Origin of the sequence: Streptomyces sp. NBC_01506, assembly GCF_045040295.1 — a bacterium.
Lineage (GTDB): Bacteria > Actinomycetota > Actinomycetes > Streptomycetales > Streptomycetaceae > Streptomyces.
This window is the reverse complement of the sequence record NZ_CP109422.1, coordinates 5,057,326-5,168,757: the sequence shown is the minus strand read 5'-3', so window position 1 is coordinate 5,168,757 and position 111,432 is coordinate 5,057,326. Positions and strand designations below refer to the sequence as shown.

Here is a 111,432-nt window from a genome sequence, read left to right as displayed (position 1 = left end):
GACTTGGCCGACTTCGTCATGGCGCTGCGCCGGATCGACCCCGTGGACGGGCCACCGGCCTACCGGGGCGGGGCCCTGTGCGACCAGGACGGCGAGACGCGCGCCGCGCTCGCCCGCCTCCGTGAGCCAGCCGAACTGGGCGAACCGCGCGGGATCATCGACATCGACATCGACACCGAAGCGGCGGCAGCGGCCTGGGACGTCTCCCTGCGAGCACCTGAGTGGGACGGCCCGCCTGTCTGGCTCCACTCCGATCTGATGCCGGGGAACCTCCTGTTGGACAGCGCCGACGGCGGACGGCTCAGCGGGGTCATCGACTTCGGCACGGTGGGACTGGGCGAACCCGCGTCCGACCTGATCCCCGCGTGGAATCTCCTCCCGGCCGGCGTACGGGACGGCTTCCGCGCCGCCCTGGACGCCGACGACGCGACATGGGCGCGCGGTCGCGGCTGGGCGCTGTCGATGGCGCTCATCCAGCTCCCGTACTACCTCCGCACGAACCCGGCGCTCGCGGCGAACGCGCACCACGTGATCACCGAAGTCCTGGCGGACCACGCGACGGACCACGCGACGTCCCGGCGGCTTTTCTAGAACGGCAGCTCCGCGCTGTGCAGCACATGCAGCCGCGACACCGCCCTCGTCAGCACCACATACAGCCGGTGCGCCCCGCGCCGTTCCGACGCGACGATCGTCGCCGGTTCGACGGCGACCACGTGGTCGTATTCGAGGCCCTTGGCGAGCGACGCCGGCAACAGCGTGACGCGGGCGCCCAGTTCGCCGGGGGACGCGGGCGCCAGGCCCGCTCCGGTCAGCGTGTCGCGCAGGCGCGCGATGTCGGTGTCGGCGGCGATGACGGCGACCGACCCCTCGTACGGCAGCGCCGCGCGGACCGCGTCGACCACCGCCGCGCCCATCCCCGCCGCCTCGGGGACCTTCTCGACGCGTAGTTCGCCGTCCGCGCGCAGCGACCGGGCGGGCGGTAGGTCCACCTCCAACGTGCCGAGCAGCCGGTTCGTCAGCGCCACGATCGCGCCGGGTACCCGGAATCCGACAGTCAGTTCGGCCACCGGGGCATCGGGCGCGCCCAACCGCGCCAGGTGCTCCCGCCAGTCGCGGGCGGCCCACGGGGTGGTGCCCTGCGCCAGGTCGCCCAGGACGGTCAGCGAGCCGAATCCGGCGCGGCGGGCGATGGCGCGGCACTGCATCAGGGAGAGGTCCTGCGCCTCGTCGACCACGATGTGGCCGTAGCTGTCCTGGCGTTCGAGGAGTCCGGCGACCTCGTCCAGGAGCAGCAGATCCGCCGCCGACCACGGAGCCGTACGGGCCGAACGGGGCCGGGCCCACGTCAGCGCGCGCCGTTCCGCCGCGTCGAGGATGCCCTCCGCCGGGCCGCGGGCCGGGTCGGACAGCAGCCCGGCCACGACCTCCTCCGGGGTCGCCCTCGGCCAGACCTCGTCCACGAACGCCGAGACGGCACGCGCGCGGGAGATCTTCTGAAGCCAGGCGTCGCTCCGGACGCCCGAGCGCCGTTCGGCCTGCTGCTGGATCAGCCGTACGGCACGGGTGCGGACGCGCTCGCGGCCGATCGCGTACGGCGGCGCCTCGTGCCGTACGTCGGCGACGATCCGCTCCAGCTCGGCGACCGGCAGCCGCCAGCGGTACGAACCGTCAGGCACCTCAAGGGAGTTGACGGGTACGCGCACCCGCCCGTACAGCGCGCGGCGCAGCACGGCCGCCATCCGCACGTCGTGTTTGACGAGCGCCGCCGCCTCGTCGTCCTCGGCGCGGACCGGGTGGCGCGCGACCTCGTCCTCGATCGTGGACTGGCGGACGCCCGTCTCACCGAGGGCGGGCAGCACCTCGGAGATGTAGGAGAGGAAGGTGCGGTTGGGCCCGAGGATGAGCAGTCCGCCGCGCTTGATCCGGTCGGGGTGGGTGTAGAGGAGATACGCGGCGCGGTGCAGGCCGACAGCGGTCTTGCCGGTGCCGGGGGCGCCCTGGACGCAGACGGACACGGTGAGTTCGTCCCGTACGAGATCGTCCTGCTCGGGCTGGATGGTGGCGACGATGTCGCGCATCGGGCCGACGCGGGGGCGCTCGATCTCGTCGGCGAGGATCGCGCCGGAGGCCGAACCCGGACCGGTCGTGGGGCGGGCACCCTGGAGGGGTTCGTCCTCCAGGCCCGTCAGGTCCTCCGAGAGCCCCTTGCTCCACGGCGCCCAGCCGAACCGGCGGCGGACGGCGACGCCCTGCGGGTCGGCGGCGCGCGCCTGGTAGAAGGCCCGTGAGACCGGGGCGCGCCAGTCGATCACGAGGGGCGGGGACGCGGGGTGTTCGCTGATGCGGATGCGGCCGATGTGATAGCTCTGCCCGGCGTGATCGTGACCGCCCTGTAGGGCTCCGCTCCGTACGGCTCCGAAATCCAGCCGCCCGAAGAACAGCGGCCCTTCCGGCAGCTCGGCCAACTCCTTGGCGTGGCTGCGGAATTGGTAGCCGAGGACTTCCGCGTCCGCCCCGGAGGCCGAGACGTCCGCGCCGGTGACGACCCGTTCCCCGGCCCCTTCGATCATGCCCTTCAGGGCGGTACGGCAGATGTCGTGATAGGCCCGCTCTTGGCCGAGCGCGCGGCTCGGCTCATGGTCGAGTGACGTCATTCCGCCAAGAATAACGTAACCCGGTTACATTTGACACCGGAGATCAGTTGTACGGGCCGAGCCCGCCCCGCAACTGCCCGAACCCCGACTCCGCCGCCGCCACCGCGTCCGGGCAGACCTGGTCGGCGCTCTCACCGGCCGCGATCCGCCGCCAGTTCTCCTCGGCGAGCACGCGCTGGACAGCGGCGATCTGACCGGCCGCGAGCCGCGCGGCCACCGGCCCGGCCGAGGGGCGCGCCCGCGCGAGCGCGCCCGCCAGCGCGGCCTCCGACCGGCCCTGGTAGGCGTACGCCCGCGCGACCAGGGACTCGGTCCCGTACAGCAGACCGTGGAAGGCCAGCACCCGGGGATCGTCGTTGAGCCCGGTCACCGGGTCCCGGCGGGCGAGACCGTCCGCGAAGTGGCGGTGCAGCGCCGCCAGCACAGAGCCGGCACCCGCCCCCGCGACCACCCGCGCCGACTCGTCCTCATGGTCGGCGAACCGGTGCAGGACCAGATCCTCCTTGGCGGGGAAATACCGGAACAGCGTCGGCTTCGAGACATCGGCGGCGGCGGCGATCTCGGCCACCGACACCCTGTCGAAGCCCCGCTCCAGGAAGAGGCCGATCGCCACCTCGGACAGCCGCTCGTACGTCTGCCGCTTCTTGCGCTCGCGCAGACCGTCCGCGATGTCCGGCGTCCCCGCTGTCTCACTCATGGGGATGAAGAGTACGCAGGGGAGGTCGGGGCGAAGCCAACGCCTGTGATACTAATACCGGTATACGTATTGGGTAGCCGCATCACAAGGAGTCACGGCACATGGTGGAGATCAAGACCGACACGGCACTGGAGAAGATGCGCGAGGCCGGACGCGTCGTGGCCAACGCGCTCGAGGCCGCCCGCGCGGCGGCGGCCGTGGGGGTGCGCGTACGCGAGCTGGACGAAGCCGCCCACGCCGTCCTGACCGAGGCCGGGGCCCGCTCCCCGTTCCTGGGCTACCGGCCCTCCTTCGCCCCCACCCCCTTCCCGGCGGTCATCTGCGCCTCCGTCAACGACGCCCTCGTGCACGGCATCCCCACCGACGACCGACTGCGCGACGGCGACCTGGTCAGCATCGACTGCGGCGCCGAACTCGACGGCTGGACCGGCGACGCCGCGATCAGCTTCACCGTCGGCACCCCCCGCCCCGCCGACCTGGAACTGATCGCCGCCACCCAGCGGGCCCTGGACGCCGGCATCGCCGCCGCCACCGTGGGCCACCGCATGGGCGACATCTCCCACGCCATCGGCACCGTCGTCAGCCAGGCGGGCTGCGGCATGCCGACCGACTTCGGCGGCCACGGCATCGGCCGCACGATGCACGAGGACCCGCACGTCGCCAACCGCGGCCGCCCCGGCCGCGGCTTCCCGCTGCGCCACGGCCTCACCCTCGCCATCGAACCCATGCTCATGGCCAGCGGACGCGACGAGTACCGCACCGACCCGGACGGATGGACCCTGCGCACGATCGACGGCAGCCGCGCCGCCCACATCGAGCACACCATCGCCATCACCGACGACGGCCCCCGCATCCTCACCTTGCCCTGACTCCACCTGCCCGACCGCGCCTGCCCCGACTCCGCTGCTGGGGGCACCACCAATCAGCCGCCCTGTCCTTGTGGTCACCGGTCCTGAGAAAGTTTGTACAGCTCGGCGAAGATTCCGCCTGCGTCCATCAGTGCCTCGAACGTGTCGGATTCGGCGATGCGGCCCTGGTCGAGGACGATGATGCGGTCGGCGATGCGGGCGTTCTCAAGGTTGTGCGTGACGAACACGGCGGCCTTGCCCGCGGCAAGTTCCTTGAAGCGGCGGATCACCAGGTGTTCGGCGCGCGGGTCCATCGCGGACGTCGGCTCGTCCAGCATCAGCATGGCGGCGTCCCGGTAGAACGCCCTGGCAACAGCGATTCTCTGCCACTGCCCCCCGGACAGGTCGGTGCCGCCCCAGTTGGAGCCGGCGACCAGGGTGTCGAGGCCGTACGGGACCTTGGCGATGACGCTGTCCGCGCCGGCCGAGTTCACTGCCTCCAGCAGGAGAGCGTCGTCTTCGGTGCGGGGCTGGCCGAGGTGGATGTTGGAGCGCAGGTCCATGGGCCAGCGGGTGTAGTCCTGCGGGACCAGGCCGACCTTGGACCACAGTCTGTGCGGGTCCGCCTCGGCAAGGTCGGTGCCGTCCCACGTCACAGTGCCGCCGGTGTTTGCGATGCGCAGCCCGGTGAGCAGGGCGGACAGGGTGGTCTTGCCCGAGCCGTTCTCGCCGACCAGGGCGATCAGCTCGCCGCGTAGCAGGGTGAGGCTGACGCCGTCGACCGCCGGGGCCTCGGCGCCGGGGTAGGTGTAGCTGACGTTCTCCGCGCGGATCTCGGCCGGGGCATCAGCGTGGATCGCCTGAGTGCCGCGTACGGCGCGCAAGGCCTTCGCCCAGCGCAGGAACGCCTGCCAGTCGTCCAGGTAGAGCGAGGTGCGGAAGAGCCTCGCCGCAGCCAAGACCAGGGAGGTCAGTGCGCCCGTCGAGGTGCGTACCGCGATGACGGCGGTGGCGGCGATGGCCAGGTCCATCCGCCCGGTGGCCGCCAGCCACCCGAGGGCGACCCACGTGGCGCCGAGCATCAATCCGCTGACGGCGGAGCCGAGCAGCGTGACGCGCAGGACTCGCGGGGCGGCGGTGCGGTGGGTGACTTTGATCCGGTCGGTGATCTCCCGGTACCAGGACTGGAGAAAGCCGGCCATGGTCGTGGCGCGGACCTCGGCGGCGGTGCGGCGGTCGGTGGCGTAGTACCGCAGCAGGTAGCGCAGGTGGTTGTCCGAGACGTTCTGGTAGTCCGCCCGGTGCTGAATCCGCGCCGTGGTGATCGCCGCCGCGCCCTTGGGTACCACGGCCAGTACCAGCAGCGGCAGAAGCAGGGGGTGCAGGACCGTCAGAACCGAGGCCGCGGCCACGAGTTGGGCGAGCGCGGAGACCAGGGCCTGGGCATCCCCGATCAAGTTCTCTGTCGCCTCGGCGCCCTTCCCGGCGGCCTGGAGCCGGTCGGTGAACCCGGGCCGGTCGTACGCCTCCAACTCCACCTCCGGGGCCGCAGCCAGGATCTGAAGGTCCGCCTCGGTCGCGACTTCCGGCGACAACCTGGCGGAGGCGTACACGGCGAGCGCGTCGGCTCCGGCCCGCACGCCGGTGGCGACGGCGACCACGACCAGCGCGGGAGTGGCCTCGCTCACCCGGTCGGCGACGGCTCCGCCGGTGAAGAGGTGGTTCATCGCGCCGGGCAGGGCGCCGAGCGCGACAGCGGAGGAGACAGCGATGACCATCTGGCAGGCGCAGAGCCAGAGCATGGCGGGGCGGTCCGCGGCCCAGCCGAGGCGCGTGGCGGCGGCGAGCGTGCGCGGAAGCCGGGCGGCCATCCGCCACCAGGAGGCGTTGGCGATGTCCTCGAAGTGCGGGTCGCTCCGGTAGCCGACCTGCTGCGGGGAACCGGTGGTCGTGGGGGCGGGTGGGGACTCGGTCACCCGCCCCATCCTGGTGGGTTCGCCGGGGCGTCCGAAGACTTTGAGCCGAACTCGCCCGCGCGGTGGACACTGCGTCTACAGGGCCCGCAGAGTGAGTTCGACGGCTGTGATCAGGAACAGTCCGGTGCGGTAGGGCGCCGCCTCGTCCGGTCCGAGGGCCGCCCGCTCGACCGTCTGTGCGAGCACGGCCGGATCGAGATAGCCCTCCTCGACAAGGTGCAGGTCCTTGCCCCAGCTATGCAGCAGGCCGCTCGCGTATTCGTGGACGGCGCGGTTCATCAGGTGACCGAAGTTCTCCCGAAGCGCAGGGTGCACCACCTCATCGGGCAGACCTTGGGTGGCGAACCGCATCGTCAGCAGCCGCTTGTCGCGCTTCCACTCCCGTGGGAGGCGCTGGCCGAAGCGGACCAGGTCGGGGTCGGTGAACGGGGCGAGCGCCCACAGGCCACGGCGTGCGAGGAGCGGGGTGGCGACCTCCAGTGCGACCAGGGCAGTCTCCGGCGCCACGGTGGGAGGAGAGATTCCGGTGTTCACCTCGCCGAGCAGGTCCCGGACCCGCTCGCCGCACCAGGCCGGAGCTTCCAGCGTGCGTACGGCGCCGCCGTCGGGGCAACGTACCCGGGCGACTTCGTCGCCGCCGAACCCGGCGACCACGGTGGCGATACCGCGCGCCATCAGCGCCTGGGCGAGCGAGTCGGCGGCCTCCAGGTGCGGCTCGTCCAGCGGGCTGATCGCCCCTGGATGAGCCCGGCGCAGCCCGCCCGGGGCCAGCGGTGGGTGGCTGGCGGCGGGCACCGTGACATCGGGGGCGAAACCGATGTGGTCGGTGACCATGCGGCGCCGGGCGATCTGCTGCGGGCCGGCCTCGCCGCCGATCAGCAGCGCGCACGGCGTGATCAGGCCCGGGTGCGCGAGGGCGAGGGAGACCGCGAGGTTGGTGGAGTCCTTGCCCCCGGACAAGTGGGCCGCTGTCTGTACGGGGTTGAGAGGGCGGCGGGCGTAGATATGGTCGACAAGTGCCTCGAACGCCCTCACCAGGGCCGGGCCGTCCATGCCCTCGGACAGCTCGGAGGGCCGGGCGTGCTCGGCGGGGGCGGGGTAGAGCATGCGCAGGCCCTCGACGTCCGCATATGCCGAGGACCGTTCGGACAGGCGCTTGATGCTGGTGAACAGGGTGTCGTGCCCGTAACGGGGGTGCCCGGTCAGCAGCCGCATGACCTCCTTCTCGTCCAGTTTTCCGGGTGTCTGGTGGGCGGAGAGGTCCATCAACTGCCACGACCCGACGAGCTGCCCATCGGCCTGGGCGAGGTAGAGCGGGCACACCCCGCCGAGCCCGGTCTGGAGCCGCAGTCCGTCCGGCCCCGCTTCGATCCATACGGACTGGAGCGGCCATGCCCGGCACTCCTCTACAGCACGGGCATGCATCGCGGCGTCCACCCGCACCGGGGTTGTCGACCGCAGCAGTGACGCGCGGCCGGCGGCCCGCTCGCGCACCACCATCAGCGTGGCCGTGCCATCGGTGACCGCCCGTGCCTCCAGCGCCGGATTGGCCAGCGGCCGAATGCGGTCCTTACCGCGCACCCAGCAGCCTTCGCCCTGCTCACACCCCTGCCACTGCCACGGCCCCGTACCGGCCCGCAGATCGACCGACAACGTCAACATCCCCGAACTCCCTTCATCCCTGCGATGAGCAAGTCCCGGGGCCCGCGCGGCTCGCGGCCAGGCGGGCCCCGGTAGTGCTGGTGACGCGTGAGGATCAGTCCTCGAAACGGCCCTGGTCCGAGCTCTCCGCGGCCTTCTCCTCGAAGCGCGCGGTGTCACTGGGCACGGCGGTGATCTCCGGCCCCGCGAACACGGACTCCCACGGGCGCGTCTGATCCTTCATCACGATCTCCTCTCCACTGGGCGAACCCGTTGACGGAACGTCATCGGGCTTCATCAATCAGTGAACTGTGCAGGGGAGTTGGCGGGTACCGTACGGAGCACTCGGGGCCGTATATCAGGTATACGAGAGCGGGGACCCCATGACCCGGCGCACGGCGAACCACCAGCTCAAGAAGCTGATCGAGGAATCCGGCCTGCCGTACGACGCAGTGGCGCGCGCCGTGAAGGCCGTCGCGTCGGAGAGCGGCCGGCGGCTGGGGACCAACAAGTCGGCCGTCCACCACTGGACGCTCGGCGCGGTCCCGCAGGGGGCGACCCCCGGCTACCTGGCCGAGGCGCTCTCCCGGCGCCTGGGTCGCCGGATCACCCGCGAAGACCTCGGACTCCCCTCCCCACCCGGCGGCGAAGATGAAAGCATCGGGCTGACGCTGGACTTCGACCCCATCGAGACGCTGACCGCCATCGGGAGCGCAGACGTGAACCGACGCCGTTTCCTTGCCGCCTCCGCCTTCTCCATGGCCGCCTCCGTCCTCCCGCTGGAATCCGTCCGGGAAGCCGCCGCCCGCACCCGCAGCGTCAGCGGCGGCGCGCTGGCCGGGCACGCCGACGTCGCGGCCGTGCGGGACATGGTGAAGCTCTTCATGGACATGGACGAGAAACACGGCGGCCAGCACGGCCGTGCCGCCTTCGCGCAGTACCTGATCACCGATGTCCGTGACCTGTGCCGGGCCCGGTTCAGCAGTGAGGAAGCCCGCGCCGAGGCGCTGTCCGTCGCCTCCGCCGCAGCTCATCTATGTGGTTGGAAGGCGTATGACAGCGGGGAGCAGGGGCTCGCGCAGCGGTACTACATGCAGTCGCTGGGACTTGCCCGGGAGTCCGGAATCCCAGGTCAGGATGGGTTCGTGATGCGGACCATGTCGCAGCAGGGCATGAAACTGCACCGGCCCGAGCACTGCCTGGCGCTGGCCGAGACCGGCTGGGAGACCGCCAAGGGACGAGTCGACCAGCAGGTCGAGGCGCTGTTCGCCGTCACCCACGCGCACGCGCTCGCCAAGACCGGCCGACGCAAGGCCGCACTCGCCGACGTCGACCGGGCCCACGCCGCGCTCGCGGCGGGTATGGACGACGAGGTGCCGTTCTGGGCACTGGTGTGGGGACCGCCTGCGGCCACCGTCCATTCCCGGACTGCCAAGGTTCTCGAAACGCTGGGCGACCACCCCAATTCCGCTCGCAGCTACGCGACCGCGGCGGCGAGCCGGCCGGGCACCACATACGCCCGGATCATCGCCCTCGACCTCGTCGCCCAGGCCGAGCAGCAGGTCAAGCAGGGCGGCATCGAGCAGGCATGCGCCACCTGGAGCCGGGCGATCGACACCATGGCCGGGGTGAAGTCCACCCGGACCCTCAAGGCCGTCCGCTCACTGCGCGGGGACCTGCGCCCGTACCGCTCGCGCGGCGTACGGGTAGCGGCTGAACTCGACGAGCGCGCCCGAGTCTTCCTCACCTGCCACCGCTGACGACGGAGGCGGCCCGCGCCGGGGAGAAGCCTCACCGGACGCAGGCTCCACACCCACGCGCCCGAAGAACAGATACGTTTCTGGATAATCCGCCACGGATCGAATTGTTACGCTGGTGCGTATGACCGCCATGACAACCACCCGTACGGAACCGGACCTCTCCTATCTCCTCGACCACACCAGCCACGTCCTGCGCACCCGCATGTCGGCCGCGCTCGCCGAGATCGGGCTGACCGCGCGTATGCACTGCGTCCTGGTGCACGCCCTGGAGAAGGAGCGCACCCAGATCCAGCTCGCCGAGATCGGCGACATGGACAAGACCACGATGGTCGTCACCGCCGACGCCCTGGAGAAGGCCGGGCTCGCGGAGCGCAGGCCGTCCAGCACGGACCGGCGCGCGCGGATCATCGCGGTCACCGAGAAGGGCGCGCGGCTCGCCGTGCGGAGCCAGGAGATCGTCGACAGCGTGCACCGCCAGGCGCTGTCGGCGTTCTCCGACGCGGATCGCGAGGCGTTCCTGCGGTTCATGGACACCCTGACCGGCGGGCAGTTGGCCGTCGCGTCCGCGACTCCGGGGACGGGGACGGCGCGGCGGGCGCGCCAGCGCGAGAAGTAGAGGGACGAACAAGAGATTCCGAGAGAGATAGTCTGCAACGGAACTATCCGTTAGAGTCCTTCCTGTCGACCCGTTTCAGGGGCGATCCATCGACAGGAGAGACCCATGTCCGCAGATTCACACGCAGACACGAGCGCGGAGACCGCACTCGCCACCCCGCCCCCGACCTCCCCGAGCTCCCCGAGCTCCCCGACCTCCCGCACCCGCGCGCTCGCCCTCGGCGTGCTCGCCTCGGGCATGCTGATGATCGTCCTCGACGGCTCCATCGTCACCGTCGCGATGCCCGCCGTCCAGGACGACCTCGGCTTCTCCCCCGCCGGTCTGAGCTGGGTCGTGAACGCCTATCTGATCGCCTTCGGCAGCCTGCTCCTCCTCGCGGGGCGGCTCGGCGATCTCCTGGGCCGCAAGCGCGTGTTCCTCGTGGGCACCGGGGTGTTCACCGCGGCCTCGCTCCTGGCGGGTGCCGCGGCCTCGCCCGCCGTACTGATCGCGGCGCGCTTCCTGCAAGGCGTCGGCAGCGCGATGGCGGCGGCGGTCAGCCTCGGCATCCTCGTCACGCTGTTCACGGAGCCCGGGGAACGGGCCAAGGCCATCGCCGTCTTCAGCTTCACCGGCGCCGCCGGCGCGTCCATCGGCCAGGTGCTGGGCGGGGTGCTCACCGATGCCCTGAGCTGGCACTGGATCTTCTTCATCAATCTGCCCGTCGGGCTCGTCTCCCTCGCCCTCGCCGCCCGTGTCCTGCCCGGCGACACAGGTGCGGGCAGTGGCCGCGGCCTCGCCGCCCGCGCCGACGCCATCGGCGCGCTGCTCATCACGGCCGGGCTGATGCTGGGCATCTACACCGTCGTCAAGGTCGAGCAGTACGGCTGGGTCTCGGCCCACACCCTGGGTCTCGGCGCCCTCGCCCTGGCCCTCATCGGCGCGTTCGTCGCCCGCCAGGCGACCGCCCGGACCCCGCTCATGCCGCTGCGGATCTTCCGTTCGCGCAGTGTCACCGGGGCGAATGCGGTGCAGATGCTGATGGTCGCCGCGCTGTTCTCGTTCCAGGTCATCCTGGCGCTGCACTTCCAGCGGGTGCTCGGATACGGCGCCGGCGAGACCGGTCTCGCGATGCTCCCGGCCGCGATCGTCATCGGCGTCGTGTCGCTGGGGGTCTCCGCCCGGCTCAACGCCCGCTTCGGCGAGCGCAACGTCCTGCTGGCCGGACTCGTGCTGCTGATCACGTTCCTCGTGCTGCTGAGCCGGGTGCCCGCCGACGCGGACTACGCGAGCGATCTGCTGCCGCTGATGCTCCTCCCCGCCGGTTTCGGGCTCGCGCTTCCGGCGCTGACGTCGCTGGGGATGTCCGGCGCGGGGGAAGCGGACGCGGGGCTGGTGTCGGGGCTGTTCAACACCTCGCAGCAGATCGGGGGCGCGCTGGGCGTCGCCGTCCTGTCGACGCTGGCGGCCTCGCGGACCGAGAGCGTGCTCGCGGACGGCGGGAGCGAGGCCGAGGCGCTGACCGGCGGATACCAGCTCGCCTTCGGCGTCGGCGCCGGACTGCTGGTGACCGCGTTCGTGGTGGCGTTCGTGGTGCTCAGGCCTCGTACTCGGTGAGGTCGATGGAGTGGATGTTCAGCGCGAAGCCGTACTCGGGGTGCTTCGTCTCGCGGTCGAGGACCAGGTCGAGCTTGCGCAGCACGTTCTCGGACTCGTCGTTGCCCATCCGGTTCACGGCGACGACACGCTCCAGACCCCGGTCCTGAAGGGCGAACTCCAGAACGGCCTGGGCCGCCTCGGAGGCGTAACCCTGGCCCCAGAACTGGGCGCCGAGCCGCCAACTGATCTCCACGTCCGGCAGCACCTCGGGCAGATACTCCGGTACGGAGAGACCGGCGAAGCCGATCAGTTCGCCGGAGGCGAGCAGTTCGATCGCGAACAGCCCGAAGCCCTCCTCGTCCCACTCCTCCTCCCAGCGCTCGATGTCCTCGGCCGTCTCGTCGAGGTCGCGGACCGAGCCGTCGCCGATCCAGCGCATGACCTGCGGGTCCGAGTTGATCTCGGCCATGGCGGCGAGGTCGTCGTCGGTCCAGCGGCGAAGGAGGAGGCGGGGCGTGCGGATCTCGGTCATGCGCTCATCCTGTCAGGCCGTCCGTCAGGGGTGGATGGCCGCGTAGTCGGCCGTACGCCACGCGGCACGGAACCCGTCGTACGTGTCCGTATCCGTGTCCGTATCCGTGTCCGTGTCCGTGTCCGTATCCGCCGAGCCTTCCGCGCCGCCCCAGATCCGTACGGTGTCCGTTCCCCAGCCCGGCTCCCCCGTCGCGGCGAAGTCCGCCCACGCCCGCACCATGCGGCGCGACAGGTCGTGGTCCTCGGCAGTCGGCGGGCCGCCGATGAGGAACGCCAGCTCGGGCACGTCCAGAACGCCGAAGACGAAGGGGACGTCGGCGCAGTGCCATGGGAGTACGACTCCGCCTTCCGTGACCCGCTTCCTGGCGAATCGCGAGAGATGCGTCGTGCGGCCCGCCCGCGCGTGCCGGTCGGCGAAGCGGCTGCTGTACTCGGCGAAGGACATGTCGCCGAAGATCGCGAGGTACAGGTCGAGCACCGGCGCGTCCGGTCGCAGCGCCCGGTACGCCGGCACGAGATCGTCGGGCAGCCCGAAGGCCCTTGCGAACGCGTCCAGTTCACTGTCCGTCGAGATCTTCTTGCTGCTGCCGACCGCGTCCAGCAGCCAGTACTCCTGTGTCGTATGACAGACCAGCAGTTCGACGTCGGCGCGGTCCGCCGGATCGGCGTCGAGAGGGTCGGCGGGCAGTACGTCCCCGTCGGCGACCGGGCCGTAGAGCACCGGATCGTAGTGGCGCGCCCCCGCCGCCGGGTCGTCGCGGAGGCGGGCCGTGACCCGGTCGCTCGCGCCGACCAGGTCGTACGGGGACGCCGCCGTCAGCCCCTCGGCGGTGGCCGGGACTCCGGCGGCCTCCGCCACCAGGCGCGTGGTGTCGGCGGCGAGTTGGCGCGAGTAGACCGGGCCGACCAGGCTGTGGGCGATCGCACGCCGGAACAGCCCGCGCGCCCGCTCCATCACCGTCAGACACGCGACGGACGTCGCACCGGCCGACTGCCCGGCCACGGTGACATTGCCGGGATCGCCGCCGAAGGCCGCGATGTTGTCGCGTACCCACTCCAGGGCGGCGATCTGGTCGAGCAGACCACGGTTGTCGGGGAATCCGGAGCCGGAGCCGGGGATGTGGCCGAAGCCCTCGAAACCGAGCCGGTAGTTGAGGGTGACGACGACCGGTCCGGCGCGGGCGAGCGCCGTACCGTCGAAGTCCGGCTGGGCGGCGGAGCCGAAGGTGTACGCGCCGCCGTGGATCCAGACGAGTACGGGCCGTGCGCCCCCGACGCCGCCGCCCGAGCCGCCCGAGCCCCCCGTCCAGACGTTCAGACTCAGCACGTCCTCGTCGCCGGGCGACCAGGACGGCGCGCCCGGCAGCTCCGCCGACTGCGGCACGATCGGCCCGAACCCGGTGCACTCCCGCACGCCCCGCCACGCGGGCGCGGGCCGGGGCGCCTTGAACCGGTCGGCGCCGAACGGCGGTGCGGCGTACGGGATGCCGAGCACCGCGACGACATCGGAGGCCCAACGGCGGCCCCGCACAAGCCCGTTCACCGTGGGGAAGTCAGTCATCCGGCCGTACCTCCGCGTCCGCCGCCCACACCGCTGTCCCCGCCGCGCTCGCGCACCAGCAGATCGACCCCGTCCAGAATGCGTTCGAGCCCGAAGGCGAACTCGTGGTCGGGGCTCTCCGGTTCGTCCGGTACCTCCAGCACACCGGCCGCCAGCATCTCCGCCACGGTCGGGAAGCGCTCGGGGTCGGCCAGCCTGCGCATCGTGCGACCGTATTTGGCGAGCACATGCTCCGCCGACTGGCCGCTCGCCGTCACGGCGGCGGCCAGGTCGGCCATCAGTGTCGCCTCGTGCCGTACGTAGCCGTTCACCATCAGCATCACCGACAGCTTCTCGCCCCAGTCGAGCCGGGTCCCCTCCAGCGTGACCAGCCCCGACTCCCACCAGGCCACCATCCGGGGTGTGGCGGGCGGGCTGAACACCGGGATACGCAGCGCCCACAGGTTCTCGTAGCTGACCCGGCGCATCGCCCAGGCCCAGTCCGACATCGCCGTACGCCAGTCGGTGCCCGGCGCGGGCGGTGCGGGCGGGTCGCCGATGATCGCCTCCTGCATCAGCACGTACAGCTCGTCCTTGGCCGCGACGTACCGGTAGAGCGACATCGGCGACACCCCGAGCTTCTTGGCGACGCGGCCCATCGAGACGGCGGCCAGCCCCTCCGCCGAGGCGAGGGAGACGGCCGCGTCGACGATCCGCGACAGGCTCAGGCTGGGTTTACGCCCCTTCGTGGGGCGCTCGCGCAGCCCCCAGGCGGCTTCGATGCTGGGCGGCAGCCCCGTACCGATGTCGTCGTCGCCGCTGTTGTCCTGCGTCACGTCCGCGCCGCCGCCTTCCCCGCTCGTGATCCCGATCCCGCCCGCTTGACGCCATCCTAGTTATGCGTAACCCTTACACATCAAGCGTAAGGGTTACGCATAAGCGTACCGACGACACGCGACGGAGGAGCGGTGGCCATGAGCCCCCAGAGAGCGATCAGCGCCATCGGCCTGGAGAAGTCCTACGGGAGCGGCGACGAGCGGGTGAAGGTGCTCGACGGCATCGACCTGTCCGTCGAGCGCGGCACGGTCTTCTCCCTGCTCGGCCCGAACGGCGCGGGCAAGACCACCGCCGTACGGATCCTGGCCACACTCGCCGACGCCGACAACGGCACGGCCCGCGTGGCGGGTTACGACATCCGCACCCAGCGGCGCCAGGTGCGCCGCGCCGTCAGCCTGACCGGCCAGTTCGCCTCGGTGGACGAGAAGCAGACCGGCGAGGAGAACCTGCGCATGATGGCGCGCCTCGGCGGTCTGTCGCGCGCGGACGCCCGCCGCCGGGCAGCCGAACTGCTGGAGCGCTTCGACCTCACCGCCGCCGGGCGGCGGCTCACCCACACGTACTCGGGCGGCATGCGGCGACGGCTCGATCTGGCCGCCGGGCTGGTCGGCGAGCCGGAGGTCATCTTCCTGGACGAGCCGACGACCGGGCTCGACCCGCGCAGCCGACAGGAGCTGTGGCGGGTGGTGCGCGAACTGTCGGCCGGCGGCTCGACGGTTCTCCTGACCACCCAATACCTGGAGGAGGCCGACCAGTTGGCGGACCGGATCGCCGTACTCGACAGCGGCCGGCTGGTCGGCGAGGGCACGGCGGCGGAGCTGAAAAGCCGGGTCTCCGGGCACCGGCTCGATCTGGTGCTCGCCGACGCGGCGGCGTACGAACGGATCGCGCCGCTCGCCGTGCGGCGCTCACCCGACACGCTCACGCTCGGCCTGCCCACGGACGGCACGGCGACGCGCGTACGGGCGCTGCTGGACCATCTCGATCCGCGACGCCGCGACATCGTGAGCTTCACCGTGCACAGCGCGACGCTGGACGACGTGTTCCTGGCCCTGACCGGCGACGAGACCACACAGAGCACCCGGATGGAGCCGACCCATGTCTGACGCGGCGACGATCTCCCGCCAGGGCGGCCGGGCCCTCAACAACTCCCTTGTCATGACGGGGCGTTCGCTGCGCCTGAGCGCCCGCAGCATCGACGCGATCCTCGTCTCGCTGATGCTGCCGGTCATGCTGATGCTGATCTTCGTCTATCTCTTCGGCGGCGCCATCCAGACCGGTACGGGCGGCCCGTACGTCTCCTACGTCGTGCCCGGCGTCCTGCTGCTCTGCGCCGGTTTCGGCTCGTCCGGCACGGCGGTGAGCGTCAACGAGGACATGAAGGGCGGCATCGTCGACCGGCTGCGCTCGCTCGACGTCGGCGGTACGTCGATCCTCGCCGGCCATGTCGCCTCGAGCACCGTGCGCAACGTGGTCTCCACGGTCCTGGTCCTCGGCGTGGCCCTGCTGATCGGCTTCCGCCCTACCCCGACCCTCCCCGGCGCCCTCGCGGCGGCGGGTCTGCTGCTCGCCTTCATCGTGGCGATCTCCTGGCTGGCGGCGGCGGTGGGCCTGCTCACCAAGTCCCCGGAGGCGGCGGGGTCTTTCGCGTTCTTCATGATGTTCCTGACCTACCCGAGCAGCACGTTCGCCCCGATCGAGTCGATGCCGGGCTGGATCCACGGCTTCGCCCACAACCAGCCGGTCACCCCGGTGATCGAGTCCCTGCGCGGCCTCCTCCTGGACCAGCCGGTGGGCTCGGACCCATGGGTGGCGCTGGCCTGGTGCGCGGGGATTCTGCTGGTGACGCTGGGGCTGTCGGGGCGGCTGTTCAGGAGCCGGACCGCATGAGCCAGTGCCGGTACGCGGCCATGATCTGTCCGCGCGTCGGTACGGACACCAGCCCCAGCGGCTCCCGCGCCGTGTCCAGGACCCGCTGGATCCGCCACGCGACCGGCGACAGCCGCCGCCGGGTCGTCGCGGCCCCGTCCTGGCGGGAGTCCCGGGAGTCCGGCGAGTCCTCCAGCGACCGCGCGGCGCGGATGACGTCGGTGTAGACGGACTGGAGCCGCTTGTACGCGAGCAGTACGGGCAGGTCCCGCCGCCAGCCCGCCGAGCTGCCGGGCCGCGCCCGCTCCACCGCGTCACGCCACACATCCGTGGTCCTGGCCGCCTCGCGCGCCCCGTGCCGCATCAGATGCAGGTGGGTCGCGAGGTCGTAGAGCGGGTCGCCGATCATGGCGAGTTCCCAGTCGATGATCCACAGGTCCCCGGCCAGGTCGATGACGAAATTCTGCCGGTGCAGATCGCCGTGGAGCAGGGCGGACGGCCGCCGGCTCAACGCCCGGGACCGGTCGCGCAGTTGGTCGAGGCCGTCCGTGCCGGTGACTCCGAGCGCCGCGAGGAGCGGACCGTACCGCTGCTCGTGCCTGCGGTGGACGCGCCGTTCGGTGAAGTCGATGAGGCGTCCGAGCGCGGCGGCCGAATCCCCGTCGCCCGGCGGGCGTTCGGCCGCCGGTATTCGCCCGATGTCCATGGCGTGCGGATCGATGGAGACCAACTGGCGGAAGAACTGCCCGAGTTGGCCGAGGTGGCGCGGGGACAGCCGCCGCTCGCCCGGCCATCCGGAGCCCAGCGTCCGGCCCTCGATGAAACCCCGGACCCGGACCCCGTAACCCTCGATCCGCAGCACTTCCGGAATCCGGTCGATCCGGCCGCGCAGCGCCATCAGGAGCTGGTCCTCCGAGGCGAAGTAGCGCGGGTCGAACCAGAGCACCCCCGGCCGCGGAACGCGCAGATTGGCCCGGTCGTAGCGGCGGGCGAGCGCGCTGCCGCGCGGCAGCGGGACGGCGTACGCCTCGTGGTGGTAGCCCGTGAGCGGCCTGACGCTCCCGCGGTCCGCGCCACCCGACCCGACCGCGCGCCGACGTGCGTCGGACACCGCGTCAACTGTCATACGGGGTCGGCCAGGTCAGCGATGGTCGGGTGGGTCACGTCGCTCCGTCCGTCGGGTCGGAGGGGCACGAAGGCGGCGCCTCTGTCATCCATCTTGCCCGCAACCGCGCCCGATCGGGAGGGCACATACGAACGGGAGCACCGTGCGCGAGGAGGGGACGGCGCACTCGACCGGCCGCCCCTATCCGGGGAGCGCGGCCAGCAGCTCGCGCATCGACTCCAGCACCACGGGAGCGCCCGCGCCGGCCAGCGATTCCCGTCCCCCCGGCCTGCGGTGGTAGCCGATGAACGGCATGCCCACCGCGCGGGCCGTGGTGAGATCCGTCCGCGAGTCGCCGATCATGACGTGCCGCTCGGGGCCGCCGGCCGCCGGCACCATGGCCAGTCGCAGCGCGTGCGGATGCGGCTTCATCAGCCGGGTGTCCGGATCGCGGCCGATGACCGGGCCGTCGAAGCAGTCGAGCACGCCCAGGCGCTCCAGGACGCGGGCGACCGCCACCGGGTGGTTGTTGGAGGCGACGGACAGATGCCGTCCCAGTCCCCGCCAGGCCCGGATGAAGTCGGTGGCGCCGTCGGTCTCCGTGCCGTGTTCCGCCGCCTTCCACTCCGCGGCGTCGAGCGCGTCGCGCATCTCCAGGGCGACCCTGCGCCACGTACCGGTGCCGGGGTGCCGGTCGTGCTCCGTCAGGATCCGGTGGGGGTCCTGGACCCCCGCCAGCTCGGGCAGGACGGTGCCGTTCACGCGCGCGATGTCGTGCAGGTCGGCGGCGATGGCGGGGGCGACGCTCTCCGGCGACCCATCAGGCCGGGCGAAGAACCGTACGACGGGCCCGTCCAGATCCAGCACGACGCAGCCGGCCCCGCTCAGCACCCGCTTGAGGGCGTCGTGCCGGGAGACGGACGAGGTCAGCGGGGTTGGTGGGACCGGCGGAAGCGGCGGGACGGGCGGGAGCGGTGAAGCTGGGAGGGTGCTCACGATCAGAATTCCGCCTCTGCCGCCAGGTGCTCCCAGCGCGAGTCGAAGAACTTCTGCGCCCGCCCCACGAAACCGAGCCGGCTGGAGGCGGAGTCGGAGTCGGGCGGGGAGTCGGCGCCCGCGCGGTACGGATGGAGCAGTGAGGCCGATCCCAGACCGATCGCGTCCTTGATCGTCATCACCTCGCCGGTCTTCTCCCACATGACGTCGTGCTCCGTGATCTCGTAGAGCCCCTGGAGGGCCAGATTCCCGTTCAAGATGTACAACTTGAAGTCGGGAATCCAGGACACGACCCTGACCTCGACCGTTACCTCGGAGACAAGCCCTTTGGCCTGGAGGTCGAACAGGGCCTGCCGGATCTGGGACACGCTGCGGAAAAGTATCCCCTGGAGCCGCTGGACCGGGCGCGGGTCGTCGGGATCGTCGACGTTCCTCGGCACGTCCAACCGGGCGCGGGTGTCGGGCAGCATCAGGCGGGCCGCGATACGCGCCGGGGGCGTCGTGCCGCCCTCCTGGATGCGCTGGGCCTGGTCCGAAATACGGTTCGCCAGCACCTCCGTGGTCATCGAGTAGACGTCGAGCGTCACCTCGCTCGCCTCGAACGCCTTGTTGAGGGACGGCCCCAGCATCACCGCGGGCACGCTCTCCGAGGCGATCGCCTCGCCCGCCGCCTCCGCGGGCGCCGCGCCGCCGGGCAGTCCGGGCGCCACGAACGTGCCGCTGCCGCGCCGGGACTCGATCAGCCGCTCCTCGCGCAGCACTTCGAGCGCCTCGCGGATGGTCGACCTGGACGCCCCGAAGCGCTCGACCAACTCCTCGTTGGTAGGCAGCCGCCCGGTCGCCCGGAAGTCGCCTCGGTTGATCGCGGCACGCAGATCATCCGCGATCGTCGCGTACCGGTACCGGGACTCTTCGTGACCTGACTCTCGATGCACCACCCCGCAACCGTACAACCACGCCACAGTTGCGTGTAGATGGATCCGACAACTCACCAGGCTCGTCCGACCATGACTGGCTAAAATACATACAACTACACAAGTTTGCAGGGCAGTTGTCAGCGGGCATGAACAACACAGTCAACTACATAAAGTTGTAAGGGAGTTGATCGGCTTACTTCCCCGGCAGTCCGCCCGAAGGAGAAACCGCCATGCCCGTGATCGCCCTCGTCCTCGCCACCTTCGCCCTCGGCTTCGAGCAGTTGGTCGCCTGGCACTTCGGTGCCATGGGCGTCATCGCACTCGTGCTGCTGAGCATCGGGATCAAGGCCAAGAACCCCACCTGCGCCGGCATCGGCGCCGTGGTGCTCGCCCTGCTCCTCATGCAACCGGGCACCGGCTGACCACCGCGCCCCCGGCTCAGAAGATGTCCGGGCACCAGGGCCGTCGTGACGTGCGGAACAGCGCGTCCGTACGGGCCGCCGCCCCCGCCGTCTCCTCCCTCACCGTGCCCAGCGCCGCCAGCCGCACCGCCGACTCGTCCCCCAGGTACAGCGCGCCCAACTCCCGCACGTCCAGCGCCAGATCGGCCGACTCCGTGGTCGGCGCACAGGTCGTGCCCGCCGGGCTCGTGTCGAGCCGGTAGCGGCCCGAGGCGAGGGACGAGCGGTCGTGGATGTCCAGGACCAGGGTGCCGGAGGCCGCGTACGTACGGGACTCCAGCGCCCGTACGGTGTCGAGGATCCGCACCCACAGGAAGTCCGCCTGCGTGACGATCCTGGCCGCGCGCGGGTCCGGGAGGAAGAGGGGGACCAGGTCGTCGGGGGCGCGGTAGCCGGTGCGGACCGTGGTGATCCAGTCGATCGAGCAGACGTAACCCCACAGCGCGCGCTCCGCCGCCGTCGTCACGGCGATCGCGTCGAGCACCGTCGCCGTGTTCAGCGGCTGCTTGGCGTCGCCCCAGGTCTCGTCCGCCTTGTACGTCAGCAGGCCCTCCACCTCGCCCGACGCCGAGCGGTACAGCGCGTAGAACGGCTCGGTCCATGGTTCGTGCGAGGCGGCCGTGCCCGTGTGGACCCGCCACCAGCGCTCGTCGCGGTCGACCACGCCGTGCCGCAGCGAGCGCAGCCGCTCGTGCAGGTCGGGGCCCAGCTTCCGTACCTCCGCGCCGTCGATCAGATCGACCCGGCCGCCGTCGTCCGGCTGACCGGACGCGCGCGGGTCAAGGCCGGCGCGCGGTACGTCGATCGACCACTCGGTGATCGAGGCGGCCGGGCCGAAGCCGTAGCGCCCGTAGATCGGATACTCCGCCGCGATCAGCGTGGACACGACGTCGCCGCGCTCCTTCGCCTCAGCCAGATCGTCGTTGATCATCCGGCTGAGCAGCCCCCGGCGGCGGTGCGTGGCCGAGACCGTGACGTTGGAGACCGCGTTGGACGGCAGCCTCGCACCGCCCACGGCGGTCAGCTCCTGCGGGAAGGTGCGGTACGTGGCGACGCAGCGGCCCTCGTCGAACGCGCCGCGCGTACGGCGCACGTCCATGTACTCGCTACGGATCGCCACCTCCTCCTCGCTCACCGTGGGTACGCGGAGAAAGCCGGTGGTCAGGGCACGGAGCCAGTCGGGGAATTCGGATTCGCTGATCATTCGGACGTCGATGGCCATGCTCGTACGCTAAACACAGACGGGCCGGAATGTCCTGCGGGTTTCCACCGACCCACCGACCCACCGACCCACCGACCCACCGACGAACGGGACGCGCGGTCAGAACACCGCCCGCACCTCGCCCACCTCCGCCTCGCCGCCCATCAGCGGCGCCCGGCCGATCCGCTTCAGCACCGGCCCCTCGACCCCCAGCAGCCCCAACGCCCGTGCCAGCACCGGCCCCAGGGCCCGCAGGCCCCCGTCGTCCACCTTGAACGCCAGCGCGCGCCCGTCCGCCAGCGCCACCGCCTGGACCGCCTCCGCGCCCATCTTCGACAGCGCCCCCGGCACCTCGCGCATCAGCCACGTGTCGGCCCTGCGCGTACCGGCCACATACTCCGGATGGGCGCGCATCGCGTCCGCCACCCGGCGCTCGGCCGAGCCCGGCTCGGCGAGGACGAAGTGGCGGAAGGCGCGGGCGAGTCCGGTGAGCCCGACGGCCATCAGCGGGGCGCCGCAGCCGTCCGTACCGACCGCCGCGATCCGCTCCCCCGACGTCTCCTCGACCACCGTCGCGACGAGCCGCTGCAACGGATGGGACGGCTCCAGATAGGTGTCCAGCGGCCAGTCGTTGTGGACGCAGGCCGCCAGCATCGCGGTGTGCTTGCCGGAGCAGTTCATGGTGACCCGGTCCCGGATCCGCCCCGCCGCCAGATACGCCTCGGCCTCGACCGGGTCCAGCGGCAGATCGGCCGGATTCAGCAGATCGTCCGCCGTCAGCCCGGACTCGGCGAGCATGCGCTGCACGAGAGTGAGGTGAAAGTCCTCGCCGGAATGGCTCGCGGCGGCCAACGCGAGGCGTTCACCGGACAGTTCGGCCCCGGCGCGCAGCACGGCGGCGGCCTGGAGGGGCTTGTTGCTGGAGCGCGGGAAGACCGGCACGTCCGGGTCGCCGAGCGCGAACTCCACGCTGCCGTCGGCCGCGAGCAGCACCAGCGAGCCCCGGTGCCTGCCCTCCACGAAGCCGGACCGCACGATCTCCGCGAGAACCGGGGACGTGGTGGTCGTCGTCCTGCGAGTGGTCATCAACGGGCCTTCCGGGCGGGGACCGCTCCGGAAGGCAGCCACGGCGTCAGGTGAGCAGGTCGTCTACTTGTGCTTCGCCTTCACGGTACCTGCGGGCGATCTCCGCACTGCAATCGTCCGCCGTCCGCTGGAGATGGTGCCGACGCCGCGAAACCTGCTGCTCATGGCGGACCAGCCGGCCCATCGCGGCGCGCAACTCCTCGTCCGTACGGGCCGCGAGGTCGGACAGCTCCACCTCGGCCAGCGCCTCGGCGGCCAGCAGCCGGAACTCCTCGCCGCGTGGTGTGGAAAGAGTCACATGCCGGGCGGAGGACCGGTGGAGCGAAGGAGTGTCCGCCAGGATCTCGGAGAGCCGGTCCACGACCGGTGTCTCGGGCGCCGCCCGGCGCGCCAGCTCGGCCCGCAGGATGTCGATACGGCCCTGGAGGAGGCGGCGCAGATAGCTCAGGTCGGCCTCGTCACGCGTCGCGTCCCGGCGCAGTGCGCGCAACTCCGGCAGCCGCAGGGCGTTCTCACCGCCCGGTGCCCGCTGCGCGGGGGGCCGGACGGTCGCCGCACCGGCACTCGCGCCGGCACCCCTGCTGGCCGCCGTACTGCCGGTGATCGGTACAGGACCGGGCGACTGCCCGGCACCAGATGTGCTCATGCGTGCTTACTTCCCCTCGCTGCGCGTGCGTGCATCGTGCCACTCCCGCACGTGCAATTGCAGGTGCCTGCACCCGTTCGGCCCTGGACGGCTGAGGGACGACGCCCGGATAGGTTGGCCCGTATGCGAGCAGTGGTGCAGCGGGTGGACGGTGCGAGCGTCGCCGTGGTGACGGATTCGGGGACCGAGACGGTCGGCGAGATCGTGGGCGAGGGGCTGTGTGTGCTGGTGGGAGTGGCCCACGGGGACACGGAGGAGAAGGCGGCCCAACTGGCCCGCAAACTCTGGACGCTTCGGATCCTGGCGGGCGAGCGGTCCTGTTCGGAGGCAGCCGCCCCGCTGCTGGTGATTTCACAGTTCACCCTGTATGGGGACGCCCGCAAGGGCCGCCGCCCCACCTGGAACGCCGCGGCGCCGGGCGAGGTGGCCGAACCGCTCGTGGCCGAGGTGGTGGCGCGGCTGCGGGAACTGGGAGCGACCGTGGCGACGGGCCGGTTCGGAGCGGACATGCGTGTCTCACTCACGAACCACGGCCCGTTCACGGTGCAGTTGGAGATGTGACCTCACCACGCCCGGTGGCTCAGGCTTCGACGACCACTTCCTGCGACGCCGCCGTGTTCCCCGCCATCAGCGGCGCGTCCAGCGGCACATTGCGCTTGACCAGAGCCAGCGCGATCGGCCCCAGCTCGTGGTGGCGCGCCGACGTCGTGACGAAGCCGAGCTGGCGGCCCTCCTCGCCGTCGGCGGCCAGCCGTACGGGCGTGCCGTGCCCCGGGAGCAGCACCTCGCTGCCGTCCAGATGCAGGAAGACCAGCCTGCGCGGCGGCTTCCCCAGGTTGTGGACGCGCGCCACCGTCTCCTGGCCCCGGTAGCAGCCCTTCTCCAGATGGACGGCGCCGCCGATCCAGCCCAGCTCGTGCGGGATGGTCCGGTGGTCGGTCTCGAAGCCCAGGCGCGGCCGGTGGCCCTCGACGCGCAGGGCCTCGTACGCGAGGATCCCGGCCGGCGGGCCGTTCTCACGGGCGTACGACTCCAGGTCGGCGCGCGGCAGGAAGATGTCGCGGCCGTACGGGGTCTCCCGTACGACGGCCCCTTCCGGTGCCTCGGCGATGGACCCGGCGGGGACGTGGACCACGGCGAAGTCGTCCGTACGGTCGGCGACCTCGACGCGGTAGAAGAACTTCATCGACTCCAGGTAGCCGATCAGCGCCTCGCGCGTGCCCGGCTCGACATGCGCCCACACCGTCTCGCCGTCGTCCACGAGATACAGCGCGTGCTCGATGTGGCCGTTCGCGGACAGGATCAGCGCCTCGGTCGCCTCGCCGGCGGGCAGGGCGCTGACGTGCTGGGTGAGCAGCAGATGGAGCCAGCTCAGCCGGTCGTCCCCGGTGACGGTGACGACTCCGTGGTGCGAGAGGTCCACCAGGCCCTTGCCTTCGGCGAGCGCCCGTTGTTCGCGGAACAGATCGCCGTAGTGCGCGGCAACACCTTCGTCCTGTCCTTCGGCGGCCACGGCACCGGGCAGGGAGAGGAGCGGGTTGGTCGTTGACTGTCGCTGCATACCGACAAGCGTACGACCCGGCCGGCCAGCCTAGGAATCACCGCCCGCCGCGCGCGCGGTGCAGTCGCGGCAGGTACCGAAGATCGCGAAGTGCTTCATGTCGGTCGTGAAGCCGAACGTCTCGCGCAGCTTGTCGGTGAAGTCGGCGGCGACCGCGACGTCCGCCTCGATGACGTTCGTACACTCCCGGCAGACCAGATGGATGTGGTGGTGCCGGTCCGCCAGGTGGTACGTCGGCGCACCGTGGCCCAGATGCGCGTGCGAGACCAGGCCCAGCTCCTCCAGCAGCTCCAGCGTCCGGTAGACGGTGGAGATGTTGACGCCGGACGCGGTCCTGCGCACCTCGCACAGGATGTCGTCCGGCGTCGCGTGCTCCAGGGTGTCGACGGCTTCGAGGACAAGCTGGCGCTGCGGGGTCAGGCGGTAGCCGCGCTGCCTCAGGTCACTCTTCCAGTCGGTGCTCACCACGCACCCAGTGTAGGCAGCGCTCGACGAGCGCCCACGTGGTTACTTGAAGAACGCGATGCCGTCGTCCGGCAGGTCGCCCAGGTCCTTGGCCCAGGCCGCGACCTGCTCCGGCGAGACGACCTTCTTCAGATGCGCCGACATGTACGCGCGCAGCGAGACCTCGGGGGTCGACTTCTCGCCGACCCACATCAGGTCGCTGTTCACATAGCCGTAGAGGCGCTTGCCGCCGCTGTAGGGGCCAGCAGACGCTGTACGCGCGACCGCGTCCGTGACGAGGTCGATCTGCGGCTTCTGGTCGGCCAGCTCCCCGTACCAGATCTCCACGATGCCCTGGTCACGCACCATGACGACCTCGACCTTGCGGTCGGCGTCGATGCGCCAGAAGCCGGACTCGGACTCGATGGGGCGGATCTTCTCGCCGTCGGAGTCCAGCGCCCAGGTGTGGGAGGAGTACTCGATGAAGTCCCGGCCGTCGTGGCTGAACGAGACTTCCTGGCCGAAGTTGGCCTTCTCCTCACCGGGGAAGTCGAAGACGCCCACGCCCTCCCAGTCACCGAGGAGGAAGGCGAGCGGGACAAGGCCCGGGTTCAGGTCGGACGGGATCTCGATCATGGGCAGCTCAGGCGATCTGTAGGGATTCGAGTGGGTACGGGACCGGACGGCCGGGCCCGGTCAGTTCTGGCCCTGGTAGAGCTTCTTCACGACGAGCACGGTGAACGCCAGGATCGCCACCGCGATCAAGGCGAGCAGGGCGGTGAAGACATTCTCAAGCACAGGGTGCTCCTCTTAAGAGCGTGAGGGCGGTAAAGGGCCGGTCCCCAGCGTAATGGGTGGGGACCGGCCCTTCACTGCGAGGTGTGCCCGGCCCTCAGCCGAGCAACTGGTTCTGGAGGATCACCGTCTGCCGGAAGGGGACGCGCGGGGCGCCGCCCTCGCGGGACTGGACGACCAGCGCGAGCGTGTCACCGGCGGTGATGTACGCGTGCCTGACATGCACCGGGCCGCGCGGCGCGGCCTCGTCGTACGCGTACGTCAGCGTTCCGTACACCCCGCCGCTGCGCGAGAACGCCTCGTCGGCCGACGACAGCTTCTCGACCCCCGTCACCTTCTGCGGCGCGTCCGTGGCGCCCTTCAGATGGGTGCCGAAGAAATACAGCGCGGTCGCCGTGGAGTGGAAACGCAGCAGGTAGACACGGGTGGACGTGCCGTCGTCGCTCATGGTCCAACCGCGCGCCGCGATATGGCGCAGACCGTTGTCCGTGAAATCGGCGGCCATCTTGGCGCGGGTGCCCTTGTCGTACTCCTGGAGGAAGCGGCTGACCGGCACCCGGCTGTTCTTGCCGGCCAGTGTCGGGTCCGGGCGGCTTCCCTCGGGGGCGGGCAGCAGCAGTCGCTCCAGGTCGGCGTAGTGGATCTGGCCGGAGTTGCCCCGGCCGAACGGGCCGACCGCGCCCGCGGGCAGGGTCGGCTTGGCGAGCGGCGGGTACGTCCAGCGGCCGTCGTCCTTGGTGGCGAGGGTGGGGACGTCGGTGCGGTCGCGGTCGATCACGGTGTACGCGACGGTGGTGCCGAGCACGCCGAAGACGACCGCGGCGGCGGTCCAGCGCAGGGCGGCGAACAGCGCGGCGCTACGGCGGCGGGGGGCGGGGGGCGGTGCGGGTGCCGTGCCCGGGTCCGCCGGGGTGATGACCTCTTCGACGGGCGAGATGGCGGTGGAGGTGGAGGCGGCGGTGGTGGTGGTCCGGTCGCTCATGTGGACTCCCCGGAGTCCGCCAGACGGCCAAGCTGTTCTTCGAACATGCGATCGATTTCCTTGGAGTCCAGTTTCGAAGCGCCGTAGGCGTACGCCGTGACCAGAACGTCGTGCGTGTGCCAACTGCACAGCATGGCGTTGAGCTCCGCCTCGCCGTCCGGCAGCAGAAAACAGCCGGCCGACGGGCCCTTGCGCAGACCGTCGAGTACAGGCTTGACGTCCGACCGGAACCGGGAGAGCGCGCGCTCCGACCCGGCCTCCTCGACCTGCGCGAGGTGCATCTCCACGACGGACAGGCTGTCCGAGTTGCTGTAGCTGCGCTGCGCCCCGCCCGTGAACCTCAGCTTCCTCAGGGCCTTGGCGAAACGGTCCCGCTGCCCGGCGTCGAGACCGCGTACGGCGTCCTTGGCGTGCTCGGCGGTGCGCGCGGCGTCCAGCGTGTTGTCGTTGCCGAGCGACGCGATGTCCGGGCCCAGCAGATAGCCGTCCGGCTCGTAACCGTCGTCCACCGGCAGCAACTTGGCGCCGATACCGCCGGGCACGAGGACCTCCGTGTCGGCGGGGCTCGCCTCGGGCACCTCGTTCGACCTGGACGGCGGCCAGGCGCGGGTGGGGGCGGTGCGGTCGGCGTCGCCGACCTTGCCAACGGCCCAGATCCCGCCGCCGGCGGCGACGGCGAGCGCGAGCACGGCGAGGACCCCGACGACCACGCTCCTGGGCAGGCGGCGGCGCGGGGCGGTGGAGCCGATGATGTCCTGATCAATGTCCTGATCGGTCACAGAAGCTCCAACTGCCGCTTGGCGAGGGCTTCGAAGTCCTTCTTCGGGACCGGGCCCGCGTTGTTGTCGTAACGGATGTCCATCGCGATGTCCCCCCGGAAGGCGACGGCGCGCGCCTGGTAGTACGGGTTGTAACCGGGCTGCCGGTCGGGCTCGTCGAACACCCACGTCCGGCCGCTCGTACTGCCGGGGATGGCGGAGCCCTTGTTGCCCGCCCACTTCTCGCCAACCATGTACCGCTGATGCCCCGCCGCGAACGCGGACGCCTCCAGGCTCTGCTCGTCACGGAACTGGACGATCGTGACCGTCACATAGATCTGGCCCCGCTCCGACCAGCCGACGCTCGCGGCACGCCGGTATTCGGTCCGCACCATGTCTTCGAACATATCGCCGGGCCGCTCGAACCCGGCCGCGAAGTCGGAGAAGCCGACCCAGTCGGCCTTCTGTTCGGTCTTCGCGCCCTTCGGCTTCTTCACCAGCAGCTCGCGCAGATCGCCGTCGCTCGGCGCCCACCGGTTCGCCGACAGCGACCGCGCGGTGGTCTTGCCGTCCGCCGGGACGAGTTCCGGCGTAGGCACCTCGGACTGGGCCAGCGGTGGCAGCGGTGTGGGCTCGCGCTGGTACTGCACCGCGTAGCCGGTGACGGCTCCGGCGAGTACGCCGAGGACAGCGGCCCCCGCGATCAGTGCGACGGTGCGCCGCCCCCGGCGCGGTCTCGGGCGCGGTCTCGGGGTGCCGTACGGATCAGGGCTCGATCCCTGATCCGGCACGGTTTCGGGCGATTCCAAGAGGTCCCCCCACAGGACTGAGGCGCGGATTCCGTTATCCGCGCATCCAACAGACCCGCCACGCGCCAACGGGGTTGTACAGGCGCGCATTACAGTTCGGGACATGGCGAAGAAGCTCGTGATCAAGGTAACCGCCGGCGCCGACGCCCCCGAGCGCTGCTCGCAGGCATTCACCGTCGCGGCGGTCGCCGTGGCCAGTGGTGTGGAGGTGTCCCTCTGGCTGACCGGCGAATCATCGTGGTTCGCCCTGCCGGGCCGGGCCGCCGGATTCGAGCTGCCGCACGCCGCGCCCCTGCCGGACCTGATCGAGTCGATCCAGTCGGCGGGCCGGATCACGCTGTGCACGCAGTGCGCGGCGCGCCGCGAGATCGCGGAGGAGGACGTACTGGAGGGCGTACGGATCGCGGGCGCCCAGGTCTTCGTCAGCGAGGCGATGGCGGACGACGCGCAGGCGCTCGTGTACTGACGTACGGCCGTGCGGGCCACCACGAATATCCGGTCGCCACCGGCCCGCCCGCCTCCTACGTTCGCCGTATGACGTCACGCTTCGGGCCGCTGATCGACACCCGCCCGCTCTTCCCACGCGACCGGTACGCACTGCTCGAACTGCTCCGGTCGCTGGAGCCCGAGGAGTGGTCGGCGCCCACGGTCTGCCCCGGCTGGGACGTGCACGACGTCGCCGGGCACATCCTCAACGACTGTCTGCGCCGTCTGTCCGGCGGCCGTGACGGACACCGCGGCGCCGTCTTCGAGAACGACGAGACGCTGCCCGCCTATCTGACGCGGGTGAACGGCGTCTTCGTGGAGGCGACCCGCCAGCTCAGCCCGCGCGTGCTGACCGACCTGCTGGCCCTTCTCGGCCCACAGCTCGACACCCTGTGGGCGACGGTCCCGCTCGACGGCCCCGCCGGGCTCGACGTCTCCTGGGCGGGCACGGACGAGCCGAGCCCCGTCTGGCTGGACATCGCCCGCGAGTACACCGAGCTGTGGGTCCACCAGCAGCAGATCCGCGACGCGGTCGGCCGCCCCGGCGCGGCCGGACCCGACCTGCTCGCCCCGGTGATCGACACGTTCATGCGCGCCCTGCCGCACACCCTGCGCGAGCACGAGCGCCCGGACGGCACGTCCGTACGCTTCGACGTCACCGGCCCGGCGGGCGGCACGTGGTCGGCGGTCCGCCGCTCGGCCCGCTGGCTCCCGTCACCCACCCCCCACCCGTCGCCGACGGCACGGATCACGGTGGACCAGGACACACTGTGGCGCCTGGCCACCCGCGGAACAACACCCGAGCAGGCCCGCACCCACTGCGTCCTGACCGGCGACGAGACACTGACCCGCACGGCGACGACGCTGCTGGCGGTGGTCGCGTAGCGCGGGGAGCCTTCAACGCCCCCGGGACAGGGCGAGCTTGTTCAGATCCAGGTCGATCTCGAACGGCACCGGCCGGTGCAGCGAGCCCCTGAAGATGCCGGCGGGCGCGTAGGCGGCGGTCGGCTCGTCAAGTTCGTAGACGTGGACGACGGGTGCCCCGTCCTCTTCCTCGATACGCCAGTAGTGCGGGATGCCCGCCTCCGCGTACTTGTGGAGTTTCACGGTGCGGTCGCGGTGGGCGGACTCGGGTGAGACCACCTCGACCGCGAGTCGCACTTCCTCCGGTGCGAACCACGTGCGGTCGCCGTCGAAGTCGGCCGTCGTGACGACCAGATCCGGCTCGGGGCGATTGCGTCGGTCGAGCTTGATGGTCATCTCCCGGCCGACACTGACGTCGTCCGGCGCCTGCTCCATGAGAGCGACGGTGAGCATCGTGACGAGGTGGCCGTGCCACCAGCGCTGTGGGGACATCATGAAGACGAGCGCTCCGTCGATCAGCTCGGTATGGCGGGGTGCCTCGGGAAGGCGGTCCAAGTCCTCCGCGAACCAGCCTTCCGCGCGGGGCGGGCGCATCCAGTCGGGCAGTGCGGTCATGACTTCACCGTAGCGTCTCGCGCCTGAGTCGACCTACCCCCGGCTCATTTCGGCTTCTTCCTGCCGTCCAGTTCGTCCCACCACTCGTCCGACTTCGGATCGCCCGACTTCGGGTCGCCCGGCGGGTCGTCCCACCAGCGGTCGTCCGGGCCGCGCGCGTTTGCGATCATCGCCGCGATCGGGGGGATGACCATGGCCACCACGCACATGCCGATCGCCGCCGGCACCGACCACAGGCGTACGAACGCCCAGGCGCTGACGAACAAGGCGATGCATACGCCCATCAGCACGAAGTAGCGGCGACGGCGTCGCGAGTACATACATCGAGCTTACCGACGGCACGAAGGGCCGCACCCCGTCCAGGAAGCGTCCAACCCCCTGGGGTGCGGCCCTCCGGCCGATCATGTCCCGCTCAGACCGCGATGGCCACCTCGGCCAGCCCGCCGGTCTGGGCGACGACCGTACGGTCCGCCGTGCCGCCCGGTACGAGCGCGCGTACCGTCCACGTGCCCTCGGCCGCGTAGAAGCGGAACTGTCCGGTCGCCGAGGTCGGCACCTCCGCGGTGAATTCTCCGGTCGAGTCCAGCAGGCGTACGTAGCCGGTGACGGGCTCGCCGTCACGGGTCACGGAACCCTGGATGGTGGTCTCACCGGGCTTGATCGACGAGGCGTCCGGGCCGCCGGCCTTCGCTCCACACATATGGGATCTGTCCTTAGGGTCAGCCGAGTCTGGCGGGCGGGATTACTTGTTGGCGCCGAGCTCGATCGGCACGCCGACGAGGGAGCCGTACTCGGTCCACGAGCCGTCGTAGTTCTTGACGTTCTCCTGGCCCAGCAGCTCGTGCAGCACGAACCAGGTGAGCGCCGAGCGCTCACCGATGCGGCAGTAGGCGATGGTGTCCTTCGCCAGATCGACCTGCTCCTCCTCGTAGAGGGCCGTCAGCTCGTCGTCCGACTTGAACGTGCCGTCGTCGTTGGCGTTCTTCGACCACGGGATGTTGCGGGCGCTCGGCACGTGGCCGGGGCGCTGCGACTGCTCCTGCGGGAGGTGCGCGGGGGCGAGCAGCTTGCCGCTGAACTCGTCGGGCGAGCGCACGTCGACCAGGTTCAGGCTGCCGATCGCGGCGACGACGTCGTCGCGGAAGGCGCGGATCGAGGTGTCCTGGGCCTTGGCCTTGTACTGCGTGGCCGCGCGCTCGGGCACCGCGTCGACCAGGTCGCGCGAGTCCAGCTCCCACTTCTTGCGTCCGCCGTCGAGGAGCTTGACGCCCTCGTGGCCGTAGAGCTTGAAGTACCAGTAGGCGTACGACGCGAACCAGTTGTTGTTGCCGCCGTAGAGGATCACGAGGTCGTCGTTGCCGATGCCCTTGGCGGACAGGAGCTTCTCGAAGCCCTCCTGGTCCACGAAGTCGCGGCGCACCGGGTCCTGGAGGTCCTGCTTCCAGTCGATGCGGACGGCGTTACGGATGTGGTTCTTCTCGTACGCCGAGGTGTCCTCGTCCACCTCTACGATGACGACCTTCGGGTCATCGATGTGGGCCTCGACCCAGTCGGCGTCTACCAGGACGTCGCTGCGGCTCATTGTGTTCTCCTCCGGGGCAGTGTGCGGCGGGTGGTGCGGGCGGCGGCGCCTTCCGGGCACGGGGGCACGGCGGGCTGCGTACGGCACGGGTGGCACGGGGTGGCCTGACGCGATGGTCGAAGGGCCGGGAGAGGTGGCGGGACTGACGGACGTGTCCCGCTCAGGCGGTGCGACAGAGCATGGCGGCGACGCGGCACAGATCAACTGCCCGCCGCTTCGTGAGGTTCGCCTGTCCCCGCTGCTGGAGACCGCTGATGAAGCACTGCATGCGTCCGATCGTAGGGACGGATACGGTGCGATGTCACCGGGGTGTCGAATGGTGAGACGAGATCGTCCGAGATGTGGGACAGATGGGCGTTCCCGGTGGCCGGGACCCGGTCCTGGACCCTCTCGTACCGCTGTTCCATCTACGGGATGGACATCCGCGTCTCACGATACGGCGGCGGCCCGCCGGTGGGCCGGGCCCGCCGTCCGCCGGTGGGCCGTCAGCTCGTGAGGTCGACGTCCGTGCCCGTGCCCGAGAACCGCAGGCCGTCCTGCGTCGTCGTCACCTTGTCGAGCGTGATGGTCGACGGCAGTCCGTCGATCGTCAGGTCGTAGTCGACAACGTCCTTCAACTCGCCCTCGACGCCCGGCACCGACAGCTTGGGAAGGTCCTCGGCACGCAGCCGTACCTTGTCGCCGTCCTCCAGCGACACGGTGCTGTACGCCGTGAACTCCTCCCGCAGCATCGCCTGGAAGGCCGTCGGTACGTCGACGCCCGCGCCCTCCAGCAGATCGCCCAGCGGCCCCGAGACCTTGACCTGGCCCTTCGCCGCCCGCTCGGCCCCGGCGTAGCTGACGGTCGCGCCCTGCGGCGCGGACTTGCTGAGGTCTTCGTACGAGATCAGCGCCGAGCCCTGCGCGCTGCCCGCGACCGCCGACGAGAAGCTGCTGTTCACCTTCACGTCCCGCAGCTCGGCCTTCACCTCGGTCACCTCGACCTGCCGGCCCTCCGCCGTCGCGGTTATCCCGCCGACGCTGATCTCGATCTCGTCCAGCTTCGAGCCCGCGACCTGTGTGAGGAAGGGGAAGCCCTTGATGGAGACGTCGGGCTCGCTGGTGAGACCCTGGCTGCTCCTGATCTTGCTAGCCGCCTCGCTCTCGGCGAAGTACACCGCGGCCCGGTCGACGGCGACGAACAGCCCGCCGAGGATCACGACGAAGATCAGCAGAATTCGCAGTGCGCGCATTGCTCGGTGTCCCCCACCCTGGTGGTACCAGCCCCCATGACGACGGTGAGCCTAATGGCAGCGTTGTCGCTCCGGTCACTCCGGTCGCTCCGGTCACGCGGATCGATCTCGACGCGGCCGTACGGTGACCGCACTGGGTCGACGTTCGGGGCGCCGGGTTCGGTTCCCGGCGCCGCTCCGTGGGGAGAGGCGTGCGTCTCGTCTTACGCCAGCGCCCTGCCCAGCAGATAGATCGCGGGCACCGCCACCGTCAGCGGCAGCGCCACCCCGGCCGTCATGTGCACGAAGCGCGACGGATAGTCGTAGCTCGCCACCCGCAGCCCGATCAGCGCGCACACACCGGCCCCGAGGCCGAGCAGCGCGCCCTGGCCGCCGATGTCCGTCAGCCCGCCCGCCGCGATCCCGGCGCCCGCGCCGGCCGCGAGCGCGACCACGATCGAGACGATGCCCGGCAGCGGCAGCGCGCGGGCGACGGTCGCGGCGGCGACGGCGAGCGCGCCGACCGTCACGGCGTCCGGCACGGCCGCGAGATTCCCGGTGGCGATGATGGCGAGCGAGGCCGCGGCGACGGTGGCCATCAGGCCCTGCATCCGTTCGTCGGCGCCCGCGTAGCTGCGCAGTTGCACCACGACCGTGAGCAGCACCCACACACCGAGCGTGCCGAGGATCGCGGCGAGCGCGTGTTCGTCGCCGACGGCGAGCACCGCGACGTCGGCGACGAGCGCGCCGGCGAAGGCCAGCGCGATGCCCTGCCGGGCGGGCCACATGCCGTTGAGCCGGAACCAGCCCGCGGCGGTGACCGCCTGGAGGATGACGAGCGGGACGAGGAGCGCGTACGGGCCAACGGCCGCGCCGCCCGCGAGCAGCAGGGCGAGCAGGGCGGTCAGCCCGGCGGGCTGGATGCCGGGCGGGATGATCGGCGACCGGCCCTCGGCGCGGGCGCGCTGGGCGTCGGTGATGCGCGCGTTGCCCATGGTGGTGGGCGGGCTGTAGCTGTCGGGGGCGGGGGCCTCGGGCGCGGGGGGTGCCGGCGCGTACGGCGCCTGTGCGGGGGCCGGGGCGGGGACCTCCGGCGGCAGCGGGTACGCCCCGGACTGCTGCGGCAGATAGGCCGTCTCGGCGGCGGCCTGGTGCGGGTGCTGGTGCGGGTGCGGCGGCTGCCGGTACTGGACCTGCGGCTGGTACTGGGTGTCCCAGGTCTGGCCCTCCCAGGTCTGCGCGTCCTGCCCGTTGGACGGTTCCTGGTACGGCTGTTGCTGGTACGAGGGTTCCTGGTACTGCTGCTGGTAGGGGTTGGGCGCCTGGGCCGGTCCCGGTACGCCGTACTGCTGCTGCCCGTACGGCTCGGAGTCGTAACTCCGGCCGTAACCGCCGTGCGGCTCATGTTGGTTGTACTGGTCGTCGCTCATGCTCGGCTGTTCACCCTCCTGCGAACGGCGGGAGCACTTCGACCGTGCCGCCCTCGGCAAGCCGTACGGTCTCATGCCCACGGGTGCCCACGGGGTCACCGTCGACGAGGAACGAACACCGCTGGAGCACCCGGACCAGCTCACCGGGGTGCTTGTCCCGCGCGACGTCCAGCGCCTGGGCCAGATTGTCCGCCGCGTAAGGCTCCTCGGCGACGCCCGCCGCTGCCTTGGCCGCGGCCCAGTAGCGGATGGTTCCCGCTGCCATGGCGTACTCCTCCCCTATTTTCTCGGCAATTTTCTCGTCGGATCCCGTCGGCCCTCCATGATGGCCGATCCCCAGCCCCGCCACGGCATCCGCCGCCTTGGGAGCGGGCCCGGGTACAGATGACCCGCTGTTCCCACCCTCTGACACTGAGCACATGTGGGTTATTCTGCTGCGGGAGAGGATCCGGGCAATGTAGCCCCCGGGTCCTTTCGCGCTTTCCGACCCGGGGCGCGGGGCGGTCGGCGTTGCCACATACGCCCCCACGCCCTCCGGGTGCGGGAGGTGCCCCCTTGCAGGGACCGAGGAGGAACCACGTAATGGGCGAGCCAATGACGCGGATGACGCGGACACATGAAGATTGTCCGACCCGGGCGGGTGGTCGGCGATGAGTTCTCTGCTGCTGCTCACCAACGCCCTCCAGCCCTCGACGGAGGTGCTGCCCGCACTCGGACTGCTTCTGCACCACGTGCGGGTGGCCCCGGCCGAGGGGCCGGCCCTCGTGGACACCCCCGGTGCGGACGTCATACTGATCGACGGCCGGCGCGACCTGCCCCAGGTGCGGTCGCTGTGCCAACTGCTGCGGTCCACCGGGCCCGGCTGCCCGCTGGTCCTCGTGGTGACCGAGGGCGGTCTCGCCGCCGTCACCGCCGACTGGGGCATCGATGACGTCCTGCTCGACAGCGCGGGCCCGGCCGAGGTCGAGGCTCGGCTGCGCCTCGCCACCGGCCGCCAGCAGATCTCGACCGACGACTCCCCGATGGAGATCCGCAACGGTGATCTGTCGGTGGACGAGGCGACCTACAGCGCGAAGTTGAAGGGGCGGGTCCTGGACCTGACCTTCAAGGAGTTCGAGCTGATCAAGTATCTGGCGCAGCACCCCGGCCGGGTCTTCACGCGGGCCCAGCTCCTCCAAGAGGTGTGGGGCTACGACTACTTCGGCGGTACGCGGACGGTCGACGTGCACGTACGGCGGCTGCGCGCGAAGCTCGGCCCCGAGCACGAGTCGCTGATCGGCACGGTCCGCAACGTCGGCTACCGCTTCGTCACGCCGGAGAAGGTCGAGCGCGCGGCGGAGGAGGCGAAGGCGAAAGCCATCGCCGAGGCGGCGGCGAAGGTGAACGCGAATGCGAATGCGAAGGCCGCGGGGCCGGTGGCCGGGGCGGCTGAGGACACCACGCACACGGCTGACACGTCCGAGGTGCGAGAAGGCGCCGTACGGCCTGCCGGGCGGTAGGTCACCACGCGTAGACTGCCGCGCGTGGCCAAGGTGACGCGGGACGACGTGGCGCGACTGGCGGGGACTTCGACCGCGGTCGTCAGCTATGTCATCAACAACGGACCGAGGCCGGTCGCCCCGGCCACGCGCGAGCGTGTACTCGCCGCGATCAAGGAGCTGGGCTACCGGCCCGACCGGGTCGCGCAGGCGATGGCGTCGCGGCGGACCGACCTCATAGGGGTCGTCGTGCCCGACGCGCGGCAGCCGTTCTTCGCGGAGATGGCGCACGCGGTCGAACAGGCCGCCGCCGAGCGCGGGAAGATGGTGCTCGTCGGCAACTCCGACTACCGCAACGAGCGCGAGGTCCACTATCTGCGGGCCTTCCTCGGGATGCGGGTGTCCGGGCTGATCCTGGTCAGCCAGGGCCCGAGCGAGCGGGCCGCCGCCGAGATAGAGGCGTGGGACGCCCGCGTCGTACTGCTGCACGAGCGGCCCGAGGGCATCGACGACGTCGCCGTCGTGACGGACGACATCGGCGGCGCGCAGCTCGCCACCCGGCATCTGCTGGAGCACGGGTATCCGTACGTGGCGTGCCTGGGCGGCGTGGAGTCGACACCGGTCGTCGGCGACCCGGTGACCGACCATGTCGAGGGCTGGCGCCGTGCGATGCGGGAGGCCGGTCTGTCGACGGAGGGGCGACTCTTCATGGCGCTCTACAACCGTTACGACGCGTACAACGTCGCGCTGAAGCTGCTGGCCGGGCCCGACCGGCCGCCGGCGATCTTCTGCTCCACCGACGACCAGGCGATCGGCGTGCTGCGGGCGGCGCGCGAACTGCGGATCGACGTGCCGGGCGAGCTGGCCGTGGCCGGTTTTGACGACGTCAAGGAGGCCAGGCTCACGGACCCGCCGCTGACGACGGTCTCCTCGGACCGCCCGGCGATGGCGCGGGCGGCGGTGGACCTGGTGCTGGACGACGGGCTGCGGGTGGCGGGGTCGCGCAGGGAACGGGTGAAGCAGTTCCCGTCGGCGCTGATCGTGCGGCGCTCGTGCGGGTGCTCGTGAGCCGGTAGCACCGGGCTCGGAGGCGCCCCGGCGGGCCGCCTTTATATGCGACATACACGGTTCTGTCGGGCTTCTCAGAACGCCTTCAGACGGCTCTCATCTGCGGGGCGGATTGTCGATGACATGACCGACAACTACCGCGGCGGCGGCGACGAAGACGCGAACCTGGAAGCTTCGAACCAGCAGCAGGAGGCCGGCGGCGGGCAGGCGTACCCGCCGCCCCCGCCGTTCGAGCCCGCGGCACCGTACGAGCCGCAGGCACCGTACGAGCCGCAGGCGCCGTACCAGCCCGGTCCCGGCGGCCACCACGCCCAGTCCGGTCACCCCACCTGGGGCTGGGGTGCCGCCGCCCCCGCGCACACCTCCGCCCCCGCCCACGCCCGGCGCGCCAAGCGGCCCGTCGCGCTGCTCGCCGCCGCCGCGATCGTCGCGGCCGTGGTCGGCGGTGGTACGGCGGCGCTGACCGAGACCCTGACGAACGACTCCGGCGGTACGACCGCGAGCAGCGTCTCCGGTACGACCGTCTCGCAGAGCAGCAAGGGCACGGTCGCGGGCGTGGCGGCGGCCGTCTCCCCCACCATCGTGGAGATCACCGCGTCCTCCAGCGCCGGGGAGTCCACCGGCTCCGGTGTGATCGTCACGTCCGACGGTGAGGTCATCACCAACAACCACGTCGTCGCGGGCGCGCAGACGGTGAAGGTGCAGCTCAGCACCGGCAAGTCGTACACCGCCGACGTCGTGGGCACCAGCCCGGACAAGGACCTCGCCCTCATCAAGCTCCAGGGTGTCAGCGGCCTCAAGACGGCGACGCTCGGCGACTCCGACAGCGTGAAGGTCGGCGACGAGGTCGTGGCGATCGGCTCGCCCGAGGGGCTGACCGGCACCGTGACCAGCGGTATCGTCTCGGCGCTCGACCGCGATGTCACCGTGTCGAAGGACGAGGGTCAGGGCCAGCAGCAGCAACAGCAGGGCGGTAGCGGCAGTCGTCAGTGGCCGTTCGAGTTCGGCGGTCAGCAGTTCAACGGCGACACGGGCTCGTCCACGACCACGTACAAGGCGATCCAGACCGACGCGTCGCTCAACCCGGGCAACTCCGGCGGTGCGCTGATCAACATGAACGGCGAGATCATCGGCATCAACTCGGCCATGTTCTCGGCGAGCGGTTCGAGTGCCGACAGCTCGTCGGCGGGCAGTGTCGGACTGGGCTTCTCCATCCCGGTCAACACCGTCAAGGCCGACCTGAGCACGCTGCGCGCCGGGAACTGACGACCAGGATCCGCCCGTCGTGCGAGGCTGAAGCAGCAGAGACCCCCGAGTTGCAAGGATGAGCGACGACATGAGCCCCGCCGAAGGCGATCCGCAACGCGTCCTGATCGTCGACGACGAGCCCGCCGTCCGCGAGGCGCTTCAGCGCAGTCTCGCGTTCGACGGGTACGGCACCGAGGTCGCCGTCGACGGTGTCGACGCCCTCACCAAGGCCGCCGTCTACCAGCCCGACCTGATCGTGCTCGACATCCAGATGCCGCGCATGGACGGGCTGACGGCGGCCCGCCGGCTGCGCGCCGGCGGATCGACCGTACCGATCCTGATGCTCACCGCGCGCGACACGGTCGGCGACCGGGTCACCGGGCTCGACGCGGGCGCGGACGACTATCTGGTGAAGCCCTTCGAGCTGGACGAGCTGTTCGCCCGGATCCGCGCGCTGCTGCGCCGCAGCTCGTACGCGGGCTCGGCGGGCGACGAGCTGCCGGGGGACGACGTCCTGGCCTTCGCCGATCTGCGGATGGACCTGTCGACGCGCGAGGTCACGCGGGGCGCGCGCCGGGTGGAGCTGACCCGTACCGAATTCACCCTCCTGGAGATGTTTCTGGCCCACCCGCGTCAGGTGCTGACGCGCGAGCAGATCCTGAAGGCCGTCTGGGGCTTCGACTTCGAGCCCAGCTCCAACTCGCTGGACGTGTACGTGATGTATCTGCGGCGCAAGACCGAGAGCGGCGGCGAGCCCAGGCTCGTCCACACCGTGCGCGGGGTGGGTTACGCGCTGCGCGCCGAGGGCGGGCAGGGCGGGCAGGGCGGCGCCGAGTGACCTCTCTCGTCCGGCGGTTGCGTACGCTGCCGCTCCGCTCCCGCCTCGCCATGCTCGTCGCCACCGCGGTGGCCGTGGCCGTGGCGGTGGCGGCGGTCGCCTGCTGGCTGCTGACCCGCGCCCAGTTGGAGACGGAGCTGGACAAATCGCTCCGCGGCATCTCGGCGCCCCAGAACCTGGTGCAGGAGATGCTGCAACAGTGCGGGAACGGCCAGCCCCCGCCTGAGAACGTCAACACGGCTTTCGCGTTCATCCAGATCGTCGGCAGCGACGGCAGCCGGTGCGTGGAAGCCTCCTCGCAGCCGGTGAAGATCCAGCCCTCCGACATCGCCGTCGCGCGCGGGACGGAGCCCAGCACCCTGCACGACTCCACCACCGAGGACGGCGCCCCGGTGCGTGTCCACACCACGCGGGAACGCATCAGTCTGCGCGGCGAGATCGCCACTGTCTCCATCTCCCGCCCCCTCGGCGAGATCGACAACTCGCTGAACCGCCTCGCCCTGCTGCTGCTGGCCGTCGCCGGTGTCGGCGTCGTCGGGGCGGGCGCCGCCGGGCTCTGGGTCGCCAGGGCCGGTCTTCGGCCGGTCGACGGGCTGACCCGCGCGGTCGAGCATGTCGCGCGGACCGAGGACCTGAGCCTGCGCATCCCGGCCGAGGGCGAGGACGAGATCGCCCGTCTCTCCCGCTCCTTCAACTCCATGACGGCGGCGCTCGCCTCGTCGCGCGACCGCCAGGCGCAGCTCATCGCCGACGCGGGCCACGAGCTGCGTACGCCGCTGACCTCGCTGCGTACGAACGTCGAACTGCTCGCCCGCAGCGAGGAGACGGGCCGCGCGATCCCCCCGGAGGACCGCAAGGCGCTGATGGCGTCGGTGAAGGCGCAGATGACCGAGCTGGCGTCGCTGATCGGCGACCTTCAGGAACTGTCCAGGCCGGACGCCGCCGATCCGAGCCCGCTCCAGGTCGTCGCGCTGCACACGATCGTGGAGAGCGCCCTGGAACGCGCCCGGCTGCGGGGGCCGGACCTGACGATAAACGTGGCGCTGCGGCCCTGGTACGTACGGGCCGAGCCGGCCGGGCTGGAACGGGCGCTGGTCAACGTCCTGGACAACGCGGTGAAGTTCAGCCCGGCGGGCGCGGCCATCGAGGTCACGCTGAGCACACAGGGCGAGTTGACGGTACGGGACCACGGCCCCGGCATCCCGTCGGAGGAACTGCCGCACGTCTTCGAGCGCTTCTGGCGCTCCCCGTCCGCCCGCGCGCTGCCGGGGTCGGGCCTCGGCCTGTCGATCGTGGCGCGCACGGTGCAGCAGGCGGGCGGCGAGATCGCGCTGCGCCCGGCGGCGGGCGGCGGCACGGTGGCCGCGATCCGCATCCCGGGCGCCCCGACACCACCCCCGACGGGCCCGGCGGGTCCGGGCCCCGGCGCGACGCGGGCCTGACCGGTGCGCCCCGCCGGGACGCGCGCGGCGGCGGCCGGAAACCGCCGCCGCGTGCCCCTTGAGCCAGAGCCGACAGCCGTAAGCCGTCAGCCGCTAGCCGCCAGTCGTCAGCCGTTGTGCCGGATCAGTGAGTCCACCAGCCCCGCCCGTGTCTCCGGGAAGTCCAGCGGCACGATGCCGAGCCCGCGCCAGTTGGCCCCCTCCGATCCGTCGAGCAGCGTGTGCACCTGCGGGTTCAGCCGGTCGGAGTTCCAGCGCGGCGGCAGCAGCGCGGCCGTGCTGACGTAGTTGATGAACTGCTTGCCCGGCTGCTGCGCCGCCTTGCGGAAATGGTCAGCGATCTTGGGGTACTTGGCGCCCGGCTCGGCCATGTAGTCGTCCTGGATGTCGAACAGCCCGCCGTCCCCGTACCGCACACCCGGCAGCCCGCCGTTGTCCGCGAGCAGCACGACTTTGCCGCGCGCCTGGCCGAGCGTGGGCAGAGTGCTGTCGAGCCGGAAGAGGGAGCGCCAGCCCTTCCCGTCCAGATACGTGTCGAAGATCCGCCGGAACTCGGCGTCGCTCTCGGTCGAGTACTCCTGCTTCAGACGCATCAGGACGGTCTCGGAGGGGTGCGCCTGGAGGAAGTCGCGGCACGCGGTCAGGACGTCGTCGAAGTTGAGGTTCTGGTAATAGGCGGCGTGGTGGATCGGGAAGGCGTTGTCGAACGCCCGGCACCGTACGTCGAGGAAGCGCACCCCGCTGTTCAACTGATCGGCGATGGTGGTCCCTTGGCAGGCGACGTACAGACCGCCGCTGCGCGCACCGGAGTTGTGCGTGCCGGGGAGTGTCAGACGCTGTACGGGGGTGGAGTCGCCGATCCCGGCGAGCCAGTCGGAGGGGGCGAGCGCGCGCCGTTCCGTGGCGGGGGTGGCCGCCGCCGGGCGCGTACCGACGAGCGCGGTGGCGGAGAGCGCGAGGGCACCGGCGAGGATTCCGCGTCGGCCAAGTCCAGTACTGGTGGGGGGAGTTGTAGCTCCGTCTGTGACCATGGGGCCGATTATGGCGTGCACACATCATCCACGGACAGGGCCCGATCCGGCGGCACCGGCGCGCGGGCCGCTCCCGTCGTGGTAGCCGAGTTCGAGGTAGCGGGTACGGGTGCTCCAGGCGCCGAGGTCGGGCGTGTTCACCAGGACGTCACGCCAGGGCGCCCCGCCGGAATCCGCCGGCGTACCGGAAGGGTTCCCCTCGTCGTGCGCGGGCGGCGGATCGCCGGGGCGCCCGGCCCAGAGCCGTACTCCCGACCGCGCGTCGAACTCGCCGACCGGCTCCCAGAAACCCACCGAGAACATACCGGCGAGCTGGTGCACGGCGACGAAGCTCGCCACGCCTTCCTCGCGGTCCGTGGGGTCCAGGCGCTCGCTGAGGGCCTGCCGCAGGATGTACGCGTCCGGCAGCCGCACCTCGGGGCGGAAGCGGTACACGAGCCGTTCCAGTCTGATCGAGCCGATGCGCGGCACCCGCACCCGGTCACGCGGGACGACCTCGCGCCCGCCGCCGGTCCACATGAGTGTCTCGTTGCGGCCCAGATAGCCGGGCTCGGCGAAGACCGTGACGTAAAGGCGCTCCCGGGGACGGGGCCGACGATTGCGCAGCAGGCCGGCGCCGGCGACGGCGCCGCCGACGGAGGCCACACCCGCCAGGAGAATTCTGGTCTTGCGTTTCATCGGGACGCGACACCTCGTTTCTGACCGCACGGGTGTCTCATTCTGCGCCACCGACGGCACGTTGATCTACGGCCGGAGATCTACCGTCGGACCCGCTGGGACGCCAACCCCGCTACTCGGCGCGCAGTTCGTGACGGGCCGGCGGGAGGGACATCACCCGACCCGCATGCGGAAGGCCCCTGGAATCATGGCTGGTTCCAGGGGCCTGCGGGTGGCATGTGCCGTCCAGGTGGACTCGCTCCTGAGTCATCCGGACGGGGCACCTACCGCTCCGCGTCCTTGCCGGCTACCTACCGGCGTGGAAAGGGTCCTGGCCATCGGGCCTGTGAGAGCGGCGTCCCTTGGTGACGGGAGTCGTGCTCGCGTCCGGGGCGATCACCGGGGCGTTGTTGGTCTCCGGGGTCGCGTCTTCGCCCGAAGTGGTTTCGGTCTCGGTGGTCGGTTCGTCTGACATGCCGCACTCCGTATGGTCGTCGTCCGTCTTCGCGCCGGCCGGTGGGGAACCGACCGACGTAGGACACGTCGAAGACTCCCGAGATGAGTCGGCCGGCGACACGCCCGTACCAACGATCAGGCGCGCGGAGGGAAACGGATGGACATCCGACGGCACACGAAGACAAGGAACGACCTGGTCGCGGTGGTGGCGGGGGGAGTTGTGGCTCGGTCCGCGACCATTGAGGCAGCGCCTAAATGGTCTTGCTGAGGCGCAGATCCAGGTCGAGGAGTTCGTTGTTGGTGCGGTAGACGTCCGGCCTGAACCGCATCACCGCCTCGCGCAGCAGGACCGGATCGGCGCGGTAGTCCTTGAGCCTGCCCAGCGAGCGGTACCCGAGGCGCGCGATGCTGTCTCCTCTCAGGCCCGGTTGGACGAGAGTGCAATCCGGCTGCAATCTCACCAAGATGACGTTCTCGAACCTGTCGACGGTGTCGTTCGTGGTGGCGGCGTTGACCTCGTGGAGCAGCCCCATGTACTGGACGTCCGCCCAGGGAATACGCATGTCCAGGGTCGGCGCCGCCGGATTGCCGCGTACCGAGACTCCGTCGCTGTCCACGGTCAGCGTCCCCCCGGCCTTCTCACGCAGAGCGAAGCCGAGCGCGCACGACGGCAGGAAGAACGCGGGCCACTTCGCCGCCGACAGGCCGTACGCCGCCCAGAGAACACAGGTCGTCACCACGAGGACGGCGGTGACCGCCGACCCGATGAGAAGAGCCGAGCGCCGCTCCTCGCGCGTCTCGTGCGGCCGGGTGAACACGATCTCGCCCTCGGTACGCGGCGCTCCCGAGGGGTCCTCCCGCCCCGCCGCCGAGGAGGGTCGGCGGGTCGGCACGATGGTCGGCGTCGCCGGGGCAGCGACAGGGGCAGCAGGGGGCGCCTCGACAAGCGCCAGATCGCCGGCCGCGTTCACCGCACGCCGTTGCGGCCTGGGCAGGGAGCGGCCGTTGAGGTCGTCGTCCACGAAGTGGTAGATCTCGTCCAGCGTCAGGACACGCGGTCCTTCGAGAGCGCGCAGCATCGCACCCGTGAAAGCGGTGTGCGGGTCACCGGGCGGCGCGAAGGAGAGTTCGGTCTGTGTGGTGGACGTGAGGGTGTACGTACCCGAACGCTCCAACTGGTCGGCCACGATCCCCGTCCTGGTCGCCATGGCCGCCACCGCCCGTCCCGAGTAGCAGCAGTCCAGGACGAGCACGCGCGCCCGCGCCCTGGCCCGCCCCACCAGGCGCAGCACCTGTTCCACGGGGACGGCGCTGAACGCGACGGTCTCGGGGTCGGGATCGGTGTCCGCCAGCGCCAGATGCAGGCGGCCCCCGTCATCGAGCAGTCCGTGGCCCGAGTAGTAGACGAGCAGCAGGTCGGTGGCCTCACGCGCCGCCGACGCGAGTGCCGTGCCCACGGAGACCGGCGTCACCGGATTACGGGCGCCACGACCGCCCAGTACGCGGCAGTTCTTCGGCGGCAACAGGGCGCGCGGCGAGTCGGCGAGCACGGTCCGCAGCGAAGCCAGGTTGCCGTGAACGGCGGGGATCGCGGGCAGCTCGTCGGAGGCGTAGTTGGCCGCCCCGATCAGCACGACGCGCGACAAGTCGCCCTTGGGATACCAGACTTCAGTCATCCGAGGCTGCCGGACGCCGCGCCATGTCGGCCACCTGCCGCAGCAGAGCCTCCGGGTCCCGGGCGCCCCGCACATCGACCTCCAGGCTCCGCCCGTTCTCCGTCGTGACGGTGACCTTGACGTCCGAGCGCCGCCCCCGGACGAGCCACGTCGCGACCGAACGCGCGAGGATGCCCGCGACGCCACCGGAGCCGACCGCGACGGTGATCACGTCCAGTGCGGCGCCCATGGTCCCCGGCACCGGCGGCGCACCGCGCAGAGCCACGACACCGCGCAACCCGTCCACGTCTTGCAACCACGCGTACAGGGACGCGAGTTGGCCGTTCCCGACGGCGCCGCCCGGCGCGTCGTCGGGCGCGTCGACCGTCAGCCGTAACGCCGCGGTCCGCGAATCGAGGTCACTCATGGCGGCATCGTGCCAGGCGCGTAACGGCGACCGGGACGAAACCCGAAACTTCCACCCTTCCCCGGGACCCGCCGAGCGATCGCGGCACGCGGCGCGCGGCACACGGCGGACCCCGGGGCGCTGCTGTCAGCGCGAGTTACCGGGTGGGGCTACTTGCCGCCCCCGCCGCCCCCGCCGCTCGGGGCGGGATCGCGCGGCGCCTCGGGGGGCATGGGGCCTCCGTCGTGCTTGCCGCCGTCGGCCTCCGCCGTGACCATCGGGGCGCCGGCCGGCATGTCTCGCGGGTGACGGAACGGAACGCCCCGCCAGTCCTCGGCGTCCGGCGACCGCGTCTCGTATGTCTCGACGGTCTGTGCGCTCATACGCCGACCTCCTCTTTCGCGAAGGGCCGCGCCGCCGTAGCGTCGACGGCGTGACCGGTGAACCGCGCGGGCGTGAGCCCCGCGGATTGGTCATCCGCCCCGACCACTTGACCTGTCCAGGGTTCTTCACCGGTCGGGGCGGACGTCTTATGGGCGGCGGCGTCGGCTCCGTCAGTTCCGCAGCGACGCTCGGGGCAGAAGAGACGTGTGGTGCACGTCGAAGACCAGATACGGCCGTACGGTCCACTCCACCCACCGCCCCTCACTGCTGAGCGAGAACCCGCACGGCTCCCCCCGGTGCAGCGCCGCGACGGCCCCGACCGACCCGCCGTGCCCCGTCCAACTCAGCGCCCGCTCCCGCTCGATGGGCGCCAGCATGTCCATGAGCGCGCGCACATCGAGGCGAATCGCGTGGATGGCCTCGGCCGGAGTGGGCATCGAGCAGCGCGAGATGTCGGCACCGCTGTCGGGGTCGAACGACTCGTACACCACCCGCTCACACCAGAACGCGGCGAGCGGCGGCCCAGGTTGACGCGGTTGCGACGGTTGCCACGGTTGACGCATGCCGGGACCTCCTGGGTACGGCGGCGGTAGCCGCCCCCTGCTCGTGGCCGGCGTGACGAGCGGCGAGCAGGGGGCAGCCCTTCGAATCGCCCCCAACTGGCGCAGAAGCAGGGGCCGATGAGCCGAACGCTAGCGTTTGAGACGGACCCGTATCAAGAGTGTTACGTCTAACGAGTGATACTGGAAATATTAACGGGCGGTCCCACCCGCTTCGGTGGATACCGCCCGTCATGAACGCGCCTCGCGCCAGGCGAGGTCGTGGAACTCGCCCCGCGCTATGCGCGGTTCGCCAGGAACTCGGCGAACGTACGCGGCGCACGCCCCGTCAGATCCCCCACCGCCGTCGTCACTTCGGACATCGAGCCGGCCGAAATGTCCGCATAGAGCCACAGAAGGTCATCCACGAACCAGCCGGGCAGCCCTTGCGCCCGTAGCCCCTCGGCCGCCTCCTGGGGCGTCTGGTCGTGAAAGGGAATGGCGAGCTTCGCCGCGATCTCCTCGTGCGTCAGCGCCTCGGGGCCGGTGAGCGCGTAGGTCTCGCCGCCGCCGAGCGGGCCCGTCAGCAGCGCGGCGGCGCAGGCGGCGACGTCGTAGGCGTCGAGGTACGCCACCCGCCCCGCGCCGTAAGGACCTGCCAGGGCGTCGCCGTGGGTGAACCCGCCCTCCCCCGTGAAGAAGTTCTGCATATAGCCGGTGGGTTGCAGTGACGACCATCGCAGCCCGGACGCCTCGAGATGCCGCTCGATCTCCCAGTGACCGCGTACGGACAGCTTCGCGTCCGGAGCGGGCCGCCACGCCGACACCTTCACCACCGACGAGACTCCGGCGGTCCGTGCCGCGTCGATGGCACCGGTCTGCTGTCGGACCATGGGCTGCTGTCCGGCCACCGGGAGAGCGCCGCCGCTGTTGAGCAGAAGACGGTCGACACCCTTCAAGGCTGACGCCAGCGAGGCCGGATTGCCGAAGTCCCCGACGACGAACTCGCAGCCCAACTCCTCACCCTTGCCCGCGTCCCGCACCAGCGCGCGAAAGGGTACGTCGGCCTCCGCCAGTGCTCTTACCAGGTACCGGCCTATGGTGCCGGTCGCTCCCGTCACAAGAATCATCCGGCAACACTAACGGAGGCTGCATCCGGTTAGTGGGTTCACTCAGGCGAGGGCGGCGACCAGCAGGGCGAAGGCGGCGATGATGACGGCGACGCGGACGTAGTGGAAGCGGTCCCAGCGGTTCATCTGCTCTTTCCAGTCGGCGGGCCGGTTGTCGGGGGTCCACGTCTTGCCCCGGTTGTTGATCGGGACGAGCAGCAGGATCGACATGATCACGCTGACGATCAGAAGCACGCCGGCGGTGACGACGAGACCGGCGCCGGGGTCGTGCCATCCGGCGATGGCCCAGACCGCGACGAGCACGAGCGAGCCGATGTACCAGACCGGCATCACGGCGCCGAGCATCCGGCCCCCGTGGGCGCGGCCGAGTTGGCCACTGTCTTCGGGCAGTGCGTTGAAGATCCGGTTCATGACGAAGGCGACGGAGAACTCCACCCCCACCATCACGCCGACGATCACGGTGGTGAACACCTCAAGTGTGCTGAGCATGATGACCCCTCCTGGGATCTAGTGCCGCTAGCCGATGAGGCAACGCTAGTACTACTGCCGCTCGATTGTCTAGCGGTGCTAGAATCGAGTCATGTCGGTACAGGAACGCAAGGAACGCGAACGGGCGGACCGCGAACGCCTCATCGTGGCGACGGCCCGCGAACTCGCCGAGCAGCAGGGCTGGGACGCGGTCACCACCCGCCGCCTCGCCGAGCGCATCGAATACAGCCAGCCCGTCCTCTACAGCCACTTCCGCGGCAAACGCGAGATCATCGGCGCCGTCGCCCTCCAGGGCGCCACCGAGATGGCCACGGCGCTGCGGACCGCGACCTCCGCCGCGGCCGGCCCCCGCGCCAAGGTCACCGCTCTCGCCCGCGCCTACCTCGACTTCGCCGCACGCAACCCGGCGGTCTACGACGCCATCTTCCAGCTCGACGGCGGCCTCGCGTACGCACAGGAGGACACCCCGGAACCCTTGAAGGACGCCTTCGCCGCCCTGCTGGAAAGCCTCGGCGAGGTCGCCGGCGACGGCGTCCACCCGGGACTGTTCACCGAGGTGTTCTGGGCGTCCCTGCACGGAGTGGCCACCCTGACCCGTACGGGACGGCTGCCGCCGGAGGAGACCGAGCGGAGAGTGAAGCTGCTGGTGGACCGGCTCGCCGTGCTCTGACACACCGTCCGGCTGAAAACCACCAACGGGCGGCCCCCACCTGCGCCGGTGGGAACCGCCCGTTCGTCGTGAACGCGCCGCGCGTCAGGCGAAGTTGTCGAACTCGCCCTCCTTGGCACCTTCAAGGAAGGCGCGGAGCTTGACCCGGGTGGTGCGGATGACCACGCCAGGGTGGTCACTCTCACGCATCAGGATCTCGCCGTCGTGCTCCGCCAACTCCAGGCAGGAGTCAGCCTCGTCGTCTGCGGACTTCGAGGACTTACGCCACTGAATTTCCATCGTTCTCACGCCTTCATAGTTGCTGTGCGATTGCGCGGATGAAGTCCCGCGAACTGTCCGGGTCGAGCGAGCACTCCTCGGTGCGGTCAAGCACCGCCCGCCAGTTCGCAAGCGGTGTCTCCGCATCCAGGAACGCCGATCCGCTCGGGGTATCCGTCTGGACAGTGTCGAGTTGCGGTACCACGCCGTACACGTACTGCGTCGAACTACCGGCGTTCGGAAAACCGCCCGCCGCGAACGGGATCGCGCGGATCGTGACGTTGTCGCGCTCGGACTCCTTCAACAGGTAGTCGAGCTGGCTGCGACCAACATCGACGCCGCCGTACGTCATTCGCAGCGCCGCCTCGTGAATGAGGAACGTGCATTCCGGTGGGTTGTCGCGGTCGAGCACATCCCGGCGCTTCAACCGGTGCGAGAGCCGCCGCCGCAGGCGCGCGGGACTGATCGCCGGCACAGCTCCTTCGTAGACCGCGCGCACATAGTCCTCGGTCTGAAGCACACCGGGCACATGCATGATCTGGACAGACCGAATACCGGCGGCATGGTGCTCCAACTCCGCCAAGTCCAAGGCCATGTTGACCAACTCGTTGCGGTACTCCTCCCACCAGCCTTGACCGCGCTCAGCCGCCATGTCGGCGAGTGCGTCGACGTACTCCGCATCCGGACATTGGTAGCTGTTGGCCCAGGTACGTACTCGCTCACCGCTCACACCGAACCGCCCCGATTCGGTGTTGCTGATGGTGGTGCGGTCGGTGCCGAGTATGTCGGCGGCCTCGGCGATCGTCTGACCGGCATGCTCCCGCATCCTGCGCAGCTCGGTACCCAGTCGGCGCTGACGCGCCGTAGGCGCTTTCCTCGGTGGCATCGACCTCTCCATCTTGTCGGGTCCCAGTGTGTCCCGCTCCGCAACGGTAGTTCAACAGTAACTTCAATGCGCCATCGGTGTACCACTAATGAGACATTGCGCTACGGTACCCACATCACGCGGCAACCGAACGCAACCGATCGCGGAGAGAAGGCGCCATGACCGCCACCCCAACTCCCGTACCGCCCCCGCCCCCTCACGGCGGTGAGACCTACCGACTCGCCGTGCCCAACACGGCCACCGCGCCGAAGATCGCGCGGGATTTCCTCGACACCCTGCTCCACGTCAGCCGGCACGACGCCCTCGCCGACGACGCCCGTCTCTGCGTAACGGAGTTGGTGACGAACGCACACCGGCATACACAAACTCACCGGATCGGGGTGACAGTCGCCGTCAACCGGAAGCGGATCACCGTGTACGTGAGTGACGACGCGCCCTGGGCCCTGCCCGTACCGAACACCACCCTCACGGCGTACGAACTCGGCTGCGGGCAGGGCGTGTTCCTGCTGGACCGGGTCGCCGAGACGTGGGGGTCGACCATCTACGGAGGGCTCTCCCCCAGCCACAAGGCCGTCTGGTTCACCCTGGCCGGGAACGACTCACCGACATGACCCACCTCGCCGCCCTCCATCCGCCGCCGTGGGACTTCCTGATCCCGGCCATCTGCCTTGGGATACTCGCCGGTTCGGTCGTCTTCACGTCCACCCCACGCAGGCCCAAGGCTCCCGACCCAGGTCCGGACCCGGCTCCGGAGCCGCCGAGCGATTCCGCAGAGCCCCCTTTGTGAGTTTTGCCCTGGGCAACCGAGTTCCGGGACTATGCATCGCATGGCCCCCACCAAGCAGTTCGACCCCGCGTCCGGCACCCGCGATTTCCTCGCCGCCGAGTTCGAGACGCGCGAGCGCGCCTTCGCGACCATCCGGGCGGCGTTCGGCCGTTTCGGCTTCCAGCCGCTCCAGACACCCGCGTTCGAACGTCTTGACGTGCTCACCGGCAAGTACGGCGACGAGGGCGACAAGCTCATCTTCAAGATCCTGCGGCGCGGCGAGCACGAGGCGAGCGGGGAGGCGGATCTCGCGCTGCGTTACGACCTCACGGTCCCGCTGGCCCGCGCCTCGGCGGCGTACGGGAGCCAACTCCCGTCGCCGTACAAGCGATACGCCATCGCTCCGGTGTGGCGGGCCGACCGGCCCGGCAAGGGGCGCTTCCGGGAGTTCGTGCAGTGCGACCTGGACATCGTCGGCTCGTCGTCGCCGCTGGCCGATGCCGAGGTTGTCGTGGCTCTGTATGACGCTCTCACGGCGCTCGGGGTCCCGGAGTTCCGGTTCCTCCTGAACTCCCGGCACGCGCTGTTCGGCCTGCTGGATGCCTACGAGGTGCCGGACGATCTCGGTTCGGGGGTGCTCATCACCCTCGACAAGCTCGACAAGCTCTCTCCGGAGGCGGTCGTGGCCGAGTTGGTGTCGGGCCGTGGTCTCCCGCCCGCGACGGCGGAAGGGTTGGTGGACGACCTCACCGCGACGAATTCTGTCGAGCGCGTCACGGCGCGGCTGAAATCCAGTGGGACCGGCCAGATCGGTCTCGCGGAAGTGGACCGGCTGCTGGAACTCACCGAGGACGCGATCCCCGCCGAACGCATCGCCTTCACGCCGAATCTCGTACGCGGACTCGACTACTACACCGGCATCATCTTCGAGGTCGTCGCCCCGGGGACACCCGGATCGATCGCCTCCGGTGGGCGCTACGACCGCCTCATCGGCGACCTCGGGGGCAAGGACTCACCGGCGTGCGGCGGCTCGTTGGGCATCGAACGCATCCTGCCCCTGCTGACGCAGCCGGACGAAGCGCAGTACTCACAGATCGATGTGGCGGTCACGGTGATGGGTGAGGAGCAGTCGGCCGACTGCTTCCAGTTGGCGGAGCGGATCCGCCGTACCGGACTCCGTACGGGTATCTACCTCGGGTCGAGCGGAAAGTTTGCCAGACAGATGAAGTGGGCGGGCGATCAAGGGGCTCGATTCTGTGTGATCTACGGGGCGAGCGAGCGCGAGGCGGGGACGGTGACCCTGCGGGACATGGACAGCGGCGAGCAGACCGAAATCCCCTTCGAGCTGGCTGCCGCGGAGCTTTCGCGGCGGTGCGCGCCGGCCGTCTGACGCGGTTAATCAAGTTTGACTAGTCGGAAAGGCTGACATACACTCCGGGCGAGCGGTCTAGTCAAACTTGACCAATGATACGTGCACGGGAGACAGCGCATGGCCCTTCTGCCAGACACCGGTTACACCCCCAGCCCCGACGAACTCGCCTCCGTGGACGCGTGGTTCGCCGCGTACGACGCGCACAGCGCCAAGCGCGAGATCGAGCGGATGGCGGACCTCGCGGTCTTTCCGCTCAATCTCGTCAGCGACAACTCCGAGGGCGACGGGGCGTCGGCCCAGTGGGACCGGGAGCAGTTCGTCGCGACGATGACGCAGGTGATGGGCGGGGACGACGGGGACCTGACGTTCGACTCCGTCCGTACGCCCGTCTTCCTCAGCTCCGCGATGGTCGTCGTCTTCACCGACTCGACCATGACGACGGCCGGGGGCGAGACCCAACAGCTCCGCTACGCCGACGTGTTGATCAAGCGGGGCGGAGCGTGGGCGTTCCAGACGATGATCCAGGGCGGCTGGGGCGACAACCTCCGCTGAGGAGCGTGGGGGGCGCCCGGCTCAGGAGTGGCAGTACACGTCGAGGACGACGGTCTCCGGGTCGAGGCCGTCGAGGTAGTGGTTGGTCTGTTCCCAATGGTCGTCGTCCGAACTCGCGTCCGTCCACGAGCCGTCGAGCCTGACCAGCCCGTAGCGCGGCACGGCGGACTGGGCCGCCCACAGCCGGGCTTCCCCGTGTTCCTGCGCGAAGTAGGCGATCGGGTCGTTGACGAGGAACGACATGCCGAAGTGCGGGTCTCCCGCGACGGCCCGTTGGGCCACGTCCTGTACCAGGGGCTGGGCCAGATGGTCCTCCTTGGCGTCAGCCAGGGAGTACGTGTCGGGCTCGGCCTCGTGGCGGGCGAGGAAGTCGGTGAACGGGCGGGCCGGCGGGTGTATCGCGGTCAGTTCGGTCCAGGCGGCGAGCAGGGCGTCATGGTCGCGGACCGCTCGTCGGCGCATGGCGTCGAAGTCGAGCAGGCCCCGGGGACCGCCGTAGCATTCCAGCGGTCCGAGGGGGTCCAGCTCGGCCTTTCTGCGTGGCACGGTCTTGGCCGTCACGAGTCTTCGGTCGCCGTCGTGCGGAGGCGATACGAGGTAGGTGTTGCCCGCGCCGGAATGGATGATCCACCGGTCCCACTCGCCGACGAGGTTCCCCTCGTCGCCGAGGTTCATGTCGTAGGGCGCCATGGCGGCGGCTACCGCCCGTGGCACCTTTCGGGGAGCGGTCGGCGGCAGGCACACAGTGGCGAAGAACTTGGTCATGCCGGGAGCGTAAGCCGCGATCCGTCGAGGTGACCGTCGAGGTGACCTCGACGGATCGCGCTACGCCGCGGCGGTGAGCGCCGCGGCGGTGTCGGCGGTCGCCAGGTCCGCGTTGATGTGCGCTCCTGCCAGGGCACCGGCCACCGCCGAGGGTCCGACCTGGGCGGTCGGGTCGGTGGCGTTCCCGGCCACCCACACACCGCGAACGGACGTGGTGCCCGCCGTGCCGGTCACGAAGCGGCTGCCCATGCCGCCGGGCAGCTCCTCCATCGGCAGGCCCAGTCCCGCGAGTCCGTCGGCGCGGGCCCACGTCGCGGTCGCGACCACGAGGACCCGGCGGGCGACGAACTGCCCGTCCGTCAGCCGTACGCCCGCGATACCGCCATCCTCAGTGGGCTCGACCGCCGCCACCGGGGTGTCCACGACGCGGATGCCGCGCGCCGCGAAGCGCGCGCGGGTGTCGTCGTCCAGGTCCGTGCCGCGTGTGAAGTAGACCAGGTCCTCGGTCAACTGCCGGAACAGCAGCGCCTGGTGGACGGAGGGCGGGCCCCCGGCCAGGATGCCGATGGCCGTGTCCCGTACCTCCCAGCCGTGGCAGTACGGGCAGTGCACCACCCCGTGCCCCCAGTGCCGGGCCAGCCCGGCGACGTCGGGCAGTACGTCACGTACCCCGGTGGCGACCAGCAGTCGGCGGGCCCGTAGGACGCTGCCGTCCGCCAGGGTCACGGCGAAGCGCGGATCGCCTTCGGCGGCGGGGTCGATCGGTACGGCGTCGGTCACCGCGCCCGACACGATCCGGCCGCCGTAACCGCGTACCTCCTCCCGCCCCAGGCGCAGCAGTTCCGCCGGCGCGATGCCCTCCCGGCCGAGCAGGCCGTGCACGCCTTCGGCGGGCGCGTTGCGGGGCGTGCCGCTGTCGATCACGACGACCGAGCGGCGGGAGCGGGTGAGCATCAGCGCGCCGTTCAGTCCTGCGGCGCCCCCGCCGATCACCACGGCGTCGACGGTCTCGTACTCGGTGTCGGTGTTCGTGTCGGTGTCAGTGTTCGTGTCGGTCGTCTCAGACATGGGCGTGGCCCTTCCTTGCGGCGCGTGGGTTGCGTTGAGCGGATCCTTACGCGTTAAAAACGTAGGCGCAGATTGCGGATAGGACATAGAATATTGCCTATGACGCAAGACGATAGTGAGTTGGACAGCCTGGTACGCAAGCGGATCCGCGCGTTGCGGATGGCGCAGGGCTGGTCCCTGGACGAGTTGGCCACCCGGGCCCGGCTCAGTCCCTCCACGCTCAGCCGGATCGAGACCGGCCGGCGCCGCCTCGCCCTGGACCAGCTCGTCACCCTCGCCCGCGCGCTGGACACCTCGCTCGACCAGCTCGTGGAGACGGCGGCGGACGACGTCATCTCCAGCCCGACCATCGACGCCGCCCATCAGCAGATGCGCTGGCCCGTCCGGGCGGCCCCGGACCTGACGGTCGTACGCCAGCGGATGACGGACCCGCCGCCCGACAGCCCTTCCGGCATGCGTGCCCATCCCGGCCACGAATGGCTCGTCGTCCTCTCCGGCACCGCGATCCTGCTGCTGGGCAACCGCCGCCTTCGGGTGGAGACCAATCAGGCGGCGGAGTTCCCCACGATGCTTCCGCACGCGATCGGTGCGGAGGGCGGGCCGTGCGAGGTGCTGGGCATCTTCGACCGTGACGCCCGCCGGGGGCACCAGAACGGCGAGGGCGCGGGGTGAGGGCTTGCCACACCGAGCGCACCGCATGGGCTGCCCGGCGCGCCCGAACAGGAAGGTTCATCTGATGACGATGGGGACAGCGGCTCTGCTCGGCCGATTGCTGCCCGATGACGACCCGGCCGAACTCGACGTCCGCCAGGGGCAGTTCCACCAGGTGGTGCTCGGCGCGGACCGTGTCGTGTGCTTTCCCCGCACCGAGGCGGCGGCCCGCCGGCTGCCCGCGCGGGCGGCGGTGCTGCGCGTGCTCGCGGGGCTGGGTCTCGGCTTCCGTACGCCTGAGCCTCTGCTGGCGAGCGGGGACACTGCCGACGATGTGCCCTTCCTCGTGCTCAGCCGGGTTCCGGGCGCGCCGCTGACCGACGACGCGCTCCGGGATTCCGCCGTGGCCGAGGCCGTGGCAGGGCAGTACGCGACGCTGCTGGCCGGGCTGTCGGAGGCGGGCGCCGACCGTACGGTACGAGCCGCGCTGCCGCACGCGCGGGAGGACGGGTGGCGGCGGTTCGCGGCGGGTGTACGGGAGGAGCTGTACGTGCTGATGTCCGACAGCGGGCGCCGCCGGGCGGAGCGGGAGCTGACCGCGCTCGTCGGTCTGCCGCATCTCACGGGAGCGGTGGTGCACGGCGACCTCGGACCGGAGAACGTGCTGTGGGAGGCCGGGGGGACCGCGGGTACCGGGGGTACCGGAGGGACCGGGGGCGGGCTGCCCCGGCTCGGTGGCGTGGTCGACTGGGACGAGGCCGCGCTCGGCGACCCGGCCGAAGACCTCGCGGCCATCGGCGCCGGCCACGGTGAGGAGTTCCTGGCGCGGGTGCTCCGGCTGGGAGCCTGGTCGGACGACGCACTGCACGACCGGATCGCCACGATCCGCGCCTCCTTCGCCCTCCAACAGGCCCTCGCCGCACACCGGGACGGCGACGAGGAGGAACGCGCGGACGGGCTGGCCTCGTACGCGGCCGTTGTCGGACCCGGGAGACAGCGTCAGCGATGAGTGACGCGTACTCACCCATCCCCGAGCTGAATCTCCGGCGGCTTCGAGCTGTACGCTCGAACCTTCCCTCTAGTTCCTTACTTTCCCCATTTTCCTTCTCTGGGGTCAGGTCAGGGTAGTTTGAGGTAGCATTCATACACATGGAGAGTGGAGACCGCGAGCGCGAGCTGTACTCGGTCGGCGAGGTCGCCGAGATGCTGGGGCTGCATGTGCGTACGGTGCGGAACTACGTGCGCGACGGGCGGCTCAAAGCCGTGCGGATCGGTAAGCAGTACCGCATCAGCCGGGCGGACTTCGAGGCGCTGACCGGCGCCGATTCCCCGGCCCCGGAGGCCGGGGAATCGGCGGCGGCCGACGTGCCACGCGGGCGGCACGTGGAGGTGTCGAGCATCGTGCAGATCGACTCGCTCGGGCCCGACGCCGCGAGCCGGCTGAGCACCTTCGTCACCGCGACCGCGCAGTCCGCACGGGGCCCGGCGCACTCCCTGCGTATCCAGACCGTCTACGACGAGGAGCGGGCCCGTATGAAGATCGTGATCCTCGGCGACACCGCCGAGACCGCCGATCTGCTGCATCTGCTCGGCAGCGTGCTCGGACCGGGCAACGACCTGCTGCCCACCGAAGGCTGGGAGTCGGACGGTGCCTGATCTTCTCGTGGAGCACCACGGCGTACAGGTGCTGGTCTGCGACGCGGACGGCGCCCCGATCGCCACCGAGCAGGACGCGCTCGACCACCTCGTCGGCGCGGCCTTCCAGGGCGCCGAACTGGTCGCGGTCCCGGCCGGGCGGTTCGAGGACAGCTTCTACGACCTGAGCAGCGGGGTCGCCGGCGCGATCCTCCAGAAGCTCGCCAACTACCGGCTGCGGCTGGCGGTTGTCGGCGACATCTCGCACCATCTGCGGGCCAGCGTGGCGCTGCCCGATCTCGTACGGGAGGCGAACCGGGGCCGGGACGTCTGGTTCGTGACCGACCTGGACGAACTCACGACGAGACTCGCCGCGCACCGCCCGTAACCCGTACCGGTCGTCCGGCCCCGTCGGACGGCTTCACCCCGGTCCGGCCGCGTCCAGGGCCGGGGCGATCACGGCGAACGCCCGGTCTGTCAGGGCCGCCGGGTCCTGCGTACCGTCGCTCGTGCTCCACCGTCGCAGCACCACGTCGAACGCCGTGATCGCCGTCCCGGCGGCCAGTCGCGGGTAGAGATCCGCCTCCGCGTCGAGCCCCAGACGGCGCGCCAGCTCCACCGACAGGTCGTCGCGCCACTGCGCCTGTCGTTCGAGGAAGCGGGCGCGCAGGGCGGGCGTGCTGAGGATCAGCCGCACCACACGCAGCACCCGTTCGGCGTGGTCCGGGTGCCCCGGGCGGCCCGAGCGGTCGTTCGCGCAGGCGGCCATGGCGACCCAGACCGCGTGCCGCAGCGCGACGGACGGCGGCTCGTCGGCGGGGCGGGACGCCAGCTCCGCGTGGATGCCGGCGCCCATGTCGGCCAGGAACTGGACGACCACGTCCTCCTTCGACGCGAAGTACCGGAAGAACGTCCGCTTGGACACTCCGGCGGCCGTCACGATCTCGTCGACGGTGACGGCGTCGAACCCCTTCAGCGCCAGCAACTGAAGCGCCGCTTCGGTCAGTTCGTTCGAGACGAGTTGGCGTTTGCGCTCGGCCAGGCTGCTTTCGGGTCGGTTCTCGGGTCCAGGTCGCGTACTCACCCGGCAAGCATAGCGCGCCATGCCATACATGGCACTCAGTAGCACCTTGACACTCAATGCCATGCGAGGCAATCTGTGCCGCATGAGAGAGCATCCACACTGGAACGCCGACCGGATCCCGGACCAGGCCGGCCGGGTGTTCGTCGTCACCGGAGCAAACAGCGGCCTCGGTCTGGCGACCACCCGGGCCATCGCCCGGCGGGGCGGGCAGGTGATCCTCGCCGTACGCGACGAGGCGAAGGGCCGCCGGGCGGTCGCGGACATCACCGCCGGACAACCGGGCGCCCGTCTTGAGGTACGCCAACTCGACCTGGCCGACCTCGAATCCGTCCGGTCCTTCGCCGATCGGCTGCGGGCCGACCACTCGCGGCTGGACGTACTGGTCAACAACGCCGGCCTGATGGCGCCGCCCCGCTCGCTGAGCCCGCAGGGCCACGAGTCGCAGTTCGCCTGCAACCATCTCGGCCACTTCGCCCTCACCGGGCTGCTGCTCGGTGCGCTGACGGCGGGGGGCGGGGGCGCCGGGCGCGATCCGCGCGTGGTCACGGTGAGTTCGGTCAACCACCGCAAGGCCGGCATCCAGTTCGACGACATCACCGGGCGGCGCCGCTACTCGGCCATGGGGTTCTACAACCAGTCGAAGCTCGCCAACGCCGTCTTCGGGCACGAACTCCACCGGCGGCTCGGCGAGTCGGGGAGCCCGGTGCGCAGCGTGCTCGCGCACCCCGGCTACACCGCCACCAACCTCCAGACGAGCGCGCCGATCGGCCTGTGGCGGGTGGTGTTCGGGCGTATCGGCAACCCGCTGCTGGCGCAGAGCCCGGAGCGGGGCGCGCTGCCGCAGTTGTACGCGGCGACCGAACCGGACGTGGAGAGCGGGGAGTTCATCGGGCCGGGCGGCCCGGCGGAGCTGCGCGGGGCGCCGACGCGGGTGCCACTGGCACCGGCGGCGGCCGACGCGGAGACGGGGCGCCGGCTGTGGGAGTTGTCGGAGGAGGCGACGGGGGTGCGGTTCGCGTTCCCGACAACTGTGTGACGCGACAACTGTGTGAAGCGAGGGTGGGGCGGCGGGACGAGTATCCGTCCCACCGCCCCACCCTCCGCGTACGGGTGACTACTTGATGATCGTGATCCGGTCCGTCGCCGGGGGCGCCAGCGGCGCGGTGGCCGAGGAGTTCGCCGCCAGGTAGGCGTTGAACAGGTCCAGATCGGACGCGCCGACCAGCTTGTTCGCGCCCTGGGCCAGGACCGGGAAGCCGTCGCCGCCGCCGCCGAGGAACTCGTTCATCGCGACGCGGTACGTCTTCGCCGGGTCCAGCGCCACGCCGTCCAGCTTCACCGAGTCGGTGACGATCCGCTCGGCGCCCGTCTTGGTCAGGTCCAGGGTGTAGGTGAAGCCCTTCGAGACCTGGAGGATCTTGATGGACGCCGCGTTGGAGCCGCTGACCTGCTGCTGGAGCGCGGTGACGATCTGCGCGCCGGTGAGGTCCACGACGTTCAGCATGTTGGTGAACGGCTGGACGGTGAACGCCTCGCCGTACGTCACCACACCGTCGCCCTCACTGCCCGAGGCGGCGTACACGAGGTCGGAGCGGATACCGCCGGGGTTCATGAACGCGATCTGCGCGCCGCCCTTGTCGGCCGCGGCCGTGCCCGCGAGCTGCGCGTCGGCGATGACGTTGCCGATCGGCTTCTCCAGCTCGGTGGAGCCACGGCCGTTGATGTCGGCGGAGATGAAGCCCTGCGGGGCGTTCGCGATCGGCGCGGCGGTGGCGTTCCACCGCTTGATCAGGTCGGTCATGTCCGTGGCCTTGGCCTGGTCACGGCTGACGACGTGATTGGCCGACTCCACGCTCGTACGGACGATGTCCTTGGTCCGCAGGTCGTAGGTGAGCGTGGTGTCCGTGTAGACCTTGCCGAACGACGAAGCCGACGTCACCATGCGGTCGTTGCCCGCCGGGTCGGGGATGGTGCACGCGTACGCCTGGTGCGTGTGGCCCGTCACCAGCGCGTCGACCTTCGGCGTGATGCCCTTCGCGATGTCCGCGATCGGACCCGAGATGCCGTCACCGGGGCCGGGGCTGTCGCAGTCGTAGTTGTACGAGGTGGAGGCCGGGGCCCCGCCCTCGTGGATGAGCGCGACGATCGACTTGACGCCCTGGCGGTCCAGCTCCTTGGCGTACTTGTTGACGGTCTCGATCTCGTCGTGGAACTTCAGGCCCTTGACGCCCTCGGCGGTGACGACGTTCGGGGTGCCCTCCAGGGTCACGCCGATGAAGCCGACCTTGACGCCGTTCTTCTTCCACACGGTGTAGGGCTTGAGGACCGGCTTCCCGGTCTTCTCGTACGTGGCGTTGGCCGCCAGGTAGGGGAAGTCGGCGCCCTCGAACTTCTTGCCCTTCTCGTAGCAGCCGCCTGTCGGGTGACAGCCACCGTTCTGGAGGCGGGTCAGCTCGGCGGAGCCCTCGTCGAACTCGTGATTGCCCACGGACGTGACGTCGAGGTCGATCTTGTTCAGCGCCTCGATGGTCGGCTCGTCGTGGAACAGGCCGGACATTATCGGGCTGGCGCCGACCATGTCACCGGCGGCGGCGGTGATGGAGTACGGGTTGCCCTTGCGCGCGTCGCGCAGCGAGGTGGCCAGATACTCGACGCCACCGGCCGGAACGGCCTTGACGGTGCCGTCGGCCTGGATCTCGTTCACATTGCCCGCGGACCCGGCCGGCGGCTCCAGGTTCCCGTGCAGGTCGTTGAAGGACAGCAGTTGGACATCCACGGTGCGGGGCTTGGTGTGCCCCTTCCCATGACTCTGCGCCCCGGCGGCTGCGGGCGCGGCGGCGGCGAGAGCGCCCAGTGTGGCAAGCCCGGCCACGGCGGCGAGCACCCGCCGGGCCGCGCGATTTTTCTGCGGTGTCGCTGACATCGGTCCCCTTGTGGCTTCCGCTTGTAAGTTCTGTGTGAAGGAGAGTAGCTGCGAGCGGCAGCCTAGAGTCCACGCGCGTAGAGCAACAGGGGCCTTCTGGTTACGACCTGGTTGCCAATGCCCGTCAACGGGTGGTTTACCGCGTATCACCCGTACGGCGGATGCGTGCCCGAGCGGGGCCAATTGGCCAACAGGCTGTTGGCCAAGTGCCCGCCGAATCCGGGACCCGAAACCGGGACCCCGAAACCGGGACCCCGGGGAACGCGGTGGTGCGCCGTACTCTCGACGCATGACTGATACGGCAGCCCTCGACCCGGGCCGGCAGATCGACACCCTTGACGAGATCACCCCTGAGCAGGCACGGGACGTACTCGCGCTGCTCGACGACGCGGCCCGTTCCGACGGGGTGCAGGCCGTGTCCGAGCAGGGGCGGTTGCAGTTGCGCGGGGGGCCGAGGGCCGGGGTGCGGCATTTTCTGCTGACCGTCGGCGGGGAGCTGACGGGCTACGGCCAGCTCGAGGACACCGATCCCATCGAGGCGCCGGCCGCCGAGCTGGTCGTGCATCCCTCGCACCGGGGGCGCGGGCACGGGCGGGCGCTGGGGGCCGCGTTGCTGGCCGCGTCCGGGAAGCGGCTGCGGGTGTGGGCGCACGGCGGCAAGTCGGCCGCCCGGCATCTGGCGCAGGTGCTCGGACTGACCATGTTCCGTGAACTGCGGCAGTTGCGGCGGCCGTTGGAGCCGCTGGACATCGCCGAGCCGGTCCTCCCCGACGGGGTCACCGTCCGTACCTTCGTACCCGGCCAGGACGACGCCGCCTGGCTCGCCGTCAACGCCGCCGCCTTCGCCCACCACCCCGAGCAGGGCGGACTCACCCAGCGCGATCTGGCCGACCGCGAGGCCGAGCCGTGGTTCGACCCGAAGGGCTTCTTCCTGGCCGAGCGGGACGGCCGGCTCGTGGGCTTCCACTGGACCAAGGTGCACGCCGCCGAACAGCTCGGCGAGGTGTACGTCGTCGGCATCAGCCCCGACGCGCAGGGCTCCGGACTGGGCAAGGCGCTCACCGCGATCGGGCTGCGGCACCTGGCGTCGCTGGGTCTGCCGGTCGCGATGCTGTACGTCGACGCGGACAACACGGCGGCGGTGACGGTGTACGAGCGCCTGGGCTTCGTGACGCACGAGGTGGACCTCATGTACCGCACGGAGACGTAGGACCGTCCGGCACCAGGTCAAGTAGGCGAAGGGGCGGTGAAGTTGACACCGCCCCTTCTTCGACCCATGCTTTCACTACTTCCCTAGTGAAAGGGTGCTTGCGGGTGATCGAATACCGCATCGACCGGCGCAGCGGTGTCGCCACATACCTCCAGATCGTCCAGCAGACCAAACAGGCCCTGCGGCTCGGCCTGCTGGAGCCCGGCGACAAACTGCCCACGGCACGTGAGGTCGTGGAGGCCACGGCCATCAATCCCAACACCGTCCTCAAGGCCTACCGCGAACTGGAACGCGAGGGCCTGGCCGAAGGGCGGCGCGGGCTGGGGACCTTCGTACGCGGCACCCTCGGCGGCGGCGCCGCCGACAGCCCGCTGCGGGCCGAACTGCGCGCCGAACTCACCGCGTGGGCCGAACGGGCCCGCGCCGGAGGGCTGGAGAGGGACGACCTGTCCGCCCTCTTCGACTCCGTCCTCACGGAACGCTTCAACACGGAACACCACAACCAGGGGGAACGCTCATGACAGCCGCCGCGATCGAGGCCACCGGCCTCGGCAAGCGCTACGGGAAACGGCGCGGCTGGGCCCTGCGCGACTGTTCCTTCCGGATCCCGCGGGGCCGTATCTGCGCCCTCGTCGGCCCCAACGGCGCCGGCAAGTCCACCCTCCTCGCCCAGGCCGCCGGACTGCTCCCGGCCACCGAGGGCGGCGTCCGAATCCTCGGCGAGCGACCGGGCGACGCCCGCGAACGCATCGCGTACGTAGCCCAGGACAAGCCCCTGTACCGGCAGTTGACGATCCGCGACACCCTGCGCATGGGGTACGAGCTCAACCCCGCCCGCTGGGACGCCGAAGCCGCCGAACGGATCGTCACCGAGGGACGGCTCGACCCCGGCGTACGCGTCCGTACGCTCTCCGGCGGCCAGCGCACCCGCGTCGCGCTCGCCCTCGCGCTCGGCAAGCGGCCCGAACTCATGCTCCTGGACGAGCCGATGGCCGACCTGGACCCGCTCGCCCGCCACCACCTCATGGGCACGCTCATGGCCGAGGCCGCCGCGAACGGCACCACGGTCGTGATGTCGTCGCACATCCTCGCCGAGCTGGAGGGCACCTGTGACTACCTGCTGCTCCTCGACGGCGGCCGGATCCGCCTCGGCGGCGAGACCGAGGACCTGCTGACCGCGCACCGACTGGTCACCGGCCCCGTACGCGACCTGGCACCGCACACCGTCGTGGACTCCCGCACCACCGGCCGCCAGCTCACGGCGCTGATCCGCCCCGACGGACCGGTCGCCCACGACTGGCAGACCGTGGAACCTTCCCTGGAGGAACTGTTGCTCGCCCATCTGCGCTCCCCGGGCGCGCCCGTCCTGCTCACGCCGAGCGCGGAATCACGCGGCACCGAGCAGCCCGTGGCGGTGACGGCATGAGCACGCTGACACCACGCGGCCCGGCCTGGGTCGCCGTACGGCAGCACCGCCTCGCGCTGTGGACGGCACTGCTCGTCGTCATTCTCGCCGTCGGCTGCTGGGTCTCGGCCCGTATCTGGGTCGGCTCGGCGGGGTTCGAGGTGAGCTGCGGCAAGGGGTGCAGGGCGACGACGAACGCGGCCGGCTGGTTCGGCTGGGCGGAGAACTACCTCGCGGGCACGGCCGTCCTGCTGCCGTTGCTCGTCGTGGCGTTCACCGCCGGTCCGCTGATCGCCCGTGAACTGGACTCGGGCACGTACCGGCTGGCCTGGACCCAGTCGGTGTCGCCCGCCCGCTGGCTGGCCATCCGGCTCGTCTGCGCCGCCGTGGTCGCCACCGCGGGCACCGTCCTGCTGGTCATCATCTTCCGCGGGAGCAGGTCCTACATCGACAGCGAGCCGCTCGGGGCCCTGTACCCGTCCATGTTCTGGGGCGACACCGGCGCCTTCCCCGCCCTGGGGGTGACCGCTGTCGGCTATGTCCTGCTGGCGGTCGCCGTCGGCGCGCTCGCGGCCGTACTCGTACGCCGCACCCTCCCGGCGATGGCCGCCGGCCTGGTCGCCACGGCGGGGGTCGGGCTGCTCTTCACCCGGGTCCGGCCCCACCTGTGGCCGACGCTCACGGCCGAGGGGGACGCGATGGGCGGCCCCCAGGCGGATTCGGCCGGTACCTGGATCACACAGCGAGGCGTCGTCCTGCCCGACGGCAGCCGGATGACCTACGAACAGTGCTGGGACATGGGCCTCTCGAAATCGCCGTGCGATCCGCATACCGCGAACGTCTCCGGCTTCGTGGACTACCACCCCGAAGGGCACTTCTGGCCGCTCCAGCTCGTCGAGACCGGCCTCGTGCTGTTGCTCGCCGCGGCGTGCGTCTTCGCCGCGTTCAAGGTATTGCGCCGCGTCCACGGCTGAACGCCCGATCACCCGGAGTCCCGCCCGCGCCACGGGGGTGGGCGGGACCCCGTACGTCCACCCCGGCCGTTCACCTCGTACGCCCACCCCGGCCGTTCACCTCGTACGATCCCGCCCGCCGCCCCACCGCACCGCCACCACGTGCCCCGCCACGCCCCCGCCACGCCCCGCCCCGCTTCCCTGCACGTCATGTCCGCGTTACCGGCCATTCAGACGCGCTTGCGACCCTCTCGGAATGCAGCCCGCTGTGCCCCCCACCGCGAACGGCAGGTTCCGCCTCGCCCCCGCCGGCTCCGACGCGCCCGTCGTGCCCTCCGCGCGGAACAATGGAGGTATGAGCCAGCAGCCTGCCGAGTCCCCGGTCCACCCGCAACCGTCCGTCGGATCCATCGCCGCACACCGGCCGCACACGGTGGCCGCCGCGGTGTCCGATCTGGAGCCCGACCTGGACGCCGACCTCGACTCGTACGACCAGGACGACGACCCGCAGGGCGGCGAGCTGCCCCAGGGCCGCTTCCTCGACCGCGAGCGGAGCTGGCTCGCCTTCAACGAGCGGGTGCTGGAACTGGCCGAGGACCCGGCCACCCCGCTACTCGAACGGGCGAATTTCCTCGCCATATTCGCGTCGAACCTGGACGAGTTCTTCATGGTCCGCGTCGCCGGCCTGAAGCGGCGGATAGCGACCGGCGTCGCCACCCGTTCGGCCTCCGGGCTCCAGCCCCGTGAGGTCCTCGACCTGATCTGGACCCGGTCGCGGGAGATCATGGCCCGGCACGCCGCCTGCTTCCAGCAGGACGTCTCCCCCGCGCTCGCCGACGAGGGCATCCACCTGATCCGCTGGGCCGACCTCACGGAGAAGGAGCAGGCGCGGCTGTTCACCCTGTTCCGGCAGCAGATCTTCCCCGTCCTGACGCCGCTCGCCGTGGACCCGGCGCACCCCTTCCCGTACATCTCCGGGCTCTCCCTCAACCTCGCGGTCGTCGTCCGCAACCCCGTCAGCGGCCACCGGCACTTCGCCCGCGTCAAGGTCCCGCCCCTGCTGACCCGCTTCCTGGAGGCGTCCCCGCAGCGGTACGTGCCGCTGGAGGACGTCATCGCGGCGCACCTGGAGGAGCTGTTCCCCGGGATGGAGGTCCTGGCGCACCACATGTTCCGGGTCACCCGCAACGAGGACCTGGAGGTGGAGGAGGACGACGCGGAGAATCTGCTCAAGGCGCTGGAGAAGGAGCTGATGCGGCGCCGCTTCGGCCCGCCGGTGCGTCTGGAGGTCGAGGAGTCGATCGACCCGTACGTGCTCGACCTGCTGGTGCGTGAGCTGAAGGTGTCCGACGCCGAGGTGTATCCGCTGCCGGGGCCGCTGGATCTGACCGGGCTGTTCGGGATAGTGAAGCTGGACCGGCCGGAGCTGAAATTCCCCAAGTTCATCGCGGGCACGCACCGTGACCTCGCGGAGGTGGAGTCGGCGTCGGCGCCGGACATCTTCGCGGCGCTGCGGGAGCGCGACGTACTGCTGCACCACCCGTACGACTCGTTCTCCACCTCCGTCCAGGCGTTCCTGGAGCAGGCGGCGGGCGACCCGGACGTACTGGCGATCAAGCAGACGCTGTACCGGACCTCCGGCGACTCGCCGATCGTCGACGCGCTGATCGACGCCGCCGAGTCGGGCAAGCAGGTCCTGGTCCTCGTCGAGCTGAAGGCCCGCTTCGACGAACAGGCCAACATCAAGTGGGCGCGCAAGCTCGAAGAGGCCGGCTGCCATGTCGTCTACGGGCTGGTCGGGCTCAAGACGCACTGCAAGCTGTCGCTCGTGGTCCGGCAGGAGGGCGAGACCCTGCGCCGCTACAGCCATGTCGGCACCGGCAACTACCACCCGAAGACGGCACGGCTCTACGAGGACATGGGTCTGCTCACGGCCGACCCGCACGTCGGGGCCGACCTGTCCGACCTCTTCAACCGGCTGTCGGGATACTCGCGCCGCGAGACCTACCGCCGGCTGCTGGTCGCGCCCAAGTCGCTGCGCGACGGGCTGATCACGCGTATCAACAAGGAAGCGGCGCACCACCGTTCGGGCCGCCCCGCCTACGTACACATCAAGGTCAACTCGATGGTGGACGAAGCGGTCATCGACGCGTGCTACCGCGCGTCGCAGGCGGGCGTACCGGTGGACATCTGGGTGCGGGGCATCTGCGCCGTACGCCCCGGCGTGCACGGCCTGTCGGAGAACATCCGGGTGCGCTCCGTACTCGGCCGCTTCCTCGAACACTCGCGGATCTTCGCCTTCGGCAACGGCGGCGAGCCCGAAGTGTGGTTCGGCAGCGCCGACATGATGCACCGCAACCTCGACCGCCGTATCGAGGCACTGGTCCGGGTCACCGACCCGGCGCACCGCGCGTCCATCAGCCGGCTTCTGGAGACCGGCATGGCGGACACCACCGCCTCCTGGCATCTGGGCGCCGACGGCAACTGGACCCGGCACTCCGTCGACGCGGACGGACAGCCGCTGCGGCACGTACAGGAAATGCTCATTGACGCCCGGAGGCGCCGGCGTGCAGCACCATGAAACAGACTCCGCCGGCTCGGTGGGCACGGCTCGGCCGGCCCACTCCGGCGACGCCTTCGAGGCAACGGCCGGGCAGGTGCTCGCCGGGTATCTGAACACCCGGTGCGGGGACTTCCTGCGCAGCCTGCGGCTGTACGGGGAAAGCGGCTCGGACACGGCGGCGGCGCAGGACGCCGCGTCCGCGCTGCGGCGCTCGGCCCGGCGGATCGGGGGCAGCCTGCACACCTTCCGGGTGCTGCTGGACCCGGTGTGGGCGGACCAGCTCCGTACGGAACTGGGCTGGCTGTCCGGCACACTCGCGCAGGAGTACGCGTGCACGGCGCGGCTGCACCGGCTGGTGTCGGCGCTGGCGCGACTGTCGGGAGCGGGCGCGGTGCCTGCCGCCCGTAACGCCGAGAGCGCTTCGGCGGCTGCGGGCGCGCTGACGGTCGGGGCGTCGCGCGCCGGGGCGCTGCTGGAGCGGCAGTTGACGCTCGCGCGTACGCGGTCGCACTCGGCGGCGCTCCAGGCGCTGGGCTCGTCCCGCTTCCACGCGGTGGCCGACGCCGTCGCCGTCCTGGCCTCCGAGGTGCCGCTGGCGCCCGTCGCGGGCGCGCCCGCGACCGAGATCCTGACGGGGCCGCAGGGCGGGGCCGAACGGCGGCTGCTCGACGCGGTGGCCGCGCTGCCCCTGGCGCGCGCCGCGCACCCGTACAACGCGGAAGCCCTGGTCCACGGCCTCGCCACGCCCTCCGACGGCGAGGCCCAGGACGCCCCGTGGCACCAGGTGCGGCTGTTGCTGCGACTGCACCGCTACGCCCAGGAGGTCCGCCACCCCGACGGCTCCCCCGACCCGGTGTTCGCCGAGGCGGGCCGCGCGCTGGACCGGCACCGCGACGCGGCCGAGGCGGCGGCAGCCGCGGCGAACGCGGCCCGCACCCCGCGGATCGCCCCGGCGACGGCGTACGCGCTGGGCGTGCTGCACGCGGACCAGCGCCACGAGGTGGAGGCGGCGCGCTACGACTTCCAGCAGATCTGGCAGCGGACGGCGGTGACGACAGCATGAGTACGACGGGGCCGGGCGGCCCGGTCCTCGCGGCGGGCTGCGTGCTGTGGCGCAAGTCCCCGTACGCGGCGGACGGGACGGAGATCTGCCTGGTCCACCGGCCCAAGTACGACGACTGGTCCTTCCCGAAAGGCAAGCTGAAGCACGCGGAGGACGCGCTCGCGGGCGCGCTGCGCGAGGTCCTGGAAGAGACGGGCCACCACTGCTCCCCCGGCACCCGCCTCGGCACGGTCAGCTACCTGGCCAACGGCCGCCCCAAGCAGGTCACCTACTGGGCGGCGGAAGCGACGGACGGCGCGTTCGCACCGAACCACGAGGTGGACCGCCTCCTCTGGCTCCCCCCACCCACGGCCCGCACCCGCCTGACGCAACCACGCGACCGCCTGCTGATCGACACGCTGCTGCGCGCGCTGCCTTGACCCGTCGGGTCACTTCCTGACGTCCTCAACGGCGGTCGGCCCGAGTTGTCGGGCGCTGGCGTACTCCGGCATGGTCATGGGCTTGTCGAACAGGAAGAACGACTGGTTCGTCCCGACGGTGAACTCCATGAACACGCCGGTCGTGGCATCGAAGCCGTAGTACGTGTCGCACATCGAGCCCGCCGAGTACGTACCGTCCATACCCGGCAGCGCCACCACCACCTTGCCGTTGGCGGAGGCGTCCACCTTCTCCGTCGGCGTGAGCATCTGGCAGCGCGCGACCGGCATGCCCTTCATGACGAAGTACCCGTACTCGCCCTTGGCGTTCTGGATGTAGACGTAACTCAGCTTGCCCCGCTTGCCCCAGGTCTTCACCCACTCGTTGATGGCCTCGCGGGTCGGCGAGTACTCCATCTTCCCGGCGGGCTGATTGGCCACGAGCTGGTCGTAACTCTTCTGCTTGGCCTTCGTCTCCTTGCTCTGGCTGGAGTCGTCGTCGCAGGAGGTCAGCCCCACCCCCAGAGTGAGCGCCGCCATGGACGCCACGACGGTACGAGTGATCGTCTTCATGCCGCACCACAGATCGTGTCGTCGGCCCCGGCGTCCAGCCGGTACGGCAGATCCCGGTCCCGGAAGGGCGCGCGGTGCTCCTGGGCGGCCTTGGAGTTGTAGTCGTTGACCGACTCGATCCGCGTCACCTTCAGCGCGGTGACGGACTGATCGATCTGGGTCTTACGGACATCCGAAGCGGACTCCCGCTCCTCGTCGAGTACGCGGATCGCGCCCTCGGCGTTCTGCACGGCCTCGCACAGATCGAAGAACTCCTGATACGTCGACTGCCGAAACGCCCCCGACCCGACGGTGTCCTCCCGCACCTGCGCCTCCCCCCGAAACGGCGCGGTGCCCCACCCCGCACCCCCGAACACGAACACACCGACCACCCCCAGCACGGCCACCCCGACGACCCCACCGACGACCCACCGACCGACCCGCACGCCCTCTCGCACAACCCCCATCACGCCCCCTCCCTCGAAGGACCGACGCCCCTCGCCGGTCCTTCGAGTGTGGGCGCTCCTCAACGAGTCGCCCATGGGAGGGAGTTGGACGTTGGATGTAATGAGGCGGGCAGGCGCTTCGAGCCCTGGGGCTCGCACCCCGCGACCGGCTACGCCAGCCCCCGCCACGGCTCCGGTGGTGACGAGGCGAAGAAGCGCAGGAGGCCGAGCAGGCGGGAGGCCGGGGGTGCCGTCCAGTGGCGTGCGCCGCGAACCGGGGTGGGGTCGGTCAGGCGGGTGAGGGCCCAGGTGAGGTGGTAGCGCAGGACGCGGGCCTCCCAGGCGTACGAATCGCCAGACACGGCACCGCCCTCCTCACGGTAGCCGTCCAGCATCGCCGGGACGCCCGGCAGTGGTGTCTTGGCGAACTCGACCGCCGGGTCCGCCCACATCGCGTCGCCCCAGTCCACGATCCCGGTCAGCGCCACCGGCCCCGGCCCCGCCGTCACCATCAGGTTCTGCGGGGCGATGTCGCCGTGCACCAGGACGCGCGCCGCCCCGCCGCCGGGGATCCGTTCCGCGAGCCGGTCGAACCAGCCCCGCAGCCAGCGCGCGGCCTCCGCGTCCAGCATCCCGGCCGACAGCAGATCGGCGACCAGCCGGTGCGGGGCGTCGGCCTCGGGGTCGTACTCCACCGGGACGCCGGCCGGCTCCCCCGCGGCCCCGGGCGTCACCCGGTGCAGCCGCGCCAGCTCCCGCCCCACCTCCCGGAAGACCCGGAAGACATCCGCGTCGCACGGGCCCGGCGCGTCCGCGAGGTCCACCCCCGGCACCCGCTCCAGCACCATGTACGGCACATCCGCGTCCGTACAACTGGTATCAAAGGTGACGAGCGCGGGCGTACGCACCCCGACCGCCCGCGCCACCGGAATCACCGCCGCCTCCTTCACCAGGTCGGCGACGAACGCCTCCGTACGCGGTATACGCAGCACCAGATGCGGCCCGAGGAGAAACGCCCGGTTCGCCACCCCCGAAGCCATGGGACGCACTTTCTCGGCGGGCACGCCGTGTCGGGCGCCGATCGCGGCCGGAGCCGCACCAGGCTGTCCGTCACGGTTCACCTCCCGTTCACCCCCATCCGTCAGCGGCTTCACCTGATCTGCCTAATTTCGGCCTTACACGGTGACCGGCATACCGCCGGATCCACCACCTCGACGCACGCCGCCGCACACATGCGTACACCGCACACCGGCGGCTTCTGGAAGGAACACCCGAAGTGAAGCTTCAGCGCAAGAACCGGCTGCGCGCCACCGCGCTCGGTGCCCTCGCCGTCTCCGGCGCCCTGGTTCTCACGGCGTGCGGCTCGGACGACAACACGGAGAGCTCCGGCTCCGGCGACAAGACCACCGCAGCCTCGAACATCAAGTGTGACGGCGCCACGGGCCAGGTCCTTGCCAACGGATCGAGCGCCCAGAAGAACGCGATGGACATCTGGATCAAGAACTTCCAGGAGGCGTGCTCCGGCGTCGAGATCAACTACGCGGCGGACGGTTCCGGCGCCGGCATCACCAAGTTCACGGACGGCCAGGTCGCCTTCGCGGGCTCCGACTCCGCCCTGAAGCCCGAGGAAGTCACAGCCTCCAAGGAGGTCTGCAAGGGCGGCCAGGGCATCAACCTGCCGATGGTCGGCGGCCCCGTCGCCATCGGCTTCAACGTGCCCGGTGTCGACAGCCTCGTACTGGACGCCCCGACCCTCGCCAAGATCTTCGACTCGAAGATCAAGAAGTGGGACGACAAGGCCATCAAGGCCCTCAACCCCGACGCCACGCTGCCGAGCACCGCGATCCAGGCGTTCCACCGCTCCGACGAGTCGGGTACGACGCAGAACCTGAACAAGTACCTGAAGGCCGCGGCCCCGTCCGACTGGAACTACGACGACAGCTCGAAGTCCTGGGAGGCCAAGGGCGGCCAGGCCGCCAGCGGTTCCTCCGGTGTCGCCTCCAGCGTCAAGGACACCGAAGGCGCCATCGGCTACTTCGAGCTCTCCTACGCGACCGCCAGCAGCATCACCACCGTCAAGATGGACACGGGCGCCGGCGCGCCGGTCGAGGTCACCTCGGAGAACGCCTCCAAGGCCATCGCCGCCGCCAAGGTCAAGGGCACCGGCAACGACATGGCGCTGGACCTGGACTACGCCACCAAGGCCGAGGGTGCCTACCCGATCATCCTGGTGACGTACGAGATCGCCTGCGACAAGGGCAACAAGGCCGAGACCCTGCCCACCGTCAAGGCGTTCCTCAACTACACCGCCAGCGAGGAGGGCCAGAAGGTCCTCGCCGACGCCGGCTACGCGCCGCTCCCGACCGAGATCGCGGCCAAGGTCCGCGAGATCGTCCCCACCCTGTCCTGACCCCCGGACGTGGCCGGTCCCCGCTCGGCGGGGACCGGCCACGTCTTCCGGTGCACCGCCGCCAGGGAGCCGCCAGCCGGCTCCGCAGACCGGAGAAAACCGATGGATACAGCAGCAGCCGCACCCCCCGACTCCCCCCCACCGCCACCGCCACCGCTTGAGGACCAGGGCGCGCCCAAGGGAAAGAAACAGGTCGGCGACCGGGTCTTCCTGGGCCTGTCCCGAGGATCCGGCATCACCTTGCTGGTCATCATGGCCGCGATCGCCGCGTTCCTCACCTACCGCGCCGTCCTCGCGATCTCGAAGGACGAGGCGAACTTCCTCACCTACTTCGAGTGGAACCCACAGGGCGATCCGCCCCAGTTCGGCATCGCCGTACTCGCCTTCGGCACCGTCGTCAGCTCGATCATCGCCATGGCGATCGCCGTCCCGGTGGCCATCGGCATCGCGCTGTTCATCTCGCACTTCGCACCCCGCCGGCTCGCCGCCCCGATCGCCTACCTGGTCGACCTGCTCGCAGCCGTACCGAGCATCATCTACGGCCTGTGGGGCGCCGTCTTCCTCGTCCCGTATCTCGACGGTCTCAACAAGTGGCTGAACGAATACTTCGCCTGGACCTACATCTTCGAGAAGACCAACGAGGGTGTCGCCCGCAACCTGTTCACCGTGGGCATCCTGCTGGCGATCATGATCCTGCCCATCATCACCAACGTGATACGTGAGGTCTTCCTCCAGTCGCCGAAGATGCACGAGGAAGCCGCCCTGGCCCTCGGTGCCACGCGCTGGGAAGTCATCCGGATGTCGGTCCTGCCGTTCGGCCGCTCCGGCATCATCAGCGCCTCGATGCTCGGTCTGGGCCGCGCGCTCGGCGAGACGATGGCCGTCGCCGTCGTCCTGTCGCCGAGCTTCATCTTCTCGGGCCATCTGCTCGACGCCGGCGGCGGCACCTTCGCGCAGAACATCGCCGCGAAGTTCAACGAGGCGAACGACTTCGGCCGGGACGCGCTGATCGCCTCCGGCCTGGTCCTCTTCCTCATCACACTGCTGGTCAACGGCGCGGCCCGCGCGGTCATCGCCCGCCGCAAGGAGTACTCGGGGGCCAACGCATGAGCCACACGCTTCAGGACAAGCGTCCGGCGGTCGCCGAGCCGGGCGGCTCGCTCTCCCACGCGCGCATGCCGCGCTGGGCCCCCCTGGCCATCGCCGTCGGCTCGCTGGCGCTGGGCTGGCTGATCAGCCTGACGGCGGGGCTGGACAGCAAGATCCAGTGGTGTCTGATCTCCGCGCTGATCTTCGTCGCCGGTACGTATCTGATCACCGCCAAGGTCGAAGGCAGCCGCCAGGGCAAGAACCACGTCGCGACCAGCCTGGTCTGGGTCTGCTTCATCCTGGCCGTCATCCCGCTGCTGTCGCTGGCCTGGACCACCATCAGCAAAGGCGCCTCGGTCGTCGACGGGTACTTCCTCACCCACTCGATGAGCGGACTCCTGGACACGGACAAGGGCGGCGGCGTCTACCACGCGCTGCTCGGCACCATCGAGCAGGTCGCCATCGCCACGCTGATCGCCACGCCGATCGGTCTGCTGACGGCCGTCTACCTGGTCGAGTACGGCCGGGGCAAGCTCGCCCGCGCCGTCACCTTCTTCGTGGACGTGATGACCGGTATCCCGTCCATCGTCGCGGGTCTGTTCGTCCTGTCGACGTGGAACCTGATGCTGGGCTTCGGGTTCTCCGGATTCGCCGGCGCCCTGGCGCTCTCGATCCTGATGATGCCGGTGGTCGTGCGCTCCACCGAGGAGATGCTCAAGCTCGTCCCGAACGAGCTGCGTGAGGCATCCTTGGCGCTGGGCGTGCCCCAGTGGCGGACCATCCTCAAGGTGGTCCTGCCGACCGCGATCGGTGGTATCACCACGGGCGTGATGCTCGCGGTGGCGCGTATCACGGGCGAGACCGCGCCCATCCTGCTGCTGGTCTTCGGTACGAAGCTCATCAACCCGAACCCGTTCGACGGCGCCCAGTCGTCACTGCCGCTGTACGTGTACCAGCAGTACGCGGTCGGCACCGACGCCTCGGTCGAGCGCGCCTGGGGCGCGGCACTCGTCCTGATCGCGTTCGTCATGATCCTCAACCTGGTGGCCCGCGGCATCGCCCGCTGGAAGGCTCCGAAGACCGGCCGCTGAGGCCCCGAAATCCGGCTCCGCCGCGCGGGGTCACGCAGAAAGCAGTGATTGAAGATGGCCAAGCGAATCGACGTCAGCGGCCTGACCGCGTACTACGGCTCCCACCGGGCGATCGACGACATCTCCATGACCGTCGAGCCCCGCTCCGTGACGGCCTTCATCGGCCCGTCCGGCTGCGGCAAGTCCACGTTCCTCCGCACCCTCAACCGCATGCACGAGGTCACGCCCGGTGGCCGCGTCGAGGGCAAGGTCCTGCTGGACGACGAGAATCTGTACGGCGCGAACGTCGACCCGGTCGCGGTGCGCCGTACGGTCGGCATGGTCTTCCAGCGCCCCAACCCCTTCCCGACCATGTCGATCTTCGACAACGTCGCGGCCGGCCTGCGGCTCAACGGCAAGTACCGCAAGAACGAACTGTCGGCGGTCGTCGAGAAGTCCCTCAAGGGCGCGAACCTCTGGAACGAGGTCAAGGACCGCCTCAACAAGCCCGGTTCCGGCCTCTCCGGCGGCCAGCAGCAGCGACTGTGCATCGCCCGCGCGATCGCGGTGCAGCCGGAAGTCCTGCTGATGGACGAGCCGTGCTCGGCGCTGGACCCGATCTCGACGCTCGCGATCGAGGACCTGATCGGGGAGCTGAAGGAGAGCTTCACGATCGTCATCGTGACGCACAACATGCAGCAGGCGGCGCGTGTCTCGGACCGTACGGCGTTCTTCAACCTGTCGGCGGTGGGCCAGCCCGGCAAGCTCATCGAAATAGACGAGACGGAGCGGATCTTCGCCAACCCGTCCGTGCAGGCCACGGAGGACTACATCTCCGGCCGCTTCGGATAGGTCCCGGCGCGAAAGCCGTCCTGCGGTGCTGCATGGCGGTGCCACCGCAAGACGAAGGGCCCGCCCCCTCTCCCAGGGGGCGGGCCCACTTACGTTGTAGGGGCTCGCAGGGCTTACGGCTTGCACGGCATACGGCTCCGAGGCCGCACCCGCCTCAGCCGAACGCCAGGTTCACAACCCAACTGTGCTTTCCCGGGGGACAACCCCCGGACCCCCAGCCGAAGGCAGCCGCTCAGCCCGCTCAGCCGAACGCCAGGTTCACAACCCAGAAGCTGACCGCCGCCACCAGCGCCGCCGCCGGCATCGTGATGAACCAGCCCAGGATGATGTTCTTCGCCACACCCCACCGCACCGCGTTCACCCGCTTCGTCGCGCCGACGCCCATGATCGCCGACGTGATGACGTGCGTCGTCGAGATCGGCGCCCCGAAGATGTAGGCCGAGCCGAACATGATCGACGCGCCCGTCGTCTCCGCCGCGAACCCCTGCGGCGGATCCAGCTCGATGATCTTGCGGCCCAGCGTCCGCATGATGCGCCAGCCGCCCGCGTACGTACCGAGCGAGAGCATCACCGCGCAGACGATCTTCACCCAGATCGGGATCTCGTCGTTCGGACCCTCGACATCCGCGATGACCAGCGCCATCACCACGATGCCCATCGTCTTCTGCGCGTCCTGGAGACCGTGCCCCAGCGCCATCCCGGCCGCCGAGACCGTCTGCGCTATCCGGAATCCGCGCTTGGCCTTGTGCGGGTTGGAGTTCCGGAACATCCACATGATGCCGACCATCACCAGATAGCCGACGACGAGACCGACGATCGGCGACAGGAACATCGGGATGACGATCTTCTCCAGCACCCCGGTCCAGATCACCTCGGTCCCGCCGGCGAGCGCCGCGCCCACCATGCCGCCGAACAGCGCGTGCGAGGAGGAGGACGGCAGGCCGTAGTACCAGGTGACCAGGTTCCAGACGATCGCCCCGACGAGCGCGGCGAAGAGGATCCCCATCCCTCGCTGCCCGTGCGGTGTGGCGATCAGTCCTTCGCTGACGGTCTTGGCGACGCCCTGGCCGAGAAACGCGCCCGCGAGGTTCATCACGGCGGCCATCGCCAGCGCCGCGCGCGGGGTCAGTGCCCGCGTTGACACCGATGTCGCGATCGCGTTCGCGGAGTCGTGAAAGCCGTTGGTGTACGTGAAGCCGAGCGCGACACCGATGGTCACGATCAGGGCGAAGGTGTCCACGTGGTTCAGGACTCCTTGACCGCGATCGTCTCCACCGTGTTCGCGACGTGCTCGAACGCGTCGGCGGCCTCCTCGAGCACGTCCACGATCTGCTTGAGCTTCAGGACTTCCATGGCGTCGTACTTACCGTTGAAGAGCTGGGCGAGCAGTTTGCGGTGGATCTGGTCGGCCTGGTTCTCGAGGCGGTTGACCTCGATCCAGTACTCGGTGAGGTTGTCCATCGTGCGCAGGTGCGGCATCGCCTCGGCGGTCAGCTCCGCCGCCCGCGCCAGCACCTCGATCTGCTGCTCGACGCCCTTGGGCAGCTCCTCGACCTGGTAGAGGACGACCAGGTCGACGGCCTCCTCCATGAAGTCCATGATGTCGTCGAGGGACGAGGCGAGGTTGTAGATGTCCTCGCGGTCGAACGGCGTGATGAAGGAGGAGTTCAACTGGTGGAAGATCGCGTGTGTGGCGTCGTCCCCCGCGTGCTCCGCCGCCCGCATCCGTTCCGCGATCTCGGCTCTGGCGGAGGAATCCGCTCCGAGCAATTCCATGAGGAGCTTGGAGCCCGTGACGATGTTGTCCGCAGACGCGGCGAACATGTCGTAGAAGCTCGTCTCCCTGGGGGTCAGACGAAAGCGCACGGGGGATCCTCGGGTTACATGGGATTCGGTCAGGCTGATGCTAAGCGCATCATCCGGCCACGGCTAACCGGCGTCATTCAGTGTGCTGCATGGGACACGACGATCATGACGTGCCCCTGCCCCTGCGCGCGCGACTGGGTATCATATACCTACCTGGGGTATTTACGCTCCATTAGGACATCTCGCACGAACACCGGACACCAAACCAGGAGGACGCGATGACGACCACCGAGGCGGCAGGCACGGCGACCAGCGACGCGACCTCCGGCACGGCCACGACGGCCACGACGGCCACGACGGCCACGACAGCTACGACGGCTACGACCGCAGGCGACGAGATCGTCACCGATCACGACCGCGGTGTGCACGGCTACCACAAGCAGAAGGACGAGCACCTCAAGCGGCTGCGCCGGATCGAGGGCCAGATCCGCGGACTCCAGCGGCTCGTGGACGAGGACGTCTACTGCATCGACATACTCACGCAGGTCTCGGCCTCCACCAAGGCGCTCCAGTCCTTCGCGCTCCAACTGCTGGAGGAGCACCTGCGGCACTGTGTCGCGGACGCGGCGGTCAAGGGCGGCGACGAGATCGACGAGAAGGTGCAGGAAGCGACGAAGGCGATCGCGCGCCTGCTGCGTACCTGACGGACGGGACGGGCGGGGCGTACGGGGCGTACGCAACGAGCCGCGCGCCGCGCCACGCTCAACGGCACGGCGATCTCTCGCCGCGCTCCGCGCCCACCTTCAGCACCTCGTCGATACGGTCCGAACTGAGCCTTTCACCGTCCGCGGCCGACGCCGCGATCATCAGCTCTCCGCAGAGTTCGATCTCGGCGAGGGCCACGTGGTCCTGGACGGTCGGCGTGCGCAACGGAGCCACGTGCGTTCACCTCTTCCTGCCGGTGTCGTCTTCCTGGCGGTGTCGACTGCCGGCTTCCTAGGGTAAGGAGGGTGAGACGTGACGCGCATGGCACGTCCGGACCATTTACACCTTGATCTTCCCGGTGAAGATCTGGTCCTTCGGGGGGAGCCGCACCCCTACGGGGACCCCGAACTCGTACAGCAGCGTGGTTGAGGCGACAGCGACCGTACGCCCCTGGTTCCGGTAGCTGAACTCGTGTCTGACCTTGCGAAGCCGCCCCGCCTCGTCCAGATAGACATCGAACGGCACCACGTCATCGGCGAAGCCCTTCGCCGCCGCCGCCAGCGCCCCGCGCGCGTACGGCGCCGCCTGCTTCGCGGCCCGCCCGATGTCGGTGACACCCCGGTAGTGCGACACCCGCACCCCCGCCAGCTCCTGCTCGCCGACGAAGACCACGTCCTGCGCGGCGCGCAGCAGTTCGGCGGCGGTCAGCGGATCCGTCGCGCCGCCGGTGACCAGATTGCCGTCCGCGAGGGTGGTCGAGTCGAGCATGACCCACTTGTCCTCGGGCACCCCGGCGCCCCGGTTCTTCATATAGAGGGCCGCCGGCGCCAGCAGCTCCGCGATCGGGCGGTGCTCGTCCGTGCCCGCCGGGTCCTTGGGCAGTACGACCGAGAGCCGCCCCATCCGCTTGCGGAAGTCGTAGCGGCCCTCGCCCCTGATGGTCACGCGCGTCCCGCCCGTCGCCATCACCAGCGAGGTCCGGGTCTTGGAGCTGCCCGCGTCGGCCAGCACGTCGGCGGACCTGCGGACCGCGGCCGGATCACCGGGGGGCCGGTCGTCGGCCATGGCGCCCTCGCTCCCGGAACAACCGGCGCTCGTGGCCACGACCCCCGCCACCGTCACGGCGGCGGCGACGATCGCCACACCCTTGCGTCTGTGTCGCCGGCCCACCGTCTGCACCACCATCGCCTGCCAACCCCCAACGCCCTACCGTTGCTTGTCCAGAGCCCGCCCTGCCCCCATAACGACGTCCCGCGCGCGCCGTCACGCACTCACGCACCACCCCTGGCCGGGAACGCACGCGCGAGTACGGTGGGGAGGTGCGCGAGCAAGAGACCTCGACCCCGCCCACCGCCCCCCACGCCTCCCCCACCGTCACATCCACCGTCACATCGACCGTCGAACGTGGCTCGTTCTCACTGGCGCGCTGTACGTGCGGCTGGTCGGGACCCGCCAGGCGCTCCCGCGACCGGGCAAGAACGGACGCCACGTCCCATCAGGCGACGCACTGACCTCATTCACCTCATGGAAGAAGGCGGGGGACGCCGATGGAACGGCGCACACTGCTGGCGGGTGCGCTGGCCGTGACGACGGCGGGCGCGCTGAACGCCTGTACGAGCGACGGCGGCCAGGGCGGTGACGGCTCACCCGGCGCCTCCGCGAACAAGCCGCCCCCACCCCGTACCACCACGTCCGCCGCCCCCTCCTCCCCCTCCGCCGGCCCGCCACGCTGGGACGCGCTCGCCGCAGGGCTGGACGGTCGGCTCGTACGGCCGCAGGACAGCGACTACGCGACGGCCCGCCAGCTCTACAACACCCGCTTCGACAACCTGAAACCGGCGGCCGTCGCGTACGTCTCCGGCGAGGACGACATCAGGGAGTGCCTGGCCTTCGCCAGGACGCACGGCACACCCGTCTCTATCCGCAACGGCGGCCATTCCTACGCCGGTTGGTCCAGCGGCGACGGCCGGCTCGTCATCGACATCTCCTCGCTCGACGGCGTCTCCGACGCCGCGTCGGACGGGGTGGTCGGCGCGGGCGCCAAGCTCATCGACGTGCACGGCGCGCTCGCCCCGAAGGGCCGTACGGTCCCGGCCGGTTCCTGCGCCACGGTCGGCATCTCCGGTCTCACCCTCGGCGGCGGTCATGGGGTCGTCTCCCGCGCGTACGGTCTGACCTGCGACAGCCTCACCTCGGCGACGATCATCACCGCCGACGGCAAGCGGCTGACCGCCGACGCCGAGCGGAACAAGGACCTCTTCTGGGCGCTGCGGGGCGCCGGCAACGGCAACTTCGGAGTCGTCACCGAGCTGCGCTTCCGTACCCACCCCGCCGCCACCGGCGTCGCCGCGAACCTCAACTGGCCGTGGTCGAAAGCCCGTTCACTGCTCGCGGCCTGGCAGGAGTGGGGCCCCGACCAGCCGGACGAGATCTGGTCCTCGTTCCACGCGGCGGTCGGCGCGGGCGGCGGAGCCGACCCGACCGTCTCCGTCGCCGCCTACACACTCGGCACCGAGGACGACCTCAAGAACGCCGTCGACCGGCTCGCCGACCGCGTGGGCTCCTCTGCGAGCTTCGTCTCGCTGCGCCCCGGCGGCTACCAGGAGTCGATGCTCGCGTACGCCGGCTGCGCCGGACTCACCGACGACCAGTGCCGGCTGCCCGGCACGACACCGGGGCGCGCGAAGGGGGGCGCGCTGCAACGCGAGACGTACGCCGCGACCTCGGACTTCTTCGACCGGTCGCTCCCCTCGGCGGGCATCGCCACCTTGCTGTCCGCCGTGGCGGACTTCAGCCGGATCAAGGTCGCCGACGGCGCGGGATCGGGCACGATCACGCTGACCGCGCTCGGCGGCGCGGTCAACCGGGTGGACCCGCTCGCGACGGCCTTCGTGCACCGCGGCTCCCGGATGCTCGCGCAGTACGTGGCGTCCTGGCGCCCCGGCACGCCCGGCACCACGCAGCGGGCATGGCTGAGAACCAGCCAAGGGGCGCTACGGGGTCACGCGTCGGGCGCGGCGTACCAGAACTACACCGACCCGGCGCTGACCGACTGGCGCACGGCGTACTACGGCGCTGCGGCGGGACGGCTGAAGGACCTCAAGGCCCGCTACGACCCGGAGCGGATGTTCGACTTCCCGCAAGCGCTGTAGTGGGGAGCCCTCACGCCGCGAGGTTGTTGTCGTCGGGCCGCTGTTCGGGGATGCCGAGCGGTCTCGTCCCCGGCGCCTCGGCCCGGTCCGCCTCCCGCGCGGCCCGTGACCGTACGAGCAGCCCCACCCTGGACGAACGGCAGACCGCCGACACCAGCGGGGTGAGCAGCGCCATGGCCAGCGGCGCGAGGAGCAGCACCACCGCCGTACCGAGGGCGAATCCGCCGATCACATCGGTGGGGTAGTGCACGCCCATGTAGACCCGGCTGAAACCCTCGACCAGCGCGAGCCCGATCGCGGCGAGCCCGAAGCCGCGGTGCGCGACGAAGATGCCCGCGCCCAGGGCCATCGCCATCGTCGCGTGGTCGCTGACGAAGGAGAAGTCGGTCTTGCCTGCCACCAGGACGTCGAGCCCCCGGTGGTCGACGAAGGGACGGTCGCGGCCGACGAACTCACGGATCGGGATGTTGACCAGCAGCGCGACACCGGCGGCGAGCGGCGCCCAGAGCAGCCCGGCGACGGCGGCCACCGAATCCTCGGCCGACCCGCGCCGGCGCACGCTCCACCAGCACCAGAGCGCGAGGAGGACGAGGGCGAGCATGATCCCGTACTCGCCGACGAACTCCATGCCCCGGTCGAACCAGCCGGGGGCCGACTTGGCCAGACCGTTGATGTCGTAGAGCAGGCTGACGTCGGGGTTCGACCCATCGATCGCGAGTCCAGCCATGTGCTGCGGCCCCTTGCCTTTGTCGCCCACCACGACACGCCTGCGGGCGTGTCGCTTCCACCAACCCCCGTGGTGCATGCGGTCAGTGCTGCGCGATCAACGCCACAGCCCCAGTCCAGGGAACGGCCTGTCCCCTCTCCAGGTTCCAGGCTTCACCGGACGATCTCCAGGACGTTATCGAAGAGTGACACATCGTCCCAGCTCAGAGCGGTGAACGAAGGGAGAATTCCGGCCACGCGCGCGCCTGGTCCGGCCCGACTCCACCCTTCCGGGCGTCAGCTCATCGCCACCCTGACGCCCCGCCGGACCGACACCTCGTCAGCACTGTCAGCAGCCCTGTCGGCCCGCTTCGACCGCTTGGGGCCGATTCACGTGCCGGACTTCCGCTCGGTGGGCAGATCGGTCGGCAGCGATTTCGCGCCGTCTTCGGTGACCCGGGTCGCCCCGAAGTAGTCGGGCGTATCGATCTTGTCGAACCGGATCACGGCTCCGGTGTAGGGAGCGTTGATCATGTACCCGCCACCGACATAGAGCCCGACGTGCCGGATGGCCCGCGAGTTGGTGAGGTCGTCCGAGAAGAACACCAGGTCGCCGGGCATCAGCTCGTCGCGCGAGGGATGCTCGCCGGCGTTGTACTGATCGTTGGCGACCCGCGGCAGCTCGATCCCCACGGACCGGTACGCGGCCTGCGTCAGCCCGGAACAGTCGAACCGTCCCTGCTGCTCGGGGGTCCCGTTGCCGCCCCACAGGTACTTCGTACCGAGCTTCTGCTGCGCGTAGTGGATCGCCCCGGCCGCCTGCTGCGAGGGCTCGACGCGGCCTACGGGGCGGGCGAAGCTCTGCTGGAGGGTGGTGATGACCTTCACGTAGTTCTGCGTCTCGCTGTACGGGGGGACGCCGCCGTACTTGATGACCGCGTACGCGCCCGCGTTGTAGGCCGCGAGCATGTTCTTGGTCTGATCGCCCGGCACGTCGTCGACGTAACCGGCGAGTTTGCAGTCGTACGACGCCGCCGAGGGGATCGCGTCCTGCGGATCCCAGACGTCGCGGTCGCCGTCCTTGTCCCCGTCGACCCCGTGCGCCGCCCAGGTCCCCGGGATGAACTGCGCGATGCCCTGCGCCTGCGCCGGGCTCACGACGTTGGGATCCCAGCCGCTTTCCTGGTACAACTGCGCGGCGAGCAGCGCGGGGTTGATCGCGGGGCAGAGATTGCCCCACTTCTGCACCAGCCCCTGGTACTTGGCGGGCACGGCCCCCTTGGCCAGCGCGACCGCCCCACCACCACCCGCACCACCGGCGATCCCGGCCGCGGCGGAGTACGTACCGACGACGAGCAGCGCGATGAAGCCCAGGCTCAGCCCGAGCCCGACCGCGCCCGCCATCCAGAATTTCCGCACCCCTCAACCCTCCCCCATCCGGGACATGTTCACCGCCATTTTCCCGCCTGTCGTGTCGGTGCTATTCGGACAGTCGGGCGGGCGGGGCCGGGGCGTCAGGGACGGGGCGGGGGTGTGGGGGCGGACCAGAAGCTGTCGTGGACGTCGGGCCGTTGCGGGTATCCGCCTTCGCGGTGCGGGGTGTTCGGCCGGGTCTTGGGATCGGCGACGTCGGACTCGGGGAAGCACGGGGTGGTGATGGAGAAGAAGAACTGGCCTTCGCCGGCGACCGCGACCCTCATACGAAAGCCTTCAGGCGTCGACGCGTACATAGCGGGCAACTCTTCACTCGCCCGCACACTGGTGATCCGATATCCGCGAGCTTTCCAGTTGCGCTCCACAACACCGAGCAGACTCCCACGTCGCTCCTTCGAGACGATGGTCATGACTGCGATCCGACGCTTGACAGAACCGGTATCGGCCGTCTCACCACACCGGCTGTCAATCGAAGGCCCGTGATTCCACCGCAGCTCCGGCCTGACCCCGTTCAGGGTTTTCAGAATGATGGAGTCGGCCTGGACGGCCGCCTCTTGCATATCCACGCCCATCGCCTTTCTTTCTTCGCTTCCGCCACCGAAAGGGGCGGCGCATCCAGCCGCCAGCCAGAGCAGAAGCAGAATGCCCGCCGATCGAAGAGTTCTCACCGGCGCTCCTGACCACTGACCAGGCGACCGTGTCCCGTAACGATCAGCGCGATGTTGTCGGCGGACTCCTCATCCTTGTCCGGGTCGAAATAGTTGGAGTGCGCCCGGACTCCGCCCATGTCCATTACCGGCCGTGGCCCGTCGTCCACGCGGAATCTCCTCGCTCCGAAATCCTCGTGCGCCGGATCCGTGCCGAACCAGATCTCGCTCTCCTTCGTCTGCGCGTCCTGCGCGAAGTACGCCACCGCCGCCCCGCCCGCACCGCCGATCGCCGCGCCCACCGGGCCTCCCAGCACCGCTCCCGCCGAGGCTCCTCCCAACGCGCCCATTCCCATGCCCTGGGCCTCGCCCTTCGCCGGCATTCGCGTCACCGGGTCGTTCTCCGCCGCGCCGACGTACACATGGCCTCGCCCCACTCCCAGATCAGCCGCGGAATCCGCGCCCGTTCCGGGGCTGCCCACCAGGACAATGTCGTCGACGCCTGGAATACCGCCGTCCCGCTGGGCGGCCTGGCCCACTGTGAGCGAGCCGTACGAGTGGCCGACTGCCGTCAGGTGGGGGTTCTCGTTGTGGTTCGTGGCCGCGATTCCCGACATGAATTCGGCGTACGCGGACGCACCCGCCTCCGCGCGGTCCGTGAACATGACGTCCGTATTCCCCGTGATGTCGTCCACCGATAGCTGCGGCGCGTCATAGCCCAGCCATACGATCGACGCCGTGGACGTGTCGTACTCCACCGCACCCATCAATGTGTCCCTCGCCCTTTTCAAGTCGTCCTCCGCGAAAGCCTCGTCCAATCCCGTGCCCAGCCCCGGCACATAAGCCGACACATTCCGCGCCGTGTCCGGATTCCCGTACGACACGACGGCCCGCCCGTTCCCCTCGTCCCCGATACCCAGCAGGTACATCGGCGGATGGCCGCCGGCCCGTAATTGGCCGTCGAGGGATCTCAGCCCGGCCAGCATCGTCCGTGACCTGTCGTCGTGCGCGCCCTCCAACTTGCCCATCAGCAGCGTCAAGTTGTCGCGGTTCGCCGCGTCGCGTACGGCGGACGGGATGCCGTCCAGGTTGCCGATCGTGTGCGGGTGGACGGCCAGGTACTCCTCCCTCCGTTCCTCCGTCAGGCCCTGCCACCACGCGAGACGTTCCGCGGGCGTCGCGTCGTGGGGGATCGCCGCGCCGAGGTAGTCGGCCGTGAGCGCGCGTACCGCCGTCGCGTCGGCGCTCGCGTCCGTCCACATCGCGTCCGTGACCGTGAGGCCGTCCTGCGCGGTCAGCTTCCGCAGCGTCTGCGTGTACCGCGCGTCGGCCTGTGCCGCGTCGCTCAGCGCGCGGGCGATCCGGTCCGCGATGTCCTGCGCCTTCGCCGCGAGGGGGTTCGGGCTCGTGAACCCCTGCGACGTCGACGCGGCGGTGAGCGGACGCGCCGAGGTGAGCGGGTACGCGTGGCCCGACGCCGTACCGCCGCGCAGCCTCTCCTTCGTGAGCGGGTCCTCCCCGGCCTCGGGGTAGCTCACCGACCCGTCCGCGCGCACCGTGAGCCTCAGGCCCGCCGCCTCCTCCAGCGCGTCCCGGAGCCGGCGCTGCGCGCCGCGCAGATCCTGGGCGAGGCTGTTCAGCGTCGTACGGACCAGCCCGCACTCCGTGTAGATGTACGACAGGTTCCGCCCCAGCGCCCGCAGCCGCCCGACCGCCGCCCGCGCCGCCTCGCCCTCCTGAGCTGCCGTCAGCCCCGCGAGCAGTTGCTTGTCGACCCGGTCGCGGGCCGCGTCCGCGCGGTTGCTCGCGTTGCCCCAGCCGTCGGCCGCGCCCTCCAGCTCGGCGCATCTGATGTCCCGTAACTGCGCCCAGGTGAGCCCGCCGCCGACCCTCACCGGACTCATCGACGCGCTCCCGCGTCGACCCCCGCCAGCCCCGACCTGACCGCGGCGTCGTGCTCACCCTGCGTCTTGGCCACCGCACGCAGTCGGCCCGCCAGGCTTGCGCACTCGTCGCGGGCTGCTTCGATGCGCCGTTCCCATGACGTACGTACGGTCCCCAGGACCGCGAGGGCGCTCAGCCCGTCCCCGCAGTCGGCCACGCCCTCGTGCGCCGTTTCGAACTCCGCCTTGAGATACGTCATCTGCGTACGCATCACCACGGCCCCGCCCGCCGCGCGGGTCCACGGCCCGTCGCTGTGCCGCAGCCGCTCCCCCGACGCCGCGCCGTCCACGTCGTCGGCCAGCGCCCGCAAACCGCCCGAATAGCCCGCCATGCCCGCCATTTCCGCCATGCCACCCGCCCCTGTCCTCTGTTGTCCGGGATGTCGGGTGGCACTGTCCCAATCCGGGACCGGGGAGATGCCGCGCGGGAGAGAGGGGACGGAACCGGCCGCAGGCTTACGGGAGGGCGGGAGGCCCGTCCCCCGTTGGCATCGGCCGCGAGCGGCAACAGCTCGACGTCCCGCGCAGGTTCACCCGTACGGTGGGCCCGCCTCTCGCCCGCGGGCGGCGCACGGATGGCGCACGGACGCAAAACCGCGGCGGGCTCAAGAGTGCACAACGCCAATCATTGCCCGGAGTCACCCTCCGTGATACACAGAGTGACCATACGCGTACTCGCATACTCCGCTTCATGACGCAGGTCAGGGCAGTCGGATCGGTCAAACGTGCGGGGATCGGGTAAAGAGACCCGCCAAGTCGGCATACGAGGGCGGTTCCATCAGCGAAGATAGAAGGCGATCCGTGCCGCCTGGCGCGGGCACTTAACAACCCAACAGGGGCGGTGAGTTGTATGGACGTGGAAGCCGAGAAGGGCGACATCAACACCATCATCGGTGGTATCGCTCCGAGCTGGGGGCCCTTCGGGAACCTCGGCACCGAAGCTCGCGTCATTGTCCAGGTGGTGATGGCGATCGCCATCCTGCTCTGTCTCGCCATCGCGATCTGGGGCGCCGCCAAGCAGCGTATCGGCGCGACCGCGCTGCGGGACACCTTCAGCGCCGAGCAGGGCAAGGGGCTGATCGTCGCCGGACTGACCGGCGTCTTCATCATCGGGTCTCTCGGTACGGTCTTCACGATTGTGTACGGGATGGCTGTTTAGCGTCTCACCGATCCGATCCGATCCGGTCCCATCCGATCCGGTCCCGCGCCGGGTACGCCGCCCGGCCACCCTCGACACACCGTCCGCCTCAACCCCATTCGCTCCCACCCCATCCGTCCGTCGTGCCCATCCGCCGAGGTTGCGTCTCCCTGATGTCGAGTCACCACACCGCGCCCGCGCGGGAACCAGCACGGCTACCGTCGTGTTACGCGGCACTGCAAGCGGTACAGCAAGCGGAACTGCACACGGTTGAACCGGTCGAGGGGGCGGACGCGGCATGAGCTTCGGCGATGAGCACGGCCACGGGAGCGATCCGGGCCGTACGACGGACGACAGCTTCGGCGGGATGGGCCAGACGCGGACGCGTCTGCCGGACGGCGGGGGCGGCGACGGGTTCGGCGGCGGCCGGCGGCCGCAGCGGAGCTCGCGCTCGCTCATCGCGGTGGTGGGTGTGGTGGTGCTGCTGGTCGCGGCCATCGCGTTCGCGAACCGCGGCAGCGGCGACAACACCGACGCGTCGGGAGCGGGAGGCGGCGACAGCGCGGCGGGGTCGGAACCGACGTCGGCGTCGGGGGTGAAGCCGGTGACGGGGAAGAACGGGGGGATTCCTTCGGGGTTCGCGAAGGATGAGCAGGGGGCGGAGAGCGCGGCCTCCAACTACGCCGTCGCTCTGGGCTCGGACGGCATGTTCAACCGGGCCAGCAGACACGGAATCGTCGACTCCGTCTACACACCTGCCGCCGCCGCAAAGCTCAAGGGTCCGCAGGACAAGGCCTATTCTCCGGAGTTCCTGACCAAGCTCGGTCTCGACGCGAACGGTGCCGCTCCCGCAGACAGCACCTTCATCTCCCGGACGGTCCCGGTAGGTACGAAGGTGGAGAGTTTCGACGGCGACAGCGCGAAAGTCTCGGTCTGGTACACGGGTCTGATCGGTATGTCCGGTCCCGACTCCACCGACCCTGTCAGCACCACGTGGAAGACCTGGACCTTTGACCTCCGGTGGGAGGCCGACGACTGGAAAGTGACCGCCGACTCCCAGAAAGACGGCCCCGCCCCGGTTCCGGGCGACATCGCCGCCTCCACCGCCGACGAGATCGGCAAGGCTGTTGACGAGTACGGAGGCTTCACCTATGCCAGGTAGCTACCGCGTCCGTATTCGCTCGGTCGCCAGCGCATTGGCGACCGTGCAGGCCGGGCTGTTCTTGCTCGCCACCAAGGCGACAGCGGCCCCCAGCCCCTCTCCGTCTCCGAGCGACGCCAGTTGCGCCCCCTTGACCGGCCCTGCCAAGGAGTACTGCGAAGAGGGCGAATCCGGCAGCAGCAGCGACAACTCCCCCCTCAACGACCCCACCAGCGCCCTCGACCCCCTCACCTCCCTCGCGCGCGGCTGCGCCGACGCCGCCGCGTGGACCGTGGACACCCTCTCCAAGGCCGTGAAGGAGACCGCCACGGTCGACTTCACCAACACCGCCTTCCTCTCCCAGTACGCCGTCGTCTTCGCCGCCGCCACCATCCTCACCCTCATCCTGTGGCTCCTCGCCGTCGCCAAGCGCGCCATCCGCGGCGTCCCGCTGACCACCGCCATCTCCGAGGCCATCGGGTTCCTCTGGCTGACCGTCCTCGCCTCCGCGTTCACGCCGCTCATCCTCTACACGCTCGTCTCCGCCACCGACGGCGTCACCGAGGTCATCGCCGGTGGGACCAGTGGGCAGACCGATGTGTTCTTCGGGACGTTCTCCGAGGCGCTGAAGAAGGACACCGAGATCGGCGGCGGGCCGATCATGCTGATCGTGGTGTCCCTCGTGACGATCCTCGCGGCCGGCATCCTCTATCTGGAGCTGTTCATCCGGGCGATCCTGCTCTACGTCGGCGCCCTCCTCGGCGTCGTCGTCTACGCGGGGCTGGTCGACAAGAACATGTGGGGGCATGTACGCCGCTGGGCCGGGCTCATGATCGCGGTCATCATGGTGAAGCCCGTGATCGTCATCGTCCTCGGCCTCGCCGGCGCGCTCACGTCGTCCGACGACGGGCCTGACTCGTTCTCGGCCGTCGTCTCCGGGCTCGCCATCATCCTTCTCGCGATCTTCGCCTCCGCCATGATCTACCGCTTCGTCCCCGGCTTCGGCGACGAGATCGCGAGCGCCCGCAGCAACGCCAAGCTGTCCACCGACGGCGGCCGGGCCGCCGCCGTGATCAGTTCGCCCGCCGGTGTCGTCTCGCAGGGCATCAAGACCCACAGCGGCCGGGGCGGAGGGGGCGGCGGTGGCGAGAGCAGCAGCGCGGCCAGGCCCGCCAACGCCGTCTCCGGCGGTGTCGCCGCCCACAGCAGCCGCCCCTCCTCAGGAGGCGGCGGAGGCGGCGGCGGAGGTGGCGTCCCCTCGCCCGCCTCGGCCCCCCGCCCCAGCAGCCCCACCAGCGGCACCCCCCACAGCAGCCGCAGCAGCCAAGGCAATCGCGGAACAGGTAACAACAGCACAGGAGGTGGAGGGCGTTGACGACTCAGTCCCATCCGATCGCGCCCCGCCGTACGTATCTCATCGGCCGCGCGCGGCCGAACGCGATCGTCGGCAAGAACCGTGAGTCGGGCGAGATCGCGCTGATCATCGCCGGCGCGTTCCTCGGCATGATGAGCGGGCTCATCGTCCCCGTCCTGTCCCTGCGGATCGTGACGCTGCTCGGGTTCCCGCTCCTCGCGCTGGCCGCGGTGTACGTCCCGTACAAGCACCGCACCGTCTACAAGTGGTTCGAGATCAACCGCAGTTACAAGCGGACCCTGCGCAACGGCACCACCTACCGCTCCGCCGCCATGGAGTCCGGCACCGCTGCCGACGGCCGCGAGGTCGAGGTCGGCCCGCCGCCCGGTATCGGGCGGATCAACTGGCTGGCCGCGCCCTTCGGGCCTGACGAGATCGCCGTACTGCTCCACGCCGACCGCCGCACCGTCACCGCCGCCATCGAGATCGAGGGCCCCGGCGTCGGACTGCGCGACAGCGAGGACCAGGAGGCCCTGGTCGACCGCTTCGGCACGCTCCTCAAGCACGTCGCCAACGGGGACGGCTTCGTCACCCGCCTCCAGATGCTCGCCCGTACGCTCCCCGCCGACCCCGACGCACACGCCAAGGACGTCGCCCAGCGCGGCGACTCCGCGTCCCCGGGCTGGCTCCAGGAGTCGTACGAACAGCTCCAGTCCATGGTCTCGACCTCCAGCGAGCAGCACCGCGCCTATCTCGTGGCCTGTATGCACTACAGCCGTGAACTGGCCTCCGAGGGCCAGGCCATGGCCCGCGCCGCCCGCCAGGCCGGAGGCGGCGGCAAGGGCGTCCGGGGCCGCAGGCTCGACAAGGACTCCGGTCTCGCCGTCGTCATGGCCCGTGAACTCACCGACATCTGCGCCCGCCTCGCGGAGGCCGACATCCGTGTCCGGCAGCCGCTCGGGCAGGCCCGGCTGGCCTCCCTCGTGCACTCGATGTACGACCCGGACCACCCCATAGACCACATCCAGGCCATGACGAAACGAAACGCCTGGCCCGCCGAGCTGGACGCCATGGAGCCCACGTATCTCCAGGCCAAGACCCGCGAGTCGTCCACCCGCGCGCCCTGGTGCCACTCCACGGCCTGGGTGAAGGAGTGGCCGATGACCCCGGTCGGCGTCAACTTCCTGGCCCCGCTGCTCGTCCACACGCCCGACGTGATCCGTACGGTCGCGGTCTGCATGGACCTGGAGCCGACCGAGGTCGCCATCGAGCGGATGCTCACGGAGAAGACCAACGACGAGGCCGACGCGAGCCGTGCCGCGAAGATGAACCGCACCGTCGACCCGCGCGACATCGCCGCGCACGGCCGGCTCGACCAGCGGGGCGAAGACCTCGCCAGCGGTGCGGCGGGCGTCAACATCGTCGGGTACATCACGGTGTCGTCCCGCTCGCCCGAGGCCCTGGCCAGGGACAAGCGGACGATCCGGGCGTCGGCCGGCAAGTCGTATCTGAAGCTGGAGTGGTGCGACCGCGAGCACCACCGGGCGTTCGTGAACACCCTGCCGTTCGCGACCGGCATCCGCCGATGAGCCTCCACCACGAGCCGACCGAACCGACCGAACCAACCGAACCGACCGCCGCTGATAGGGGCCTGTGATGCGAGATCCCATGTCCGCCTTCACGGACGCCGTCACCAGCTTCCTCTTCGGGAAGGTGGAAACCACCCGGCTGCCGGTGCGTACGTCCACCGGCCAGGCGCAGGCCGTCTATCTGCCGACCGCCGCCCCCGGCCTCGGCGACTCCGGCGTCATCATCGGCCGCGAGGTCTACAGCGGCAAGGGCTACATCTACGACCCCTTCCAGTTGTACGGTCAGCAACTCCCCGCCCCCCACTGGCTGGTCCTCGGCGAGTCCGGCAACGGCAAGTCGGCCCTGGAGAAGACGTACGTCCTACGGCAGTTGCGCTTCCGCGACCGCCAGGTCGTCGTCCTCGACGCCCAGGGCGAGGACGGCGCCGGCGAGTGGAACCTCATCGCGCAGGAGCTGGGCATAACCCCCATCCGGCTCGACCCGATGGCGGCCCTGGACGGCGGCATCAAGCTCAACCCGCTCGACCCGGCGATCACCACGACCGGGCAGCTCGCCCTGCTGCGCACGATCATCGAGGTCGCCATGGGGCACGGCCTGGACGAACGCTCCGGATTCGCCCTCAAGGTCGCGCACGCCTACGTCCACGCCACGATCACCGAGCGCCAGCCCGTCCTGATGGACATCGTGGAGCAACTGCGGCACCCGGAGCCCGAGTCGGCCGAGGCGATGAACGTGGACATAGACGACGTACGGGCCTGGGGCCTGGACGTCGCCCTGGTCCTCGACCGGCTCGTCGACGGCGACCTGCGCGGCATGTTCGACGGTCCGACGACCGTCGGCATCGACCTGGACTCGCCGCTCATCGTCTTCGACCTCTCGCACATCGACCGCAACTCGATCGCGATGCCGATCCTGATGGCGATCGTCGGCGTGTGGCTGGAGCACACCTGGATCCGCCCCGACCGCAAGAAGCGCATCTTCCTGGTCGAGGAGGCGTGGCACATCATCAACTCCCCGTTCGTCGCGCAGTTGTTCCAGCGGCTCCTCAAGTTCGGCCGCCGGCTGGGTCTTTCGTTCGTGGCGGTCGTCCACCACCTCTCCGACGTGGTCGACGGCGCCGCCGCCAAGGAGGCCGCCGCCATCCTCAAGATGGCGTCGACCCGGACGATCTACGCGCAGAAGGCCGACGAGGCGCGGGCCACCGGCCAGGTGCTCGGGCTGCCGCGCTGGGCGGTCGAGATCATCCCGAGCCTCACGCCCGGTATCGCGGTGTGGGACGTCAACGGCAATGTCCAGGTGGTCAAACACCTGGTCACCGAGGCGGAACGGCCACTGGTCTTCACCGACCGCGCGATGACCGAGAACAGCCAGGCGTCCGACGCCTCGGACGCCGCCGACGCCATGACCGACGGGCTGCCCGACCACGTACGGGCCGCCGAGTGGGAGGCCGAGCAACGCGCGATCCTGATGGAGCAGCGGCGGTTGAACGCGTCGTCCGAGTCCACGGTGGCGTGAGCGGTATGGCGGCGGGGGGCGGGGGCAGGCCCCGGCCGGGCGATCAGCGCGGGATCCCGGACGGGCTGATCCTGGGCGTGCTGGGCTTCCTGCTCGGGATCACGCTGTTCGCGTGGACGGCGACGGGCCTGGCCGGTCTGTTCGCGCACGGCTCATGGCCGGGCTCGGTGACGTTCATGCGTACGCCCATGGCGGTACGGCAGTTGATCGCCGCCCCGGACGACCTGCCCGCCGCCTGGCCGGACACCCCGGCGGGGGAGCTTTCCGGATACGGGCTGTTCTGGGGCCTGTTCATCGGCGAGCTGATGGTGGCGGCCGTGCTGACGGTGTTCGTGCTGGGCGTGGTGACCCGCTGGCGGGCGCTGTGTACGGTACGGCTCCGGGAACGCGAGCGGGCACGGGAGCGCGCGGAGGAGCGGCGGGTGGCCGAGGCCGACGCGGCGGCGGAGACGGAGCGCGTACGGAAGGCCCCGGCGCGCACACCGGAACCGGCGCCAACCCCGCCCCCGCCTCCTGCCGAAGTCCCGGCCCCCGCCCCGGTACCGGTCGAGCAGGCCCCCGTCCCCGTCCCCGCCCCCGCACCCGTCCCCGCGCCCCGTACGGCCCCCAACGCCCAGGTCCGCTACGGCGACCCCCGCGCCCGCCGCCCCGCCGCCGTACAGGCCATCCAGGACGCCGAGGGCCCCGCGCTCGTCGTCACCTCCGACCCCGCCGTCTGGGCCGAGACGAAGGACGCCCGCGCCAAACTCGGCCCCGTCCTCGTCTACGACCCCGGCCATCTCTGCGACACCCCGGCCCGCCTCCACTGGTCCCCCACCGCCAACTGCGAGGACCCCGACACCGCCGCCGCGCGCGCCGTCGCGCTGCTCGCGCCCGTACGGCCGCCGGCCCGTCTCGACGCCGCCATGGCCGACACGGCGCAGACCCTGCTGCGCTGCTGGCTGCATGCCGCCGCCGTGGACGGGCGGCCGTTCAAGCAGGTGCACCGCTGGGCGCAGGGCGGCGGCGCCCACGAGGCCGTACGGCTGCTGCGTACCCACCCCAAGGCCGCCTCCGGGCTCGCGGGCCTGCTGGAGTCCGCACTCACCGCGTACCCCGAACGCCGGGACATCGCCCAGCAGTTGACCACCCGCGCGCTGGCCTCCCTGTCGTCGATCCATATCCGTGAGGCGTGCACACCGAATCGAGCCGACTCGCTCGCGCTGGGTTCTTTCGCCGCCGAGGGGGGCACGCTCTATGTGGTGGGTGAGCCGATCGAGGATCCGCGCACCCGTCCGGGAGCGATGCCGCTGCTCACCGCTCTCGCCTCAAGCGTGGTCGAGCACGGCCGCCGCATGGCCGCACGGTCATCCGCCGGTCGGCTCGACCCACCAATGACGCTCGTATTGGACGACGTGGCGGCGGTGGCGCCACTGCCCGCGCTGCCGGACCTGCTGGCGGACGGCGACGAGCGGGGGATGCCCGCGCTGGCCCTGCTGCGCTCGCGCGAACAGGGCCGGGACCGCTGGCCGGACCGCTGGCCACACCAGGAACTCCCCGCCTGAGCCCCCGCTCACGCGGTCGACGGCACGATCGGTGCGATCCGTGCGATCCGTGCGGCAAAGGTCATACTGGACCAACTGAGCTGGCGGGCACGTGCGTTGCGCACGGCACTCGGCACGCGCCACGCGCCACGCACCCCTGCACCGGCTGACGACGGAAAGCGGGCTCAGGCCGACGACCGCCACACCGCGAGTTCGAACTCCCGCGCCGAGGGATCGGCCTCGACGGGAAGGACCACCCCGGTCGGCTCGAATCCGAGCTTGCGGTACGCGCCCCGCGCCCGCCCGTTCCGCTCGTCCACATACAGCCTCGCGCGCTCGACACGGGGCTCCTCCAGCGCCCACGCCCACGCGAGGGCCGCGTCGAACAGCTCCTTCAGCAGACCGGCGCCCCGATGCTCGGGCCGTACGAACACGCCGACGAGATGCGCCTGGTCGTACGCGCTCCGCTCGCCCAGGACATCGGTCGAGCCCCGCCGCTCGGCCAGGACCACCACCGAACCGGCCCAGGTGCCGTCCGCCAGTTCGGCCACGAACTGCCGCGCCGACGTGCCCCCTGCCGATGCCCGCGTCCGCTCGCGCCAGAAGGAATCCGGGTGCCGGAGGGCGTCGTCGTACGTCTCGAGGTAGGCGACGGGCGCGGCCGGATCGCGCAGGGCGTCCAGCCGAAGCTCCTTGGCCTTGGCCCATTCGTCGGCGCGTACGGCACGCACGCTTACGTTCATCCAGCGATCCTCCCCGCCCACCTCCACCACCCACAAACGAGTTTCGGATCTCAGGGTCCCCCGGCCCCGCCGTCGTACTGGGGTAGTACGCCCCGTACGCGTTCCCCGCCCCCGGTCCGACGTTCCGGACCCGCCCGCTGCCTACCGTCGAAGCCATGATCAAGGCCAACGGACTCACCAAACGCTACGGCGACAAGACCGTCGTCAACCACCTCACCTTCACCGTCGAACCTGGCGCCGTCACCGGCTTCCTCGGCCCCAACGGCGCCGGCAAATCCACGACCATGCGCATGATCCTGGGCCTCGACGCCCCCACCGCCGGCCATGTCACCGTCGGCGACCGCGCCTACGCCGCGCACCCGGCCCCGCTCCACGAGGTCGGCGCCCTCCTGGAGGCCCGCGCCGTCCATCCGGGCCGCAGCGCCCACCACCATCTGATGGCACTCGCCCACACCCACGGCATCGCCCGCTCGCGCGTCGCGCACGTCCTGGACCTGACGGGCCTCACCGACGTCGCGGGCGACCGCGTGAAGGGCTTCTCCCTCGGCATGGGCCAGCGCCTCGGTATCGCGGCGGCCCTGCTCGGCGACCCGGCCACGGTCATCCTGGACGAGCCGGTCAACGGCCTCGACCCGGAGGGCGTCCTGTGGATCCGTAATCTCCTCAAGTCCCTGGCCGCCGAAGGCCGTACGGTCTTCGTCTCCTCCCACCTGATGAGCGAGATGGCGCTGACCGCCGAACGGCTCATCATCATCGGCCGAGGCAGGCTGCTCGCCGAGACGACGGTGGCCGACTTCGTACGCGACTCGGGCGTCGCGGCCATGAAGGTCGTCTCCCCAGAAGCCGGCAGACTCGCCCAACTGCTCGCGGGCCCCGGCGTCGAGATCACGCCGGGCGCGAACACCGGCACGAACACCGGCACGAGCCCCGACGAGCTGGACGTACGGGGCGTCGACGGCGAGTACATCGGCCGTATCGCCGCCGCCCACGGCGTCCCCGTGTACGAGCTGACGCCGCGCACCGCCTCGCTGGAGCAGGCGTTCATGGACCTGACGCGCGACGAGGTCGAGTACCAGGCCGGCAGCGCCACCCACAACGCAGTGACAGAGACAGCGACAGCGACAGGAGCGGCGGCATGAGCACCGTAGACATCAGGCGCACGGCAACCGCCGCCCGCTCAGGGGTCACTCCCGTCCGCGTCCTGCGCTCGGAGTGGCACAAGTTCTGGACCCTGCGCTCCACCTGGGTCACGCTTTCGGCCGCATCGGTCCTCGTCCTGGGCACCGGCCTGGTCATGTCCGTCGGCCACGAGCCGGACGGCGGCGGCTTCGGCGGAGTCGGCGATCCGGTCGTCCTGACCCTGCTGGGCATCCAGTTCGGCCAGATCATCCTCACGGTGCTCGGCGTCCTGTTCAGCGCGGGCGAGTACTCGACCGGCATGATCCGCGCCTCGCTGACCGCCGTGCCCCGGCGGCTCCCCGTCCTGTGGGCCAAGACCGCCGTCTTCGCGGCGGTGACGCTCGTCGTCGGCCTGATCACCTTCTTCGCGACCTTCCTGCTCGGCCAGGTCTTCCTCGCGGACACGGACATGAGTGCCTCGCTCACCGATCCGGGCGTCGCCCGCGCCGTCGCGGGCACGGCGGTCGCGCTCACGCTCCTCGGCGTGCTCGGCCTCGGCCTGGGCGCGCTGCTCCGCTCCGTACCGGGAGCGATCGGCGCGTTCTTCGTGGGAGTCGTCATCCTGCCGGAGGTGCTGTCGTCGGTCCCCTCCGACGCCGTGAACAACGCCGTCAGGTACTTCCCGGCCCGCGCCGCCGAATCCCTCGGCGCGGTCAGGCAGATCGACGGCGGGCTGTCGGACGGGATGGCCCTGCTCACGCTGTGCCTGTGGGCGGCGGCGGCGCTGGGGGCGGCGGGATGGCTGCTCAAGCGGCGCGATGTATGACGATGGAGGAATGAACGGAGCGGGGAGACAGGTCAGCGGCACACAGGACGCCGTCGCCGTCGAAGGCGCAACCACAGCCGCGAGCACGGGCACAGGCGGCAACGGATCGCTCACCCAACTCATCAACCGCGCGGCCCAGCGGATCAGCGCCTTCGACGCGGCGCGCCCGATCGTCTGGGATCTGCTGCTGACGGGCTTCCTGCTGCTCGGCGGCGCGATCGACCTGGTCGCCGGCGGCTGGCGAGCGGTCGCGCCCAACCCCGACGTGCCGATGTGGGCGGCGGCGGTCTGCACCCTGTGCTTCCCGCCGGCCGTCCTGCTCCGCCGTACGCGTCCCCTGCCAACGCTGTTCGCGACGCTGCCGTTCGCCCTGCTGCAAGCCTGGTCGGGCGCCGGCCTCCAGATCGCCGCGTTCTGCCAGTTGATCGTCGTCTTCAACATCGCGCTACGGCTGCCGACGCGCCAACTCGCCCTGACCGCCGCCCTGCTGACCGGTCCCCTCGTCGTGGGCGCGGCCCGCTTCCCGGAGGACAACTGGGTCATGGCCTTCCAGTCGTCGCTCACCAGCTTCGTCGTGGTGGCACTGCTGGGGATCGTGATGCGTACGAGACAGGAGTACACGGCCTCGTTGAGAGAGCGGGCGAAGCAGTTGGAGATCGAACGCGACCAGCAGGCCCAGCTCGCCGCCGCCGCCGAGCGCACCAGAATCGCCCGCGAGATGCATGACATCCTCGGCCACAACCTCTCGGTCATCACGGGCCTCGCGGACGGCGGTTCGTACGCCGCGAAGAAGAACCCGCAGCGCGCCACCGAGGCCCTGGACGCGATCGCCACCACCAGCCGCCAGGCCCTCACGGAACTGCGCCGGCTGCTCGGCATCCTCCAGAACGACGCCCCGGACGACACCCCCGCCGAGCTGGCACCCCAACCCGGCCTCGGTGAACTGGACCAGTTGATCGACGCCGTACGGGCGGCGGGCCTGCCGGTCCAGGTCACGGTCACCGGCGACCTCGAAGCCGCGCCGACGGGGCGCCAGCTCACGGTGTACCGCGTCGTCCAGGAAGCCCTCACGAACACCCTCAAGCACGCCGGTCCGGACGCCACGGCTCGAGTCACGCTCAGCCGCACACCCGAGTCCATCACCGCGGAGATCACCGACACCGGCAGAGCGACCTCACCGAGGCCGGGCGGACGCGGCATCACCGGCATGCGGGAACGGACCGCCCTGTACGCGGGCACACTTGACGTCGGACCGCTGCCACCGCCCGACAGCGGCTGGCGGGTCCATCTGCATCTGCCGAACGACGAGGACATGCGGCTGTGACGACCGTACTGATCGCCGACGACCAGCCCTTGCAGCGCATGGGCTTCCGGATGCTGCTGGAGAGCCAGGACGATATGACCCTGGTCGGCGAGGCGGGCGGCGGCGCCGAAGCCGTCCGTCTGATCGCCCGACTCCACCCGGACGTCGCCCTGATGGACGTCCGTATGCCGGGCCTGGACGGCATCGAGGCGACCCGCCGTATCGTCGCGGCCGGCAGCCGTACGAGGGTGCTCATCCTGACCACCTTCGACCTGGACGAGTACGCGTACGCGGGCCTGCGGGCCGGCGCCAGCGGCTTCCTCGTCAAGGACGCGCTCCCGGAGGAGCTGCTGTCCGGCATCCGCGCGGTCGCGAGCGGCGACGCGGTGGTGGCACCGAGCCTCACCCGCCGACTGCTGGACGCGTACGCCCACCGCCTCCCGACCACCACCGACGCCGCCGCCGCAGGTGCGACGCCGGAGGAAATCCACCCGCGGATCGCACCGCTCACGGACCGGGAACGGGAAATCCTCACGGTCGTCGGCCAGGGCTGGACGAACACCGAGATCGCCTCACGATTCCACCTCGCGGAATCGACGGTGAAGACGCATGTGAGCCGCGTACTGGCGAAGACGGGCTCACGCGACCGCGTGCAGGCGGTAATCCTGGCGTACGAGGCGAAGCTGGTCCACCCGTCGTAAAAGGTCGTGAACGCAGGAATGCCCCGCACCAGAAGGTGCGGGGCATTCCCCAAAAATTGTTCGGCGGCGTCCTACTCTCCCACAGGGTCCCCCCTGCAGTACCATCGGCGCTGAAAGGCTTAGCTTCCGGGTTCGGAATGTAACCGGGCGTTTCCCTAACGCAATGACCACCGAAACACAATGAAACACTGAACAACCTCTGGATGACGACACAGAAATGTTCGTTGTCTCAGAACTAACACAGTGGACGCGAGCAACTGAGGACAAGCCCTCGGCCTATTAGTACCGGTCAACTCCACACCTCACGGTGCTTCCATATCCGGCCTATCAACCCAGTCGTCTACTGGGAGCCTTACCCCATCAAGTGGGTGGGAGTCCTCATCTCGAAGCAGGCTTCCCGCTTAGATGCTTTCAGCGGTTATCCCTCCCGAACGTAGCCAACCAGCCATGCCCTTGGCAGGACAACTGGCACACCAGAGGTTCGTCCGTCCCGGTCCTCTCGTACTAGGGACAGCCCTTCTCAAGACTCCTGCGCGCGCAGCGGATAGGGACCGAACTGTCTCACGACGTTCTAAACCCAGCTCGCGTACCGCTTTAATGGGCGAACAGCCCAACCCTTGGGACCGACTCCAGCCCCAGGATGCGACGAGCCGACATCGAGGTGCCAAACCATCCCGTCGATATGGACTCTTGGGGAAGATCAGCCTGTTATCCCCGGGGTACCTTTTATCCGTTGAGCGACGGCGCTTCCACAAGCCACCGCCGGATCACTAGTCCCGACTTTCGTCCCTGCTCGACCCGTCGGTCTCACAGTCAAGCTCCCTTGTGCACTTACACTCAACACCTGATTACCAACCAGGCTGAGGGAACCTTTGGGCGCCTCCGTTACTCTTTAGGAGGCAACCGCCCCAGTTAAACTACCCATCAGACACTGTCCCTGATCCGGATCACGGACCCAGGTTAGACATCCAGCACGACCAGAGTGGTATTTCAACGGCGACTCCACCGGAACTGGCGTCCCGATCTCAAAGTCTCCCACCTATCCTACACAAGCCGAACCGAACACCAATATCAAACTGTAGTAAAGGTCCCGGGGTCTTTCCGTCCTGCTGCGCGAAACGAGCATCTTTACTCGTAGTGCAATTTCACCGGGCCTATGGTTGAGACAGTCGAGAAGTCGTTACGCCATTCGTGCAGGTCGGAACTTACCCGACAAGGAATTTCGCTACCTTAGGATGGTTATAGTTACCACCGCCGTTTACTGGCGCTTAAGTTCTCAGCTTCGCCACACCGAAATGTGACTAACCGGTCCCCTTAACGTTCCAGCACCGGGCAGGCGTCAGTCCGTATACATCGCCTTACGGCTTCGCACGGACCTGTGTTTTTAGTAAACAGTCGCTTCTCGCTGGTCTCTGCGGCCACCCCCAGCTCACACTGCAAGAGTGATCACCGGAAATGGCCCCCTTCTCCCGAAGTTACGGGGGCATTTTGCCGAGTTCCTTAACCATAGTTCACCCGAACGCCTCGGTATTCTCTACCTGACCACCTGAGTCGGTTTAGGGTACGGGCCGCCATGAAACTCGCTAGAGGCTTTTCTCGACAGCATAGGATCATCCACTTCACCACAATCGGCTCGGCATCAGGTCTCACCCTGCATGAGAGACGGATTTGCCTATCTCTCGGGCTACACCCTTACCCCGGGACAACCACCGCCCGGGCTGGACTACCTTCCTGCGTCACCCCATCGCTTACCTACTACAAGTCTGGTCCGACGGCTCCACCACTCCCCTACACTCCGAAGAGCTCAGGGCGGCTTCACGGTCTTAGCATCGCCTGATTCAGTACTGGGCGTTTCAAAGCGGGTACCGGAATATCAACCGGTTGTCCATCGACTACGCCTGTCGGCCTCGCCTTAGGTCCCGACTTACCCTGGGCAGATCAGCTTGACCCAGGAACCCTTAGTCAATCGGCGCACACGTTTCCCACGTGTGTATCGCTACTCATGCCTGCATTCTCACTCGTGAACCGTCCACAACTCGCTTCCGCGGCTGCTTCACCCGGCACACGACGCTCCCCTACCCATCCGCACGCCCGTTGAGGCTTCATGTACGAATGACACGACTTCGGCGGTACGCTTGAGCCCCGCTACATTGTCGGCGCGGAATCACTTGACCAGTGAGCTATTACGCACTCTTTCAAGGGTGGCTGCTTCTAAGCCAACCTCCTGGTTGTCTCTGCGACTCCACATCCTTTCCCACTTAGCGTACGCTTAGGGGCCTTAGTCGATGCTCTGGGCTGTTTCCCTCTCGACCATGGAGCTTATCCCCCACAGTCTCACTGCCGCGCTCTCACTTACCGGCATTCGGAGTTTGGCTAAGGTCAGTAACCCGGTAGGGCCCATCGCCTATCCAGTGCTCTACCTCCGGCAAGAAACACACGACGCTGCACCTAAATGCATTTCGGGGAGAACCAGCTATCACGGAGTTTGATTGGCCTTTCACCCCTAACCACAGGTCATCCCCCAGGTTTTCAACCCTGGTGGGTTCGGTCCTCCACGACCTCTTACAGCCGCTTCAACCTGCCCATGGCTAGATCACTCCGCTTCGGGTCTTGAGCGCGCTACTATACCGCCCTGTTCGGACTCGCTTTCGCTACGGCTTCCCCACACGGGTTAACCTCGCAACACACCGCAAACTCGCAGGCTCATTCTTCAAAAGGCACGCAGTCACGACTGACAGCACAAGTGCTGCCAGCGACGCTCCCACGGCTTGTAGGCACACGGTTTCAGGTACTATTTCACTCCGCTCCCGCGGTACTTTTCACCATTCCCTCACGGTACTATCCGCTATCGGTCACCAGGGAATATTTAGGCTTAGCGGGTGGTCCCGCCAGATTCACACGGGATTTCTCGGGCCCCGTGCTACTTGGGTGTCTCTCAAACGAGCCGTTAATGTTTCAGCTACGGGGGTCTTACCCTCTACGCCGGACCTTTCGCATGTCCTTCGCCTACATCAACGGTTTCTGACTCGCCTCACAGCCGGCAGACTGTGAAAGAGAGATCCCACAACCCCGTATGCGCAACCCCTGCCGGGTCTCACACACATACGGTTTGGCCTCATCCGGTTTCGCTCGCCACTACTCCCGGAATCACGGTTGTTTTCTCTTCCTGAGGGTACTGAGATGTTTCACTTCCCCTCGTTCCCTCCACATACCCTATGTGTTCAGGTACGGGTGACAGCCCATGACGACTGCCGGGTTTCCCCATTCGGAAACCCCCGGATCAAAGCCTGGTTGACGGCTCCCCGGGGACTATCGTGGCCTCCCACGTCCTTCATCGGTTCCTGGTGCCAAGGCATCCACCGTGCGCCCTTAAAAACTTGGCCACAGATGCTCGCGTCCACTGTGCAGTTCTCAAACAACGACCAACCACCCACCACCCCGTCCACAACAGACGAGTTCACCGGGGCCGGCATCCCGAAGACACAAACAGCTCACGCCGCCCGTACCTTCAGACACCCAACAGCGCGCCCGGCCCTCCCGATCTACCCGGACTGCTTTCCACGCCCCCAAGAGGGCAGTACTGACAGGCCATGAAGACCAGGAGTGCCGAATAGTCAACGTTCCACCCATGAGCAACCACCGTCGGACAGGTGCCGACGAAATGGCCTCTGACCAAGCGAACTTGGTAAGAAGTGCTCCTTAGAAAGGAGGTGATCCAGCCGCACCTTCCGGTACGGCTACCTTGTTACGACTTCGTCCCAATCGCCAGTCCCACCTTCGACAGCTCCCTCCCACAAGGGGTTGGGCCACCGGCTTCGGGTGTTACCGACTTTCGTGACGTGACGGGCGGTGTGTACAAGGCCCGGGAACGTATTCACCGCAGCAATGCTGATCTGCGATTACTAGCAACTCCGACTTCATGGGGTCGAGTTGCAGACCCCAATCCGAACTGAGACCGGCTTTTTGAGATTCGCTCCACCTTGCGGTATCGCAGCTCATTGTACCGGCCATTGTAGCACGTGTGCAGCCCAAGACATAAGGGGCATGATGACTTGACGTCGTCCCCACCTTCCTCCGAGTTGACCCCGGCGGTCTCCTGTGAGTCCCCATCACCCCGAAGGGCATGCTGGCAACACAGAACAAGGGTTGCGCTCGTTGCGGGACTTAACCCAACATCTCACGACACGAGCTGACGACAGCCATGCACCACCTGTACACCGACCACAAGGGGGGCACCATCTCTGATGCTTTCCGGTGTATGTCAAGCCTTGGTAAGGTTCTTCGCGTTGCGTCGAATTAAGCCACATGCTCCGCTGCTTGTGCGGGCCCCCGTCAATTCCTTTGAGTTTTAGCCTTGCGGCCGTACTCCCCAGGCGGGGAACTTAATGCGTTAGCTGCGGCACCGACGACGTGGAATGTCGCCAACACCTAGTTCCCAACGTTTACGGCGTGGACTACCAGGGTATCTAATCCTGTTCGCTCCCCACGCTTTCGCTCCTCAGCGTCAGTAATGGCCCAGAGATCCGCCTTCGCCACCGGTGTTCCTCCTGATATCTGCGCATTTCACCGCTACACCAGGAATTCCGATCTCCCCTACCACACTCTAGTCTGCCCGTATCGAATGCAGACCCGGGGTTAAGCCCCGGGCTTTCACACCCGACGTGACAGACCGCCTACGAGCTCTTTACGCCCAATAATTCCGGACAACGCTTGCGCCCTACGTATTACCGCGGCTGCTGGCACGTAGTTAGCCGGCGCTTCTTCTGCAGGTACCGTCACTTGCGCTTCTTCCCTGCTGAAAGAGGTTTACAACCCGAAGGCCGTCATCCCTCACGCGGCGTCGCTGCATCAGGCTTTCGCCCATTGTGCAATATTCCCCACTGCTGCCTCCCGTAGGAGTCTGGGCCGTGTCTCAGTCCCAGTGTGGCCGGTCGCCCTCTCAGGCCGGCTACCCGTCGTCGCCTTGGTAGGCCATTACCCCACCAACAAGCTGATAGGCCGCGGGCTCATCCTGCACCGCCGGAGCTTTCAACCGTCCCCCATGAGGGGCACAGTATTATCCGGTATTAGACCCCGTTTCCAGGGCTTGTCCCAGAGTGCAGGGCAGATTGCCCACGTGTTACTCACCCGTTCGCCACTAATCCACCCGAAGGCTTCATCGTTCGACTTGCATGTGTTAAGCACGCCGCCAGCGTTCGTCCTGAGCCAGGATCAAACTCTCCGTGAATGTTTACCCGATATCGGGTGACACCACGAGAGCGGAACGTGTCGACCGGAATAAGGCCAACCGTTCACAGCGTCCTCGCTGTGTTTCTATCAAAGGAACCTCAACCCCAGCCCACAGAATGTGGACGAGGTCGGGGTATCAACATATCTGGCGTTGACTTTTGGCACGCTGTTGAGTTCTCAAGGAACGGACGCTTCCTTCGACCCCGTCTCCGGGCCCTCCGGGCTTTCCCTTCGGTCTTGCTGTCCTGCGTTTCCGACTCTATCAGAACCTTTCGGCGCCTGATTCCCAGTCAGCGGGATTTGTCTTTCCGGCCCTTCGGCCGTTCCGACGTTTCAAACTCTAGCCCGTTTCCCCGTCGACTCACAAATCGAGTCCCGGTAATGGATTTCGGCATGCCGAAATTGTTCCCGGTGAGGGGGTCCCGCAGAGTTTGTGTGCCGCATTTAAACGGCCGGAGTGTGCCGTGGAACCGTTACAGCTCCATGACAACTCGAAGAACCTTACGGACCGACCCCGGTGGTGTCAACTTGGGTTGTTCGCCCACCGTCAATCCAGGTCGGTGAGGCGCCCGCCCGCGTCCGGCTGGGCGTGTTCCACGCGGCGGAGCAGGCGGATCAGCAGCTCGCCCAGCACCCCGCGCTCCTCGGTCGAGAGGTCCTGAAGGAGGTCCTCCTCGAAGTCCGAGGCCATGCGCATGGCCTCCAGCCACTTCGTGCGGCCCTCGTCCGTCAGCTCGACGATCACCCGTACCCGGTTGTTCTCGTCCCGGTCGCGCGTGACCAGGCCCTCGCTCGCCATGCGGTCGACGCGGTGGGTCATCGCCGCCGGGGTGAGGCCGAGGCGTTTGGCCAGTTCGCCCGGTCCCAGGCGGTACGGGGCTCCGGCCAGGACGAGGGTTTTGAGGACCTCCCACTCGGCGTTGCTGATGCCGAGGTCGGAGAGCTGTCGTCCGTACGCCACGTTCATCCGGCGGTTGAGCCGGCCGAGTGCCGAGACGACCTGCTCCACCTGGGGGTCGAGGGCCTCGAACTCTCGCTGGTAGGCGGCGATCTGTTCGTCGAGGCTCGGTTCCTCGGGGGTGTCTGACATGCGGCGCAGTATGGCACGGCTGTCGTTGGCGTTGAAGTCCTTCGATGTGTATTGTTGAGGTTCTAACTTTAGCTTTGAAGTCTTAGAGCTTGAGGTCTTCCAGACCTCCAGCCTTCCTCTTCTTCTCCTCAAAGGCAGGTGAGTGTGACCAGGGTGATGGGCAGCGCGATGCGTCGGATCCAGGCGGGCAACGCGCTGAGTGCGTTCGGGCTCGGGTTCACCGTCCCGTATCTCTATGTGTATGTGGCCCAGGTGCGGGATCTGGGCGCCGGTACGGCGGGGGCCGTGCTGGCCGTCTTCGCCTTGGCCGCGCTCGTCGTGCTGCCCTTCGTCGGGCGTGTCATCGACCGGCGCGGGCCGCTGCCGGTCGTCGTCGGTGGTGCGGTGCTGGCCGCCGTGGGGGCTGTCCTCATGGGGGTGGCGGCCAGTGTGCCGGCCGCCGTGCTCGCGGCGGTGCTGCTCGGGGCCGGTACGGCCGTCATGCAGCCCGCGCTCGCCACGATGATCGTGTGGTGCTCGACGCCGTCGACCCGGACACGGGCCTTCGCCACGCAGTTCTTCCTCCAGAACCTCGGGCTCGGCATCGGTGGTCTGATCGGCGGGCTGCTCGTCGACGTCAACAGGCCGGGGAGCTTCACCCTGCTGTTCGGTGTCGAGGCCGCGATGTTCCTGGTGCTGGGCGCCATCGCGGGGACGGTACGGATGCCTCGTACGTCCGGTGCCTCCCCCTCGCTTTCCAAGGAGACGGGCACCCGGGCCGGTGGCGGTGGGATGCGCGCGCTGCTCGGGCACCGGGCGATGGTGCAGTTGTGTGTGCTGGGCTTCGTGCTGTTCTTCGCCTGCTACGGACAGTTCGAGTCCGGGCTGGCCGCGTACGGCACCGAGGCCGCCGGGATCGACCCGTCGACGCTCGGTGTCGCGCTGGCCGCGAACACCGCCGTGATCGTCGTCGCGCAGTTCGTCGTGCTCAGGCTGGTCGAGCGGCGCAGGCGGAGCCGGGTCATCGCCTCGGTCGGGCTGATCTGGGCGCTCGCCTGGATCATCGCCGGGTACGCGGGCCTGGGGCACGGCAGCCAGACGATGGCGACCGCCGCCTTCATCTCCACGTACGCGCTGTTCGGACTCGGTGAGTCGATGCTGTCGCCGACCGTGGCCCCGCTGGTGGCCGATCTGGCGCCGGACGAGATGGTCGGGCAGTACAACGCCGCTTTCGCCCTGGTCAAGCAGCTCGCGCTGGCCGTCGGGCCCGCTGTGGGCGGGCCGATGGGGGCCACGCTGCACGGCCCGTACATCGTGACGTTCGTGCTCTTCTCGCTCGGCGTCAGTGTGCTGGCGCTGCGACTGGGCCGGCGGCTCACCCCCGTACAGGACCAGCCTTCACTCGCGTACACGTCGCGTGTCGTGGCCCTGCACAAGCCGGAGCCGGAGACCGCCGTGACCGCCTCCTCGTGACCGCCTCCTAATGAGGCAACGCGAACTCGCACCAGACCGCCTTGCCGCCGCCCGGTGTGCGGCGGGAGCCCCAGGACGAGGCGATCGTCGCGACGATCGAGATGCCGCGCCCCGCCTCGTCGGCCGGTTCGGCGTGGCGGCGCAGCGGGAGGTGGTCGTCCCCGTCGGTGACCTCGATGATCAGCCGGCGGTCCGTACGGCGCAGTCGCAGGCGCATCGGCGGGGTGCCGTGCTGGAGGGAGTTGGCGACGAGTTCGCTGGTCGCGAGCACGCCGAGGTCTCTGAGTTCGACGGGGAAGCGCCACGAGGAGAGCACTCCCGAGGCGAAAGCGCGGGCGCGCGGCGCGGCCTCGATGCCGCCGAGCAGGTCGAGCGCGGCGTTGTGGAACAGCTCGGCGGCCTGGCCCGTGCGGGCGGGGTGCTGGAGGACGAGCACCGCCACGTCGTCGTCATGCTCCGCCGTGACGCCCATCGCGCGGATCAGCCGGTCGCAGACGACCTGGGGTGATCCCTTGGCGCCGGCGAGCGCGCGCTCCAGGGATGCCACGCCCTCGTCGATGTCCTCGCTGCGGCGCTCGACGAGACCATCCGTATAGAGGACGGCGGTGGAGCCGGGCGCCAGGTCGATGGCGCCGGACGTGTGGATCCAGCCGCCGGTGCCGAGCGGGGGGCCTGTCGGGTCGGCGGCGCGCGCGACGGTGCCGTCCTCGGCTCGTACGAGGATGGGCAGATGGCCTGCCGAGGCGTAGACGAGCTGACCCTCGTTGGGGTCGTGGACCGCGTAGACGCAGGTGGCGATCTGGCTGGCGTCGATCTCGGCGGCGAGTCCGTCGAGCAGTTGCAGGACTTCGTGCGGGGGCAGGTCGAGACGGGCGTACGCGCGGACGGCGGTGCGCAGTTGGCCCATGACGGCCGCCGCGCGGACGCCGCGGCCCATGACGTCGCCGATGACCAGGGCCGTACGGCCGGCGCCCAGGGTGATCACGTCGTACCAGTCGCCGCCGACCGCCGCGTCCGTACCGCCCGGCTGGTATGTGGCGGCGACACGGAGATCGTCGGGCTGTTCCAGCTCCTGCGGGAGCAGTGAGCGCTGGAGGGCGACGGCGGTCTCGCGGAGCCGGCGCTCGCTGGCGCGCAGGCGCTCGGCGGCCTCGGCGTGGTCGGTGACGTCGGCGGCGAAGATGAGGACACCGCCGGAGCCGCTGGTCTCGACGGGGGTGCAGGTCACGGTGTACGAGCCGTCGCGTGCGACGGTGGCCGAGCCGTGCGCCGAGCCGTTCGCCGAGGCGTTGACGGCGGCGTTGGTATCGGCAGCCTGGACCTTGCGGGACTTGACCGTACGGGGCTTTCCGCTGCGCAGCACCTGGTCCATGAGGGGCATCAGGCCCAGCTCGACCAGCTCGGGGCAGCCCTCGGCGGCGGGCGTGCCGGGCTCGCGTGGTCCGAACGCGTCCACGTAGGCGTCGTTGACATAGGCGACGCGGTGCTCGGGGCCGTACACGAGCGCGGCGAGGGCGGGGAGGCCGCCGAGGACGTCGCGGACGGACAGCTCCTCGAGGGCGGGGATTCCCTTCGGTCCTGCGTCCTGTCCTGCGGTCCGTCGTCCTTTCTCGTGCTCGGGGCGCCGTTCGCCGTGCTGTTCGAATTCACCGCGGGCGGCGGGCACAGCGTTCGCGGAACTCGGCGATTGCGCCTCTCCAGCGTCCGTCCGCGCGGCGATGCGGCGCTGTGTACCGGGGAGCCGGGCGCTCCAACGCGTGAAATTCACGGATTTTCATGCCTCATGGTGTCGTTGCTGTTCGCCTTGGCGGGCTGCCGGGTCGCTCTCTGCGGAATCACTCTGTGCAGATGTGAACCCACCTATGGTCACACGTTCAGTGTGGCCGACGGCACTGACATCGGACGTCAGACGTCTTTAGGTCGTTCCACTCCGGCGGCGAGTTCGAACTCGGCACGTGGGTGCTCCAGGGAGCCGAGGGAGACGATCTCCCGTTTGAAGAGTCCCGACAGGGTCCACTCCGCGAGCACACGCGCCTTGCGGTTGAAGGTCGGGACACGGCTGAGGTGGTACGCGCGGTGCATCAGCCAGGCCGGATAGCCCTTGAGCTTACGGCCGTACACCCGCGCGACGCCCTTGTGGAGGCCGAGCGACGCGACGGAACCGGCGTACCGGTGACGGTAGTCGTGGAGCGGTTCGCCTCTTAGGGAGGCGACGATGTTCTCGGCGAGGACCCGGGCCTGGCGGACGGCGTGTTGCGCGTTGGGGGCGCATTCGGCGCCAGGCGCGTCCGCCGTCAGGTCGGGGACGGCGGCGGCGTCACCGGCCGACCAGGCGTGTTCGGCGCCGTCGACGGTGAGCTTGGCCGTACAGATGAGCCGGCCGCGCTTGTCGAGGGGGAGATCGCTTTCGGCGAGGATCGGGTGCGCCTTGACGCCCGCCGTCCAGACGAGGGTGCGGGTGGGGAAGCGGGTGCCGTCGCTCAGTACGGCCACCCGGTTCTCGCAGGAGTCGAGCCGGGTTTCGAGGCGTACGTCGATATTGCGGGCGCGCAGCTCGCGGACGGCGTACTCGCCCATGTGCCGGCCGACCTCGGGAAGGATGTGGTCGGATGCCTCGACCAGGATCCATCTCAGGTCGTCGGCCTTGACGTTGTGGTAGTAGCGGGTGGCGTAGCGGGCCATGTCGGCCAGTTCGGCGAGGGCTTCGACGCCCGCGTAGCCGCCGCCGACGAAGACGAAGGTGAGTGCGGCGTCGCGCAGTTCGGGGTCGCGGGTGGAGGAGGCGATGTCCATCTGTTCCAGGACGTGGTTGCGCAGGGCGATGGCCTCCTCGACGGTCTTGAAGCCGATGCCGTGTTCGGCGAGGCCGGGGACGGGGAGGGTGCGGGAGATCGAGCCGGGGGCGAGGACGAGTTCGTCGTACGTCATCTCGAAGGAGCCGGGGGGCTGGTGGGCGTCGGCGGCTTCGGTGGCGTCCGGGCTCCGGCCGTTCGGGCCGTTCGAGGCGTTCGGGCCGTTCGAGGCGTTCGCGTTAGCTCGTACCGCGGCCTCTTCCTCGGAGGCGAGGGTGGTGAGCGTCGCGACGCGCTTGGCGTGGTCGATGGATCTGGCCTCGCCGACGATGACCGTGCAGCCCGGCAGGACACGGCGCAGCGGCACCACGACATGGCGCGGTGAGATCGAGCCGGCGGCGGCCTCCGGCAGGAACGGCTGGTAGGTCATGTACGGGTTGGGCGACACGATCACGACCTCCGCCTCCCCGCGCTTGAGCTTCTGCTGGAGCCGCAGCGCGGTGTACATCCCGACGTAGCCGCCGCCGATGACAAGAACGCGTGCGCGGGGCGGTGGTGCGGGGGTTGTCCCCCGGGAGATCTCTGCCTTCACCACCCCATGAGGCATCGGGCTCCTTGGTTTGTCCACAGCCTCGGCAAATTGTGTGACCGGAGCCCGTCGACGGCCCCAGGTGCGCAAATCCCCCTACGTCAGGGAAGGTTCGCAGGTCAGGCGGTGTGAAACCGGTGGCGGGAGGGTGCCGAATCAGGCATCTTCCGGTCCTTGCTCCGATCGGGGGGCGCTCCGTGCGGAACCACCCCCTTCTGAATTCTCCGGGGCTCAACTATGTTCGTACTCCGTCGGGGGGTCGACCGTGACTGGGTCGAAGCGCCCCGACTGTCAAGGCGGGGAGGTCTCCGGGGGGAGACGTCATTACCGGGGGAACGCTTATGCACATTCAGGATTCTCATTGGCAGGCCGTCGTTTCCGTGGACGGCAACGGACGCGCGAGCGCGGGCGGGATCGGCCGTTCCGCACCGCTGCGCGTCGACGCGCAGCGCAATCTCGAGCACGTCCTGCGGGCGGCTCGTGAGGTGTTCGGCGAGCTCGGTTACGGGGCGCCGATGGAGGACGTCGCGCGCCGGGCCCGGGTAGGGGTCGGCACGGTCTACCGGCGCTTTCCCAGCAAGGACGTGCTCGTCCGGCGAATAGCCGAGGAGGAGACCTCCCGGCTGACGGAGCAGGCTCGGGCGGCTCTGGGGCAGGAGGACGAGCCGTGGTCCGCGCTCGCCCGCTTCCTGCGGACGTCGGTGGCTTCCGGCGCGGGCCGGCTGCTGCCGCCGCAGGTGCTGAGGGTCGGGGTGGACGTCGACGAGTCGACGGTCGTCCCGGACTCGGCGGACGAGGCACGGGTGCCGCAGCAGCGGCAGTCCGGGCATGCGGATCTTCGGGTGGTCGGGTCGGCCGGGTCGGTCGAGCACACCGGGCAGCACGCTTCGGCGGGGCTGGGCCCGGGGTCGGCCGGTGAATCCGTGGGGTCCGTCGATTCCGTGGCTTCCGTCGGTTCCGTGGGCGGCGACCTGATGGATTCGGCTTCCGGCACGGTCGAACTGCTGGATGTCGTCGGGCAGTTGGTCGAGCGCGCGCGGTCGGCCGGCGAACTGCGGCAGGGTGTGACGGTGGCCGATGTCCTGCTGGTGATAGCCACGGCGGCGCCCGCGCTGCCGGACGCCGCGCAGCAGGCGGCGGCTTCGGCACGGCTGCTGGACATCCTGCTGGAAGGACTTCGGTCCCGCGCCGCGTAGTCGCGGGGCCGAGACCCGTCCGGTGGGTCCGGCGGTGGTCGGCGCGTCAACTTGATGCTGTGGGGCGGTCGTCGGACGGCAGTTCGTCCGGCGACCGTGCCGCCCCGGCCCAGGGTCGTCGCCGTGGACGCCGGTCCGGGGCACGTCCGGCGCCGAACATCCTGGTGAACGACGTCTCGGCCATGGCCGGTTGAACTCTTCGTATGCGGTGGCGGGCCGATGGCCCGTTCCGGTGACGGAGCACGTACGGGTGGTCGCTGTCAACGGGGGTTTGGCGGTGGCGGGCGCTGTGGCACGCTGGCCCGGTGTTTCGGGTAATCAGGGCGCTACGGGGGCTTCCGCGATGAGTGGTAACGGACGGGACGAGCCACTGGGTGGCGGCGGTGCCGGGGATACGGAGACGGGCGGGCGACCGTCCGGGCATGTTCCGTATCAGGGTGGGCCGGGAGGTTCCTCGGGTGCGTCCGGTCCGTCCGTGGGTCCTGTGCCGCCCCCCGGCGAGGCCGACCCGAGTGTGCCGCCGCAGCGCGACGGCGGTGGCCAGTCGGCCGAGCTGCCCGTGACCGAGCCGGTCGCGGCGGTCGCGGCGGTGGAGGCCGAGGCGCTCGGCGACCGGGAGGGCGCTGATCTGCCGTCCTCGGACGCCGAGTTGATCCTGCGCATGCGGGACGGCGACGACGGGGCGTACGAGGAGTTGTACCGGCGGCACTCGGTGGCCGTACTGCGCTACGCGCGCACCTGCTGCCGGGACGCCCACACCGCCGACGACCTGACGGCCGAGGTGTTCGCGCGCACGCTCCAGGCGGTGCGCGGGGGCGCGGGGCCCGAGCAGGCGGTGCGCGCGTATCTGCTCACGACCGTACGGCGCGTCGCCGCCGCGTGGACGAAGACGGCCAAGCGCGAGCAACTGGTCGACGACTTCGCGGTGTTCGCCGCGCAGTCCGCCCGCTCGGCCGAGGTCTCGGACGACGACACCCTCGAACTGGGCGCGGACGTGCGCGCCATGCACGAGGCCGAGCAGTCGCTCGCGATGCAGGCGTTCCGCAGTCTGCCCGAGCGCTGGCAGGCGGTGCTCTGGCACACCACCGTCGAGGAGGAGTCGCCCAGCGAGGTCGCGCCGCTGTTCGGTCTCACGGCCAACGCCACCGCCGTGCTGGCCAGTCGGGCGCGGGAAGGTCTCAAGCAGGCGTATCTCCAGGCGCATGTGAACACGGCGGTCGCCTCGGCCGGCGACTGCGCGCAGTACGCCGACCGGCTGGGGGCGTACGCGCGCGGCGGGCTGCGGATGCGGGCCGAGCGCGGACTGCGCAAGCACTTGGACGAGTGCGCGAAGTGCCGCATCGTCGCGGGCGAGTTGGCCCACGTCAACGCCGGGATTCCGGCGGTGCTTCCGATCGCGGTCATCGGCTGGTTCGCGGCCGGTTACTCGCTCAAGGCCGCCGGGGTCGTCGCCGGCGGCGCGGCGGGTGCCGCCGGTGCGAGTGCGGCTGCCGCGGCCGGTGGCGCGTCGGGTTCGGCGGGAGGCGCCGCCGGGGCGGCGGGCGGTGCGGCGGCCGAAGGGCTGGGCGCGCCGATGAAGGCGGGGATCGCGGCGGTGGTCGCCCTCGCCGCCGCGGCCGGGCTGGTGTGGGCCCTGTCGGGTGACGAGGTCCCCGACAAGCCCAAGGCGAAGCCGCCCGTCGTGCTGCCCGTCGTACCGGAAAAGCCCGCACCGAAGCCGGAGTTGAAACCGCCCGCCGCGCCCGGCCCGGTGCCCCCGC

General features: G+C 69.9%; 110 protein-coding genes and 3 rRNA genes (2 of these 113 cut by a window edge). 52 read left to right on the top strand and 61 right to left on the bottom strand.

Features of this window, described 5'->3' with window-relative positions; genetic code table 11:
* Window positions 1-591, top strand: partial view of an aminoglycoside phosphotransferase family protein gene (locus tag OG329_RS22760; RefSeq protein WP_405801969.1) — the 3' portion only. It extends 366 nt beyond the left edge of the window; only the last 591 of its 957 coding nucleotides appear in the window; its start codon lies off the left edge, out of view; its stop codon occupies window positions 589-591.
* Here OG329_RS22760 and OG329_RS22755 read toward each other — a convergent pair.
* Together OG329_RS22755 and OG329_RS22750 are read right to left on the bottom strand one after the other, a co-directional pair.
* On the bottom strand, window positions 588-2,654 hold the full coding sequence (locus OG329_RS22755) for a HelD family protein (protein ID WP_405797633.1): 2,067 nt from the start codon (window positions 2,652-2,654) through the stop codon (window positions 588-590). The genes OG329_RS22760 and OG329_RS22755 overlap by 4 nt on opposite strands.
* Window positions 2,655-2,697: 43 nt before the next feature.
* On the bottom strand, window positions 2,698-3,351 hold the full coding sequence (locus OG329_RS22750) for a TetR family transcriptional regulator (protein ID WP_405797632.1): 654 nt from the start codon (window positions 3,349-3,351) through the stop codon (window positions 2,698-2,700).
* A 101-nt stretch (window positions 3,352-3,452) separates the two neighbouring features.
* On the opposite strand from OG329_RS22750, the gene map reads away from it, so the two are divergent.
* On the top strand, window positions 3,453-4,220 hold the full coding sequence (gene map, locus OG329_RS22745) for a type I methionyl aminopeptidase (RefSeq protein ID WP_405797630.1): 768 nt from the start codon (window positions 3,453-3,455) through the stop codon (window positions 4,218-4,220).
* A gap of 74 nt (window positions 4,221-4,294) precedes the next feature.
* On the opposite strand, the gene OG329_RS22740 is transcribed toward map, so the two are convergent.
* From OG329_RS22740 to OG329_RS22730, 3 genes are all read right to left on the bottom strand, one after another.
* A complete protein-coding gene (locus tag OG329_RS22740; protein WP_405797628.1) occupies window positions 4,295-6,184 on the bottom strand; it encodes an ABC transporter ATP-binding protein in 1,890 nt (629 codons plus the stop codon).
* 66 nt (window positions 6,185-6,250) lie between these two features.
* Complete coding sequence (locus OG329_RS22735; RefSeq protein ID WP_405797627.1) at window positions 6,251-7,837, bottom strand: asparagine synthase-related protein; 1,587 nt, start codon at window positions 7,835-7,837, stop codon at window positions 6,251-6,253.
* A 94-nt stretch (window positions 7,838-7,931) separates the two neighbouring features.
* A complete protein-coding gene (locus OG329_RS22730; protein ID WP_405797626.1) occupies window positions 7,932-8,060 on the bottom strand; it encodes a hypothetical protein in 129 nt (42 codons plus the stop codon).
* 139 nt (window positions 8,061-8,199) lie between these two features.
* Here OG329_RS22730 and OG329_RS22725 point away from each other — a divergent pair, with 139 nt between their 5' ends.
* The 3 genes from OG329_RS22725 to OG329_RS22715 all read left to right on the top strand — a co-directional run bounded on the left by OG329_RS22725 (window position 8,200) and on the right by OG329_RS22715 (window position 11,788).
* Complete coding sequence (locus OG329_RS22725; protein ID WP_405797625.1) at window positions 8,200-9,576, top strand: hypothetical protein; 1,377 nt, start codon at window positions 8,200-8,202, stop codon at window positions 9,574-9,576.
* A gap of 121 nt (window positions 9,577-9,697) precedes the next feature.
* Window positions 9,698-10,192: a MarR family winged helix-turn-helix transcriptional regulator gene (locus tag OG329_RS22720; RefSeq protein ID WP_405797624.1), complete on the top strand. Its 495-nt coding sequence runs from the start codon at window positions 9,698-9,700 to the stop codon at window positions 10,190-10,192.
* A gap of 105 nt (window positions 10,193-10,297) precedes the next feature.
* Window positions 10,298-11,788 (top strand): MFS transporter, encoded by a 1,491-nt coding sequence (locus OG329_RS22715; RefSeq protein ID WP_405797623.1) that lies wholly within the window; start codon window positions 10,298-10,300, stop codon window positions 11,786-11,788.
* Here the strand turns inward: OG329_RS22715 and OG329_RS22710 are convergent.
* The 3 genes from OG329_RS22710 to OG329_RS22700 are packed head-to-tail and all read right to left on the bottom strand — an operon-like array spanning window position 11,769 to window position 14,680.
* Window positions 11,769-12,302: a GNAT family N-acetyltransferase gene (locus OG329_RS22710; protein ID WP_405797621.1), complete on the bottom strand. Its 534-nt coding sequence runs from the start codon at window positions 12,300-12,302 to the stop codon at window positions 11,769-11,771. The genes OG329_RS22715 and OG329_RS22710 overlap by 20 nt on opposite strands.
* A 24-nt stretch (window positions 12,303-12,326) precedes the next feature.
* Window positions 12,327-13,865 (bottom strand): carboxylesterase/lipase family protein, encoded by a 1,539-nt coding sequence (locus OG329_RS22705; RefSeq protein ID WP_405797620.1) that lies wholly within the window; start codon window positions 13,863-13,865, stop codon window positions 12,327-12,329.
* Entirely contained in the window at window positions 13,862-14,680 is an 819-nt protein-coding gene (locus OG329_RS22700) for a TetR/AcrR family transcriptional regulator (protein WP_405797619.1), read from the bottom strand. The genes OG329_RS22705 and OG329_RS22700 overlap by 4 nt, the downstream gene beginning before the upstream one ends.
* A 138-nt stretch (window positions 14,681-14,818) precedes the next feature.
* On the opposite strand from OG329_RS22700, the gene OG329_RS22695 reads away from it, so the two are divergent.
* Together OG329_RS22695 and OG329_RS22690 are read left to right on the top strand one after the other, a co-directional pair.
* Window positions 14,819-15,787, top strand: a complete 969-nt coding sequence (locus tag OG329_RS22695; protein WP_405797617.1) for an ATP-binding cassette domain-containing protein — start codon at window positions 14,819-14,821, stop codon at window positions 15,785-15,787.
* Window positions 15,780-16,571 (top strand): ABC transporter permease, encoded by a 792-nt coding sequence (locus OG329_RS22690; protein WP_405797616.1) that lies wholly within the window; start codon window positions 15,780-15,782, stop codon window positions 16,569-16,571. Before OG329_RS22695 ends, OG329_RS22690 begins: the two co-directional genes overlap by 8 nt.
* Here the strand turns inward: OG329_RS22690 and OG329_RS22685 are convergent.
* The 3 genes from OG329_RS22685 to OG329_RS22675 form a co-directional block, all read right to left on the bottom strand.
* Window positions 16,552-17,661: a phosphotransferase gene (locus OG329_RS22685; protein ID WP_405797615.1), complete on the bottom strand. Its 1,110-nt coding sequence runs from the start codon at window positions 17,659-17,661 to the stop codon at window positions 16,552-16,554. The two genes, OG329_RS22690 and OG329_RS22685, sit on opposite strands and share 20 nt — an antisense overlap.
* A 195-nt stretch (window positions 17,662-17,856) precedes the next feature.
* Window positions 17,857-18,651 (bottom strand): HAD family hydrolase, encoded by a 795-nt coding sequence (locus tag OG329_RS22680; RefSeq protein WP_405797614.1) that lies wholly within the window; start codon window positions 18,649-18,651, stop codon window positions 17,857-17,859.
* A 2-nt stretch (window positions 18,652-18,653) separates the two neighbouring features.
* Window positions 18,654-19,589, bottom strand: a complete 936-nt coding sequence (locus OG329_RS22675; protein ID WP_405797613.1) for a GntR family transcriptional regulator — start codon at window positions 19,587-19,589, stop codon at window positions 18,654-18,656.
* 209 nt (window positions 19,590-19,798) lie between these two features.
* On the opposite strand from OG329_RS22675, the gene OG329_RS22670 reads away from it, so the two are divergent.
* Window positions 19,799-19,990, top strand: coding sequence for a hypothetical protein (locus tag OG329_RS22670; protein ID WP_405797612.1), 192 nt, complete (start codon window positions 19,799-19,801; stop codon window positions 19,988-19,990).
* Between the two features lie 16 nt (window positions 19,991-20,006).
* Here the strand turns inward: OG329_RS22670 and OG329_RS22665 are convergent, their stop codons facing one another.
* The 3 genes from OG329_RS22665 to OG329_RS22655 all read right to left on the bottom strand — a co-directional run bounded on the left by OG329_RS22665 (window position 20,007) and on the right by OG329_RS22655 (window position 22,962).
* Window positions 20,007-21,251, bottom strand: a complete 1,245-nt coding sequence (locus tag OG329_RS22665) for a GNAT family N-acetyltransferase (RefSeq protein WP_405797610.1) — start codon at window positions 21,249-21,251, stop codon at window positions 20,007-20,009.
* A 99-nt stretch (window positions 21,252-21,350) separates the two neighbouring features.
* Window positions 21,351-22,316 carry an asparaginase gene (locus OG329_RS22660; RefSeq protein WP_405797609.1) on the bottom strand — a complete coding sequence of 322 codons (966 nt, stop codon included), beginning with the start codon at window positions 22,314-22,316 and terminating at the stop codon, window positions 21,351-21,353.
* A 46-nt stretch (window positions 22,317-22,362) separates the two neighbouring features.
* Window positions 22,363-22,962 (bottom strand): ABC transporter substrate-binding protein, encoded by a 600-nt coding sequence (locus OG329_RS22655; protein ID WP_405797608.1) that lies wholly within the window; start codon window positions 22,960-22,962, stop codon window positions 22,363-22,365.
* Window positions 22,963-23,085: 123 nt separating this feature from the next.
* Here OG329_RS22655 and dtd point away from each other — a divergent pair, with 123 nt between their 5' ends.
* Complete coding sequence (gene dtd / locus OG329_RS22650) at window positions 23,086-23,523, top strand: D-aminoacyl-tRNA deacylase (protein ID WP_405797606.1); 438 nt, start codon at window positions 23,086-23,088, stop codon at window positions 23,521-23,523.
* Window positions 23,524-23,542: 19 nt separating this feature from the next.
* Here dtd and OG329_RS22645 read toward each other — a convergent pair whose 3' ends face one another.
* The 6 genes from OG329_RS22645 to OG329_RS22620 all read right to left on the bottom strand — a co-directional run bounded on the left by OG329_RS22645 (window position 23,543) and on the right by OG329_RS22620 (window position 28,311).
* Window positions 23,543-24,523 carry a YgfZ/GcvT domain-containing protein gene (locus tag OG329_RS22645; protein ID WP_405797605.1) on the bottom strand — a complete coding sequence of 327 codons (981 nt, stop codon included), beginning with the start codon at window positions 24,521-24,523 and terminating at the stop codon, window positions 23,543-23,545.
* A 30-nt stretch (window positions 24,524-24,553) separates the two neighbouring features.
* Window positions 24,554-24,991 carry a Fur family transcriptional regulator gene (locus OG329_RS22640; RefSeq protein WP_405797603.1) on the bottom strand — a complete coding sequence of 146 codons (438 nt, stop codon included), beginning with the start codon at window positions 24,989-24,991 and terminating at the stop codon, window positions 24,554-24,556.
* Between the two features lie 39 nt (window positions 24,992-25,030).
* Entirely contained in the window at window positions 25,031-25,603 is a 573-nt protein-coding gene (locus OG329_RS22635) for an FABP family protein (protein WP_405797602.1), read from the bottom strand.
* 256 nt (window positions 25,604-25,859) lie between these two features.
* Entirely contained in the window at window positions 25,860-26,744 is an 885-nt protein-coding gene (locus OG329_RS22630) for a hypothetical protein (RefSeq protein ID WP_405797600.1), read from the bottom strand.
* The gene (locus OG329_RS22625; RefSeq protein WP_405797599.1) at window positions 26,741-27,523 is read right to left on the bottom strand and encodes a hypothetical protein; all 783 of its coding nucleotides are present in this window, start codon (window positions 27,521-27,523) and stop codon (window positions 26,741-26,743) included. Before OG329_RS22625 ends, OG329_RS22630 begins: the two co-directional genes overlap by 4 nt.
* Window positions 27,520-28,311 (bottom strand): hypothetical protein, encoded by a 792-nt coding sequence (locus tag OG329_RS22620; protein WP_405797597.1) that lies wholly within the window; start codon window positions 28,309-28,311, stop codon window positions 27,520-27,522. Before OG329_RS22620 ends, OG329_RS22625 begins: the two co-directional genes overlap by 4 nt.
* A gap of 103 nt (window positions 28,312-28,414) precedes the next feature.
* On the opposite strand from OG329_RS22620, the gene OG329_RS22615 reads away from it, so the two are divergent.
* Complete coding sequence (locus tag OG329_RS22615; RefSeq protein WP_405797595.1) at window positions 28,415-28,777, top strand: DsrE family protein; 363 nt, start codon at window positions 28,415-28,417, stop codon at window positions 28,775-28,777.
* A 68-nt stretch (window positions 28,778-28,845) separates the two neighbouring features.
* The gene (locus tag OG329_RS22610) at window positions 28,846-29,682 is read left to right on the top strand and encodes a maleylpyruvate isomerase family mycothiol-dependent enzyme (RefSeq protein WP_405797593.1); all 837 of its coding nucleotides are present in this window, start codon (window positions 28,846-28,848) and stop codon (window positions 29,680-29,682) included.
* Window positions 29,683-29,694: 12 nt separating this feature from the next.
* Here OG329_RS22610 and OG329_RS22605 read toward each other — a convergent pair whose 3' ends face one another.
* The 8 genes from OG329_RS22605 to OG329_RS22570 form a co-directional block, all read right to left on the bottom strand.
* Window positions 29,695-30,276, bottom strand: coding sequence for a Uma2 family endonuclease (locus OG329_RS22605; RefSeq protein WP_405797591.1), 582 nt, complete (start codon window positions 30,274-30,276; stop codon window positions 29,695-29,697).
* Between the two features lie 44 nt (window positions 30,277-30,320).
* Window positions 30,321-30,596 (bottom strand): DUF3099 domain-containing protein, encoded by a 276-nt coding sequence (locus tag OG329_RS22600; protein ID WP_405797590.1) that lies wholly within the window; start codon window positions 30,594-30,596, stop codon window positions 30,321-30,323.
* A gap of 92 nt (window positions 30,597-30,688) precedes the next feature.
* Window positions 30,689-30,976: a DUF1416 domain-containing protein gene (locus OG329_RS22595; RefSeq protein ID WP_143621054.1), complete on the bottom strand. Its 288-nt coding sequence runs from the start codon at window positions 30,974-30,976 to the stop codon at window positions 30,689-30,691.
* A 42-nt stretch (window positions 30,977-31,018) separates the two neighbouring features.
* Window positions 31,019-31,858: a sulfurtransferase gene (locus OG329_RS22590; protein ID WP_405797589.1), complete on the bottom strand. Its 840-nt coding sequence runs from the start codon at window positions 31,856-31,858 to the stop codon at window positions 31,019-31,021.
* 160 nt (window positions 31,859-32,018) lie between these two features.
* Window positions 32,019-32,126: a putative leader peptide gene (locus OG329_RS22585; protein WP_023540667.1), complete on the bottom strand. Its 108-nt coding sequence runs from the start codon at window positions 32,124-32,126 to the stop codon at window positions 32,019-32,021.
* Window positions 32,127-32,343: 217 nt separating this feature from the next.
* The gene (locus OG329_RS22580) at window positions 32,344-33,090 is read right to left on the bottom strand and encodes a DUF2993 domain-containing protein (protein ID WP_405797588.1); all 747 of its coding nucleotides are present in this window, start codon (window positions 33,088-33,090) and stop codon (window positions 32,344-32,346) included.
* A gap of 203 nt (window positions 33,091-33,293) precedes the next feature.
* Window positions 33,294-34,574, bottom strand: a complete 1,281-nt coding sequence (locus OG329_RS22575; protein ID WP_405797586.1) for a hypothetical protein — start codon at window positions 34,572-34,574, stop codon at window positions 33,294-33,296.
* On the bottom strand, window positions 34,510-34,764 hold the full coding sequence (locus tag OG329_RS22570) for a MoaD/ThiS family protein (protein ID WP_405797585.1): 255 nt from the start codon (window positions 34,762-34,764) through the stop codon (window positions 34,510-34,512). Before OG329_RS22570 ends, OG329_RS22575 begins: the two co-directional genes overlap by 65 nt.
* Before the next feature lie 385 nt (window positions 34,765-35,149).
* On the opposite strand from OG329_RS22570, the gene OG329_RS22565 reads away from it, so the two are divergent.
* The 5 genes from OG329_RS22565 to OG329_RS22545 all read left to right on the top strand — a co-directional run bounded on the left by OG329_RS22565 (window position 35,150) and on the right by OG329_RS22545 (window position 40,573).
* Entirely contained in the window at window positions 35,150-35,998 is an 849-nt protein-coding gene (locus OG329_RS22565; RefSeq protein WP_405797584.1) for a response regulator transcription factor, read from the top strand.
* Window positions 35,999-36,022: 24 nt separating this feature from the next.
* Window positions 36,023-37,045 carry a LacI family DNA-binding transcriptional regulator gene (locus tag OG329_RS22560; protein WP_405797583.1) on the top strand — a complete coding sequence of 341 codons (1,023 nt, stop codon included), beginning with the start codon at window positions 36,023-36,025 and terminating at the stop codon, window positions 37,043-37,045.
* A gap of 123 nt (window positions 37,046-37,168) precedes the next feature.
* Window positions 37,169-38,311: a S1C family serine protease gene (locus tag OG329_RS22555; RefSeq protein ID WP_405797581.1), complete on the top strand. Its 1,143-nt coding sequence runs from the start codon at window positions 37,169-37,171 to the stop codon at window positions 38,309-38,311.
* A 70-nt stretch (window positions 38,312-38,381) separates the two neighbouring features.
* Window positions 38,382-39,131 (top strand): response regulator transcription factor, encoded by a 750-nt coding sequence (locus tag OG329_RS22550; protein ID WP_405797580.1) that lies wholly within the window; start codon window positions 38,382-38,384, stop codon window positions 39,129-39,131.
* Window positions 39,128-40,573 (top strand): sensor histidine kinase, encoded by a 1,446-nt coding sequence (locus tag OG329_RS22545; protein ID WP_405797578.1) that lies wholly within the window; start codon window positions 39,128-39,130, stop codon window positions 40,571-40,573. The genes OG329_RS22550 and OG329_RS22545 overlap by 4 nt, the downstream gene beginning before the upstream one ends.
* Window positions 40,574-40,680: 107 nt before the next feature.
* Here OG329_RS22545 and OG329_RS22540 read toward each other — a convergent pair whose 3' ends face one another.
* The 8 genes from OG329_RS22540 to OG329_RS22505 form a co-directional block, all read right to left on the bottom strand.
* A complete protein-coding gene (locus OG329_RS22540) occupies window positions 40,681-41,604 on the bottom strand; it encodes a phosphatidylinositol-specific phospholipase C (RefSeq protein ID WP_405797577.1) in 924 nt (307 codons plus the stop codon).
* 24 nt (window positions 41,605-41,628) lie between these two features.
* Window positions 41,629-42,282 carry a hypothetical protein gene (locus OG329_RS22535; protein WP_405797575.1) on the bottom strand — a complete coding sequence of 218 codons (654 nt, stop codon included), beginning with the start codon at window positions 42,280-42,282 and terminating at the stop codon, window positions 41,629-41,631.
* 686 nt (window positions 42,283-42,968) lie between these two features.
* A complete protein-coding gene (locus tag OG329_RS22530) occupies window positions 42,969-44,393 on the bottom strand; it encodes a caspase domain-containing protein (protein ID WP_405797573.1) in 1,425 nt (474 codons plus the stop codon).
* A complete protein-coding gene (locus OG329_RS22525; RefSeq protein ID WP_405797572.1) occupies window positions 44,386-44,799 on the bottom strand; it encodes a hypothetical protein in 414 nt (137 codons plus the stop codon). Before OG329_RS22525 ends, OG329_RS22530 begins: the two co-directional genes overlap by 8 nt.
* Window positions 44,800-44,948: 149 nt before the next feature.
* Window positions 44,949-45,161, bottom strand: a complete 213-nt coding sequence (locus OG329_RS22520) for a hypothetical protein (protein ID WP_405797570.1) — start codon at window positions 45,159-45,161, stop codon at window positions 44,949-44,951.
* Window positions 45,162-45,332: 171 nt separating this feature from the next.
* Window positions 45,333-45,725 carry a hypothetical protein gene (locus OG329_RS22515; protein WP_405797569.1) on the bottom strand — a complete coding sequence of 131 codons (393 nt, stop codon included), beginning with the start codon at window positions 45,723-45,725 and terminating at the stop codon, window positions 45,333-45,335.
* A 275-nt stretch (window positions 45,726-46,000) separates the two neighbouring features.
* On the bottom strand, window positions 46,001-46,831 hold the full coding sequence (locus OG329_RS22510; RefSeq protein ID WP_405797567.1) for an NmrA family NAD(P)-binding protein: 831 nt from the start codon (window positions 46,829-46,831) through the stop codon (window positions 46,001-46,003).
* Between the two features lie 42 nt (window positions 46,832-46,873).
* Complete coding sequence (locus OG329_RS22505; RefSeq protein ID WP_405797565.1) at window positions 46,874-47,320, bottom strand: anthrone oxygenase family protein; 447 nt, start codon at window positions 47,318-47,320, stop codon at window positions 46,874-46,876.
* 91 nt (window positions 47,321-47,411) lie between these two features.
* Here OG329_RS22505 and OG329_RS22500 point away from each other — a divergent pair, with 91 nt between their 5' ends.
* A complete protein-coding gene (locus OG329_RS22500; protein ID WP_405797564.1) occupies window positions 47,412-47,990 on the top strand; it encodes a TetR/AcrR family transcriptional regulator in 579 nt (192 codons plus the stop codon).
* An 84-nt stretch (window positions 47,991-48,074) separates the two neighbouring features.
* Here the strand turns inward: OG329_RS22500 and OG329_RS22495 are convergent, their stop codons facing one another.
* Both OG329_RS22495 and OG329_RS22490 read right to left on the bottom strand, forming a co-directional pair.
* Window positions 48,075-48,269: a DUF397 domain-containing protein gene (locus OG329_RS22495; RefSeq protein ID WP_405797562.1), complete on the bottom strand. Its 195-nt coding sequence runs from the start codon at window positions 48,267-48,269 to the stop codon at window positions 48,075-48,077.
* 13 nt (window positions 48,270-48,282) lie between these two features.
* Complete coding sequence (locus OG329_RS22490; RefSeq protein WP_405797560.1) at window positions 48,283-49,134, bottom strand: helix-turn-helix domain-containing protein; 852 nt, start codon at window positions 49,132-49,134, stop codon at window positions 48,283-48,285.
* A gap of 158 nt (window positions 49,135-49,292) precedes the next feature.
* Between OG329_RS22490 and OG329_RS22485 the strand changes: the two genes are divergently transcribed.
* The 3 genes from OG329_RS22485 to OG329_RS22475 all read left to right on the top strand — a co-directional run bounded on the left by OG329_RS22485 (window position 49,293) and on the right by OG329_RS22475 (window position 51,824).
* Window positions 49,293-49,745: an ATP-binding protein gene (locus tag OG329_RS22485; protein ID WP_405797558.1), complete on the top strand. Its 453-nt coding sequence runs from the start codon at window positions 49,293-49,295 to the stop codon at window positions 49,743-49,745.
* 216 nt (window positions 49,746-49,961) lie between these two features.
* The gene (gene hisS, locus OG329_RS22480) at window positions 49,962-51,290 is read left to right on the top strand and encodes a histidine--tRNA ligase (RefSeq protein WP_405797557.1); all 1,329 of its coding nucleotides are present in this window, start codon (window positions 49,962-49,964) and stop codon (window positions 51,288-51,290) included.
* A 99-nt stretch (window positions 51,291-51,389) separates the two neighbouring features.
* Window positions 51,390-51,824: a nuclear transport factor 2 family protein gene (locus OG329_RS22475; protein WP_405797555.1), complete on the top strand. Its 435-nt coding sequence runs from the start codon at window positions 51,390-51,392 to the stop codon at window positions 51,822-51,824.
* A gap of 21 nt (window positions 51,825-51,845) precedes the next feature.
* Here the strand turns inward: OG329_RS22475 and OG329_RS22470 are convergent, their stop codons facing one another.
* Together OG329_RS22470 and OG329_RS22465 are read right to left on the bottom strand one after the other, a co-directional pair.
* A complete protein-coding gene (locus OG329_RS22470) occupies window positions 51,846-52,589 on the bottom strand; it encodes a hypothetical protein (protein WP_405797554.1) in 744 nt (247 codons plus the stop codon).
* Window positions 52,590-52,649: 60 nt separating this feature from the next.
* Entirely contained in the window at window positions 52,650-53,657 is a 1,008-nt protein-coding gene (locus OG329_RS22465) for an NAD(P)/FAD-dependent oxidoreductase (protein WP_405797552.1), read from the bottom strand.
* 99 nt (window positions 53,658-53,756) lie between these two features.
* On the opposite strand from OG329_RS22465, the gene OG329_RS22460 reads away from it, so the two are divergent.
* The 4 genes from OG329_RS22460 to OG329_RS22445 all read left to right on the top strand — a co-directional run bounded on the left by OG329_RS22460 (window position 53,757) and on the right by OG329_RS22445 (window position 56,331).
* Complete coding sequence (locus OG329_RS22460; protein WP_405797551.1) at window positions 53,757-54,329, top strand: helix-turn-helix domain-containing protein; 573 nt, start codon at window positions 53,757-53,759, stop codon at window positions 54,327-54,329.
* A gap of 64 nt (window positions 54,330-54,393) precedes the next feature.
* Window positions 54,394-55,317, top strand: a complete 924-nt coding sequence (locus OG329_RS22455) for a phosphotransferase family protein (RefSeq protein WP_405797549.1) — start codon at window positions 54,394-54,396, stop codon at window positions 55,315-55,317.
* A 140-nt stretch (window positions 55,318-55,457) separates the two neighbouring features.
* Window positions 55,458-55,964: a helix-turn-helix domain-containing protein gene (locus tag OG329_RS22450; RefSeq protein ID WP_405797547.1), complete on the top strand. Its 507-nt coding sequence runs from the start codon at window positions 55,458-55,460 to the stop codon at window positions 55,962-55,964.
* Entirely contained in the window at window positions 55,957-56,331 is a 375-nt protein-coding gene (locus OG329_RS22445; protein ID WP_405797546.1) for a DUF4180 domain-containing protein, read from the top strand. Before OG329_RS22450 ends, OG329_RS22445 begins: the two co-directional genes overlap by 8 nt.
* A gap of 33 nt (window positions 56,332-56,364) precedes the next feature.
* On the opposite strand, the gene OG329_RS22440 is transcribed toward OG329_RS22445, so the two are convergent.
* Window positions 56,365-57,048, bottom strand: coding sequence for a TetR family transcriptional regulator (locus tag OG329_RS22440; RefSeq protein ID WP_405797544.1), 684 nt, complete (start codon window positions 57,046-57,048; stop codon window positions 56,365-56,367).
* Window positions 57,049-57,109: 61 nt separating this feature from the next.
* Between OG329_RS22440 and OG329_RS22435 the strand changes: the two genes are divergently transcribed.
* A complete protein-coding gene (locus OG329_RS22435) occupies window positions 57,110-58,063 on the top strand; it encodes an oxidoreductase (protein WP_405797543.1) in 954 nt (317 codons plus the stop codon).
* Window positions 58,064-58,141: 78 nt separating this feature from the next.
* Here the strand turns inward: OG329_RS22435 and OG329_RS22430 are convergent, their stop codons facing one another.
* A complete protein-coding gene (locus tag OG329_RS22430; protein ID WP_405797542.1) occupies window positions 58,142-59,950 on the bottom strand; it encodes a bifunctional metallophosphatase/5'-nucleotidase in 1,809 nt (602 codons plus the stop codon).
* A gap of 289 nt (window positions 59,951-60,239) precedes the next feature.
* Here OG329_RS22430 and mshD point away from each other — a divergent pair, with 289 nt between their 5' ends.
* The 7 genes from mshD to OG329_RS22395 all read left to right on the top strand — a co-directional run bounded on the left by mshD (window position 60,240) and on the right by OG329_RS22395 (window position 67,563).
* Window positions 60,240-61,160 (top strand): mycothiol synthase, encoded by a 921-nt coding sequence (gene mshD / locus OG329_RS22425; RefSeq protein ID WP_405797541.1) that lies wholly within the window; start codon window positions 60,240-60,242, stop codon window positions 61,158-61,160.
* A 104-nt stretch (window positions 61,161-61,264) separates the two neighbouring features.
* On the top strand, window positions 61,265-61,681 hold the full coding sequence (locus OG329_RS22420) for a GntR family transcriptional regulator (protein WP_405797539.1): 417 nt from the start codon (window positions 61,265-61,267) through the stop codon (window positions 61,679-61,681).
* On the top strand, window positions 61,678-62,586 hold the full coding sequence (locus tag OG329_RS22415; RefSeq protein ID WP_405797538.1) for an ABC transporter ATP-binding protein: 909 nt from the start codon (window positions 61,678-61,680) through the stop codon (window positions 62,584-62,586). Before OG329_RS22420 ends, OG329_RS22415 begins: the two co-directional genes overlap by 4 nt.
* Entirely contained in the window at window positions 62,583-63,539 is a 957-nt protein-coding gene (locus OG329_RS22410; protein WP_405797536.1) for an ABC transporter permease, read from the top strand. The genes OG329_RS22415 and OG329_RS22410 overlap by 4 nt, the downstream gene beginning before the upstream one ends.
* Before the next feature lie 334 nt (window positions 63,540-63,873).
* Window positions 63,874-66,099, top strand: a complete 2,226-nt coding sequence (locus OG329_RS22405; RefSeq protein WP_405797535.1) for an RNA degradosome polyphosphate kinase — start codon at window positions 63,874-63,876, stop codon at window positions 66,097-66,099.
* Between the two features lie 19 nt (window positions 66,100-66,118).
* Window positions 66,119-67,144 (top strand): CHAD domain-containing protein, encoded by a 1,026-nt coding sequence (locus OG329_RS22400; RefSeq protein WP_405801968.1) that lies wholly within the window; start codon window positions 66,119-66,121, stop codon window positions 67,142-67,144.
* The gene (locus tag OG329_RS22395; protein ID WP_405797534.1) at window positions 67,141-67,563 is read left to right on the top strand and encodes an NUDIX hydrolase; all 423 of its coding nucleotides are present in this window, start codon (window positions 67,141-67,143) and stop codon (window positions 67,561-67,563) included. The genes OG329_RS22400 and OG329_RS22395 overlap by 4 nt, the downstream gene beginning before the upstream one ends.
* 9 nt (window positions 67,564-67,572) lie before the next feature.
* Here the strand turns inward: OG329_RS22395 and OG329_RS22390 are convergent, their stop codons facing one another.
* From OG329_RS22390 to OG329_RS22380, 3 genes are all read right to left on the bottom strand, one after another.
* On the bottom strand, window positions 67,573-68,133 hold the full coding sequence (locus OG329_RS22390) for a hypothetical protein (RefSeq protein ID WP_405797533.1): 561 nt from the start codon (window positions 68,131-68,133) through the stop codon (window positions 67,573-67,575).
* The gene (locus tag OG329_RS22385) at window positions 68,130-68,579 is read right to left on the bottom strand and encodes a hypothetical protein (protein ID WP_405797531.1); all 450 of its coding nucleotides are present in this window, start codon (window positions 68,577-68,579) and stop codon (window positions 68,130-68,132) included. The genes OG329_RS22390 and OG329_RS22385 overlap by 4 nt, the downstream gene beginning before the upstream one ends.
* A gap of 149 nt (window positions 68,580-68,728) precedes the next feature.
* Window positions 68,729-69,598: a phosphotransferase family protein gene (locus OG329_RS22380; RefSeq protein ID WP_405797529.1), complete on the bottom strand. Its 870-nt coding sequence runs from the start codon at window positions 69,596-69,598 to the stop codon at window positions 68,729-68,731.
* 236 nt (window positions 69,599-69,834) lie between these two features.
* On the opposite strand from OG329_RS22380, the gene pstS reads away from it, so the two are divergent.
* The 4 genes from pstS (at window position 69,835) to pstB (ending at window position 73,979) form a co-directional block, all read left to right on the top strand.
* Window positions 69,835-70,968: a phosphate ABC transporter substrate-binding protein PstS gene (gene pstS, locus OG329_RS22375; protein ID WP_405797528.1), complete on the top strand. Its 1,134-nt coding sequence runs from the start codon at window positions 69,835-69,837 to the stop codon at window positions 70,966-70,968.
* Window positions 70,969-71,070: 102 nt separating this feature from the next.
* A complete protein-coding gene (gene pstC / locus OG329_RS22370; protein ID WP_405797526.1) occupies window positions 71,071-72,078 on the top strand; it encodes a phosphate ABC transporter permease subunit PstC in 1,008 nt (335 codons plus the stop codon).
* Entirely contained in the window at window positions 72,075-73,148 is a 1,074-nt protein-coding gene (gene pstA, locus OG329_RS22365; RefSeq protein WP_405797525.1) for a phosphate ABC transporter permease PstA, read from the top strand. Before pstC ends, pstA begins: the two co-directional genes overlap by 4 nt.
* 54 nt (window positions 73,149-73,202) lie before the next feature.
* On the top strand, window positions 73,203-73,979 hold the full coding sequence (gene pstB, locus OG329_RS22360) for a phosphate ABC transporter ATP-binding protein PstB (RefSeq protein WP_405797523.1): 777 nt from the start codon (window positions 73,203-73,205) through the stop codon (window positions 73,977-73,979).
* A gap of 241 nt (window positions 73,980-74,220) precedes the next feature.
* Here pstB and OG329_RS22355 read toward each other — a convergent pair whose 3' ends face one another.
* Both OG329_RS22355 and OG329_RS22350 read right to left on the bottom strand, forming a co-directional pair.
* The gene (locus tag OG329_RS22355) at window positions 74,221-75,219 is read right to left on the bottom strand and encodes an anion permease (protein ID WP_405797521.1); all 999 of its coding nucleotides are present in this window, start codon (window positions 75,217-75,219) and stop codon (window positions 74,221-74,223) included.
* A 5-nt stretch (window positions 75,220-75,224) separates the two neighbouring features.
* The gene (locus OG329_RS22350; protein ID WP_052582416.1) at window positions 75,225-75,845 is read right to left on the bottom strand and encodes a DUF47 domain-containing protein; all 621 of its coding nucleotides are present in this window, start codon (window positions 75,843-75,845) and stop codon (window positions 75,225-75,227) included.
* Between the two features lie 218 nt (window positions 75,846-76,063).
* On the opposite strand from OG329_RS22350, the gene OG329_RS22345 reads away from it, so the two are divergent.
* Window positions 76,064-76,489, top strand: a complete 426-nt coding sequence (locus OG329_RS22345; protein ID WP_405797519.1) for a metal-sensitive transcriptional regulator — start codon at window positions 76,064-76,066, stop codon at window positions 76,487-76,489.
* Between the two features lie 58 nt (window positions 76,490-76,547).
* On the opposite strand, the gene OG329_RS22340 is transcribed toward OG329_RS22345, so the two are convergent.
* Together OG329_RS22340 and OG329_RS22335 are read right to left on the bottom strand one after the other, a co-directional pair.
* Window positions 76,548-76,724, bottom strand: coding sequence for a hypothetical protein (locus OG329_RS22340; RefSeq protein ID WP_405797517.1), 177 nt, complete (start codon window positions 76,722-76,724; stop codon window positions 76,548-76,550).
* A gap of 105 nt (window positions 76,725-76,829) precedes the next feature.
* On the bottom strand, window positions 76,830-77,675 hold the full coding sequence (locus OG329_RS22335) for a hypothetical protein (RefSeq protein WP_405797516.1): 846 nt from the start codon (window positions 77,673-77,675) through the stop codon (window positions 76,830-76,832).
* 134 nt (window positions 77,676-77,809) lie between these two features.
* Here OG329_RS22335 and OG329_RS22330 point away from each other — a divergent pair, with 134 nt between their 5' ends.
* Both OG329_RS22330 and OG329_RS22325 read left to right on the top strand, forming a co-directional pair.
* Entirely contained in the window at window positions 77,810-78,001 is a 192-nt protein-coding gene (locus tag OG329_RS22330) for a hypothetical protein (RefSeq protein WP_405797515.1), read from the top strand.
* A 36-nt stretch (window positions 78,002-78,037) separates the two neighbouring features.
* Entirely contained in the window at window positions 78,038-79,642 is a 1,605-nt protein-coding gene (locus tag OG329_RS22325) for an FAD-binding oxidoreductase (RefSeq protein WP_405797513.1), read from the top strand.
* Between the two features lie 10 nt (window positions 79,643-79,652).
* Here the strand turns inward: OG329_RS22325 and OG329_RS22320 are convergent, their stop codons facing one another.
* From OG329_RS22320 to OG329_RS22300, 5 genes are all read right to left on the bottom strand, one after another.
* Window positions 79,653-80,369: a phosphatase PAP2 family protein gene (locus OG329_RS22320; protein ID WP_405797512.1), complete on the bottom strand. Its 717-nt coding sequence runs from the start codon at window positions 80,367-80,369 to the stop codon at window positions 79,653-79,655.
* Window positions 80,370-80,737: 368 nt separating this feature from the next.
* Window positions 80,738-81,751, bottom strand: coding sequence for an NlpC/P60 family protein (locus OG329_RS22315; protein ID WP_405801967.1), 1,014 nt, complete (start codon window positions 81,749-81,751; stop codon window positions 80,738-80,740).
* A 110-nt stretch (window positions 81,752-81,861) separates the two neighbouring features.
* Complete coding sequence (locus OG329_RS22310; RefSeq protein ID WP_405797511.1) at window positions 81,862-82,449, bottom strand: hypothetical protein; 588 nt, start codon at window positions 82,447-82,449, stop codon at window positions 81,862-81,864.
* The gene (locus OG329_RS22305; protein ID WP_405797507.1) at window positions 82,446-84,332 is read right to left on the bottom strand and encodes an alpha/beta hydrolase; all 1,887 of its coding nucleotides are present in this window, start codon (window positions 84,330-84,332) and stop codon (window positions 82,446-82,448) included. The genes OG329_RS22310 and OG329_RS22305 overlap by 4 nt, the downstream gene beginning before the upstream one ends.
* Window positions 84,329-84,721: a hypothetical protein gene (locus OG329_RS22300; protein WP_405797506.1), complete on the bottom strand. Its 393-nt coding sequence runs from the start codon at window positions 84,719-84,721 to the stop codon at window positions 84,329-84,331. The genes OG329_RS22305 and OG329_RS22300 overlap by 4 nt, the downstream gene beginning before the upstream one ends.
* A 500-nt stretch (window positions 84,722-85,221) precedes the next feature.
* On the opposite strand from OG329_RS22300, the gene OG329_RS22295 reads away from it, so the two are divergent.
* The 6 genes from OG329_RS22295 (at window position 85,222) to OG329_RS22270 (ending at window position 92,653) form a co-directional block, all read left to right on the top strand.
* Window positions 85,222-85,530 carry a hypothetical protein gene (locus tag OG329_RS22295; protein ID WP_405797505.1) on the top strand — a complete coding sequence of 103 codons (309 nt, stop codon included), beginning with the start codon at window positions 85,222-85,224 and terminating at the stop codon, window positions 85,528-85,530.
* A gap of 277 nt (window positions 85,531-85,807) precedes the next feature.
* Window positions 85,808-86,671, top strand: coding sequence for a hypothetical protein (locus OG329_RS22290; RefSeq protein ID WP_405797503.1), 864 nt, complete (start codon window positions 85,808-85,810; stop codon window positions 86,669-86,671).
* Window positions 86,661-88,025, top strand: a complete 1,365-nt coding sequence (locus OG329_RS22285; protein WP_405797501.1) for a hypothetical protein — start codon at window positions 86,661-86,663, stop codon at window positions 88,023-88,025. The genes OG329_RS22290 and OG329_RS22285 overlap by 11 nt, the downstream gene beginning before the upstream one ends.
* Window positions 88,022-89,593 (top strand): SCO6880 family protein, encoded by a 1,572-nt coding sequence (locus tag OG329_RS22280; protein ID WP_405797500.1) that lies wholly within the window; start codon window positions 88,022-88,024, stop codon window positions 89,591-89,593. The genes OG329_RS22285 and OG329_RS22280 overlap by 4 nt, the downstream gene beginning before the upstream one ends.
* 67 nt (window positions 89,594-89,660) lie before the next feature.
* Complete coding sequence (locus OG329_RS22275; RefSeq protein WP_405797499.1) at window positions 89,661-91,109, top strand: ATP-binding protein; 1,449 nt, start codon at window positions 89,661-89,663, stop codon at window positions 91,107-91,109.
* Between the two features lie 5 nt (window positions 91,110-91,114).
* Window positions 91,115-92,653: a type IV secretory system conjugative DNA transfer family protein gene (locus OG329_RS22270; RefSeq protein WP_405801965.1), complete on the top strand. Its 1,539-nt coding sequence runs from the start codon at window positions 91,115-91,117 to the stop codon at window positions 92,651-92,653.
* Window positions 92,654-92,817: 164 nt separating this feature from the next.
* Here the strand turns inward: OG329_RS22270 and OG329_RS22265 are convergent, their stop codons facing one another.
* Window positions 92,818-93,375 (bottom strand): GNAT family N-acetyltransferase, encoded by a 558-nt coding sequence (locus tag OG329_RS22265; RefSeq protein WP_405797498.1) that lies wholly within the window; start codon window positions 93,373-93,375, stop codon window positions 92,818-92,820.
* Between the two features lie 155 nt (window positions 93,376-93,530).
* On the opposite strand from OG329_RS22265, the gene OG329_RS22260 reads away from it, so the two are divergent.
* Genes OG329_RS22260 through OG329_RS22245 form a run of 4 tightly spaced genes read left to right on the top strand, consistent with a single transcriptional unit; the run spans window position 93,531 to window position 97,324 of the window.
* Window positions 93,531-94,514, top strand: a complete 984-nt coding sequence (locus tag OG329_RS22260) for an ATP-binding cassette domain-containing protein (protein ID WP_405797496.1) — start codon at window positions 93,531-93,533, stop codon at window positions 94,512-94,514.
* Window positions 94,511-95,320 carry an ABC transporter permease gene (locus OG329_RS22255; RefSeq protein WP_405797494.1) on the top strand — a complete coding sequence of 270 codons (810 nt, stop codon included), beginning with the start codon at window positions 94,511-94,513 and terminating at the stop codon, window positions 95,318-95,320. The genes OG329_RS22260 and OG329_RS22255 overlap by 4 nt, the downstream gene beginning before the upstream one ends.
* 10 nt (window positions 95,321-95,330) lie before the next feature.
* The gene (locus OG329_RS22250; RefSeq protein ID WP_405797492.1) at window positions 95,331-96,644 is read left to right on the top strand and encodes a sensor histidine kinase; all 1,314 of its coding nucleotides are present in this window, start codon (window positions 95,331-95,333) and stop codon (window positions 96,642-96,644) included.
* Window positions 96,641-97,324, top strand: a complete 684-nt coding sequence (locus OG329_RS22245) for a response regulator (RefSeq protein WP_405797490.1) — start codon at window positions 96,641-96,643, stop codon at window positions 97,322-97,324. The genes OG329_RS22250 and OG329_RS22245 overlap by 4 nt, the downstream gene beginning before the upstream one ends.
* Window positions 97,325-97,382: 58 nt before the next feature.
* Here OG329_RS22245 and rrf read toward each other — a convergent pair.
* The 4 genes from rrf to OG329_RS22225 form a co-directional block, all read right to left on the bottom strand.
* Window positions 97,383-97,499: ribosomal RNA gene (rrf, locus tag OG329_RS22240) — 5S ribosomal RNA — on the bottom strand.
* A gap of 84 nt (window positions 97,500-97,583) precedes the next feature.
* Window positions 97,584-100,707: ribosomal RNA gene (locus OG329_RS22235) — 23S ribosomal RNA — on the bottom strand.
* 320 nt (window positions 100,708-101,027) lie between these two features.
* Window positions 101,028-102,551 (bottom strand): 16S ribosomal RNA (locus OG329_RS22230).
* Together the 16S, 23S and 5S rRNA genes form the textbook arrangement of a ribosomal RNA operon.
* A 549-nt stretch (window positions 102,552-103,100) precedes the next feature.
* On the bottom strand, window positions 103,101-103,643 hold the full coding sequence (locus OG329_RS22225; RefSeq protein WP_405797489.1) for a MarR family winged helix-turn-helix transcriptional regulator: 543 nt from the start codon (window positions 103,641-103,643) through the stop codon (window positions 103,101-103,103).
* Between the two features lie 156 nt (window positions 103,644-103,799).
* Between OG329_RS22225 and OG329_RS22220 the strand changes: the two genes are divergently transcribed.
* Entirely contained in the window at window positions 103,800-105,095 is a 1,296-nt protein-coding gene (locus tag OG329_RS22220; protein WP_405801964.1) for an MFS transporter, read from the top strand.
* A gap of 7 nt (window positions 105,096-105,102) precedes the next feature.
* On the opposite strand, the gene OG329_RS22215 is transcribed toward OG329_RS22220, so the two are convergent.
* Both OG329_RS22215 and OG329_RS22210 read right to left on the bottom strand, forming a co-directional pair.
* Complete coding sequence (locus OG329_RS22215) at window positions 105,103-106,863, bottom strand: SpoIIE family protein phosphatase (protein ID WP_405797488.1); 1,761 nt, start codon at window positions 106,861-106,863, stop codon at window positions 105,103-105,105.
* 137 nt (window positions 106,864-107,000) lie between these two features.
* Window positions 107,001-108,494, bottom strand: a complete 1,494-nt coding sequence (locus tag OG329_RS22210; RefSeq protein ID WP_405797487.1) for an NAD(P)/FAD-dependent oxidoreductase — start codon at window positions 108,492-108,494, stop codon at window positions 107,001-107,003.
* Between the two features lie 323 nt (window positions 108,495-108,817).
* Here OG329_RS22210 and OG329_RS22205 point away from each other — a divergent pair, with 323 nt between their 5' ends.
* On the top strand, window positions 108,818-109,672 hold the full coding sequence (locus tag OG329_RS22205; protein ID WP_405797485.1) for a TetR/AcrR family transcriptional regulator: 855 nt from the start codon (window positions 108,818-108,820) through the stop codon (window positions 109,670-109,672).
* Window positions 109,673-110,015: 343 nt separating this feature from the next.
* On the top strand, window positions 110,016-111,432 hold the 5' portion of the coding sequence (locus OG329_RS22200) for a sigma-70 family RNA polymerase sigma factor (RefSeq protein ID WP_405797484.1). Its footprint extends 593 nt past the window's final position; only the first 1,417 of its 2,010 coding nucleotides appear in the window; the start codon lies at window positions 110,016-110,018; the stop codon falls past the right edge of the window.

Excerpts from the sequence above, each read along its gene's own strand:
- OG329_RS22755 (WP_405797633.1), bottom strand. The coding sequence starts at position 2,654 with ATGACGTCACTCGACCATGAGCCGAGCCGCGCGCTCGGCCAAGAGCGG.
- OG329_RS22750 (WP_405797632.1), bottom strand. The coding sequence starts at position 3,351 with ATGAGTGAGACAGCGGGGACGCCGGACATCGCGGACGGTCTGCGCGAG.
- map (WP_405797630.1), top strand. The coding sequence starts at position 3,453 with ATGGTGGAGATCAAGACCGACACGGCACTGGAGAAGATGCGCGAGGCC.
- OG329_RS22740 (WP_405797628.1), bottom strand. The coding sequence starts at position 6,184 with ATGGGGCGGGTGACCGAGTCCCCACCCGCCCCCACGACCACCGGTTCC.
- OG329_RS22735 (WP_405797627.1), bottom strand. The coding sequence starts at position 7,837 with ATGTTGACGTTGTCGGTCGATCTGCGGGCCGGTACGGGGCCGTGGCAG.
- OG329_RS22730 (WP_405797626.1), bottom strand. The coding sequence starts at position 8,060 with ATGAAGGATCAGACGCGCCCGTGGGAGTCCGTGTTCGCGGGGCCGGAG.
- OG329_RS22725 (WP_405797625.1), top strand. The coding sequence starts at position 8,200 with ATGACCCGGCGCACGGCGAACCACCAGCTCAAGAAGCTGATCGAGGAA.
- OG329_RS22720 (WP_405797624.1), top strand. The coding sequence starts at position 9,698 with ATGACCGCCATGACAACCACCCGTACGGAACCGGACCTCTCCTATCTC.
- OG329_RS22715 (WP_405797623.1), top strand. The coding sequence starts at position 10,298 with ATGTCCGCAGATTCACACGCAGACACGAGCGCGGAGACCGCACTCGCC.
- OG329_RS22710 (WP_405797621.1), bottom strand. The coding sequence starts at position 12,302 with ATGACCGAGATCCGCACGCCCCGCCTCCTCCTTCGCCGCTGGACCGAC.
- OG329_RS22705 (WP_405797620.1), bottom strand. The coding sequence starts at position 13,865 with ATGACTGACTTCCCCACGGTGAACGGGCTTGTGCGGGGCCGCCGTTGG.
- OG329_RS22695 (WP_405797617.1), top strand. The coding sequence starts at position 14,819 with ATGAGCCCCCAGAGAGCGATCAGCGCCATCGGCCTGGAGAAGTCCTAC.
- OG329_RS22690 (WP_405797616.1), top strand. The coding sequence starts at position 15,780 with ATGTCTGACGCGGCGACGATCTCCCGCCAGGGCGGCCGGGCCCTCAAC.
- OG329_RS22670 (WP_405797612.1), top strand. The coding sequence starts at position 19,799 with ATGCCCGTGATCGCCCTCGTCCTCGCCACCTTCGCCCTCGGCTTCGAG.
- OG329_RS22665 (WP_405797610.1), bottom strand. The coding sequence starts at position 21,251 with ATGGCCATCGACGTCCGAATGATCAGCGAATCCGAATTCCCCGACTGG.
- OG329_RS22660 (WP_405797609.1), bottom strand. The coding sequence starts at position 22,316 with ATGACCACTCGCAGGACGACGACCACCACGTCCCCGGTTCTCGCGGAG.
- OG329_RS22655 (WP_405797608.1), bottom strand. The coding sequence starts at position 22,962 with ATGAGCACATCTGGTGCCGGGCAGTCGCCCGGTCCTGTACCGATCACC.
- dtd (WP_405797606.1), top strand. The coding sequence starts at position 23,086 with ATGCGAGCAGTGGTGCAGCGGGTGGACGGTGCGAGCGTCGCCGTGGTG.
- OG329_RS22645 (WP_405797605.1), bottom strand. The coding sequence starts at position 24,523 with ATGCAGCGACAGTCAACGACCAACCCGCTCCTCTCCCTGCCCGGTGCC.
- OG329_RS22635 (WP_405797602.1), bottom strand. The coding sequence starts at position 25,603 with ATGATCGAGATCCCGTCCGACCTGAACCCGGGCCTTGTCCCGCTCGCC.
- OG329_RS22630 (WP_405797600.1), bottom strand. The coding sequence starts at position 26,744 with ATGAGCGACCGGACCACCACCACCGCCGCCTCCACCTCCACCGCCATC.
- OG329_RS22615 (WP_405797595.1), top strand. The coding sequence starts at position 28,415 with ATGGCGAAGAAGCTCGTGATCAAGGTAACCGCCGGCGCCGACGCCCCC.
- OG329_RS22610 (WP_405797593.1), top strand. The coding sequence starts at position 28,846 with ATGACGTCACGCTTCGGGCCGCTGATCGACACCCGCCCGCTCTTCCCA.
- OG329_RS22605 (WP_405797591.1), bottom strand. The coding sequence starts at position 30,276 with ATGACCGCACTGCCCGACTGGATGCGCCCGCCCCGCGCGGAAGGCTGG.
- OG329_RS22600 (WP_405797590.1), bottom strand. The coding sequence starts at position 30,596 with ATGTACTCGCGACGCCGTCGCCGCTACTTCGTGCTGATGGGCGTATGC.
- OG329_RS22595 (WP_143621054.1), bottom strand. The coding sequence starts at position 30,976 with ATGTGTGGAGCGAAGGCCGGCGGCCCGGACGCCTCGTCGATCAAGCCC.
- OG329_RS22590 (WP_405797589.1), bottom strand. The coding sequence starts at position 31,858 with ATGAGCCGCAGCGACGTCCTGGTAGACGCCGACTGGGTCGAGGCCCAC.
- OG329_RS22585 (WP_023540667.1), bottom strand. The coding sequence starts at position 32,126 with ATGCAGTGCTTCATCAGCGGTCTCCAGCAGCGGGGACAGGCGAACCTC.
- OG329_RS22580 (WP_405797588.1), bottom strand. The coding sequence starts at position 33,090 with ATGCGCGCACTGCGAATTCTGCTGATCTTCGTCGTGATCCTCGGCGGG.
- OG329_RS22575 (WP_405797586.1), bottom strand. The coding sequence starts at position 34,574 with ATGAGACCGTACGGCTTGCCGAGGGCGGCACGGTCGAAGTGCTCCCGC.
- OG329_RS22570 (WP_405797585.1), bottom strand. The coding sequence starts at position 34,764 with ATGGCAGCGGGAACCATCCGCTACTGGGCCGCGGCCAAGGCAGCGGCG.
- OG329_RS22565 (WP_405797584.1), top strand. The coding sequence starts at position 35,150 with ATGAGTTCTCTGCTGCTGCTCACCAACGCCCTCCAGCCCTCGACGGAG.
- OG329_RS22555 (WP_405797581.1), top strand. The coding sequence starts at position 37,169 with ATGACCGACAACTACCGCGGCGGCGGCGACGAAGACGCGAACCTGGAA.
- OG329_RS22550 (WP_405797580.1), top strand. The coding sequence starts at position 38,382 with ATGAGCCCCGCCGAAGGCGATCCGCAACGCGTCCTGATCGTCGACGAC.
- OG329_RS22540 (WP_405797577.1), bottom strand. The coding sequence starts at position 41,604 with ATGGTCACAGACGGAGCTACAACTCCCCCCACCAGTACTGGACTTGGC.
- OG329_RS22535 (WP_405797575.1), bottom strand. The coding sequence starts at position 42,282 with ATGAAACGCAAGACCAGAATTCTCCTGGCGGGTGTGGCCTCCGTCGGC.
- OG329_RS22530 (WP_405797573.1), bottom strand. The coding sequence starts at position 44,393 with ATGACTGAAGTCTGGTATCCCAAGGGCGACTTGTCGCGCGTCGTGCTG.
- OG329_RS22525 (WP_405797572.1), bottom strand. The coding sequence starts at position 44,799 with ATGAGTGACCTCGATTCGCGGACCGCGGCGTTACGGCTGACGGTCGAC.
- OG329_RS22520 (WP_405797570.1), bottom strand. The coding sequence starts at position 45,161 with ATGAGCGCACAGACCGTCGAGACATACGAGACGCGGTCGCCGGACGCC.
- OG329_RS22515 (WP_405797569.1), bottom strand. The coding sequence starts at position 45,725 with ATGCGTCAACCGTGGCAACCGTCGCAACCGCGTCAACCTGGGCCGCCG.
- OG329_RS22510 (WP_405797567.1), bottom strand. The coding sequence starts at position 46,831 with ATGATTCTTGTGACGGGAGCGACCGGCACCATAGGCCGGTACCTGGTA.
- OG329_RS22505 (WP_405797565.1), bottom strand. The coding sequence starts at position 47,320 with ATGCTCAGCACACTTGAGGTGTTCACCACCGTGATCGTCGGCGTGATG.
- OG329_RS22500 (WP_405797564.1), top strand. The coding sequence starts at position 47,412 with ATGTCGGTACAGGAACGCAAGGAACGCGAACGGGCGGACCGCGAACGC.
- OG329_RS22495 (WP_405797562.1), bottom strand. The coding sequence starts at position 48,269 with ATGGAAATTCAGTGGCGTAAGTCCTCGAAGTCCGCAGACGACGAGGCT.
- OG329_RS22490 (WP_405797560.1), bottom strand. The coding sequence starts at position 49,134 with ATGCCACCGAGGAAAGCGCCTACGGCGCGTCAGCGCCGACTGGGTACC.
- OG329_RS22485 (WP_405797558.1), top strand. The coding sequence starts at position 49,293 with ATGACCGCCACCCCAACTCCCGTACCGCCCCCGCCCCCTCACGGCGGT.
- hisS (WP_405797557.1), top strand. The coding sequence starts at position 49,962 with ATGGCCCCCACCAAGCAGTTCGACCCCGCGTCCGGCACCCGCGATTTC.
- OG329_RS22475 (WP_405797555.1), top strand. The coding sequence starts at position 51,390 with ATGGCCCTTCTGCCAGACACCGGTTACACCCCCAGCCCCGACGAACTC.
- OG329_RS22470 (WP_405797554.1), bottom strand. The coding sequence starts at position 52,589 with ATGACCAAGTTCTTCGCCACTGTGTGCCTGCCGCCGACCGCTCCCCGA.
- OG329_RS22465 (WP_405797552.1), bottom strand. The coding sequence starts at position 53,657 with ATGTCTGAGACGACCGACACGAACACTGACACCGACACGAACACCGAC.
- OG329_RS22460 (WP_405797551.1), top strand. The coding sequence starts at position 53,757 with ATGACGCAAGACGATAGTGAGTTGGACAGCCTGGTACGCAAGCGGATC.
- OG329_RS22455 (WP_405797549.1), top strand. The coding sequence starts at position 54,394 with ATGACGATGGGGACAGCGGCTCTGCTCGGCCGATTGCTGCCCGATGAC.
- OG329_RS22450 (WP_405797547.1), top strand. The coding sequence starts at position 55,458 with ATGGAGAGTGGAGACCGCGAGCGCGAGCTGTACTCGGTCGGCGAGGTC.
- OG329_RS22440 (WP_405797544.1), bottom strand. The coding sequence starts at position 57,048 with ATGGCGCGCTATGCTTGCCGGGTGAGTACGCGACCTGGACCCGAGAAC.
- OG329_RS22435 (WP_405797543.1), top strand. The coding sequence starts at position 57,110 with ATGAGAGAGCATCCACACTGGAACGCCGACCGGATCCCGGACCAGGCC.
- OG329_RS22430 (WP_405797542.1), bottom strand. The coding sequence starts at position 59,950 with ATGTCAGCGACACCGCAGAAAAATCGCGCGGCCCGGCGGGTGCTCGCC.
- mshD (WP_405797541.1), top strand. The coding sequence starts at position 60,240 with ATGACTGATACGGCAGCCCTCGACCCGGGCCGGCAGATCGACACCCTT.
- OG329_RS22415 (WP_405797538.1), top strand. The coding sequence starts at position 61,678 with ATGACAGCCGCCGCGATCGAGGCCACCGGCCTCGGCAAGCGCTACGGG.
- OG329_RS22410 (WP_405797536.1), top strand. The coding sequence starts at position 62,583 with ATGAGCACGCTGACACCACGCGGCCCGGCCTGGGTCGCCGTACGGCAG.
- OG329_RS22405 (WP_405797535.1), top strand. The coding sequence starts at position 63,874 with ATGAGCCAGCAGCCTGCCGAGTCCCCGGTCCACCCGCAACCGTCCGTC.
- OG329_RS22395 (WP_405797534.1), top strand. The coding sequence starts at position 67,141 with ATGAGTACGACGGGGCCGGGCGGCCCGGTCCTCGCGGCGGGCTGCGTG.
- OG329_RS22390 (WP_405797533.1), bottom strand. The coding sequence starts at position 68,133 with ATGAAGACGATCACTCGTACCGTCGTGGCGTCCATGGCGGCGCTCACT.
- OG329_RS22385 (WP_405797531.1), bottom strand. The coding sequence starts at position 68,579 with ATGGGGGTTGTGCGAGAGGGCGTGCGGGTCGGTCGGTGGGTCGTCGGT.
- OG329_RS22380 (WP_405797529.1), bottom strand. The coding sequence starts at position 69,598 with ATGGCTTCGGGGGTGGCGAACCGGGCGTTTCTCCTCGGGCCGCATCTG.
- pstC (WP_405797526.1), top strand. The coding sequence starts at position 71,071 with ATGGATACAGCAGCAGCCGCACCCCCCGACTCCCCCCCACCGCCACCG.
- pstA (WP_405797525.1), top strand. The coding sequence starts at position 72,075 with ATGAGCCACACGCTTCAGGACAAGCGTCCGGCGGTCGCCGAGCCGGGC.
- pstB (WP_405797523.1), top strand. The coding sequence starts at position 73,203 with ATGGCCAAGCGAATCGACGTCAGCGGCCTGACCGCGTACTACGGCTCC.
- OG329_RS22345 (WP_405797519.1), top strand. The coding sequence starts at position 76,064 with ATGACGACCACCGAGGCGGCAGGCACGGCGACCAGCGACGCGACCTCC.
- OG329_RS22335 (WP_405797516.1), bottom strand. The coding sequence starts at position 77,675 with ATGGTGGTGCAGACGGTGGGCCGGCGACACAGACGCAAGGGTGTGGCG.
- OG329_RS22325 (WP_405797513.1), top strand. The coding sequence starts at position 78,038 with ATGGAACGGCGCACACTGCTGGCGGGTGCGCTGGCCGTGACGACGGCG.
- OG329_RS22320 (WP_405797512.1), bottom strand. The coding sequence starts at position 80,369 with ATGGCTGGACTCGCGATCGATGGGTCGAACCCCGACGTCAGCCTGCTC.
- OG329_RS22315 (WP_405801967.1), bottom strand. The coding sequence starts at position 81,751 with ATGGCGGGCGCGGTCGGGCTCGGGCTGAGCCTGGGCTTCATCGCGCTG.
- OG329_RS22305 (WP_405797507.1), bottom strand. The coding sequence starts at position 84,332 with ATGAGTCCGGTGAGGGTCGGCGGCGGGCTCACCTGGGCGCAGTTACGG.
- OG329_RS22300 (WP_405797506.1), bottom strand. The coding sequence starts at position 84,721 with ATGGCGGAAATGGCGGGCATGGCGGGCTATTCGGGCGGTTTGCGGGCG.
- OG329_RS22295 (WP_405797505.1), top strand. The coding sequence starts at position 85,222 with ATGGACGTGGAAGCCGAGAAGGGCGACATCAACACCATCATCGGTGGT.
- OG329_RS22290 (WP_405797503.1), top strand. The coding sequence starts at position 85,808 with ATGAGCTTCGGCGATGAGCACGGCCACGGGAGCGATCCGGGCCGTACG.
- OG329_RS22285 (WP_405797501.1), top strand. The coding sequence starts at position 86,661 with ATGCCAGGTAGCTACCGCGTCCGTATTCGCTCGGTCGCCAGCGCATTG.
- OG329_RS22275 (WP_405797499.1), top strand. The coding sequence starts at position 89,661 with ATGCGAGATCCCATGTCCGCCTTCACGGACGCCGTCACCAGCTTCCTC.
- OG329_RS22270 (WP_405801965.1), top strand. The coding sequence starts at position 91,115 with ATGGCGGCGGGGGGCGGGGGCAGGCCCCGGCCGGGCGATCAGCGCGGG.
- OG329_RS22265 (WP_405797498.1), bottom strand. The coding sequence starts at position 93,375 with ATGAACGTAAGCGTGCGTGCCGTACGCGCCGACGAATGGGCCAAGGCC.
- OG329_RS22260 (WP_405797496.1), top strand. The coding sequence starts at position 93,531 with ATGATCAAGGCCAACGGACTCACCAAACGCTACGGCGACAAGACCGTC.
- OG329_RS22255 (WP_405797494.1), top strand. The coding sequence starts at position 94,511 with ATGAGCACCGTAGACATCAGGCGCACGGCAACCGCCGCCCGCTCAGGG.
- OG329_RS22250 (WP_405797492.1), top strand. The coding sequence starts at position 95,331 with ATGAACGGAGCGGGGAGACAGGTCAGCGGCACACAGGACGCCGTCGCC.
- OG329_RS22225 (WP_405797489.1), bottom strand. The coding sequence starts at position 103,643 with ATGTCAGACACCCCCGAGGAACCGAGCCTCGACGAACAGATCGCCGCC.
- OG329_RS22220 (WP_405801964.1), top strand. The coding sequence starts at position 103,800 with ATGGGCAGCGCGATGCGTCGGATCCAGGCGGGCAACGCGCTGAGTGCG.
- OG329_RS22210 (WP_405797487.1), bottom strand. The coding sequence starts at position 108,494 with ATGCCTCATGGGGTGGTGAAGGCAGAGATCTCCCGGGGGACAACCCCC.
- OG329_RS22205 (WP_405797485.1), top strand. The coding sequence starts at position 108,818 with ATGCACATTCAGGATTCTCATTGGCAGGCCGTCGTTTCCGTGGACGGC.